This is a genomic window from Aliiruegeria haliotis, from assembly GCF_003003255.1.
Lineage (GTDB): Bacteria > Pseudomonadota > Alphaproteobacteria > Rhodobacterales > Rhodobacteraceae > Tropicimonas > Tropicimonas haliotis.
On sequence record NZ_PVTD01000002.1, the window covers coordinates 344,080 to 459,422 of the forward strand.

93 protein-coding genes (2 of these 93 only partly in view) are annotated in these 115,343 nt (G+C 63.9%); 45 read left to right on the forward strand and 48 right to left on the reverse strand.

Annotation, left to right across the window (positions count from 1 at the left end):
- The 3 genes from CLV78_RS07000 to CLV78_RS07010 all read left to right on the forward strand — a co-directional run.
- On the forward strand, positions 1 to 700 hold the final stretch of the coding sequence (locus tag CLV78_RS07000) for a GcvT family protein (protein WP_106204072.1). It extends 1,742 nt beyond the left edge of the window; only the last 700 of its 2,442 coding nucleotides appear in the window; the start codon falls outside the window, past its left edge; the stop codon is at positions 698 to 700.
- A 30-nt stretch (positions 701 to 730) separates the two neighbouring features.
- Positions 731 to 2,281 (forward strand): trimethylamine methyltransferase family protein, encoded by a 1,551-nt coding sequence (locus CLV78_RS07005; RefSeq protein ID WP_106204073.1) that lies wholly within the window; start codon positions 731 to 733, stop codon positions 2,279 to 2,281.
- A 73-nt stretch (positions 2,282 to 2,354) separates the two neighbouring features.
- Positions 2,355 to 4,796, forward strand: a complete 2,442-nt coding sequence (locus CLV78_RS07010; RefSeq protein ID WP_106204074.1) for a GcvT family protein — start codon at positions 2,355 to 2,357, stop codon at positions 4,794 to 4,796.
- On the opposite strand, the gene CLV78_RS07015 is transcribed toward CLV78_RS07010, so the two are convergent.
- Positions 4,797 to 5,312, reverse strand: a complete 516-nt coding sequence (locus CLV78_RS07015) for a GNAT family N-acetyltransferase (protein ID WP_106204075.1) — start codon at positions 5,310 to 5,312, stop codon at positions 4,797 to 4,799. It lies immediately after the preceding gene.
- A 531-nt stretch (positions 5,313 to 5,843) separates the two neighbouring features.
- Entirely contained in the window at positions 5,844 to 7,262 is a 1,419-nt protein-coding gene (locus CLV78_RS07020; RefSeq protein ID WP_106204076.1) for an aminotransferase class V-fold PLP-dependent enzyme, read from the reverse strand.
- A 107-nt stretch (positions 7,263 to 7,369) separates the two neighbouring features.
- Here CLV78_RS07020 and CLV78_RS07025 point away from each other — a divergent pair, with 107 nt between their 5' ends.
- The 5 genes from CLV78_RS07025 to CLV78_RS07045 all read left to right on the forward strand — a co-directional run bounded on the left by CLV78_RS07025 (position 7,370) and on the right by CLV78_RS07045 (position 12,907).
- Entirely contained in the window at positions 7,370 to 7,831 is a 462-nt protein-coding gene (locus CLV78_RS07025) for an Lrp/AsnC family transcriptional regulator (RefSeq protein WP_106204077.1), read from the forward strand.
- A 115-nt stretch (positions 7,832 to 7,946) separates the two neighbouring features.
- A complete protein-coding gene (locus tag CLV78_RS07030) occupies positions 7,947 to 9,257 on the forward strand; it encodes a malonyl-CoA decarboxylase (protein ID WP_106204078.1) in 1,311 nt (436 codons plus the stop codon).
- Between the two features lie 340 nt (positions 9,258 to 9,597).
- Complete coding sequence (locus tag CLV78_RS07035; protein WP_106204079.1) at positions 9,598 to 10,593, forward strand: Bug family tripartite tricarboxylate transporter substrate binding protein; 996 nt, start codon at positions 9,598 to 9,600, stop codon at positions 10,591 to 10,593.
- A gap of 57 nt (positions 10,594 to 10,650) precedes the next feature.
- On the forward strand, positions 10,651 to 11,394 hold the full coding sequence (locus CLV78_RS07040) for a tripartite tricarboxylate transporter TctB family protein (protein WP_106204080.1): 744 nt from the start codon (positions 10,651 to 10,653) through the stop codon (positions 11,392 to 11,394).
- Position 11,395: 1 nt separating this feature from the next.
- Positions 11,396 to 12,907, forward strand: a complete 1,512-nt coding sequence (locus CLV78_RS07045) for a tripartite tricarboxylate transporter permease (protein WP_106204081.1) — start codon at positions 11,396 to 11,398, stop codon at positions 12,905 to 12,907.
- A 61-nt stretch (positions 12,908 to 12,968) separates the two neighbouring features.
- On the opposite strand, the gene CLV78_RS07050 is transcribed toward CLV78_RS07045, so the two are convergent.
- Positions 12,969 to 14,192, reverse strand: a complete 1,224-nt coding sequence (locus CLV78_RS07050; protein WP_106204082.1) for a glycosyltransferase family 4 protein — start codon at positions 14,190 to 14,192, stop codon at positions 12,969 to 12,971.
- Positions 14,193 to 14,339: 147 nt separating this feature from the next.
- Here CLV78_RS07050 and CLV78_RS07055 point away from each other — a divergent pair, with 147 nt between their 5' ends.
- Positions 14,340 to 15,530, forward strand: a complete 1,191-nt coding sequence (locus CLV78_RS07055) for a polysaccharide pyruvyl transferase family protein (protein WP_106204083.1) — start codon at positions 14,340 to 14,342, stop codon at positions 15,528 to 15,530.
- On the opposite strand, the gene CLV78_RS07060 is transcribed toward CLV78_RS07055, so the two are convergent.
- On the reverse strand, positions 15,478 to 17,157 hold the full coding sequence (locus CLV78_RS07060; protein ID WP_106204084.1) for a glycoside hydrolase 5 family protein: 1,680 nt from the start codon (positions 17,155 to 17,157) through the stop codon (positions 15,478 to 15,480). The genes CLV78_RS07055 and CLV78_RS07060 overlap by 53 nt on opposite strands.
- A 141-nt stretch (positions 17,158 to 17,298) precedes the next feature.
- Between CLV78_RS07060 and CLV78_RS07065 the strand changes: the two genes are divergently transcribed.
- The 3 genes from CLV78_RS07065 to CLV78_RS07075 all read left to right on the forward strand — a co-directional run bounded on the left by CLV78_RS07065 (position 17,299) and on the right by CLV78_RS07075 (position 22,361).
- Positions 17,299 to 18,696 carry a hypothetical protein gene (locus CLV78_RS07065; protein ID WP_106204085.1) on the forward strand — a complete coding sequence of 466 codons (1,398 nt, stop codon included), beginning with the start codon at positions 17,299 to 17,301 and terminating at the stop codon, positions 18,694 to 18,696.
- A 307-nt stretch (positions 18,697 to 19,003) separates the two neighbouring features.
- Positions 19,004 to 21,181 carry a GumC family protein gene (locus tag CLV78_RS07070; protein WP_106204086.1) on the forward strand — a complete coding sequence of 726 codons (2,178 nt, stop codon included), beginning with the start codon at positions 19,004 to 19,006 and terminating at the stop codon, positions 21,179 to 21,181.
- Positions 21,171 to 22,361 carry a glycosyltransferase gene (locus CLV78_RS07075; RefSeq protein ID WP_106204087.1) on the forward strand — a complete coding sequence of 397 codons (1,191 nt, stop codon included), beginning with the start codon at positions 21,171 to 21,173 and terminating at the stop codon, positions 22,359 to 22,361. Before CLV78_RS07070 ends, CLV78_RS07075 begins: the two co-directional genes overlap by 11 nt.
- A gap of 6 nt (positions 22,362 to 22,367) precedes the next feature.
- On the opposite strand, the gene CLV78_RS07080 is transcribed toward CLV78_RS07075, so the two are convergent.
- Positions 22,368 to 24,161 carry a CocE/NonD family hydrolase gene (locus CLV78_RS07080; RefSeq protein WP_106204088.1) on the reverse strand — a complete coding sequence of 598 codons (1,794 nt, stop codon included), beginning with the start codon at positions 24,159 to 24,161 and terminating at the stop codon, positions 22,368 to 22,370.
- Between the two features lie 80 nt (positions 24,162 to 24,241).
- Here CLV78_RS07080 and CLV78_RS07085 point away from each other — a divergent pair, with 80 nt between their 5' ends.
- Positions 24,242 to 24,961 (forward strand): 4'-phosphopantetheinyl transferase family protein, encoded by a 720-nt coding sequence (locus CLV78_RS07085; protein ID WP_158263462.1) that lies wholly within the window; start codon positions 24,242 to 24,244, stop codon positions 24,959 to 24,961.
- On the opposite strand, the gene CLV78_RS07090 is transcribed toward CLV78_RS07085, so the two are convergent.
- The 4 genes from CLV78_RS07090 to CLV78_RS07105 form a co-directional block, all read right to left on the reverse strand.
- On the reverse strand, positions 24,947 to 27,715 hold the full coding sequence (locus tag CLV78_RS07090) for a condensation domain-containing protein (protein ID WP_106204090.1): 2,769 nt from the start codon (positions 27,713 to 27,715) through the stop codon (positions 24,947 to 24,949). The genes CLV78_RS07085 and CLV78_RS07090 overlap by 15 nt on opposite strands.
- Positions 27,712 to 37,461 carry a hybrid non-ribosomal peptide synthetase/type I polyketide synthase gene (locus tag CLV78_RS07095; protein ID WP_106204091.1) on the reverse strand — a complete coding sequence of 3,250 codons (9,750 nt, stop codon included), beginning with the start codon at positions 37,459 to 37,461 and terminating at the stop codon, positions 27,712 to 27,714. The genes CLV78_RS07090 and CLV78_RS07095 overlap by 4 nt, the downstream gene beginning before the upstream one ends.
- 384 nt (positions 37,462 to 37,845) lie before the next feature.
- On the reverse strand, positions 37,846 to 38,523 hold the full coding sequence (locus CLV78_RS07100; RefSeq protein WP_158263463.1) for a methyltransferase, TIGR04325 family: 678 nt from the start codon (positions 38,521 to 38,523) through the stop codon (positions 37,846 to 37,848).
- 125 nt (positions 38,524 to 38,648) lie between these two features.
- Positions 38,649 to 40,160: an oligosaccharide flippase family protein gene (locus CLV78_RS07105; RefSeq protein ID WP_146136649.1), complete on the reverse strand. Its 1,512-nt coding sequence runs from the start codon at positions 40,158 to 40,160 to the stop codon at positions 38,649 to 38,651.
- A gap of 232 nt (positions 40,161 to 40,392) precedes the next feature.
- Here CLV78_RS07105 and CLV78_RS07110 point away from each other — a divergent pair, with 232 nt between their 5' ends.
- Positions 40,393 to 41,091, forward strand: a complete 699-nt coding sequence (locus tag CLV78_RS07110; protein ID WP_245924864.1) for a sugar transferase — start codon at positions 40,393 to 40,395, stop codon at positions 41,089 to 41,091.
- 15 nt (positions 41,092 to 41,106) lie between these two features.
- Here CLV78_RS07110 and CLV78_RS24755 read toward each other — a convergent pair whose 3' ends face one another.
- Positions 41,107 to 41,241, reverse strand: coding sequence for a hypothetical protein (locus CLV78_RS24755; protein ID WP_281261135.1), 135 nt, complete (start codon positions 41,239 to 41,241; stop codon positions 41,107 to 41,109).
- Between the two features lie 87 nt (positions 41,242 to 41,328).
- On the opposite strand from CLV78_RS24755, the gene CLV78_RS07115 reads away from it, so the two are divergent.
- The gene (locus tag CLV78_RS07115) at positions 41,329 to 42,270 is read left to right on the forward strand and encodes a glycosyltransferase family 2 protein (protein ID WP_106204095.1); all 942 of its coding nucleotides are present in this window, start codon (positions 41,329 to 41,331) and stop codon (positions 42,268 to 42,270) included.
- Between the two features lie 135 nt (positions 42,271 to 42,405).
- Here the strand turns inward: CLV78_RS07115 and CLV78_RS07120 are convergent, their stop codons facing one another.
- Positions 42,406 to 42,780: a glycine zipper family protein gene (locus tag CLV78_RS07120; protein WP_106204096.1), complete on the reverse strand. Its 375-nt coding sequence runs from the start codon at positions 42,778 to 42,780 to the stop codon at positions 42,406 to 42,408.
- 457 nt (positions 42,781 to 43,237) lie between these two features.
- On the opposite strand from CLV78_RS07120, the gene napF reads away from it, so the two are divergent.
- The 9 genes from napF to CLV78_RS07165 all read left to right on the forward strand — a co-directional run bounded on the left by napF (position 43,238) and on the right by CLV78_RS07165 (position 50,886).
- Positions 43,238 to 43,714, forward strand: coding sequence for a ferredoxin-type protein NapF (gene napF, locus CLV78_RS07125; RefSeq protein WP_245924865.1), 477 nt, complete (start codon positions 43,238 to 43,240; stop codon positions 43,712 to 43,714).
- Positions 43,711 to 43,992, forward strand: a complete 282-nt coding sequence (locus tag CLV78_RS07130; protein WP_106204098.1) for a chaperone NapD — start codon at positions 43,711 to 43,713, stop codon at positions 43,990 to 43,992. Before napF ends, CLV78_RS07130 begins: the two co-directional genes overlap by 4 nt.
- A 15-nt stretch (positions 43,993 to 44,007) precedes the next feature.
- A complete protein-coding gene (gene napA, locus CLV78_RS07135; RefSeq protein ID WP_106204099.1) occupies positions 44,008 to 46,500 on the forward strand; it encodes a nitrate reductase catalytic subunit NapA in 2,493 nt (830 codons plus the stop codon).
- 47 nt (positions 46,501 to 46,547) lie between these two features.
- Positions 46,548 to 47,417, forward strand: coding sequence for a ferredoxin-type protein NapG (napG, locus tag CLV78_RS07140; protein ID WP_106204100.1), 870 nt, complete (start codon positions 46,548 to 46,550; stop codon positions 47,415 to 47,417).
- Positions 47,414 to 48,337, forward strand: a complete 924-nt coding sequence (gene napH / locus CLV78_RS07145) for a quinol dehydrogenase ferredoxin subunit NapH (RefSeq protein ID WP_106204101.1) — start codon at positions 47,414 to 47,416, stop codon at positions 48,335 to 48,337. The genes napG and napH overlap by 4 nt, the downstream gene beginning before the upstream one ends.
- A gap of 21 nt (positions 48,338 to 48,358) precedes the next feature.
- Positions 48,359 to 48,799 (forward strand): nitrate reductase cytochrome c-type subunit, encoded by a 441-nt coding sequence (locus CLV78_RS07150; protein ID WP_106204102.1) that lies wholly within the window; start codon positions 48,359 to 48,361, stop codon positions 48,797 to 48,799.
- A gap of 28 nt (positions 48,800 to 48,827) precedes the next feature.
- On the forward strand, positions 48,828 to 49,550 hold the full coding sequence (locus CLV78_RS07155; protein ID WP_106204103.1) for a NapC/NirT family cytochrome c: 723 nt from the start codon (positions 48,828 to 48,830) through the stop codon (positions 49,548 to 49,550).
- Positions 49,551 to 49,568: 18 nt separating this feature from the next.
- A complete protein-coding gene (locus tag CLV78_RS07160; protein ID WP_245924866.1) occupies positions 49,569 to 49,835 on the forward strand; it encodes a hypothetical protein in 267 nt (88 codons plus the stop codon).
- Positions 49,836 to 50,229: 394 nt separating this feature from the next.
- Entirely contained in the window at positions 50,230 to 50,886 is a 657-nt protein-coding gene (locus tag CLV78_RS07165) for a L,D-transpeptidase (RefSeq protein WP_106204104.1), read from the forward strand.
- Positions 50,887 to 50,965: 79 nt separating this feature from the next.
- Here CLV78_RS07165 and CLV78_RS07170 read toward each other — a convergent pair whose 3' ends face one another.
- Positions 50,966 to 51,265, reverse strand: a complete 300-nt coding sequence (locus CLV78_RS07170; protein ID WP_106204105.1) for a hypothetical protein — start codon at positions 51,263 to 51,265, stop codon at positions 50,966 to 50,968.
- A gap of 47 nt (positions 51,266 to 51,312) precedes the next feature.
- Between CLV78_RS07170 and CLV78_RS24260 the strand changes: the two genes are divergently transcribed.
- Positions 51,313 to 51,537 (forward strand): hypothetical protein, encoded by a 225-nt coding sequence (locus CLV78_RS24260; protein WP_106204106.1) that lies wholly within the window; start codon positions 51,313 to 51,315, stop codon positions 51,535 to 51,537.
- Here the strand turns inward: CLV78_RS24260 and CLV78_RS07180 are convergent.
- Positions 51,521 to 52,303, reverse strand: a complete 783-nt coding sequence (locus tag CLV78_RS07180; RefSeq protein WP_245924867.1) for an IclR family transcriptional regulator — start codon at positions 52,301 to 52,303, stop codon at positions 51,521 to 51,523. The genes CLV78_RS24260 and CLV78_RS07180 overlap by 17 nt on opposite strands.
- Positions 52,304 to 52,406: 103 nt before the next feature.
- Here CLV78_RS07180 and CLV78_RS07185 point away from each other — a divergent pair, with 103 nt between their 5' ends.
- Together CLV78_RS07185 and CLV78_RS07190 are read left to right on the forward strand one after the other, a co-directional pair.
- Positions 52,407 to 54,557, forward strand: coding sequence for a malate synthase G (locus CLV78_RS07185; protein WP_106204107.1), 2,151 nt, complete (start codon positions 52,407 to 52,409; stop codon positions 54,555 to 54,557).
- Between the two features lie 4 nt (positions 54,558 to 54,561).
- Positions 54,562 to 54,984 carry a GlcG/HbpS family heme-binding protein gene (locus tag CLV78_RS07190; RefSeq protein ID WP_106204108.1) on the forward strand — a complete coding sequence of 141 codons (423 nt, stop codon included), beginning with the start codon at positions 54,562 to 54,564 and terminating at the stop codon, positions 54,982 to 54,984.
- Positions 54,985 to 55,095: 111 nt separating this feature from the next.
- Here the strand turns inward: CLV78_RS07190 and CLV78_RS07195 are convergent, their stop codons facing one another.
- On the reverse strand, positions 55,096 to 55,833 hold the full coding sequence (locus tag CLV78_RS07195; RefSeq protein WP_106204109.1) for a sulfite exporter TauE/SafE family protein: 738 nt from the start codon (positions 55,831 to 55,833) through the stop codon (positions 55,096 to 55,098).
- Between the two features lie 447 nt (positions 55,834 to 56,280).
- On the reverse strand, positions 56,281 to 56,919 hold the full coding sequence (locus tag CLV78_RS07200) for a glutathione S-transferase family protein (protein WP_106204110.1): 639 nt from the start codon (positions 56,917 to 56,919) through the stop codon (positions 56,281 to 56,283).
- 504 nt (positions 56,920 to 57,423) lie between these two features.
- On the opposite strand from CLV78_RS07200, the gene CLV78_RS07205 reads away from it, so the two are divergent.
- Positions 57,424 to 58,344 (forward strand): dihydrodipicolinate synthase family protein, encoded by a 921-nt coding sequence (locus CLV78_RS07205; protein WP_106204111.1) that lies wholly within the window; start codon positions 57,424 to 57,426, stop codon positions 58,342 to 58,344.
- 104 nt (positions 58,345 to 58,448) lie between these two features.
- Here the strand turns inward: CLV78_RS07205 and CLV78_RS07210 are convergent, their stop codons facing one another.
- From CLV78_RS07210 to CLV78_RS07235, 6 genes are all read right to left on the reverse strand, one after another.
- Positions 58,449 to 59,384, reverse strand: coding sequence for a hydroxyacid dehydrogenase (locus tag CLV78_RS07210; RefSeq protein ID WP_106204112.1), 936 nt, complete (start codon positions 59,382 to 59,384; stop codon positions 58,449 to 58,451).
- A gap of 450 nt (positions 59,385 to 59,834) precedes the next feature.
- The gene (locus CLV78_RS07215) at positions 59,835 to 61,166 is read right to left on the reverse strand and encodes a polysaccharide biosynthesis/export family protein (RefSeq protein ID WP_158263466.1); all 1,332 of its coding nucleotides are present in this window, start codon (positions 61,164 to 61,166) and stop codon (positions 59,835 to 59,837) included.
- Positions 61,156 to 62,190 (reverse strand): SDR family NAD(P)-dependent oxidoreductase, encoded by a 1,035-nt coding sequence (locus CLV78_RS07220; RefSeq protein ID WP_106204114.1) that lies wholly within the window; start codon positions 62,188 to 62,190, stop codon positions 61,156 to 61,158. Before CLV78_RS07220 ends, CLV78_RS07215 begins: the two co-directional genes overlap by 11 nt.
- Positions 62,187 to 62,906, reverse strand: coding sequence for a sugar transferase (locus tag CLV78_RS07225; RefSeq protein WP_106204115.1), 720 nt, complete (start codon positions 62,904 to 62,906; stop codon positions 62,187 to 62,189). The genes CLV78_RS07220 and CLV78_RS07225 overlap by 4 nt, the downstream gene beginning before the upstream one ends.
- Positions 62,907 to 62,918: 12 nt before the next feature.
- Entirely contained in the window at positions 62,919 to 64,055 is a 1,137-nt protein-coding gene (locus tag CLV78_RS07230; RefSeq protein WP_106204116.1) for a DegT/DnrJ/EryC1/StrS family aminotransferase, read from the reverse strand.
- Between the two features lie 49 nt (positions 64,056 to 64,104).
- Positions 64,105 to 64,827: a nucleotidyltransferase family protein gene (locus CLV78_RS07235; protein ID WP_106204117.1), complete on the reverse strand. Its 723-nt coding sequence runs from the start codon at positions 64,825 to 64,827 to the stop codon at positions 64,105 to 64,107.
- Positions 64,828 to 65,835: 1,008 nt separating this feature from the next.
- On the opposite strand from CLV78_RS07235, the gene CLV78_RS07240 reads away from it, so the two are divergent.
- Positions 65,836 to 66,459 carry a LuxR C-terminal-related transcriptional regulator gene (locus CLV78_RS07240; RefSeq protein WP_211300958.1) on the forward strand — a complete coding sequence of 208 codons (624 nt, stop codon included), beginning with the start codon at positions 65,836 to 65,838 and terminating at the stop codon, positions 66,457 to 66,459.
- Between the two features lie 181 nt (positions 66,460 to 66,640).
- On the opposite strand, the gene CLV78_RS23835 is transcribed toward CLV78_RS07240, so the two are convergent.
- Entirely contained in the window at positions 66,641 to 68,182 is a 1,542-nt protein-coding gene (locus CLV78_RS23835) for a M10 family metallopeptidase C-terminal domain-containing protein (RefSeq protein ID WP_158263467.1), read from the reverse strand.
- 995 nt (positions 68,183 to 69,177) lie between these two features.
- On the opposite strand from CLV78_RS23835, the gene CLV78_RS07250 reads away from it, so the two are divergent.
- Both CLV78_RS07250 and CLV78_RS07255 read left to right on the forward strand, forming a co-directional pair.
- Positions 69,178 to 71,292: a GumC family protein gene (locus CLV78_RS07250; RefSeq protein WP_106204119.1), complete on the forward strand. Its 2,115-nt coding sequence runs from the start codon at positions 69,178 to 69,180 to the stop codon at positions 71,290 to 71,292.
- 172 nt (positions 71,293 to 71,464) lie between these two features.
- Positions 71,465 to 73,600 carry a Calx-beta domain-containing protein gene (locus CLV78_RS07255; RefSeq protein WP_106204120.1) on the forward strand — a complete coding sequence of 712 codons (2,136 nt, stop codon included), beginning with the start codon at positions 71,465 to 71,467 and terminating at the stop codon, positions 73,598 to 73,600.
- 279 nt (positions 73,601 to 73,879) lie between these two features.
- Here CLV78_RS07255 and CLV78_RS07260 read toward each other — a convergent pair whose 3' ends face one another.
- The 3 genes from CLV78_RS07260 to CLV78_RS07270 all read right to left on the reverse strand — a co-directional run bounded on the left by CLV78_RS07260 (position 73,880) and on the right by CLV78_RS07270 (position 77,590).
- Positions 73,880 to 75,133, reverse strand: coding sequence for an O-antigen ligase family protein (locus tag CLV78_RS07260; protein WP_106204121.1), 1,254 nt, complete (start codon positions 75,131 to 75,133; stop codon positions 73,880 to 73,882).
- Positions 75,134 to 75,197: 64 nt separating this feature from the next.
- The gene (locus tag CLV78_RS07265) at positions 75,198 to 76,400 is read right to left on the reverse strand and encodes a glycosyltransferase (RefSeq protein WP_158263468.1); all 1,203 of its coding nucleotides are present in this window, start codon (positions 76,398 to 76,400) and stop codon (positions 75,198 to 75,200) included.
- A 68-nt stretch (positions 76,401 to 76,468) separates the two neighbouring features.
- Positions 76,469 to 77,590: a hypothetical protein gene (locus CLV78_RS07270; protein WP_106204123.1), complete on the reverse strand. Its 1,122-nt coding sequence runs from the start codon at positions 77,588 to 77,590 to the stop codon at positions 76,469 to 76,471.
- A gap of 566 nt (positions 77,591 to 78,156) precedes the next feature.
- Here CLV78_RS07270 and CLV78_RS23610 point away from each other — a divergent pair.
- From CLV78_RS23610 to CLV78_RS07280, 3 genes are read left to right on the forward strand one after another with little or no spacing between them, the layout of a single operon-like run.
- Entirely contained in the window at positions 78,157 to 78,945 is a 789-nt protein-coding gene (locus CLV78_RS23610) for a nucleoside/nucleotide kinase family protein (RefSeq protein WP_146136652.1), read from the forward strand.
- Positions 78,942 to 80,366: an oligosaccharide flippase family protein gene (locus CLV78_RS07275; RefSeq protein ID WP_158263470.1), complete on the forward strand. Its 1,425-nt coding sequence runs from the start codon at positions 78,942 to 78,944 to the stop codon at positions 80,364 to 80,366. The genes CLV78_RS23610 and CLV78_RS07275 overlap by 4 nt, the downstream gene beginning before the upstream one ends.
- Positions 80,363 to 81,880, forward strand: coding sequence for a hypothetical protein (locus CLV78_RS07280; RefSeq protein ID WP_106204125.1), 1,518 nt, complete (start codon positions 80,363 to 80,365; stop codon positions 81,878 to 81,880). Before CLV78_RS07275 ends, CLV78_RS07280 begins: the two co-directional genes overlap by 4 nt.
- A 136-nt stretch (positions 81,881 to 82,016) precedes the next feature.
- On the opposite strand, the gene CLV78_RS07285 is transcribed toward CLV78_RS07280, so the two are convergent.
- Both CLV78_RS07285 and CLV78_RS07290 read right to left on the reverse strand, forming a co-directional pair.
- A complete protein-coding gene (locus CLV78_RS07285; RefSeq protein WP_106204126.1) occupies positions 82,017 to 82,730 on the reverse strand; it encodes a sugar phosphate nucleotidyltransferase in 714 nt (237 codons plus the stop codon).
- 1 nt (position 82,731) lies between these two features.
- Positions 82,732 to 82,992, reverse strand: coding sequence for a hypothetical protein (locus CLV78_RS07290; RefSeq protein ID WP_146136653.1), 261 nt, complete (start codon positions 82,990 to 82,992; stop codon positions 82,732 to 82,734).
- An 884-nt stretch (positions 82,993 to 83,876) separates the two neighbouring features.
- Here CLV78_RS07290 and CLV78_RS07295 point away from each other — a divergent pair.
- Both CLV78_RS07295 and CLV78_RS07300 read left to right on the forward strand, forming a co-directional pair.
- Positions 83,877 to 84,425: a hypothetical protein gene (locus CLV78_RS07295; RefSeq protein WP_106204128.1), complete on the forward strand. Its 549-nt coding sequence runs from the start codon at positions 83,877 to 83,879 to the stop codon at positions 84,423 to 84,425.
- Positions 84,426 to 84,541: 116 nt separating this feature from the next.
- Positions 84,542 to 85,519: a phosphoadenosine phosphosulfate reductase gene (locus tag CLV78_RS07300; RefSeq protein ID WP_106204129.1), complete on the forward strand. Its 978-nt coding sequence runs from the start codon at positions 84,542 to 84,544 to the stop codon at positions 85,517 to 85,519.
- A 19-nt stretch (positions 85,520 to 85,538) separates the two neighbouring features.
- On the opposite strand, the gene ureG is transcribed toward CLV78_RS07300, so the two are convergent.
- From ureG to CLV78_RS07355, 11 genes are all read right to left on the reverse strand, one after another.
- Positions 85,539 to 86,150: an urease accessory protein UreG gene (ureG, locus tag CLV78_RS07305; RefSeq protein ID WP_106204130.1), complete on the reverse strand. Its 612-nt coding sequence runs from the start codon at positions 86,148 to 86,150 to the stop codon at positions 85,539 to 85,541.
- A gap of 18 nt (positions 86,151 to 86,168) precedes the next feature.
- Complete coding sequence (locus CLV78_RS07310; RefSeq protein WP_106204497.1) at positions 86,169 to 86,807, reverse strand: urease accessory protein UreF; 639 nt, start codon at positions 86,805 to 86,807, stop codon at positions 86,169 to 86,171.
- A complete protein-coding gene (locus tag CLV78_RS07315) occupies positions 86,800 to 87,294 on the reverse strand; it encodes an urease accessory protein UreE (protein ID WP_106204131.1) in 495 nt (164 codons plus the stop codon). Before CLV78_RS07315 ends, CLV78_RS07310 begins: the two co-directional genes overlap by 8 nt.
- A gap of 66 nt (positions 87,295 to 87,360) precedes the next feature.
- Complete coding sequence (locus CLV78_RS07320; RefSeq protein ID WP_106204132.1) at positions 87,361 to 87,981, reverse strand: hypothetical protein; 621 nt, start codon at positions 87,979 to 87,981, stop codon at positions 87,361 to 87,363.
- Positions 87,982 to 88,465: 484 nt separating this feature from the next.
- A complete protein-coding gene (gene ureC, locus CLV78_RS07325) occupies positions 88,466 to 90,175 on the reverse strand; it encodes an urease subunit alpha (protein ID WP_106204133.1) in 1,710 nt (569 codons plus the stop codon).
- 17 nt (positions 90,176 to 90,192) lie between these two features.
- The gene (locus tag CLV78_RS07330; protein ID WP_106204134.1) at positions 90,193 to 90,525 is read right to left on the reverse strand and encodes an antifreeze protein; all 333 of its coding nucleotides are present in this window, start codon (positions 90,523 to 90,525) and stop codon (positions 90,193 to 90,195) included.
- Between the two features lie 208 nt (positions 90,526 to 90,733).
- Positions 90,734 to 91,429: a hypothetical protein gene (locus CLV78_RS23615; RefSeq protein ID WP_146136654.1), complete on the reverse strand. Its 696-nt coding sequence runs from the start codon at positions 91,427 to 91,429 to the stop codon at positions 90,734 to 90,736.
- Positions 91,430 to 91,486: 57 nt separating this feature from the next.
- On the reverse strand, positions 91,487 to 91,792 hold the full coding sequence (locus CLV78_RS07340) for an urease subunit beta (RefSeq protein WP_106204136.1): 306 nt from the start codon (positions 91,790 to 91,792) through the stop codon (positions 91,487 to 91,489).
- Positions 91,789 to 92,223: a hypothetical protein gene (locus CLV78_RS07345; RefSeq protein ID WP_106204137.1), complete on the reverse strand. Its 435-nt coding sequence runs from the start codon at positions 92,221 to 92,223 to the stop codon at positions 91,789 to 91,791. Before CLV78_RS07345 ends, CLV78_RS07340 begins: the two co-directional genes overlap by 4 nt.
- Positions 92,224 to 92,227: 4 nt before the next feature.
- A complete protein-coding gene (locus tag CLV78_RS07350; protein ID WP_106204138.1) occupies positions 92,228 to 92,530 on the reverse strand; it encodes an urease subunit gamma in 303 nt (100 codons plus the stop codon).
- Between the two features lie 8 nt (positions 92,531 to 92,538).
- Positions 92,539 to 93,366: an urease accessory protein UreD gene (locus CLV78_RS07355; protein WP_106204139.1), complete on the reverse strand. Its 828-nt coding sequence runs from the start codon at positions 93,364 to 93,366 to the stop codon at positions 92,539 to 92,541.
- A 186-nt stretch (positions 93,367 to 93,552) separates the two neighbouring features.
- Here CLV78_RS07355 and pyrC point away from each other — a divergent pair, with 186 nt between their 5' ends.
- The gene (gene pyrC, locus CLV78_RS07360; RefSeq protein WP_106204498.1) at positions 93,553 to 94,596 is read left to right on the forward strand and encodes a dihydroorotase; all 1,044 of its coding nucleotides are present in this window, start codon (positions 93,553 to 93,555) and stop codon (positions 94,594 to 94,596) included.
- Between the two features lie 60 nt (positions 94,597 to 94,656).
- Here pyrC and CLV78_RS07365 read toward each other — a convergent pair whose 3' ends face one another.
- Complete coding sequence (locus CLV78_RS07365) at positions 94,657 to 96,165, reverse strand: hypothetical protein (RefSeq protein ID WP_106204140.1); 1,509 nt, start codon at positions 96,163 to 96,165, stop codon at positions 94,657 to 94,659.
- Positions 96,166 to 96,432: 267 nt separating this feature from the next.
- Here CLV78_RS07365 and CLV78_RS07370 point away from each other — a divergent pair, with 267 nt between their 5' ends.
- The 6 genes from CLV78_RS07370 to CLV78_RS07395 all read left to right on the forward strand — a co-directional run bounded on the left by CLV78_RS07370 (position 96,433) and on the right by CLV78_RS07395 (position 102,688).
- Positions 96,433 to 97,107, forward strand: a complete 675-nt coding sequence (locus tag CLV78_RS07370; RefSeq protein ID WP_106204141.1) for an orotate phosphoribosyltransferase — start codon at positions 96,433 to 96,435, stop codon at positions 97,105 to 97,107.
- 200 nt (positions 97,108 to 97,307) lie between these two features.
- A complete protein-coding gene (locus CLV78_RS07375) occupies positions 97,308 to 98,831 on the forward strand; it encodes a replicative DNA helicase (RefSeq protein ID WP_106204142.1) in 1,524 nt (507 codons plus the stop codon).
- 216 nt (positions 98,832 to 99,047) lie between these two features.
- Complete coding sequence (gene alr, locus CLV78_RS07380) at positions 99,048 to 100,100, forward strand: alanine racemase (RefSeq protein ID WP_106204143.1); 1,053 nt, start codon at positions 99,048 to 99,050, stop codon at positions 100,098 to 100,100.
- Positions 100,097 to 100,888 carry an MlaE family ABC transporter permease gene (locus CLV78_RS07385; protein ID WP_106204144.1) on the forward strand — a complete coding sequence of 264 codons (792 nt, stop codon included), beginning with the start codon at positions 100,097 to 100,099 and terminating at the stop codon, positions 100,886 to 100,888. The genes alr and CLV78_RS07385 overlap by 4 nt, the downstream gene beginning before the upstream one ends.
- Entirely contained in the window at positions 100,885 to 101,631 is a 747-nt protein-coding gene (locus tag CLV78_RS07390) for an ABC transporter ATP-binding protein (protein ID WP_106204145.1), read from the forward strand. The genes CLV78_RS07385 and CLV78_RS07390 overlap by 4 nt, the downstream gene beginning before the upstream one ends.
- Before the next feature lie 232 nt (positions 101,632 to 101,863).
- Entirely contained in the window at positions 101,864 to 102,688 is an 825-nt protein-coding gene (locus CLV78_RS07395; RefSeq protein ID WP_211300959.1) for a DNA repair protein, read from the forward strand.
- On the opposite strand, the gene CLV78_RS07400 is transcribed toward CLV78_RS07395, so the two are convergent.
- The gene (locus CLV78_RS07400) at positions 102,678 to 104,228 is read right to left on the reverse strand and encodes a LysM peptidoglycan-binding domain-containing protein (protein WP_106204146.1); all 1,551 of its coding nucleotides are present in this window, start codon (positions 104,226 to 104,228) and stop codon (positions 102,678 to 102,680) included. The two genes, CLV78_RS07395 and CLV78_RS07400, sit on opposite strands and share 11 nt — an antisense overlap.
- Before the next feature lie 104 nt (positions 104,229 to 104,332).
- On the opposite strand from CLV78_RS07400, the gene CLV78_RS07405 reads away from it, so the two are divergent.
- The gene (locus CLV78_RS07405; RefSeq protein WP_106204147.1) at positions 104,333 to 104,899 is read left to right on the forward strand and encodes an LOG family protein; all 567 of its coding nucleotides are present in this window, start codon (positions 104,333 to 104,335) and stop codon (positions 104,897 to 104,899) included.
- Here CLV78_RS07405 and rarD read toward each other — a convergent pair.
- The 4 genes from rarD to CLV78_RS07425 form a co-directional block, all read right to left on the reverse strand.
- On the reverse strand, positions 104,830 to 105,741 hold the full coding sequence (gene rarD / locus CLV78_RS07410; protein WP_106204148.1) for an EamA family transporter RarD: 912 nt from the start codon (positions 105,739 to 105,741) through the stop codon (positions 104,830 to 104,832). The genes CLV78_RS07405 and rarD overlap by 70 nt on opposite strands.
- A gap of 196 nt (positions 105,742 to 105,937) precedes the next feature.
- Entirely contained in the window at positions 105,938 to 106,537 is a 600-nt protein-coding gene (locus tag CLV78_RS07415; protein ID WP_106204149.1) for a superoxide dismutase, read from the reverse strand.
- A 92-nt stretch (positions 106,538 to 106,629) separates the two neighbouring features.
- Positions 106,630 to 108,003 (reverse strand): GSCFA domain-containing protein, encoded by a 1,374-nt coding sequence (locus CLV78_RS07420; RefSeq protein ID WP_106204150.1) that lies wholly within the window; start codon positions 108,001 to 108,003, stop codon positions 106,630 to 106,632.
- Between the two features lie 20 nt (positions 108,004 to 108,023).
- Entirely contained in the window at positions 108,024 to 109,205 is a 1,182-nt protein-coding gene (locus CLV78_RS07425; RefSeq protein WP_106204151.1) for a hypothetical protein, read from the reverse strand.
- A gap of 210 nt (positions 109,206 to 109,415) precedes the next feature.
- Between CLV78_RS07425 and CLV78_RS07430 the strand changes: the two genes are divergently transcribed.
- Entirely contained in the window at positions 109,416 to 110,507 is a 1,092-nt protein-coding gene (locus CLV78_RS07430) for a glycosyltransferase family 2 protein (protein WP_158263471.1), read from the forward strand.
- Here CLV78_RS07430 and CLV78_RS07435 read toward each other — a convergent pair.
- The 4 genes from CLV78_RS07435 to CLV78_RS07450 all read right to left on the reverse strand — a co-directional run.
- Entirely contained in the window at positions 110,450 to 111,016 is a 567-nt protein-coding gene (locus CLV78_RS07435; protein ID WP_106204153.1) for a sarcosine oxidase subunit gamma, read from the reverse strand. The two genes, CLV78_RS07430 and CLV78_RS07435, sit on opposite strands and share 58 nt — an antisense overlap.
- Positions 111,009 to 114,017, reverse strand: a complete 3,009-nt coding sequence (locus CLV78_RS07440; protein WP_106204154.1) for a sarcosine oxidase subunit alpha family protein — start codon at positions 114,015 to 114,017, stop codon at positions 111,009 to 111,011. Before CLV78_RS07440 ends, CLV78_RS07435 begins: the two co-directional genes overlap by 8 nt.
- A complete protein-coding gene (locus CLV78_RS07445) occupies positions 114,014 to 114,337 on the reverse strand; it encodes a sarcosine oxidase subunit delta (protein WP_106204155.1) in 324 nt (107 codons plus the stop codon). Before CLV78_RS07445 ends, CLV78_RS07440 begins: the two co-directional genes overlap by 4 nt.
- 85 nt (positions 114,338 to 114,422) lie before the next feature.
- Positions 114,423 to 115,343 carry the 3' portion of a sarcosine oxidase subunit beta family protein gene (locus tag CLV78_RS07450; RefSeq protein ID WP_106204156.1) on the reverse strand. Its footprint extends 327 nt past the window's final position, so the window shows 921 of its 1,248 coding nt (coding positions 328–1,248); the start codon falls outside the window, past its right edge; the stop codon is at positions 114,423 to 114,425.

The following is a 115,343-nucleotide window of genomic DNA, read 5'->3' on the forward strand; positions in this document are numbered from 1 at the left end:
ACTCACCGACCACACGACTGAGTATTCGACGCTGATCGTGACCGGACCGGCATCGCGGGCGCTGCTTGAGACCATTTCGGACGGGGATCTTGGATTGCCGTGGCTGTCGATCCAGCCGGCGACCGTGGCAGGCCGGAACGCGGCGCTGGCGCGGGTTTCCTTCGCCGGGGAGCTTGGCTGGGAGGTCCACGCCGCCAATGCCGACATTCCGGCCATCTACGACGCCGTGCTCGCCGGCGGGGCGCGACCCTTCGGCATGTATGCCCTCAACGCGCTCCGGATGGAGAAAGGGTATCGTAGCTGGAAAGGCGATCTTTCCACCGACTACACCCTGCTCGAGGCCGGGCTGGATCGGTTCGTGAAGTTGGACAAGGCCGAGGATTTCCCGGGAAAAGCGGCGCTGATGGCAGAAAAACAGCGCGGCGTGGCCAAACGCTTCGTGCAGATGATCGTCGAGGCCGACGATTGTGACGCGCCATACATGTCGACCGTCTGGCTGGGCGACACGGTCGTTGGCGAAACCACGTCAGGAGATTGGGGCTACCGTGTCGGCGCCTCGATTGCCTTTGGCACGGTGCGCGCGGACCTCGCGGCGCCGGGCACCGAGTTGGAGATCGAGATATTCGGGAAGCGATGCAAGGCGATCGTCCAACCCGACCGGCCCCTCTGGGACCCCGAGAACGCGCGTATCCGGGCCTGAGCCCACCCATTCGATGCAAAGGATGGCACCATGAGCGACACGTCTCCCCGCCGCCGCTCCGGCGGCCGGGCCGCACGCAGAGAAGCCCGCTCCCGGCCGCTGGACGCCGCTGTCCGCCCTGTCCGTCCGGGCCTGCCGGGCGGATGGTACAAGCCGCTCTCGGCGCAGGATGTCGTCCGGATCAACGATGCCGCACTGGACGCGCTGGAGCAGATCGGTCTGGCCAAGGCGCCGCCCTCCGCCGTCGAAATCCTGACAGGCGCGGGCGCTGTTCAAGGCAATGACGGGCGCATTCGCATTCCCCGTGGACTGGTCGAGGACATGCTGGCGCGGGCAGCGCGCGGCATCACGCTGTGCGCGCGCGATCCGGCCCATGACCTGAAACTCACAGGCACCAACACGCATTTCGGCACTGCCGGAGCAGCGGTGCACATGGTCGAGGTGGACACATGGGAGTACCGCGAACCGACCATGCAGGACCTCTACGATGCAGCGCGGATCGTTCAGGCGCTCGACAACGTCCATTTTTTCCAGCGCCCCGTGGTCTGCCGGGAGTTCGAAGACAATGCCGAGCTGGATCTTCACACGCTCTATGCCGCCTGTGCCGGTACATCAAAACATGTCGGCACGTCCTTTACCGAAGCCGCCAACGTACCCGCCTGCATCTCGCTGCTGCACGAGATCGCCGGGGGAGAGGCCGCTTGGCGGGAACGACCTTTCGTCAGCAACTCCAACTGCTTCGTCGTCCCCCCGCTCACCTTCGCCGAGGAAAGCTGCGAGGTCATGGAAGCCTGCATCCGCGCCGGAATGCCGGTGCTTCTGCTCTCCGCCGGGCAGGCTGGCGCGACCGCCCCCGCCCCGATCGCCACCGCCGTGGTGCAGGCGGTCGCGGAATGCCTCGCCGGTGTTGTCTACGTGAACGCCCTGGCACCGGGACACCCGGCCGTCTTCGGCACCTGGCCCTTCGTGTCGGACCTGCGAACGGGCGCGATGTCCGGCGGGTCAGGCGAACAGGCGTTGCTGACAGCCGCCTGTGCCCAGATGCACCAGCACTACGGCCTTCCGGGCGGGGCGGCGGCCGGGATCGCGGATGCCAAGTTGCCGGATATGCAGGCGGGCTGGGAACAGGCGATATCCAATGTCATGGCCGGGCTGTCGGGGCTCAACATGATCTATGAAGCGGTCGGCATGCATGCCTCGCTCATGGGCTTCTGCCTTGAGAGCCTCGTGCTGGGCAATGACATGCTGGGCCAGGTACAGCGCTGCGTGCGCGGTGTGGAGGTCCGGGAGGAGTTCATCTCCATCGACGTGATGAAATCCGTGGTGCTGGAGGGGCCGGGCCACTACCTCGGGCACGAACAGACGCTGCGCCTGATGCAGACCGAGTACATATACCCCGAGATCGCCGACCGATCCTCTCCCAAGGAATGGGTCGAAAAGGGGCAGCCGGTGCTTCTGGACGGTGCCAAGGCGCGCAAGGCGGCGATCCTGGAAAGCGGGAAACACCTGTTTTCTCCCGACCTGGACGCCAGCCTTGTCGCGCGTTTCGCGCTGCGGGACCTGCAGAGAGGACCGTTCTGATGGCGTCGGGCCTCCAAACGTACCGGACCGATGCGCGGCCGGCGCCGCGTTTGCCCGAGCAAGGAGACACGACATGAGCATCCCCTCCAGCGCCCGCGTGGTCATTGTCGGGGGGGGCGTGATCGGTGCCTCGGTTGCCTACCACTTGACCCGGCTCGGCTGGAAAGACGTGGTGTTGCTGGAACGCAAGCAATTCTGCTCCGGCACCACCTGGCACGCCGCCGGGCTGATTGCACAGTTGCGCGCCACGCAGAACATGACGCGGCTGGCAAAGTACTCGCAGGAACTATACGGCGATCTGGAGGCAGAGACCGGCCTGTCTACGGGCTTTCGCCGGGTCGGCTCGATCACCGTTGCCCTGACCGCGGAACGCCACGAGGAGATTTTGCGCCAGGCCTCCATGGCACGTGCATTCGGGGTAGAGGTCGAACCGATCTCACCCGGCGAGGTCAAGGCCAGGTACGAGCACCTGAACTGCGATGATCTCGTCGGTGGCGTCTACTTGCCCAAAGACGGACAGGGCGATCCTTCGAATATCGCACTGGCAATGATCCGCGGGGCAAAGGCTCGCGGCGCTGTGGCGGTCGAGCGGATCAAGGTGACCGGCATGCAAAGGGTTGGGCGTCGCGTCACCGGTGTCGAATGGTCCAGTGCGGACGCAACCGGCGTCATCGCCTGTGATCACGTTGCGAATTGCGGCGGAATGTGGGGACACGAGGTCGGCCGCATGGCCGGCACGAACGTCCCGCTTCATGCATGCGAACATTTCTACATCGTTTCGGACAAGATCCCCGGGTTGGCGCAACTCCCGGTTCTGCGGGTGCCCGACGAATGTGCCTACTACAAGGAAGATGCCGGCTCGATCCTGCTTGGCGCATTCGAGCCCAACGCCAAGCCCTGGGGCATGAAAGGCATTCCGGACAGCTTCGAGTTTGATCAGTTGCCGGAGGATTTCGACCATTTCGAACCGATCCTAGAATGGGCCGTGAACCGGATGCCGATGCTGGCCGAAGCGGGCATCCAGACCTTCTTCAACGGGCCGGAGAGCTTTACGCCCGACGATGCCTACCACCTCGGCCTCTGCCCGGAGATGGACAATGTCTGGGTTGCGGCCGGGTTCAACTCCATCGGCATCCAATCGGCGGGCGGTGCCGGGATGGCGCTGGCCGAATGGATGGAGTCGGGCGAGAAACCTTTTGACCTGGGCGACGTGGACATCAGCCGCATGCAACCCTTCCAGGGCAACCGGCACTACCTCTTCGAGCGCAGCAAGGAGACGCTGGGCCTACTCTACGCCGATCACTTCCCCTACCGGCAGAAGGCCACAGCGCGCGGCCTGCGTCGAACGCCCTTTCACGAACACCTCAAGGCGCGTGGCGCGGTGTTCGGCGAGCTGGCGGGGTGGGAGCGCGCAAACTGGTTTGCCGATGAAGGCCAGGAGCCGGACTACCGCCATAGCTGGAAGCGGCAGAACTGGTTCGCGAATGCTGCGCGGGAACACCGCGCAGTCCGGGAAAACGTCGGGCTCTACGACATGTCTTCCTTCGGAAAGCTGCGTGTCGAAGGCCCCGATGCGGAACGGTTCCTGAACCACGTCGCGGGCGCCAACCTCTGCGTCCCGGTGGGCAAGATCGTCTACACACAGTTCCTCAACACTCGCGCAGGGATCGAGGCAGACGTGACGATCACCCGGCTTTCGGAAACGGCCTTCCTTGTTGTCACCCCGGCGGCGACCCGGCTCGCGGACGAGACATGGCTGCGCCGCCACTTGGGCACACAGCAGGTCGTGATCACCGATGTGACGTCGGGCGAGGCGGTGTTGGCCGTGATGGGACCGAACTCCCGCCGCTTGCTGGAAGCCGTCTCTCCCAACACTTTCACCAATGATGCAAACCCCTTCGGAACGGCGCAAACTGTCGAGATCGGAATGGGTCTTGCACGGGTTCATCGCGTCACCTACGTGGGCGAGCTTGGCTGGGAGGTCTATGCCTCCGCCGACATGGCTGCGCATATCTTCGAGACGCTCTGGGAAGCTGGCGAGGGCATGGGCGCGAAGCTCTGCGGCATGCACATGATGGACTCCTGCCGGATCGAGAAGGGCTTTCGACACTTCGGCCACGACATCACCTGCGAAGATCACGTTCTGGAAGCCGGACTCGGCTTTGCCGTGGCGCGGGACAAGCCCGACTTCATTGGTCGCGAGGCCGTCCTGCGCAAGCGCGAAGCGGGGCTGGAGCGCCGGTTGGTCCAGTTCAGGCTGACCGATCCGGAACCGTTGCTGTATCACGCCGAACCGATCCTGCGCGATGGCGAGGTGGTGGGGCACCTGACATCGGGCAGCTATGGCCACACTTTGGGCGGAGCTGTTGGCCTCGGCTATGTCCCCTGCCCCGGCGAGACACCGGCCGATGTGCTCTCCTCTCGCTACGAGATCGAGGTCGCGGGCGCACGGATACCGGCAGAGGCCTCGCTCAAGCCGATGTACGATCCGAAGTCAGAGCGGGTCAAAGTCTGATCAGGCGAGAAGATCGGCCTCGAAGTAGACGAGTATCCCCTCCAACGCTTCGTAGTCCGAATGGTAGGCGGTCCGCTCGCGGAACCCCAGCGACCTGTAGAGCCCAATCGCCTCTGTCAGCGCAGGCCCCGTGTCCAGCCGCATGATCCGCTGACCGTCCTTTCGCGCGAGCGCCATCAACCTCAGCGTCAAGTCCTTGCCGATCCCGTGGCCGCGCGCCTCGGGCGCGACATAAACCCTCTGGATTTCCACGATCCCCGGTTCGGTCTGCCGCATCATGGCGCAGCCCACTGGCTTGCCGTCAAGCCGGGCGATCAGGATCTCGCCTGTCGGTCGGGCGTTTTCCAGCAGATACCCCGACACCAGTTCCGGCACCCGCTCGATCGGATACTTGCTCGAAATCTTCTGCCAGTGTTCCGGCACGCGCTCCCGCAGGAAGCCAAGGTACGCCGTGAACAGGGCTTCGATGACCGGTCGGTCTTCGGGCAACTGGGCGGGGTCGATGACCACTGGCATGATGTCCTCGCGTGTCGGTCGGCGGAATGTGCCACGGGACCATAGCGTTCATCATTGGCCGTGCGAAGGCGGAAGACCGGTTCCGGCGCCGTGCACGGTTCGACCGCGTCTAGATCACGGTCGAGCCAACCGCTTTCCGCAAGAGCAATTCCGGGGAAACTGGATCGGCCTACAGGTTTCCGAAGATGGCACGGACGATCCGCCCATCCCATTTCTGGACCAGCCCAAGGGAGTCAGCCGGATCAACTCCGTTCCCGGAGCAGTCAGCCTGTCGAGCCGCCTCGGAGCCTCGACAACGGCAGCTTCCGGCTGGCCTCAGGTGCCGAATGAGCAGGGTTGGCCCTTCTGTTGCCGGGGCGACGCGCAAAGCTGGTCGGTCCTCTCCCGAGCCGAAAGAGCAAATCCGGCCGACCCGACTCCGGACCGATTTAACAAAGTTGGCCGGCCCGTTTCCGGGCCGACGAAGCAAAGTTGGCCGGCCCGTTTCCGGGCCGGCCAGGCGCTTCGTGAGTGGTGAAGCAGAATACGCCCTCAGGCAACCGCCTTGAATCTCGCGGTACTGGGGTCGCATTGATAGCGGGGGACAACCTGGTCGAGTCGCGACAACAGATCGATGACGGAAGAGATCACGTAGCGCGCGGTGTCGTCGGACATCAGCGCGCTGAAGTTCAGACGGATCCAGCCCGGTTTCTCCATCTCGTTGCCCGAAAGCAGGTCGGCGTGCAGGCGTTGCGATGTGGCGCGGTCGATGCCGAGCAGACGGTGGGCATATGGCCCGGCACAGGCGCATCCGCCGCGGGTCTGGATGCCATAGATGTCGGAAAGCATGCGGGTAAAGAGCTGCTGGTGCACTGGGTTGCCGCGCTGGTCACGCACGAGGAAGGAGAAGATCGGCAACCGCCGAGCCTTGTCACATCCAAGTAGCGTCAGTTGGGGGTGCTGGAGCCAGGCGGCCTTCGCCATGGCGTTCAGCTCCGCCTCCCGGTGATCGAGCGCATCCTGCCCGATGGCCTCCTTCACGAGGAACACCAACGCGGCGCGGATATCGCCGACGATATTGGGTGTGCCCGCTTCTTCGCGCGTCGCCAGGTCGGAGGAATACGTATGATCCCACGGCGAGACGAAAGACACGGTACCGCCACCCGGCCAGCTCGGACAGTCCCGGCGCACGGCCTTGTCGCGCAGGATGAGCACGCCAGTGGCCCCGGGCCCTCCGGGAAACTTGTGCGGAGACAGCACGATGGCATCCTTTGCCGCCGCCCCTTCGCCCATGTCCATGGCCAGATACGGCCCGCCGCCGGCATAGTCCCATACAGACAGCGCGCCGTGACGCTTGAGCACCGTCGTGACGGCGACATCATCGGTGACGATACCCGTGACGTTGGAGGCGGCCGAGAAGCTACCGATCTTGATGTCGGCCTCCCCATGCTCCTTCAAGGCCGCCTCCAGCGCCGCAAGGTCCGGTCCGCCGGAGGGCCCTTCCGGGATCTCCACGACCTTGGCCTTGCTCTCCCGCCACGGCAGGATGTTGGAATGGTGTTCGTACGGACCGATAAAGACGACCGGGTTGGCGGCCTCCTCGATCCCCAGCAATGTGACCAGCCTGTTGAGGCCGGCAGTCGCCCCCGATCCCGCGAAAATGACGGAGCAGTCGTTCCCTGCATTGGTCAGGCGTGCGATTTCCGCCCGTGCCTGCGCTCGCAACCGGGTCATGTAGGCGCCACAGTAGGAAGCCTCTGTGTGGCTGTTGGCGTAAAAGGGCAGAACGTGCTCTGCGATGAAGTCCTCGACCTGGCGCAGCGCCCGGCCAGAGGCGACGTAGTCGGCGTACACCAGCTTCACCGGCCCATCCAGGCCGGGTATTTCAACGCCTTCGCCGATCAGTCCGTCGCGCAGATCGGCCATCACGTTGACACCCTGCAAGTTGGATTTGAATTGATCGAGAGACATCGGTGCTTCCTGTTCTTGTTGCTCCCGGAAGTCTGACCCGTTCGGATGATGAAAACTCCCCCTTTCTTTGCAATTGAACTCTCAATTTCCGATCATATGATAGAAATATGAGCCATAATATAGATCATATAGACCGAAACATTCTGCGTGCCCTGCAACAGGATTCCAGCCTGTCGCAGCGAGACCTCGCAGACAGGGTTGGCCTGTCACAGAATGCTTGCTGGCGCAGGTTGCGGGCACTGAACGCCTCCGGCGTGCTTCAGGGCAGCACGGCCCGCGTGGACCGGCGGGCGCTTGGCCTCGGCCTCGTGGTTTTTGTCATGGTCCGCACGCGGCACCATTCGGCCGGCTGGCTGGAGGATTTCCGTCGCCACGTTCAAGGCATCCCCGAGGTCGTTGACTTCTTCCGCATTGGCGGCGACTACGACTACCTGCTGAAAGTGGTGACCGAAACCATGGACAGCTACGATGCCGTCTACCAACGGCTGATCTCCAAGGTCGAACTGGACTCCGTGACATCCTATTTCGCCATGGAAGCGATCGCCGAGCAGCGCCCCCTGCCGCTTTGATACGCTACCGGACGCATGCGGGTGGCGCATGCCTCCTGCAACCGACTTGTGTGATGAAACTGTCAGACAGGGGCGGTAGACTCGGCCCGACACCGGATATCGAAAAGGGAACCCCATGGCCCGAACCAGTTTTCTCGGCGACCTGTTGTCCAATCTCTACGGCGTCGGTCGCTGGCCTCTCAGCAGCTCGGAACGCCGCTCGATCGAGGATCTGTGCATGGCGCTTCTGTCCAGCACGGGCGAGGTCTCCGGCATTCGGCTCGCCTCCACGATCCTGCAAAAATACAAGGCAATGAAGCCCGAGCAGAAACGCGCCTTCTTCACCTTCCTGAACGAGAAACTGGACGTGGACGCTCCGAGAGTCGCCGGCATCGCCCAGGCCTATGCCGAAGACCCCAGCATCGAGAACTTCACCGCCCTGGTCCGCGAGGCAGAGCCGCAACGCCAAGAACTGTTTCGCCGGCTCCACCAGGCCCCGGGCGCGACGGCGGAGATGGTGGCCTCCCGCATCGACCTGCTGGGAATGGTCAAGGAGCATCCGGAACTGAAGCGCACCGACATGGATTTCGTCCACCTGCTGCGCAGCTGGTTCAACCGCGGGTTCCTCCGGATCGAGCAGATCGACTGGAACACATCCGCGACCCTGCTGGAGAAGATCGTCGCCTACGAGGCCGTGCACGAGATCCACGATTGGGACGATCTGCGCCGCCGCCTGCACCCGCAGGACCGCCGTTGCTTTGCCTTCTTCCACCCGACGATGCCGGATGAACCGCTGATCTTTGTGGAGGTCGCTCTGACCAAGGGCATTCCCGGCTCGATTCAGGGCTTGCTGGAGGAGGACCGAGAAGAGCTCAAGGCAGAGGAGGCGAATACCGCGGTCTTCTATTCGATCTCCAACTGCCAGAAGGGCCTTCAGGGCGTCTCCTTCGGCAATTTCCTGATCAAGCAGGTGGTGATGGAACTCAGCCAGGAACTGCCCAACCTGTCGACCTTCGTCACGCTGTCGCCGATCCCGGGCCTTAACCGCTGGCTTCGAACACTGGAGGGGGACGCGAAGGCTGCCCGCATCCTCGACGGCACCGCCACACGGAACGAAGCCGAAGCCATGGCCGCGCGATACCTTCTTGAGGCAAAGCGCCCCGACGGCTTCCCGCGTGACCCGGTCGCCCGCTTCCACCTCGGCAACGGCGCCATCCTTCACGACGTACACTTCGGCGCCGACACCAGCCCCAACGGGTTGAAACAGTCGAGCGGTCTGATGGTCAACTACCTGTATGATCGAGCCGCGACGGAAAAGAACCACGAAGCCTTCACCGGCGACCACAAGATCTCCGCGAGCCGCGGCATGCGTTCCAAGGCCCGCAGCGACAAGGGCGGTTCATCGTCCACGAAAGAGCACCCCTCGCCGGAACCTGTCGGCAAGTAGAGAGGCCATCAGGGCGGGTCTTGCGTCGTGCGGGGGCCCGCCCGATGCTGGATCCGGGTGCATTCCGGTTTCGTTCCCGCCGCACCGCAGCGCAATCGGACCCCATTGTCCGCCTGCTCCCGAAAAATACCTGCATGGTTCAAATTGCCGCTGCGCCGCCGGGGCGGCCGCACGAAATTGAAAATTTCAAATATAAAACAGTATCTTAACCTCAATCGAACGGTTGCCCAGACAGTGCTTTTCACTCGGCAACTCGGACACATGCGCAAAGTTAGTGTTTGAATGTATACGTAAACCAATGCACAATCATGGTGCGTCTTCACTTTCTGGGAGGAGAATCATGAAACTCGCACTGACCGGACTCGTCGCAGCGATCGCGATGACCGGGAGCGCATATGCGCAAGACTATCCGTTCCGCGACATCACCACCGCAGTCGTCTGGGGTGCCGGTGGCGGCACCGACACAATCAACCGGATGATCATGGCCGAGATGGAAAAGGAGCTTCCTGTCTCCATCAACGTGATCAACCAGACCGGCGGGGTCGCAGGCTCCAACGGCATGGTCTACGTGATGAACCAGCCAGACGATGGCTACACGCTGGTCGGCCTGTCCGAATCCAACGTCACCGCCGCCGTTCAGGGTGGCTGGGACAAGAAGTTCGACTTCTGGTACCCGTTCATCGTCGGCGGTTCGCCGGACCTGATCTCGGTCGGCAAGGACTCGCCCTACAACACGATCGAAGAACTGGTTGAAGCCGCCAAGGCCGAGCCCGGCTCGATCCCGGCCGCCGCCTCTGGCGCAGGCTCCATTCACCACCTGAACCTGCTCGCCATCGAGCAAGGCTCAGGTGCGACCTTCAAGTTCGTCCCCTACAAGGGATCGGCACCGGGTCAGGAAGCCGCGCTTGCCGGTGAAGTCGCGCTGGTCGTGACCTCTCTCGCCGAGCAGGCGCCGCTGATCCTCGGCGGCGAGTTGAAGCCCCTGGCGACCCTGACGCCCGAATCCGCAAAGATCGGCGACATGGAAATCCCCTCGGCCTTCGACAGCTTTGACGGCCTGGACAAGTACCTGCCGCTCAAGCAGGCCATCGGGTTCGCGGTGCACGCATCGGCCTCCGACGATGTGAAGGCCGCGCTTGGCGCCGCGTTCGAAAAGGCCATCGCCGGCGAGACCGTCGCCACCTGGGCGGCGGAGAACTACTACGACGTGGGCGGTCAGTATGGCGACGAAGCCACTGCCCTGTTCTCGAAACTGGAAAGCACCTTTGCCTGGACCCTGCACGAGCTTGGCGCCGCCAAGGTCGACCCGGCCACGCTGGGTATCGAGAAGCCTTAAGTCGCAACCAACGGAGCGGGGCCCTTGCGGCCCCGCTCCTCGTTTCCAGGAGCGAACATGGAAGACAAGACCGCCCTGCGGGCGCGAGACTTCTGGACATCGCTGATCCTTATCGCCCTGTCCGTCTTCTTTCTCTGGCGTACCACGCACATCCCCTTCTTCGATACCCAGACTGCCGGCGTTGCCTCCGGTGACTGGTTCAACTCCGCCGCCGTCGTCCCCTACGGCATCTTCGGCCTCATGCTGCTTTGTTCGCTGGGCTTGCTCGCGATCTCCATCAAGGATGGCGGCGCAGAGCGTGCGCTGCACGGCGCAGGCGTCGGTTGGGAGCGGAACGAGATCGTGCGGATGGGCAGTATCGCCATCATCCTCTTCTTCTACATCTTCGCGCTGGTCCCCCGCGTTGACTTCGTCATCTGTTCCGCGCTGCTGATATCGGCGCTGGTCTACGGGTTTCACGACGGCCACCGGGACCGCATGAAGATTGCCGCTGCGGTGGTGGCAGCGGCCGGGCTCTATGCGCTCGTCATGAACTTCCCGCAGTCCCAATGGGCCAAACCCCACGACGACGACTGGGTGACGCTCGCCCTCTGGGCTGGCCTGACGATCTACACGCTTCTCCGTCACCGCAGTGAATATGCGATCCGCATTGCCCCGTGGATGGCCGTGCTGGTGCCATTGGTGCTGGTGCTCGCGATGGCTTTCGGCTTCCGGCAGAACGTGCCGAACCGTGCCGGGCTGCTCTTCAGTCAGATCGAATACCACTACTACGTCACCCTGAAACCGATGTGGAGCAAGTGACATGGAGTTCTTCTTCGCACAGGTCAGCGGTTTCTGGGATGCGCTGGTTCACCTCGCGTCGGATCCGATCACCTATCCCTACCTGATCGCCTCCGTCTTTCTCGGCATCATCTTCGGCGCCCTGCCAGGATTGACGGCCACACTCGCCGTCACCATCCTCACCGGCTTCTTCGGAAACAAGTTTCCGCTTGAGCAGTCCCTCATCGCCCTGATCGGCGCCTATGTCGGCGCGATCTACGGCGGCTCATACCCGTCCATTCTCCTGAACATCCCGGGCACGGCGGCCTCGGCGGCCACCGCGATGGACGGCCACCCGCTGGCGAAGAAGGGGCGCGGGGGCGAGGCGCTAGGGATGACGACGACCTCCAGCTTCATCGGCACGCTGATCGGCACCAGCTTCTTGCTCGTGTTCGTCTGGCTGTTGCTGATGATCTCCAAGAACATCGCCAGCCCGGAAAAGGCCCTGCTCGCCCTCTTCGGGATCCTCCTTTCCGGCACCCTGATGAGCAAGGATCTTGTTCTCAAGGGCTGGATCAGCGGGTTGATCGGGTTGGCGATGGCCATGGTCGGACTCGATCCGATCCTCAGCGAGACTCGCTACACCTTCGGGTGGTCCTACCTGATGTCCGGCTTCCAGGTTGTGCCTGTGCTGATGGGAGCATTCGCCGTGCCGCAGATCATGGACGGGATGCGGGCTGCGGGCTCGGTCGGTCAGGCCGTAGACGTGGGCAAGATCGTGCCCCGCGTCGGCACGGTGATGAAGCGTTTCCCGACCATCGCCCGCTCGGGTGTCATCGGCACTGGCGTCGGCGCATTGCCCGGCGTCGGCGAAGACGTGGCCGGTTGGGTCTCCTACGGTGTGGGCAAGGCCGTTTGCAAGGATGGCGACCAGTTCGGCAAGGGCTCGATCAACGGTCTGCTTTCTGCGGAGGCCGCCAACAACGCGGCCATCGGCGGTGCGTTGATCCCGCTGCTCGTGCTCGGCATTCCAGGCTCGCCCCCCGCCGCAGCCCTGCTCGGCGCGCTGAAGATCAACAACGTGATCCCCGGGCCGACCATCGACCCGCAGTTGATCCTGCACGTGGTTGCGATCCTCGTCATGGCCGCCGCAACCATGGCGATCATGGGTCTGCTGACGGCGCGGGTCTTCATCAACGTGCTGCGCATTCCGCAGACGATCTTCCTGCCGGTCGTGATGGTGCTGACCACCATCGGCTCCTTCTCCGTCGGCGGCGGGATCAACGATCTCTACCTCATGCTCTGCGTCGGCTTCGTCGCCTATGCCATGGGAAAGATGCACTATCCAATCGCCCCGCTGGTGATCGGGGTCATCCTCGGGCCGCTCTTCGACGAGACCTTCCGGCGCTCGCTCTACCTCTCTGACGGCGACCTGAGCACATTCTGGACCCGTCCCGGCGCCGCCATCCTGCTGGCGCTGAATGTCGCGCTCGTCCTCAGCCAGATGCCGGTCGTGAAGCGGACATTCCGGCGGCTGAAACCCGGCGGCATCTAAGCTCGCCTCCAGAACGAGAAAACGGGTCCCGGTCGGGGCCCGTTTTTTTGTCAGTGCTTTGTCAGTGCCCCGCAATAAGCCGTTCATAGGTTGCAAGCAGACCGTCGATCCACGCCTCAGGCGTTGCCGCCAGCGGCGTCCTCCGGGAGAAAGCGCGCTCACTCATCGCCCTGGTTTCGTCCGCCGCAAGATCGCGAAGGCGCTGCAAGGCTCCGGCAAGCCCCTGAGGATCGGAGCCGTTGTAGGAGAACCCGAGCGACAGGGCGTTGACCTCCCCGGACATCAGCGCGGTGGTCGGCAGGATCACGGGCAGCCCGCTGGCCGAGGCCTCCGCCGCAACCAACCCGAAGGGTTCCCGGGTCAGCGAAGGCATCACCAGCCCGCGCGCGCGCCGCGCATGCTCCGCGATACCGGCGGCATCGAGCCAGCCCGGGCGCGCCACTTCCGGAAACTCCCGGGCGAGGATGTCGCCCTGCGGCCCCTCGCCGATCGCCGTGAGAGGCATCCCCGCCTGACGCGCAGCCCGGGCCAGTTCCACGACCCCTTTCTCTCCGCGAAGCCGCCCCACATAGAGCAGCCCGTCGTTGGCCTCCGCCTGGACCCGCTCCGCACACCACGCGGAGGCCGGGTTGCGTTGCGTGAAGAGCTTGTCGCCGGGCACGCCACCGCGTTCCAGCATTTCCCGCATGGCCGGATGGATCATCGCCACCCCGCCCCAGGGGCGCCGCTCCCAGTCCAGCGCCTTGCGAAGCTGTCTCTGCCGAGCCACGCGCCAGAGTTTTTGAGGATAGGACCGCCGGTCGCAGTTCGTCGTGATGCATCGCACAGACATCGGCACCCGCTCGCAGGGACGATCGTCGACATAGTCCATATAGGCACCATTCGGGCAGGCAAGGAACATGTCGTGGGCGTGCAGCAGCGTCCGCGCGGCCACAGGTGCCAGCGCATCCAGAACCGCAGGCGACAGGATCTGGGCCCAGCCGTGCAGGTGATAGACGGTTCCGGGGTTGTCATTGCGCTCGATCCACCCGGCAACCATGTCCCGCGCTTCGGCATCATAGACACCCCGGCGCAGTGCCGAGAGCGCCGCCCCCTCGCGCAGCCGCGCCCGGCCGAGCGACAGCACATCCTCGGCACCGGCGACCTCTCCGGCGGCGTCACCGCAGATGAACTGGACCCTCTGGCCGCACTGCGCCAGCATTTGCACCGACAGCAGCGCCAGCCCCGTTGCGCCGCCGCGCGCCAGGCTGGAATCGTTGATCACGACTACACGGTCCGGCGCCATTGCTACGGGGCTCCACGGTTGCACAGCTTCAACGTGACTAGCGCAATTCGGCTGCACTGCCCACAGCTTCCTGAAATTGCCTTCTTTTTGCTCCCACGGCCGGCGGCTCGCGCGGTAGGGTACGCGCGGATCGAGCGGGAGCGCCCAATGAAGATCGTGCAATTTGGCCTGCCCTACAGCCCGAACGTCGGCGACGGGATCATCTCCGACTGCCTGCTTTTCGAGCTATCGCGGCAGGCGCCGGGCGCAGAGGTGCTTGCGCTCGACCTGTCGGGGCGAGAGAGTTTTGGTGACGTGGTGGTGCGCAACCGGGGGCTGGCGCTGAGGATACTTGCCTCCCTGCCGCAGTCGCTTCGTCAACGGCTGGTCGCGGCCCGCCTCGGTAGGCTTCTGGACCGTGTCACGCCCCGCTGGACAGACGCCCTGAGCGGGGCCGATCTGGCAATCATTGGGGGGGGGCAACTGATGTCGGATGCGGATCTGAACTTCCCGTTGAAGGTCGCCGCCGCCGCCGATTGCGCCCGTATGGCCGGCTGCCCTGTGGCAGTTCATGCCGTCGGGGCCTCCGACAACTGGAGCCCGCGCGGCAAAGACCTGTTCTGCAACGTCTATGAGGGCGATCTTCGGCAGGTCGGGTTGCGGGACGCGCGGTCGCGCGCCGTCTGGCAGGCACACATGGGCGCACGCGCCCCGCAAACCGTGCTCACCCGCGACCCCGGCCTGCTTGCGGCGGATTGTTACGGCCCAACGACGACCCGGTCCGGACGCATCGGGCTCTGCGTCACCGACCCCACGCTTCTGCGCTACCACGCCGAAGGCCACGCGGCATCCGGCGCGCCCGGGTTCTTTCGCGATCTCGCGCTGGCGCTTCTGGCCGAGGGACATGACCTCCGGCTGTTCTGCAATGGGGCGGTGGAGGACCGCGCGGCGTTGGTCCGACTGGCCGGGGAGCCCGCGCTCGCACCCGCCCGGCGGGACGGCCGGATTGAGGTCGCGCCGGTCCCCGAGACCCCTACCATGCTGGCCGAAACGATCCGAGACCTCGGGGGCGTCGTGGCGCACAGGCTGCACGCCTGTATCGTGGCCTACAGCTACGGCCTTCCGATCGTAGGCCTTGGCTGGGACGCGAAAGTCGCGAGCTTTCTGGAGGCCTGCCATTGCGCCGAGCATTTCATGCCACCGGCAACCCGCCCCGAGCAAATTGCGACGACGGTGACCGCTGCACTTGATACGGGTATCGACCGGCAGGTTCACGTCGCGCTGATCGCGGAAACGCGCGCGGCGATTACCGGTCTGCTTGCTCTCCTGCCCGCCAAATCCGGAAACGGTACTGCGTAACATCGCCTGTCGCGGTCCGGTTCGGCCCAACGGCAATCTCCAACCGGTCGCCGTCCTTCACCGCCAGCCCATCAAGGCGCCATTCCAGTGGCTCCGCCACGATCTGTTCGTGGAGCAGCTGCCCGTTGAGCGCCACGCGCAGGGTCACGCCATCGTCGCTGCGTGCGGCAGGAGAGAGGTCGATCCCGAGGTCGATCACGCGGTCGAGACCGGCTTCCCAGAGGTGGACGATTTCGGCGGGCCGCTCGCCCGTGCCCCCCGGCAACAGGGTTTCCGCCGTCAGTCGCACCATCGGGTCATCCGCCGCCGCCCGGTAGGGCACCCACGGCACACCTCCCCGCTCCTGGCCGGGGCGGGTAAGCAGCGGAACCTCCCTGCCGCGAAGGACATAGCGGCGGAACGGGTCGGCATCGGGATGCGGGTCCCCTTCATGGGGATAGCGATAGTCGTGAAACGAATCCGCGAGGAGCGGCTGTGGCGCAAACTGCGGATCGGCGAGGACACTCCCCTCCGTCGCGACCAAAACCAGCGGATCGGTGGCGGACAGTGTATGCGGCCCCTCCTCGGGATCACCGGCAGGTCCAAGAAACGCCACGCTGTCCGAAGCGGAGACACGACGCGGTGCGCCCCAGATCACCAGCACTTCGTCGCCAAAGCGACACCCGTAGGTGTAGGGGTCCGGCTCGAAGGCCACGACCTCCCGCCCCGCCATGCGCCTTGCGATCTGCTGCCAGGTTCGCCCCGTTTCCGTGACCTTCCCGCGGGGAGAAATCAGCGGCACATGACCGTCGCCCCGATCGTTGAGCGCGTACCAGATCACCCGTTCCACACCGGAAACCGCCATCTGGCAATAGTATCGCAGCAGATAGCCGGGCGCGGTCTCGGGGTTGGTATCGCCGAACTCGGTCACTTCGAGTGGCATGTCCGACCACGCGGGCTGCCATCGCAAAACGCCAACCTGGCGCGCGAATTGCTCCGGAGGCGTGGAATAGGGGTGCACGACCAGCGCATCCATCAGATCCGCTCCACCGAGGTCCGCCACCATCGCGAGGTACCCCGCCGGGATCGAGTGCACACCGCCACCGAGAATCCGGACGTTCGGACGCTCGGTGCGCACGGCGGCCTCCGTCGCTCGAAGGAGTGCCACATAGGCCTCCGCCCGTTCTTGCAGCGATCCGTCTTTGACCGGGCCCGAGACGAAATTCGCGCTATTGAACTCGTTGCCGACCTCCACCGAATGGATCGCCGGGAAACGGAGGGCGGTGGCCGCCGCGTGGGCGGCGAAGGCTTCCACCGCCGCGGGGCTGTGGGGCGTTGCCCCTCCGTCATGGGCCGAATGGCCGTTGTTGACCGTCAGGCTGGTCCCAGCCCCGGCCGCCGGCAACCTGTCGGGCCAGAGCGTTTCCTGAGTGTCGAAGACATACTCACCCGGCGCGCGCTCCACACGGTCCCAGTACACTGCGTCGCGGAAATCGCGTATGCCTGCGTCCAGCGCCGCCTGAAGCATCCGAGGCTGCCACCCTTGCCCGAAATTCGAGGCAGCCCCGAGCGTTGGCGCGATGGCCGGGTCTGCGAAGGCCGCCGTGGCAAACGAAGAGGCGAGTAGAGCGGAGAGTACGAGACGCACGCGGCACATTTCCTGTGGCTGGAGATGTGGCAAGCCTGCCGAACCTCCGGGCCCACTTCAAGCCCGCGTCTCGCCAAACAGCGCGTGGCTGGTATGGTGCCCCGAAACGGCAGCAGCCAAACCGGATCCCGTCCCACCCGAATGGAAATCGTTCCCTCCACCTTTCTGGCCCTCGCGGCCGTGCTGCTGATGGTGATCCGTGGCCCCTATGGTTCCATTGCCGTGTTCTTCGCCCTGACGCCGTTCGGGGCAGCTGCGGCTTTCAACTTGCCGGCGGTTGGTGGTGCGACCATCAGCGTGACCGACCTCGCAGCGCTGACGCTGCTCGCCCTCGTGCTGCTGATGCCGGAGGGCCCATCCCGGCTCGTGGGGTCCATGCGCGCCTTTCAACCCGGGTTCTGGTTGTTGCTGCTGGCGCTGTGCTGCGTGGTTGCGGCGCTCTTTCTTCCGCGCCTTTTTGCCGGAGAGACCGAAGTCTTCGGCATCGCCCGCAAGGACAACACAACCGGGATCGTCTCTCGGCCGTTGCGCCCCGGCACGGGAAACATCACGCAGCTTTTCCGGATGACATTGGGCTTCATCACCTTCTACGCGCTCGCCACCCTGTTGCGCCGTCGCCCTGAACACGGGCTGGTGATCGGCGCGCTGAGCATTGCCACCGTCATTCACTTCACGCTCGGCTGGCTCGATGTCGCAACCTACGCCATCGGGATGTCCGAACTTCTGGACCCCATCCGTACCGCCAATTATGCCATGCTGGTCGACGTGCGGATGGCCGGGCTAAAGCGCATGATCGGTGGCTTCCCGGAGGCTTCCGCCTTTGGCTACTACACGCTTGGGCTCTTCGGGTTCTGGCTGCAATACTGGCTCGCCAGTCCCGGCTCGAAACGCGGTGCCTGGATGCTCGCGGCGTCGACGCTTGTGCTGCTGCGCTCGACATCCTCGGCGGCCTATGTGGCCGCAATCGCCTTCGGCATGAGCTTCGCCCTATTTCTGCTGGTAGCCAACCTGCGCCGCACCGCCGAACGACGCTCGGTTTCGATCGCTGCCGTTCTGGGTCTGTTGGTCTGGGTCGGAGCGCTCGGCCTGATTGCCGCCTATCAGCTGGTGGACCCGGTCACGACCTACCTTGATCGCGCACTCTTCGACAAGCTGGAGACCTCCTCCGGTGTCGAGCGGATGAGCTGGAACGCCCAGGCCTGGGTGAATTTCACTGAAACCCGCTACATGGGAGCGGGTCTGGGGTCGATGCGCGCGTCAAACTGGCTGCTGGCCTGCCTGGGAAGCATCGGGATCATCGGCACCGGCGTCTTCCTCGCCTTCCTGATCTCGATTGTCCGGCTTCCGGCCCCGCCGGACCCGGCGGAACGGGTCGCCACGATCCGTGGTCTGAAGGCCGGATGCGCGGCGCTGTTCGTCTCGGCGCTGCTGACCACGGCGACGCCTGATCTTGGAAAGGTCTTCTTCGCCCTCGCCGGGCTGGCCGCCGGATTGTCCCGGGGGGCGGTGGTCGAATCATTGCCACGTTTGAGACGCTGAAGCTGTCGATTTCCCGCCCGTTTGGCACAATGCACTAGCCGCAGGCGGATTGTCCCCGAACAGCCCGTGAAATCTGTCAAAAACCTGTCCAGGTTTGACTTTGCCGACCGACCTGCGATCCTTCATCTGGTGGGAGCGACCCTTCGGATAATCCATCCGGACGGGATGTGATGGAGTATGGACCCAGGACGCGCCGTGAGTGTCGGCTGCGGCTTGGTTGCGGGACAGGATCGGGCATTTCGGACGATCCACCGCCAGTCGGGGGCCGGGACGAGTACCGCCGCGCATCCCGGGAGAAACAGCGACAATGAACAGCAGGATCACACCGGTCGAGCTTTCATCTGCCCCAGGTCAGCGCCGCCCGGCGCCGCCCGTCGACGCCGACAGCGTCGACCTGCGCGGGCTGGGCCACATGATCTGGCGCAGGCGCTGGCTGATCATGGGCTGCGCCATCGGGCTGTCGGTGCTGACCTGGGCAATCGTCAGCCTCCTGCCCCCGACCTACACGGCTGTCTCGAAGGTCATGCTGGACCCGCGCAAGGCGCAGATCATCACCAACGAGGAGGTGGTTCAGGACCTCGACCTCTCTGAGCAGGTGGTCAACGGCGAGGCTGCGGTGCTGCGGTCCAACGTCCTTTTGCGAGAGGTGATCGGCAGCATCGGTCTGGACGAAATGGCTGCCATGGCGCCGGAGACCGCCGCCCCTCTGGCCGAGGCCCGCGCCCTCGGCGACACCGGGGCCATTGCCCGGGCCGAAGAAAACATGACCCAACACTTGGTGTGGATGATCCGCAAGGACCTCGACGTCTACCGCGAGGGCGAAAGCTACGTAATCGGCATCAAGGTCGAGAACGGCGAGGCGGCGATGGCGGCAAGGATCGCCAATTCCATCGCCGACACCTACATCGGAAACCAGATCTCCGGTCGGCGGGACACGGCGAAACGTGCGACATCCTGGCTGGAAGCGCGCGTGGACGAGTTGCGACTGGAGGTCGAAGAGGCCGAAACCAAGGTCGCGGCCTATCGTGCCCGCAGCCTGATGGCCGACGGCAGCACGCTCGACACAGCAACACAGCAGCTTGCAAACCTTGCTGGCCAATTGATCGAAGCACGCTCGGACCGGGCCACGACGGAGGCGCTGCACGAGCAACTGGCCTCGGTCATCGAAACGGGCGGGTATTCAGCCGCATCCAGGATCGTCTCCTCGCCGCTGATCGAGAAACTCAATGAAGAGCGGATCGAGCTTGTCCGGCAGGATGACAATTGGGCCGAGCGATATGACGAGACCCACGTGGAACGCCTGCGCATCAAGGCAAAAATGGCGCGGCTGGACGCCGACATTGTCGCCGAAGTGAAAAAGATCCTGGACGTCCGCCGCAATGATCTGGAGATCGCGCGGATCCGCGAAGACTCCCTTCAGGAAGGGATCGCGTTGCTGGAAGAACGCATCCTCTCGATCTCCCAGAACTCCCTCGGCCTGCGCCAGCTGGAACGCGAGGCCGCCGCTGCGCGGGGCAACTACGAGTCGCTCCTCTCGCGCCTGACGGAAACCCGCACCCAGGAGCAATTGCAGGAACCGGACGCAAAGCTGATCGAGCGCGCGGTGATGCCCGGCAAGCCGTCCGCACCGCGACCCAAACTACTGGGCGCGCTCGGCGCCATGCTGGGGGGCGCGATCGGGCTGGGGATCGTGTTCTTCCTGGAGATGACGGCGCAGACCTTCCGCTCCGGCCGCGAACTGGAGGGCGGTACCGGTCTGCCTGTGCTTGCCTCGATCCCGCTTCAGGACTGGGCGGACAGCGGTCTGCTCACGGCCACACGGACGCTGCGAGACGATCCCTACAGCCTCTACGGAGAGCGCATCCGGCACTTGCGCACCGCGTTGCTGATGCGCGGAGGAAAGGAAGGCGCGCGCTCCGTGTTGTTGCTGTCGAACGCTCCCGGAGAGGGCAAGACCACGACGACCCTGGCGCTGGCGCAGATGTCGGTGCTGGCCGGAAAGTCCGTCTGCGTCGTCGATTGCGACCTTCGCCGGTCCACGATGCAGAAAGAGTTTGGCTGGGACATCGACTGTGACCTCGCCGATTTCGTCCGCGGCGACTGCGCACTGGACCAGGCGGTCTACACCGACCCTGAGTTCGGCTTCGACTTCCTTGTCGCCACGGGATCGCATCCGGACGCCGCCGACAAGCTCTCGGCGGAAGTGCTGCGACCTGTGATCGACGAACTGAAACGGGTCTATGACGTGGTTCTGGTGGATGCGCCGGCGTTGCTGGCGGTCTCGGATGCGCTGGTCGTTGCGCAGGTTGTCGATACACGGGTGATGCTGGTGCGCTGGGGGCAGACACCTCGCAATGCGGTCGCGGAAGGCCTTGCCGCAATCGGCGAGATGCGACTGGAGTTGGCCGGCACCGCGTTGACGATGGTCGACCCGAGCAAGAGCCCCGAATCCCATATCGAAAGCTACACCTACAATGCCGCCTGACTCTGGCCTGCCCGGCACGACGCCCCCTGTGCCCGCAGTGTGGAGCCTCGGCGCCCGACCGCCCCGCGTTGCGTTGATCCACTATTGGCTGGTTGGGATGCGCGGCGGGGAAAAGGTGCTGGAATCACTCTGCCGGATGTTTCCGCAGGCGGAGATCTTTACCCATGTGGTCGTGCCAGAGAAGCTGAGCCCGACCCTTCGGCGCCACAGAATTCACACCAGCTTTGTCGCGAATCTGCCGATGGCGCCGAAACTCTACCAGAAATACCTACCCTTCATGCCCCGCGCGCTGGAGCAGCTCGACCTGAGCGGTTTCGACCTGGTGATCAGTTCGGAGAGCGGACCGGCGAAGGGGGTCATCGCCCCGCCCGAGGCACCGCACCTGTGCTATTGCCACTCACCTATGCGTTACCTCTGGGACCAGTATCACACCTACCGGGATGGTGCCGGGCGACTGACACGGATGCTCATGCCGCACATGGCCCACAGGTTGCGCCAGTGGGACGTCACCAGCGCTGCGCGGGTTGACGGCTTTGTCGCCAACTCGACCCACGTCGCTGCGCGCATCAACAAGTACTGGCGCCGGGAAGCGGAGATCGTGTACCCGCCGGTCGCGGTGGAGGAATTCGCGCCGGTCGCGTCACACGAGTTGGGGGATTTCTACCTTTGGGCCGGAGAGCTGGCGCCCTACAAACGGCCCGACATGGCGGTCGAGGCGTTCAACAGGTTGGGGCGCAAGCTGGTGGTGATCGGTGGCCCGGTGTCGTCGGTCAACGCGCTGCAAGGCAAAGCGAAGGACAACATCACGTTTCTCGGACACGTCCCTTTCGATGTGCTGCGCGGGCACATGGCGCGGGCCAAGGCGCTCATCTTTCCCGGCGAGGAGGATTTCGGGATCGTCCCGGTCGAAGTCATGGCCTCCGGGCGTCCGGTCATCGCCTATGGGCGCGGTGGTGCGCTGGACACGGTGATTGATGGCAAGACCGGGCTGCTCTTTGGCGAGCAAAGTGCCGATGCGTTGGTGGCAGCGGTCGAACGGTTCGAAGCCGAGGGGATGGACCACGTTGACCCGGCCGGGCTGTCGGCCCACGCCGCGAGGTTCTCGGAACCGGCCTTCAGTTCCGGCATCACGCAGGCCCTCGGGGGCCTCGGCATCCCCGCCAACGCGATCCACGCCTGATCCGGTTCACTCCGGCAGCACCGGAATGGTGACAGAGGCCGCATCCTCTCCTCCCATGTGCAGTGTGACCCTCGCCGGGTGCGGGACAGTTTCATCCTGCGGCCTGTGTCCCCCGTTCAGGTTTCGCGACAGGTGCGGATAGCTGCTACCGGCCACATGCAGCCGAACCCGATGCCCCGCCGGAACCTGCCACGCGATATCCTGCAACGCTATTCGAACCGGATAGGTTCGCCCCGGCTCCATCAGGTCAGGCGCGTCGAAACCGTTTCGGTAGCGCAGGCGAAGCGCCCCGTCCTGAATCGTCAGAGATTGGTCATCCGGTGCGACATCGGTCAGCCGCAGGACGAGGTCGGTGTCCGGCACGTCGGTGGATACCTGCAATCGGGCCACGACCTGCCCGGTGATGCGCATTGGCCGCTCCAACGGGGCCGACGTGAAGGTCAGCAGATCACCGCGCCCCTCGATCGGTCGTTGATCCACTGGGCCGGGTTTGAGGTCGGGATTGCCTGTGCAGCAGAACGCCCCGCCAAGCGATGGCACCGGGTCCGTCGGATCGGAGGTGAAGCTGCGGTCAGAGGCATCGCCCGCTGTTGCAGTGAGGTCCGCTCCCGAAAGGTACAGGACCTCCGCCACCGTGCCCGCCGGCGGCCAGGTCGCGCTGTCGAGCCATCGGTCCTCGCGCAGCACATAGACCCGGTAGGGTGGCAATTCCGGCGCCCGCCCTTCGCGCAGATGGTGATCCAGAAAGGAAGCCTGCACCGACAAGAAATCCAGCTCCGGGCCGGTCACCGGAAGATCGCCAATCCGGCCACGGGCGAAGGCGCCGCCGAAATCGCAATGGGTTCCGGGTGCAACCAGCAGATGTGCCGGCGCATCACGACCCACAACACGCGACAAGGCAAAGCTGTTGGCGACACTGCCGTCAAACCAGCTGTCCACGAACAGGGCGGGTGCCGCGAAGCTGTCGTCATTGGCGGCATAGCCGTTTGCACGGTGCCAGTCGCGATCTTCGAAATTGTCGAGCATGGCCTCGAAATCCGTCGGGTCGGGGCGGACATTGGCGACGAGGTCGCGCAGCGGCAGGGTCCGCAGTGCCGTGGCATGGTCAACCGGAACCGGCGCCATTCGATCGGGGGTCTTGCCCCCGGAATGGGCGAACCACCCCAACGCAGCCGCCAGCGCCGGGATGCCACCAGTGTGAAAGCCAAACGCCCCATGGAGCCCCTCTGCCGTTCCCAGCCCGCCACCGGCCCCCATCGGCACCATCGCCCGGTGTGCCGGGTGTCGTGCACGCGCCAATGCGATCTGGCTTTCGCCAAGCGCCGAGCAGCCGATGGTTCCGACCCGCCCATCCGACCAATCCTGCGCCACGATCCAGTCCAGCGTCGCCACACCGTCGGGCTCGGCGTTCGGCCAAGGGGCAAATACGCCTTCCGACGCCCAGCGGCCGCGCATGTCCTGCACGACAACCACGTAGCCCCGCGGCACAAAGCTGTGGATGAGGCGATGAACCTCGCCGAAGCGTCGCTTGCCATAGGGAAGCCGGACCAGAAGGGTCGGCAGTGATGCCGCCGCCCCTGCCGGGCGATAGACATCCGTGGCAAGCCGCGGTCCGTCGGGCATGGCGAGGCGGATGGTTTCGGGCCATGAGATCTCCGGCGCGCGCCAGATCCCGTAGAGGAACCGCGCCTCGGCCCGCCAGCCCTGCACAATGGCCCGAATGGCACTGTCCCGCGCCATCCAAAAGGCCACTCCGGACAGCAGCAGGCACAGCGCCAGCCAGAGGAGTCCCCGCTTCATGATCCCGACGCCCCCCTCGACCCGGCCCCACCTGCGCCGCTAGGGTGAACGGAACAGGCAGCGGGGCGGAGATCATCGACGTGACAGTTCGGATTGACCTTTGGATCTGGTCGCTGGACCCGGCCCCGCAGGATCTCGACCGCCTGTCCGCCCATCTGTCGGCGGAGGAAGCGGCTCGCGCCGATCGGTTTGTCGCGCAGCGGCATCGTGACCATTTCCGTGCCGGGCGCGGGCGCCTGCGGGAGATCCTTGGTGGTTATACCGGTACCCCGCCGGCGGACCTGCAACTGAGGAGCGAAGGCAACGGCAAGCCCTGCCTTGAACGCGGGCCACATTTCAACCTGAGCCATTCCAATGGCTGGGCCGCGCTGGCCGTGACGCCGGCGCATCCTTTGGGGATCGATATCGAGGTCCATCGCCCGGTGGAGAAAGCTGTCGCGGAGCGGTTCTTCTCCCGGTCCGAACGCGCAGCGCTGGAACACCTGCCGGAGGACAGTTGGGCGCGCGGTTTCTTCCGGATCTGGACGCGGAAAGAGGCGCTGATCAAGGCGCTCGCACAAGGGTTGTCGATGCCGCTCGACAGTTTTGATGTCACTGCCGATGCCCGCGAGGCCCGCGTGCTGCGGCTGTCGCCGGACTGGAACGCCGGACGACCGGAGGGGTGGAGCCTGTCCGGCTTTGAGCTGGCTTCCGACTTTCCCGGAGCCATCGCCGTCCGCACCGGCGGCGCGCGCCCCGAGATCCGATTGCGGGAGGGAGAGGTGCCACTGCGCCACCTGCCCGGCTCAGCGTCGCCCTAGGTCGCGTTCGCGATCCGCGACGAAACGGTCGATTTCCCGCGCCAGATCCTCGACGCCGATCCGCTTGTCCTTGTGATCGATGACCTCGGTGAGGGTCACCGTCCTGAGCGGTCCGGTCACCACGTTCTCCCAACCGATCGAGGGTGGGAAATGCCCGCCCTGCGGGGTGATGTCCGTCACCACGTGCAGAACCGGCAGGTCGAGTGGCCGGGGACGGTACCGGTCTCGCGCCGCGGAAATGTAGCGCAGGAAGCTCTCCTGCTCTTCCTCCAGGTCGGACCAGCGCACGCGGTCGATGAGCCCAAGCGTCTTCGCAGCCTGCAACACCCCGGTCGCACGAACGATACGGTAACTGCCGAGCATGGCCGACATCGACATGGTGCCGTCCCGAACCATCCGCAGTTTCATCCTCAAGGCATGCCGCTTGTTCTGCCACCTTGCGCCCCGGTTGGCGTGAAGCGTCGCGGCAAAGCCCGGCTCCCAGACGTCCTTGACCACAACGCCGAGGATCTCGGCACCGGCGGCCTTCAGGTGGCGCGCCGCCTCAAGGGCGATATTGCCATGTACGCAAACGCCGAACAGCAGATACGGACCCTCGGGCTGCGCCTTGCGGATAACACGCGCGTATTCTGCCGCGATTTCCTCGAAGCTGCGCGGCACCTGGTCGATCCCGCGTGTGCCGTCGAAAAGCCGAACGCAGGTCGTTGGGCGCTTTGCCTCCATGGCCTTCGACGTGGAGAGAATCATCGCCGCGTTGTTGATCGAGATCAGCGGCGCAGCACCGCCGCCGCGGATCAGCCGGAGAATGCGCCAATCGTCGGCATCGCCCTCCGGTGCGCTGGAATGGTGACGGGAGATCACCCCAGCGAGGGCCGGGAGGGTCGCGTTCTCGTAGATATCCGCGATCCCGAGCGCGATTCCCCATTCCTGGCGGATGCGGGTCAGCAGGCGCACCGCCAAAAGTGAATGGCCGCCGAGGTCGAAGAAAGTTGCCTGTCGCGGTATCTCGCGCAGCGACAGGATATCCTTCCAGAATGCCCCGAGCCGGTCCTCGACCTGCGGATCCGTCGCTGGCACGGGCAACGGCTGAACCGGCGCCGGCACTGCGAGCGGTCGCAGAACGGACCGGTTGACGCCGCCCTTCGAGTTTCTGGGAAGTTCCGCGAGGATCGATACGCCGGCGGCGGGCTCCGGCAGATCGGCAGCGACGAGATGCTCCATCAACCGCCCCGGAAGCTGGTCCAGAGGAAGCGCACCGGTGTTGCGCGGCACGACAAAGGCCCAGACCCCGCCCCGCCCCTGAACGGCAGCCACCTCGTGCACCATCGGGTGTTCGGACAAGGACGCTTCCACGGCATGCACGGCGCCGCACTGGGCCGTTCCACGGTTCAAGAGACGCGGATCACAGGGCAGCGCGCCAAGCGTGACGTCGGGCTTGTCGAGGGCGACGAGGAATGTCTCCAGCAACATGTCGAGCATTCGCCGCGCCGTTTCTTCCTCGAAGAGCTCGGTCTGGTATTCCACCGCCAGCCGCCAACCGCCCGGGCGCCCGATCAGGACCGACTGAAGGTCATAGACCGAGCCCGGCACATGCGAGGGCACCGACACCAGTTCGAAGTCACCGTAGGAGCGCCCCTGAAGAAACACCGACATCATGTTGAAGTTGGTGGAAATAATCGGGTTGCGGGAGGCATCCCGTGGTGGGTTCAACCGCTCCACCAGCTTGTTGAACGGCAGCGATTGGTGTGCAATGGCGCCCTCCACCACCTGGCGCGCCGCGCCGACCTGCTCCGAGAGCGTCGTCTCCGGCGCGGTGGGCAGGCGCAAGACGAGGTTGTTGATGAAAACGCCAATCAGGGGTTCCAGATCGACATCCAGTCGGCCAGCGACCTGCGTGCCCATAAGGACCTCTGCCTCGCCGCTGAGCCGGTGCAGGAAGGCAGACGCAACGGCGGTGCCGAAGGTGAATGCGGTGACCCCTTCTGCCCTGGCGCGGTCTTCCAGCCGCTCCCGGAAATCCGGCGGCAGATCGACCTGCACGAGCCCGACCGAGGGCACCTGTTGTGCCGGGCGCGGCTTGTCCGGGGTGATCTCGAAATACGGAGCATCGCGAAGGATTTCCGCCCACCAGTCGCCCTCCTCCTGCTGCACGCCGCTGTCGAGGTAGTCCCGCTGCCACAGCGCGTAGTCGCCGTATTGCAGGGCAAGTCTCGGCAACTCTGGAGTGCGACCTTCCTCGTAGGCCTGCATCGCAGTGCCGACTTCATGGCCGAGGACACCGATGGAGTAGCCGTCAAAGGCGCTCTGGTGCGCCGTGATCAGGAGGATTGCCCGCTCAGTCTCGTACCGGACCAGCGTGGCCCGCAGAAGGCCCGGCTGCGACAGGTCGAATGGTCTGCCACCCTCCTCCAGCGCGATGGCGTCGATCCGCGCCATTCGGTCGGCCTCGGGCGTCGTGCGCAGGTCCAGCTCGCCCAAGTGGAACCGGACCCTGTCCACCACCTGCTGAATTGGCTCGCCGTCGCGGTCCACGAACCGGGTGCGCAGCATCTCGTGGCGGTCAAAGACATGCTGGAATGCGCGTTCCAGGTTGGTGGACGCGAAACGGCCCCGGATCTCCCAGCGCACTGCAATGTTGAGCGCCGTGTTGCCTGGGCGGATCTGGTCAAGGAACCAGCATCGCTGCTGGGTCGTGGTCACGGGCGCTTCGAACACGACGGAATCGGCGGGGTGTTCTACCGGGCGGTCGCTCATGCCTTCTTCCTCCAGATTGCATCGCGCCGGGCTCCGTGGCGGTAGTCCCTCAGGCTAGGGCGGGTTGGCCGGGCTTCACCGGACCGGCTCTCCGCCACCTTCGCGAGGTCGCGGACCGAGGGATGTGCGAGCACGTCCCTTGCTTCCAGCGGCAGCCCGTCCTCGATCAGGCGCGCCGCGATGCGGAAGATGTCGAGGCTGTCGGCGCCAATGGCGTGCAACGTGTCGGTCACGCTCTGCTCCCCGCCCAACACATCCTGCCAGATTGCGACAATCCGGCGTTCCATGTTGGTGTCGGCGGCGACGCACGGGCGCAGCGGCATCACGATCGCGCTGTCCTGCGGATCGGGCAGCGCCTTCCGGTCGAGCTTGCCATTGCCGGTTTGCGGCAGCGAGGTCAGCACCACCCAGGCTCGGGGTTGCATGTAATCGGGCAGTTGCCGGGCCATCGACGCCGCTAGCGCGGATTGGTCGATCTCAGCGGCAGGCTCTGCCACCAGATATGCGACGAGGTGCCGGTCACCGTTCGCGCGTTCTCGCAGGGCCACGGCCGCTGCGGCCACGTTTGGCTCTGCGCGCAGGCGGGTCTCTATGTCTCCAAGTTCGATACGGAAACCACGCAACTTGATCTGCGTGTCCCTGCGTCCGAGCACCCGAACCTCGCCGTTTGGCATTCTCCGGGCGAGATCGCCAGTGCGGTACAGGCGCCGTGTGCGCCCGCCCAATGTGACATCCCGGAAGGCGGCTCCCGTCAGGTCGGGGCGGTTGTCGTAGCCAAGCGCCAGCCCCGCGCCGCCAATGTTCAGTTCTCCGACCGCCCCCAGCGGCAACAGGGCATCCGCATCGTCGACGACATGCAGCTCCGTGTTGCCGATCGGGTGTCCGATGGTGATGGGCCTGCCGGGCGCCAGTTTTTGCACCGCCGACCAGATCGTCGTCTCTGTCGGGCCGTACATGTTCCACACCTCGCCGCCCCCCGCGAGCAGACGGTCGGCAAGGTCCGAAGCGATGGGCTCGCCGCCTGCAAGCATCCGCAGGCCGGCATGCGGCGCGAAGCCGGCCTCCAGCAGCATCGACCACAGCGTGGGAGTCGCCTGCAGGCAGGTGATATCTCCCTGCTCCAACCGCTCGACGAGCCGGAAACCGTCAAGCACTTCGTCGCGGTCGGCGATGACAACCCGCCCTCCGACCACCAGCGGCCCGAACAGCTCCAGCACCGCGATGTCGAACATGACCGTTGTAACCGAGAGCAGCGTGTCATTCGCGCTCAGCCCCGGCTCCCGCGCCATGCTGGTCAGGAAGTTGACCACGGCGCGGTGCGGGATCTCCACACCCTTGGGCGTGCCGGTCGAGCCGGATGTGAAGATCACGTAGGCTGCGGCTTCCGGGTCGCGCGGCACCGGGGCGGGCCGCGCCCGGGCCACGGCGTCGGAGGGCGACAGGCAGCGCAAGCCGCCGGCGAAGCCCGGCGTATCCTTGGCCAGAACGGCGGACACGCCAGCCGTCTGCACGATCTGACGCAAACGCGCGTCGGGCTGCGCGGGATCGAGCGGGACATAGGCGTGGCCCGCCTTCAGCACTGCGAGCAACCCGACAAGCATGCCCCCCCCACGTGGGAGCGCCACGGCAACCCGTTCGCCCGGCTCTGGCAGAGCCTGCTGGATCAGCGCCGCCAGCGCGTCCGACTTCTGTTCGAGGTCGGCGTAGCGCAATGCACCGTCCACCCCCTCCACGGCGATCGCCTCCGGCGTCGCCTTTGCCGTGAGGGTCACGAGGTCCTGCAACACCGCGCCACGATCGAACTCCATGCCGGTGTCGTTCGCCATGCCGGCCAGCGCGACCTCTGCTTCGGGATCGAGCAGCGGCAGCGCGCGGACCGGGCGCGCCATGTCCTCGACAAGCCCCCGCAGGACCGTGACAAGGTGGCCGATCCAGCGATCCACGGTGTCCTTCGCATAGAGATCCGAATTGTAGTCGACCTCGATCTGCAGCCCCTCCGGCACCTCCGCCATGTTGAAGAACAGGTCGAAATTGGTCGCGGCCTTGTCGACGCTCTCGGGTCGTGCGGTCAATCCGGCCATCGGAAAGCTGCCGGCACGTTTCTCCAGGTTGAACTGGACTTCCGTCAGCGGCATGCGGTTGAGCGAGCGTTCTATCTTCAGGTCGCGGACCAGCGCGCCATATGTCGTGTCCTGATGATCAAAGGCTCTGAGGACAGCGTCGGAGACGCGCTTCAGGTGGTCAGCGGCTGGCTCTTCCGGGTCGAAAGCCGCCCGGATCGGCAGCATGTTGACAAGGTGCCCGACAAGGTTTGGGTTCGGCAGTTGCGCCTGCCCGCCGGTTGGGACGCCAAGCACGATATCCTGTGCGCCGCTGAGACGTCCGAGCGTGAACTGCAACGCGGCAAAGAGCGTCGCGAAGAGGGTGCACCCCTGCTTTGCTCCCGCACGCCGGATCGCCTTGACCTCATCCTTGTCCAACGCCGCGCGGGTGGTCGCGCCCGCATAGGATCTGATCGCCGGACGGGGCGCATCGGTTGGCAGCTCCGGCAGGTCGGGCTGTGCCTCGTACACGCCCTGCCAGAACTCCAGGCTCTGGGCCGTGGGGGGCACCTGCGCATCGCGCGCGTGGCGCGCGAAGGAGGGCGCGGGCGGCAGATCCGCAGGAGACCCGGTGCAGGCAGCCGAATAGAGGGCCGACAGCTCCTCGAAGAGCACACCATAGGACCAGCCATCGCAGGCAATGTGATGGGCCATGAACAGGAGGACATGCCGCTCCCCGCCCAACCGATAGAGCCGCGCGCGGATCGGCAGGTCGTTGGTGATGTCCAGCGGCAGACGGGCCTCCGCGTCCAGCGCCTCCGCCAGTGCAGAATCCGGGTAGGGCCGCGTCGAAAGGTCGATATCCTCCGGCGCGAAGGGGCGGGGCTCGACCACGTCGAAATGGCTGCCACTCCGGTCGAAAACCGCGCGCAGCGCATCGTGCCGGGCCATCACGCCGTCGAGCGCGACTTGCAAGGCCGACCGGTCAAGCTCACCGTCAAGGTGCAAGACCGCGCCTTCGTTGAAGCTGCACGCTTGCGCGTCGCCCAACTGGTGGGTCATCCAGACCTCACGCTGCGCTTCGGTGAGCGGAATGGCCTTCGTGGGCACAGCGTCGCCATCCAACACCACATGCATCCCCCCCGCATCGGGCTGGAGAATTCCAACCGATTGCAGGGTATCGAGGGCTGTCTCGAATGCCTGCAGGATCGTGTCAGCATGTTCGTCAGTATGGGCCGTGGTCAGGAAACCGCCAAACCCGTCCAGAACGTGCACGCCCTCATAGCGCATGAGCGCATAGAGCAGCGAAGCCCTTGGGTCATGCTGGCTGACGCGCAGTATGAACCAGCTGGAGAACGTCTCCACGAGGTCCGGCAAGCCGCGCCGCGCCAGCGCCCCCCGCATACGTTCCACCAGACGTTCGGTCAGCGCGGCCGTGTCGTCGTGCAGCCGCGCGCCCTCTGCCTCAAGGTGATCCAGCACCGCATCCACCGCCGCAAGCACCAGCGGATGGCGCACATTTGTCCCGGCAAAGAAGGTTGGCGAAACCTCGGGTATGCTGTCGTCTCCAAACGCCCAGACACCACCGTCGAGCACATCCATAAAGCGCGCGCGCCCGGCCAGAACGCCCACGGGCATGCCGCCGCCCACGACCTTGCCATAGGTCGCGAGGTCCGCTTCGATCCCCCAGAGGCCCTGCATTCCGCGGATATGGGTGCGGAAGCCGGTGACGACCTCATCCATGATCAGGGCCGCGTCGGCTTCCTTCGTGATCTGGCGCACCTCCCGCACGAAATCGGCCGGGCGGAAGGCCGGGTGCCGGCTCTGCACCGGCTCGACCAGCGCAGCTGCAAGCGTGCCTGCGTTGTCCCGCAGCCAGTCCAATGCCGCAGGATCGCCGTAGGGCAGCACAACCATGTTGCCGAGACCCGAGCGTGGAATACCCGGAGCGATGGGCAAGGCGGTGGGCTCCCCCGCCCGCGCGCGGCCTTTGACCAGCACTTCGTCGAACTGACCATGATAGTCGCCGGAGAACACGGCAATGCGCTCGCGCCCGGTAGCGGCCCGCGCAAGACGCATCGCGGCCATCACCGCCTCGGAGCCGGTGTTGCAAAAGGTCACGCGTTCATGCCCGGTTGCCCGGGCAAACTTCCGTGCCACGGGACCGGCCATGTCTGCCTGCGGACCGATCGGATAGCCGCGCTCCATCTGCGCCATGACGGCAGCGGACACAAAGTCGGGCGAGTGACCAAAGGCTGTCTGGCCAAACCCGTTGACCAGATCGATCAGGTGGTTGCCGTCGACATCCTCGATCTCGGCCCCCTTTGCCTTGCCCACGACCAGCGGGAAGGTCAGTTCCTTCCACTCCGGGCGAAACCCCGAAACCGTGCGGGGATCGGCATAGACGGTGCGATGCTCTGCAGTCGACGCCTTGGAGCCGGCAAATTTCTCCGAGTAGCGGCGCGCGAAGTCGTCGACAAAGGCCCGCTGCGCCGCATCCAGTTCACCGCCCGTCACGTCCGGACCGCGACCGGTACGAAACCCTTTCGGCTTGGCGGTCGCGTCCGAGGATGCCGCCGGATCCGGGGACCGGGGCGTGCCGGTGTCCACCTGAGGCGTCGTTTGTGGGGACGCCGCGGCGTTTTCCGACACCGAATGGCCGTTCGACTGGAGCACGCGCAACTGGTCTGCGATGAGCGTTTGCATTGCCTGAAGCTGGCTTTGCATGAGTGCCGCGACACCATCGGCGCTGGCACCACCCTGCGGCGGCGCCAGCGGCACCACGGGACCCTGTGGGGCCGGAGTTGGGGCAAGAGCCTCCACCGGCACCGCAGGCGGCAGCGCATCCTCTGGCAACACAGTGTCGAGATGAGCGCACAAGGCCGCGATGCTGGGCGTGTCGGACAACAGGCTGCGGAAACTCATCTGCACGCCGAAACGCTTTTCGAGCGCCTGGCTCACCTGTCCCATGAACAGAGAATCAAATCCAAGCTCAAGGAACGGTACGTCGACATCGGCGGCGTCCAGCGCCTCGCCCGACAGGTCGGAGAACATCGCCAACAGTTCCTCCCGCAGGCGGTCCGCCCGTGCGGGCTGGTTGATTGGATCTTGCATCGCGGGCTCCGCTGGCAACTTGGGTTCGGTGGCAATAGCGGGGTTGCCTGTCGCGGCCACGGGGGTGGCCCCCGTCGCAGCCTCGGGCAGCGATGCAGGCGCGGCCGCGGGTGGATCCACCCAGTAGCGCTTGCGCCGGAACACCGTGCCGGGCAGCGAACACCTCCGGCGGGCGCGCGGGCCGAGCCGCGCCCAGTCCACCGGCACCCCCGCCGCCCAGAGATTGGCAAAAGCGGAGGCCATGGCATCGACATCACATTCGGTTTGGGTGTGGTCCGTCAGTGACTGAACAATCCCGCCATGGCCTCCGCGGCCGAGCACCTGGGCACTGAAGGTAGAGAGGGTCGCACCCGCCCCCACCTCCAGCAAAACCCGGGGTGCCCCTTCGCAAGCCACCTTCACGGCAGCCTGGAAATTCACTGCGGCGCGAGCCTGTGCCGCCCAGAAGGCGGGGCTTTGCGCCTCTTCGTCTGTCATCCACGTGCCGGTCACTGAAGAGACCAGCGGGATCTCTGGCGCGCTCAATATTACGCCTCTGATGTCCTGTTCCAGCGCCTCGACCACCGGGTCCATCATCGCCGAATGGAAGGCGTGGGAGGTGTGCAGGCGTTTGGCGGCAATCCCGGCGTCCGACAGCCGGGCCTCCAGTGCCTTGATGGCATCGAAAGGGCCGGCCACAACCTGCTGTTTGGGGGCGTTCATCGCCGCGAGGTCGACGCCCGCACCGAGATGCGGCCTCAGCGCATCCAACGGAGCGCGCACCGAGAGCATTGCGCCACCGGGCTGGTCCTGCATGTGTTGGCCGCGCGCCGCGATGATGCGCAACCCGGTCTCGAATTCCATGACCCCAGCCAGCGCAGCGGCGGTGAACTCGCCAACCGAGTGGCCAATCATCGCCATGGGCCGGACTCCACGCTCCATCCACAGGTGCGCGCAAGCGTATTGCACAAGATAGAGCGCCGGCTGGGTGAGCCGCGTGTCGCGCAGCGCACGGGCCGCCTCTTCGGCATCGAGATCGTTGCGTGTCAGCAAGCCGGTCAGATCGTCGCCCATGATCGGGCGCAAAATCTCCGCCCCATGGTCGATCCATTTGGCAAATCCGGGTTCGGCCTCGTAGAGCCCACGCCCCATGCCAGGGTATTGCGAGCCCTGCCCCGGGAACATGAAGACAACCTCGGCCCCGGTCTCCGCTGCCGGCTGTGTGGGCGACGAGGCCCGGCGCAACTTGCGAACGACATCGGCGGTCGTGGACCCGGCCACGGCAAGCCGCCACGGATGCGCGTGGCGACCGTCCTGCAGAGTTCGTGCGGCGGCATCGAGCGGCGGCGCATCCTCACGGTCCAGCGCGTCGGCCAGGTTGGCAGCGGCCTCCGCCAACGCCTCCGGCGACCGGGCCGACAGCGGCAGCGCCTGCACACCAGGTTCGGTCTTTTCGGCCGGATCCGTGACGTCGGGGGCCTCTTCCAGGACCAGGTGCACGTTCGTGCCGCCGACCCCGAAGGAGCTGACCCCCGCGCGCCGGGGCCCTTCGCCCTGCCAGGCCGCCACGCAGTCGGGAACCCGGAAGGCACCATCCGAAAGGTCGACCCTCGGGTTCAACTTCGTAAAACCGGGAACGGGTGGGATCTCGGCGGCCCGCAAAACCTGTACTGTCTTGATCACGCTGGCGACGCCCGCAGCGGCGTCGAGATGCCCGATGGTTCCCTTGACCGATCCGAGCGCACAACCCTCCGGCATCGATCCTTCGAAGGCACGGGCGAGTCCGGAAAGCTCCACCGGGTCGCCCAGTGGCGTCGCGGTGCCGTGGCACTCCACGTAGCCGATGGTGGACGGGTCGAGCGCCGCATCGCGATGGGCCATGCGGATCGCATTGGCCTGCCCCTCGACCGAAGGCGCGGTGTAGGAGATCTTGTCGGAGCCGTCGTTGTTGATACCGACACCCCGGATCACCGCAAGCACGGGATAGCCGTCCGCCAGCGCGTCTTCCAGGCGGCGCAGGACCACGACCCCCGCTCCGGACCCGAAAACGGTGCCATTGGCGGCGGCATCGAAGGGGCGGCACACGCCGTCGAGCGATCCGATCCCGCCTTCCTGCGGAATGTAGCCGCGCCGTTGCGGGAAGGTTATGGAGACGCCGCCAGCCAGGGCCGCATCGGCCTGACCGGCGCGCAATGCGGCTACGGCCTGCGCAATGGCCGTCAGCGAGGTCGAGCACATCGTGCCAACGTTGATCGCCGGTCCCTTGAGGTTCAGCTTGTGCGCCACCCGGGTCACGAGGCTGTCGTGGTTGTTACCCGCCGCACGGGTCATTCCGCCGAGCTGATAGGTGCCGGAAAACTGCTCTACCGAGGCACGGTCGTGAAAAAGGTTCTGCAGCAGGTAGGTGCTGGGCGAGCTTCCGGCGTAGAGCGCGATCGGCCCGGGCGGGCGCGACGGGTCGATGCCGGCATCGTCCAGTGCCAATTGGCACAATTCGAGGAAGATGCGCGCCTGCGGATCCATTTCCTGCGCCTCTTTCGGCAGGATTCCGAAATGTCGGGCGTCGAACATGTCCACATCGTCCAGCGACGGCCGCACAGGGACAAATGCCGGATCATTCCGGTCGGGCCCACCGGCGTCCAGCTCCTCCGGATCAAAGCGTCGAAACAGGTTGTCACCCTTGCGGATGTGCTCCCAGAAGGCATCGAGAGACGCGACCCCCGGCAACCGCGCGGCCATGCCGACGATGGCGATATCGCCGCTCGACACATGTTCTGACGCGGGTGCTGCCGCCGTGTGGCCCGCGTCCGCCCGCAGATCCGCAAGCGCTGCAACCAGCTCACCGAAACGCGGCGTCTCGAACATCTGTGCGATGGGGAAGCGCACGCCCAACGCGGCCTCTATCTGCGAATGGGCATCGATCAGCTGAAGCGAACTGCCCCCTGCGTCGAAGAAGGTCACGTCGCCTGAAGGTGTTCCGCAACCGAGTATCGCATCCCAGACCGCCGCGACGGCCCCGCGAACATCGAGGCCGCGCCGGACAGCGGCGTCACCAACCGGTTCCGAGCGAGTCATCAGGCGCTCCAATGCCTTTCGGTCTACCTTGCCGGCCGTGGTCAGCGGAAAGGCGTCCAGCGAAAGAACCTGCCGCGGCACTTCCATCGGGTGCAGGGTCTCGCCCGCCCGTTCGAGAACGTCCGCAACGGCCGCATTGTCGTCGGTCAGCAGCGCCGCTGCGATCCGCATTTCGCCGCGCTCGGGCGTCAGGATCACGACGGCCGCGTCACGGACCCCGGGCTGCGCCCGCAACACATGCTCGATGCCATCCAGTTCGATCCGTCGGCCGTGCAACTTGACCTGCCGGTCGACGCGGCCGGAGAAGATGAACGCGCCATCCTCGCGTTGGCTGGCAAGGTCACCGGTCAGGTAGACTGTCCCGCAATGCTCCTCGCGCGGATCATCGACGAACACCTCGGCGGTCTTTTCGGCGCGGTTGTGGTAGCCAAGGGCAACCGCCGGCCCGGCAAGGACAAGCTGGCCGGTCTGGCCGGATGGCAGCGGGCGCAAATGCTCGTCAACGACGAAAGCCTCGTAGCCTTCAAAGGGCACGCCGATCGGGATGGCACCGCCGTCCAGATCTTCGGGTCCGACCCGGTGGTGCAGGGCACCGACCGTCGTCTCTGTCGGGCCATAGCCATTCAATACCGTCACCTGCGGCCAGGCTTCGATCAGGCGCGCGACATGACCCGCGGACATGACATCGCCGACGGCCAGGTTCAGCCGAAGCGAAGCAAACGCATCCAGCCGGTGATCGATCATCAGGTGATGAAGCCCGGCATACCAGGCAACCGCCGTGACTTGCTGCGCGACCAACACCCGGGCAATGTCGTCGAGCGAGGGGTGCTCCTCCTCCACGATCGCAATGCAAGCACCGTTCAGCAATGCACTCCAGATATCGAAGGTCGAGCCGTCGCAAGCGATGGTGAGGCAATGCAGCACAACATCGTCAGGACCCATCCCGACCGCACCGATGCCATTACAGAATGCCCGAACACCCCGCCGGGTCACCAGCACTCCCTTGGGGCGCCCGGTCGAACCGGAGGTGTACATCACGTAGGCCAGGTCGTCCGCTCCCGGCGGAACATCCTCCCCCAGAGGAACGGACTGCGCCAGCGCCGTGCTCAGGTCGAGCCGTTTCGCAGTCCCTCCCAGCAGGGTGTCGGCTTCCTTGGCCCAACGCTCGGCAACGAGAACGTGTCGAAATCCGAGGTCGTCGCAGATCCCGGGGATCTGTTCCGGCGCATGGGTCGGATCGAGCGGGACATAGGCCGCTCCGGCTTTCAGTATCCCGAGAATGGCAACAATAGCGTCCACCGAGCGGGCCGCGAGCAGGCCGACCCAGTCGCCCGGTCGAACTCCTGACTGCCGCAAGGATGCAGCCACGCGGGACGCTGAAGTGTCGAGTTCTGCATAGGAGAGTATGGTGGTAGCCGAGACGATGGCCGGGGCATCAGGGGCTCGGCGGCAATGCCCGCCAAAGACCGAGAGCATATCGCACCGCCGCAACGCGGTGCCGCCCCGGTCCGGATATGGTCCAATGTCACTCGTCATCGATGTACCCTCGCCGGCAGTTCGTGCGCTCCGGCAGAAGCATCACTCGCACCCGCAACAAACAACTCACCCTACGTGACCGGCACTGCACCCCCGCACAGCAAACACCCATAAATGATGGGCACTCCGGCACATTCGCACCGAGTATCGACCCTCAAAATCACCAGTCAAAGGATTCCCGGCAAATTGCCGGACCCGACACACAGGAATCCCTGCTTCCGGCGCGGATCCGGTCACAATCCCTTAAAAACAAGTGCATTAAAAAACGGAAACAGCCCATTTCGGCTTTGGAAACAATGAGTTGCAGAGCCGACTTCAAGGCCGAAACTTGGCGGAATTGTGGCAGGAATGCGGCAAGCGGCCTTGATTGGACGGTTCCGGTTCTCAAACCGAATCTGTTCTCAGTTCCAACATGAAACCGCAACTCTCCATCATGCCCAGCCCCGGATGCGTTGGAATCCGCCGCCCAAGCTCCGGGATGGTCCAGCTGTCCCGGAGGGCGTAGCCCAAGCTGTCCACCTCCGCGAGGAAGGCCGCGCGGTTCCGGATCCGGTAGGGCACCCGCGCAGGACCGATGCGTTCCAGCGTGACAACCTCCCTCGCATCCCAAAGCGCCACCTTGTTGAGCAGGATCAACGGCGGACGCTTGGGAAGCGCGTCCACAAAACCGCCGAAAGGTTGGTCGAGATATTGCAACAGACCCGAGGCAAGGAGCAGGTCTGGCGCGGCCACCTGTGCCGGGCTGTCCGCGAAACGAATGCTGGCCGGAAGCGATCCACGCCCCTGCGCTGTTCTGGCGGCGGAAACAATCGCAGGCAGATCGGTGACGGTCCAGGTCACCTGATCCAGCGCCACCAGATCCCGGAACGCGATATATTTTGTCCCCATGTGCCCACCGGCATCGAGCAGGTTCATTCCCGGGCGAAGCTGTTTTTGCAGCCAGAAGAGAATCGGATAGTCCCACGGCGCGACCCTGCACATGCGCTCGAAGGAGATCGCTTCCGTACCGGGGGTCTCATACCCGGCGCGGCGCCCTTCCGGCAGGGCGTCGAGCGCTGCCATCCGCGTGGGCCAGGCGCCGGCGAACCGGGGCGGCCGCCCCGCGAGAAGCTTCAGCCGCGCTACGGCGGCCCCGACCGGACGCGATACATTACGCGCGGCCCCCTTCGCGATAGACACGAGCCCCACTACATGTCCCCTCCCTTCGACCCGCGCCGCCGAAGCCGACACATGACGGACCGGCGCAATTTCGGCGCGGTCACGGCAAGGCCACCCGCATAGATGGCTACGGCCGGAACACTGAAAAGCACCGCGCGCGCCATCGGATGCCACTCCCGACCAACGGGTCCGTCGCGCAACAGGACCAGACATCCCGCACCCAGCATCAACGGGACAATGAGCGGCACCATGTTCGGCACCACCTCGCGCCAGTCGATGGCCGCGTAGCGCCGGAACAGGATCGCCGTCGTCGTGATGACAGTGACCGAGATGAGGATCTGCGACACGGCCAGCGGGACCAGCCCAAAGGGTGCCGAAACCGCCACCAGCGCCACCGTCACACCGAGGTAGAGCAGAGCCACCGGCGGCAGACGGCGGATTTCGCCCGCGAGCGAAAGGACCGGCTCGGTTGTCTGGCCGAACACGGCCAGCATACGGGCGATGGCCAGCAGGCCGAGCACCGGCAAGGCCGGAAGCCACTCTTCCCCCAGCAGGCCGACAACGATGTCATGCCCCATCAGCCCGAGCCACAGGAACAATGGAATCGACGCAGCAAAGACAGCCGGGATGAACCAGTTCGCCACCGACTGGAATCCGTCCGTTTTGCCATCGTGTTTTGCCCGCGCCTGCCGGAAGAGGTTCCATGCCACGATATGCGCCGGTACTCCGACCACTTCACCCAGCGCGCCGGTCAACCGCTCCGCCGCCCGATAGAAGCCGACCGCCGCGGGGCCAAGGAAGAAGCCCACGAGGAATGTCGCCGTGTAGACCCGGAAGTTGTAGATCATCCGCGCGAAGAAGAAATGCCCCGAAGTCCTGAGCATAGTCCGGAAGGCATCGCCACGCAGACCGGGCAGCGGTGTCATTCGGGTGGCCGCGAAGCTCACCAGCAGATGTGTGGCTTGCATCGCCAACCGGCCATAGGCAAGCGCGAAGACGCCGGCACCGGAATAGAGCGCCAGCAACGCAATGCCGAGGCCGACCAGTTCACCCGACATTTCTGCCAGCGACGACGCCCGGAGCTGCCCCCGCCAGATCAGGATGCCTTTTTGGGTCGACGAGACAACCGCAAGGCAGACCCAGACGGAGAAGAGTTCGACCAGGGTGACGACCTCCGGTGACATCCCGACCGCCGCCAGCACTCCGCCGGACACGATACCGAAGATCGCGGCGAGAACCCCGCTGGCGATCGCCACGAGCAGCACCTGCCGTGGCACCGTCGTGTCGCCCGGCCACGACATGATGTATGGAGCCCAGCCGCCCTCGGCCACCCGCTGGAGCAGGATGGCGCAAGCGGCAACAAGGGCAAAGAGCCCAAAGTCGGCCGGGCCGAGCAGACGCGCTGCCACGATGAAGATGACGAGTTGCGCGACCTGGGACACGATCCGCTCCAGCGCCGTCCAAAGACCACCGCCGATCGTCCCGCTCCTGCCGGGCCGCCCACTATTGGGATTGGCGCTCGATTTCATTGCCTCTGACACTCAAGACTCCCAGGCAACCGGACCTGCACTCACCGTTCTGCCCCATCTTGCAGCAATCGAGCCATTTCGTGCTGCTTGAAAGCGCTCCTCCGGACAAGTTCCAAATCGTGAACAATCTGTTTTCGGGAGTGGGTTTGCCAAAAGTGGCCGAAAGATGGCAAACATGTGGCGGGTGTGGTCCTCATTGGCACCAGTGGGGGGAGGTCGCGCAAGCGACCATACAGAAACTATGGTGAACCAGACGGATCCGGGCGCGAGCCTGGTGGAGGCGGGTGCTGTCCTCGGACAGCGCCACAAACGCGGTGTGACAGCGTTCCCGGAGATCTCGCCAGCCAAGCGATCGCTCGACATCGTGGTCAGTGTGACCGGGCTGCTGTTCTTCCTGCCAGCCATGCTGACCATTGCGCTTGTGCTCTGGCTCCGCGAAGGCGGACCGGTCTTCTTTGCACACGAACGGATCGGACATGCGGGTCGACCCTTCAAGTGCCTGAAATTCCGCACCATGGTCCCGAATGCGACCGATGTGCTCGAGGAGTTGCTGGCGAAGGACCCGGCCGCCCGGGCGGAGTGGGAAAGCACGCAGAAGCTTGCCAAAGATCCCCGGGTCTCCTGCCTTGGCCATTTCCTACGCAAGACGTCGCTCGATGAACTGCCGCAGTTCTGGAACGTGCTTCAGGGCGACATGTCCGCCGTGGGGCCCCGGCCCATCGTCGCAGATGAAGTGCGGTTCTATCGCGACCATATCGCCGAGTACAAATCCGTCCGCCCGGGAATCACCGGCAACTGGCAGGTGAACGGGCGTTCCACCACGACCTATGCGGAGCGGGTGGCGATGGATGTGGAATATGTGCGCAATCCGTCGGTCTGGCGCGACCTCCGGATCATGGTGCGGACGATCAACGTGGTGCTGTCACGGGATGGTGCCCGCTAGCTGCGATGCCGCGTATCACGCGACCAGCAGATAGATGATCGGCGCCCAGAACAGCAGGCATAGAAGAATGACGAGACGCCAGACCGCAGACCTTGCAGTATCGATCCACGCAGGGCAATCAACTTGCAGGGGCCGGCTTTCGCGCGTCATCGGGTTCTTCCGTCGGTCTCTTGCACGCCCCCCAGCGTTCCGGTGGACCGTGCCAGTATTGAGTGAAACAGTCAAAGGGTATGTGTGATGGAGGCGACGACCCAGCCCGCCAACATGAGGCCCCGCCCGGAGGATGCCCCTGCACCGGAGCTGCCCCGCAGGCTGATCGTTGCCATCCCCAGCACAGCTCGGCGGGACATTCTGACCCGCACGGTTCGGGCTATTCGTGAGCAGACCCGGCACCCCGACCAACTTCTGATTTCAGTCGCATCGGACGGCGACATCGACCGAACCGCGCTTTCCGACCTGCCGTTTCCGATCCGTGTGCTGACCGGGCCGAAAGGTGGCAGCCCGCAGCGCAACCGCATTTTCCAACACCTCACTGAGGCTGACACGGTCCTGCTCCTCGACGACGATTTCCTTATGGAAAAAGGCTACCTGGCCGCTGTCGACGCGCTTTTCAAGACGCAACTCGACGTCGTCATGGCCTCTGGAACCCTTGTGGCTGATGATGTCTCCGGCCCCGGCCTGACACATGAGGATGGCCAGGGCCTGCTTGAAGATCTTCCGCCTACAGGATCCAGCCTGACGGATATCCACAACGGCTACGGATGCAACATGGCGTTCCGTGCACGCCCGGCGCTCCGCAACAACATCCGCTTCGATGAGGCACTGCCGCTCTACAGCTGGCTGGAGGATGTGGACTTCTCACGCCGCCTGGCACCCTACGGTCGGATTGTTCGCAATGAGGCAACAGTCGGTGTCCACCTTGGAACCAAGGTCGGCCGCTCTCCCGGGCGCCGGCTCGGCTATTCGCAATTATCCAACCCGGTCTACCTTGTCGGGAAAGGCACCATGGGGCGCAGGCGCGCCCTGCGCCTGATGACCCGGAACGTTGTGTCCAATCTCGTGTACTCGATTCGACCGCGCCCATGGACGGACAGTCGTGGGCGCTTGCGGGGCAACCTGCTCGCCATCGGCGACCTGCTCCGCGGCAGGCTGTCGCCGGCGCGCGCGGTCGACCTCTGAAGTCTGTCCTGCAGGTCGGCCAAATGGTCGACGAGACGCGGCCTCCACATCCGGCACCAATGAAAAACGGCCGCCCGGGATGCGGGCGGCCGTCAATGCATTTCACGGCGGATCCCTTGCAAGGGCCGCGAGGCTCTAGCCGACGACGTTGTAGCCACGGGAGCGCATGCAGTTGCGCACGATGACTTCCTTCTGGGAAACGTTCTGTGCAGCGCTGGAGATCCCGCCGGCAACGGCCCCTACCAATGCAGCGTCACGGGCGTTGCTGCCGGTATTGTCGATCAGCGCGGCGGTGCCCCCGGCCAGTGCGGCACCGGTCAGCGCAGCGGCCCCGGTTTCGCTGTTGACCGTTCCTTGCGACGCAGCGAGTGACTGGCATTGTGCGAGATCGGAGTTGTAGTTCGCGCTGACCGGCCCATCGATAACAGGCGTGTAGTTCGCACCGGAGTTCTCACAGGCGCCAACCAGGAAAACCACTGGAATCACGGAGAGCTTTGCAAGGCGGAACATGGCGTGTCCTTTCGTCCATTTTGTCTGTGTTGCAGGCCACTCTGGCCGGCTCGAATCAAGTCATAGCAAATACTTCCAAGCACTGGGCACTTAATCGTGAGCAGACGGCAGGATATTGCTGCACCGGCTTCCTGCTTGAACCGGCAGGGACAGCGCAACACCGGCAGCCCACATCGCGAAAGGCCCCAAGCATCGCACTGCCCGCAGCGGAGGCGACCGGAATTGCCCGGGTCTCCACGGCGGCATTCACCACGCACCCTGGCAACGAGGCTTGCGGTAGCCAGCCACGGTGGGTTGCCTTGGGGGTGCGGCATACCGCCCCGACCGGAAAACCAAAAAACCGGTATGCGCTGATCTAAGTCAAGGTTAGGTTGGTTTCGACCAGATATTGGGCACAAAAACACCGATTTCCGTCGAGGTATGTCGAATGACCACCCAGACAAGCAGAAGGGAATTCTTGCGCGCAGACGTCCTGCGCGCAGACATCCTTCGGCCGCCCGGTGCCCTGGTCGACGGCTTTCGACGCGCTTGCACCGGATGCGGCGACTGCGCCGAAGCTTGCCCGCAAGCCATCATCCAGAGCGACGGACAGGGCGCGGTCCTGCTGGACATGACGGAACGGGGATGCAACTTCTGCGGCGAATGTGCCCGGGCCTGTCCCACCGACGCCCTCAGCCCCGACCGCATAGCTGCCTGGCCTTGGGCGATCGCTGTCTCCGATACCTGCCTGTCGCTCGGCGGCGTTGCCTGCCGTTCCTGCGAAGACGCCTGCGACGAGCGTGCCATCCGGTTCCGCCTGGAGCTTGGAGGCCGGGCCCGCCCGCTGATCGACGAAAGCGCCTGCACCGGCTGCGGCGCCTGTATTTCCACCTGCCCCGCCGATGCGATGTCGCTTGCGCGGAAAAGCCTCGTAGAACTGGAGGACGCGCGATGAACATATGCGGATGCCTGGTGCATGCCGCCCCGGACATGGTCGAGAGCGTGGCACGCGCTGCCAGCGCCATGGACGGTGTCGAGATCCATGCCAGGACCGACGACGGTCGGCTGGTGGTCGTGGTGGAGGATGTCGAGGGCTCTCTCGCCTCCGAGACCATCATGGCCATGCACCAGATCCCCGGCGTGGTCTCTCTCGCGCTCACCTATCACCATTTCGAAGACCTGCAGGGCGGCGAAGACGCGCCGCAGCCGGTCGCCACCCCCTGCACCACCTGAACCGGAGCACAGCCAATGACCATGTCAGACTCTCGCCGGACTTTCCTGAAATCGACCGCAGCCGTGGCGACCGCGTCCGCCGCGGGGATCACCCTGCCCAACGCGCCCGCCGATGCCCAGGCCCGCACCCCGGATATCCGCTGGGACAAGGCCGCATGCCGGTATTGCGGCACCGGCTGTTCGGTGCTCGTGGGGACCAAGGAAGGTCGCGTCGTGGCTACGCAAGGCGACCCGGATGCACCGGTGAACCGCGGGTTGAACTGCATCAAGGGCTATTTTCTATCCAAGATCATGTACGGTTCGGACCGGCTGACCACGCCGATGCTGCGGAAGTCGGGCGGCCAGTTCGACAAGAACGGCGAGTTCGAGCCCGTGAGCTGGGACGAGGCCTTCGATGTCATGGCCGAGAAATGGAAGGCCGCCCTGAAGGAGAAGGGCGGCGCGGGTGTGTCGATCTTCGGTTCCGGCCAGTGGACGGTCTGGGAAGGCTACGCCAACGCGAAGTTCATGAAGGCCGGCCTGCGGTCGAACAACATCGACCCGAACGCGCGCCATTGCATGGCCTCTGCCGTTGTGGGCTTCATCCGCACCTTCGGCATCGACGAGCCGATGGGCTGCTATGACGATCTGGAGCACGCCGATACCTTCGTGCTCTGGGGGTCCAACATGGCGGAGATGCACCCCATCCTGTGGTCGCGCCTGACCGACACGCGCCTGACCAAGCCGGGTGCCCAGGTGCACGTGCTCTCCACCTTCGAGCACCGCTCGTTCGAGCTGGCCGACAATGGCATCATCTTCGAGCCGCAGACCGATCTCGCGATCCTGAACTTCATCGCCAACTACATCATCCAGAATGACAAGGTGAACAAGGACTTCCTGGAGAAGCACGTCAACATCACCAAGACGGCGACGGATATCGGCTACGGGCTGCGCGACGAGCATCCGCTCCAGATGGAAGCGGCGAACCCGAACTCCGGCAAGCTGGAGCCGATGAGCTTCGAGGAATATGCCGCTGCCGTCTCCGAGTACACGGCCGAGTACGTCTCCGAGCTGTCCGGTGTTCCGGTAGCGCAGCTCGAAGCGCTGGCAGAGCAATATGCCGACCCGAACCGCAAGGTAATGTCGCTCTGGACAATGGGCTTCAACCAGCACACCCGCGGATCCTGGGTGAACTCGCTGATGTACAACGTGCACCTGCTGGTCGGAAAGATCTCCGAGCCGGGCAACTCGCCCTTCTCGCTGACGGGCCAGCCCTCCGCCTGCGGCACCGCGCGCGAGGTCGGCACCTTTGCCCACCGCCTGCCTGCCGACATGGTCGTGGCCAACGACAAGCACCGCGAAATCTGCGAGACCGCCTGGAACGTGCCGGCCGGGACCATCCCGCCGAAGCCCGGTTTCCACGCCGTGCTCCAGCACCGCAAGCTCAAGGATGGCGACCTGAAGTGCCACTGGGTGCAGTGCAACAACAACATGCAGGCCGCGCCCAACATGAACGAGGAAGGCTACCCGGGCTATCGCAACCCGGAGACCTTCATCACCGTGTCGGACCCCTACCCGACCGTGACCGCGCTGGCCGCCGACCTGATCCTGCCCACTGCCATGTGGGTTGAGAAGGAAGGTGCCTACGGCAATGCCGAGCGCCGCACCCAGTTCTGGCGCCAACAGGTGCAGGCTCCGGGCGAGGCGAAGTCGGACCTTTGGCAGGTGATGGAATTCTCCAAGCGCTTCACGGTGGAGGAAGCCTGGGGCGAGGAACTCATTGCGCAGAAGCCCGAACTTGCCGGCAAGACGCTCTACGAGGTCCTGTTCGAGAACGGCGAAGTGAACAAGTTTCCGCTCAGCGAAACCGCAGAGGGGTTCCACAACGACGACGCGGAACACTTCGGCTACTACGTGCAGAAGGGGCTGTTCGAGGAATATGCCGGCTTCGGCCGGGGTCACGCCCACGACCTCGCCCCGTTTGACACCTACCACCAGGCCCGCGGCCTGCGTTGGCCAGTGGTCGACGGCAAGGAAACGCTCTACCGCTTCCGCGAGGGCTACGACCCATATGTCGAGGAAGGCAAGGGCGTGCAGTTCTACGGCAAGCCGGACGGCAAGGCGAACATCATCTTCGCGCCCTATGAACAGGCGGCCGAGAGCCCGGATGACGAATATGACCTCTGGTTCTGCACCGGCCGTGTGCTGGAGCATTGGCATTCCGGCTCGATGACCCGCCGGGTCCCGGAACTGCACCGCTCCTATCCTTCGGCCGTAGTCTACATGCATCCGAAGGACGCCCAGGCACGTGGTTTGCGGCGCGGCCAGGAGATCGTCGTCTCCACCCGCCGCGGCGAGGTCACCTCGCGCGTGGAAACCCGCGGACGTAACAAGGTGCCCGAAGGGCTCGTGTTCATGCCTTGGTTCGACGAGGGCCAGCTCACCAACAAGCTGACGCTCGACGCGACCTGCCCGCTCTCCAAGGAGACGGACTTCAAGAAATGCGCCTGCAAGGTCGAACGGGCCTGACCGTCAACCACGCAAACACGCACGACACCTGAGCCGGGGAGAGCCGCATGGCCACCGCCGCAAAACCGAAGAAAGTCGATCGCCGGCGGTTCCTGACGGACACCGCGCGGATGACGGCTGGCTGTGCGGTGGCGGGCTCTCTGCTGGCTTACGTGACGCGGGACGCCAAGGCTCTGCCGGACACCGCGCTCCGCCCGCCCGGCGCACTCGCGGAGGACGATTTCCTTGCCGCCTGCATCCGGTGTGGGCTTTGCGTGCGCGACTGCCCCTATGACACACTTGTCCTGGCCGAGCTCGGCCAGGACGGCCCGGCCACGGGCACGCCCTATTTCACGGCCCGCGACATTCCCTGTGAGATGTGCGACGACATCCCCTGCGTCGCCGCCTGCCCGACAGGCGCGCTCGACAAGGGTCTGACAAATATCGAACACGCCCAGATGGGCACGGCCGTTCTGGTCGATCAGGAAAACTGCCTGAACTACCTCGGGCTTCGCTGCGACGTCTGTTACCGGGTTTGCCCGATGATCGACGAGGCGATCTCGCTGGACCTGCTCCACAACGAGCGCTCAGGACACCACGCCATTTTCGCGCCGATCGTGCATGCGGAAGCGTGCACCGGCTGCGGTATCTGCGAACAGAAATGCGTCCTGCCCGAGGCGGCGATCAAGGTCCTGCCCGTCCGGCTCGCCCGTGGCGCCCCCGGAGAACACTACCGGCTCGGCTGGGAGGAGAAGGAAGCCAAGGGCGCGCCGGTCGTCGAGGGGATCATCGATCTTCCCGACCGCCTGCCCGGCCCCGGCACCGACAACCTCGCCGCACCGGGCGGCTTTGTCGACGGTTTGCCGGCCTCACCGGAGAGCAGTTTCCAGGGGGGCGGCTTCGAGCCGACCTACAAGCTGCCGGAGGTGACGCGATGAGCGCCAAAGGCAAGGTCCACCTCCCGGTCGGGCAGGAGGCCATCGAGGAAAAAGGCTGGTACGGTGCGCACAAGTTCCTGATCTGGCGCCGGGTGTCCCAGGCATTTTTCCTGATTCTTTTCCTGCTGGGGCCGTGGTTCGGCATCTGGTGGGTACAGGGCAACCTCGCGGGGTCCATGACCTTCGGCTTCCTGCCGCTGAACGACCCGCTGATCCTGACCCAGATGATGGCCGCCGGACACTGGCCGGAAACAACGGCCCTGATTGGCGGGCTGATCGTGCTGGCAGCCTACGCGCTCGTCGGCGGCCGGGTCTATTGCTCCTGGGTCTGCCCGATAAATCCGGTCACTGACGGCGCCCACTGGTTGCATGACAAGCTCAATATCCAGAAAGGCTGGCAGCCGAAGCGGAGCGCCCGGTACTGGATCCTCGGCACCGTCGTGGTCGTATCCGCCGTCACCGGCACCATCGCCTGGGAAATCGTGAACCCGGTCACCATGGTGCATCGCGGGCTGGTCTTTGGCATGGGCTGGATCTGGGGCATGGTTGCCGCGATCTTCCTGTTCGACCTGCTGGTCGCCCGGCGTGGCTGGTGCGGACATGTCTGCCCGGTCGGCGCCTTCTATAGCCTTGTCGGCATCAGGAGCCTTCTGCGGGTCTCTGCCGTGAAACGCAGCGAATGCGACGATTGCATGGATTGCTATGCCGTCTGCCCCGAGAACCAGGTGATCTCCCCCGCCCTGAGGGGCAAGGGCGAGGCCTCCCCCCTGATCCTGTCGCCCGACTGCACCAATTGCGGTCGGTGCATCGACGTCTGCGCGATGGACGTCTTCACCTTTACCAACCGCTTCGACACTCACGTCGAGGCCCCGAACGATGCGGCCCGGGTCACCGAGCCGTCCAACAGACATGCAGCGTGAACTGAGCAACGGAGAGCAACCATGAGACAGCCGGTCCTTGCAGGCATTCTTGCCGCCGCAGCCACCCTGACCCTGGCCGGGATCGGCCTCGCCCAATCCGCAAGCGGGCTGTCGTCGCTCCGCGGTGCCGGCGTGGAAGACCCCGTGCCACTTGAGCAGGTCTTCAAACAGGAAACACAGCGGTTCAACCGCGAATACCGCCAGCAGCCACCGCTGGTTCCGCATTCGATCGACCAGTACCAGATGGACCTGCGCACCAACCAGTGCCTGGGCTGCCACGACTGGACAAACGCTGGCGACCGCGGCGCACCCACGCTGTCGATGACCCACTACCTCGACCGCGATGGCGTGGAAATGGACCATGTGGCCGGCACCCGCTGGTTCTGCAACCAGTGCCACGTACCGCAGGTCAATGCGCCGGCGCTGGTCGACAATGAATTCGTGCCGTCTGTGACGCGCTGACAGGACCGGGCAAACAGGGGGATAACCCATGGCAAGATCGACCAATGACGAAAAGCAGCCCGGCTTCATCCGACGCATCTGGAACGCGTTCTGGAGTCCGAGCGGTGTGCTCAGCCTCGGCTTCCTGATCATCGCGGGATTCCTCGCCGGGATCCTCTTCTGGGGCGGATTCCACTGGGCGCTGGAGGAAACCAACAACGAGGAGTTCTGCATCAGCTGTCACACGATGTCGAAGAACTTCGACGAGTACACGGAGACGGTGCACTACAACAACCACTCCGGCGTGCGCGCCACCTGTCCGGATTGCCACGTGCCACATGAATGGCAGCACAAGGTCAAGGCCAAGATCATGGCCAGCAAGGACCTCTTCCACGAGATCATCGGGACCATCGATACCGACGAGAAGTACGAAGAGCACCGCCTGCACATGGCATCGCTGGTCTGGGAAAAGATGAAAAAGAGCGACAGCCGCGAGTGCCGGAACTGCCACGCCTTCGAGTACATGGATTTCACCATCCAAGAGACACGGGCCGCGAAGGACCACCAGCTGGCGATTGACGAGGGCAAGACCTGCATCGACTGCCACCAGGGCATCGCGCACGGTCTTCCGGCGGGCTATCTCGAAGAATATCGCAGCATCATCGAGGCGCTGGAATCCGGTGAGGGCGTGGAGCTTCAGAAGAGCTCCCTGCTCGACATGGGACCCGCAACCGAAGCGCTGAAGTCGTTCCTGAACGGCAAGACCGAGTGAAGTAAGGAGCACCCGAACATGCTGAACATGCTCGACATTCTTGGAACCATTGCCGGCAACGTCCTGAGCCTGCCGGGCATTCTCGGCCTCGCACTTGGCATGATGACCAGGAACCTCCTGGTGGCCGCCATTCTCGGTGGGCTCGTAGGCGTCGCGGAGCCATTCATCTTTGCGGGATTCGATGCCAGCAAGGTGGAGACGATCGACTTGGTGATCGCAATCGCCGTCGGTGTCGTCGCCGGCTGCATCGGACGCGCGATCCGGGTCAAGGGCGCCACCGTCTGACCACGGGCCGACGCCTGGATCTGTGCCGAAAGCACCGGCACCAGTTTTTTTTGGCCAGCACTACCAATACCGGGCCGGGCGCCAAGCGTCCGGCCCTTCTTCGTTGCACTTGTGCAGTGCTATCTTCGTGCAAGTCATAGGCGCCATGGGCGCTTGGCCAGTCGCCGCTCTGCCCTCGACCGGGCGTTGCATAGCCTACATCGCGTAGCGCCTGTCGTCGGGTTTTGGGCGGACATGCGCCGAGGCACCCGCCATTCTGGCGTTCAGGCGGCGTGAATCCGCAGGTTTACACGACACCGTGAGTGAGAAGCGTTGACAGGCGCCTTGCCGTCGGTAGGGAAGATACGGCAAATTCGACAAACGTAATACGAGTCAACCGAACAGGGGATCCGGCATGCTGACGCGCCGCCATTTTATAATCTCTGCTGCTGCGCTGTTCTCGCAGCCCTTGGCCAGCAAGGCCATGGCAGCCACCGCTGGCGACTGGGCGTCATGGGACGCCCAGGTCACGCCGGCCGGCTTCGATCCCGCCACGTCGAACCCCTGGGGCCTGAACCCACGCTTCCTTCCGCGCCTCGTGGAGGCCAACGACGGATTGAAACCCGGCGACATCCACGTCGATGCCGTGGCCCGGTACCTCTACCATATCCAGGGGGACGGTACGGCCATGCGCTATGGCGTCGCCATCGGTCGTGGCAATCTCTACGAACCCGGGACCTACACCATCCGGCGCAAGGCCAAGTGGCCGACATGGACTCCCACGGCGCAGATGATCAAACGCGATCCGCATCTTTACGAGCAATACGCGGACGGGCAGGCGCCCGGTCCCTCCAATCCGCTCGGGTCGCGGGCGCTCTATCTCTATGTCGGCAACCGCGACACCTACCTGCGGATTCACGGCACGCCGCAGCCCCGGACCATCGGAAGCCGGTCGAGTTCGGGCTGCGTGCGCATGGTGATGGCCCATATCAACGGGCTCTACGATCAGGTCGCCACCGGCACGATGGCAAAGCTCTATCCGGGCGAGGACTTCGTCACGGCATCGAACTGACCGGCGGGCACGTCACGTCAACTGACGATACGCCCTACAGCGAGGCCGGCACGCGGCCTCGCCCTTCACGTCGATGTACCTAACCAGCAAGATCGAGTGCGGATGCCGGGCGGGCGCAGATCGGCCGACCGTCGCGGCTGCGCAGGGGGATCCATGTGGTCTCCACCGGACCGTTCCATTGGTACCAGTAACACCCGTCTTCAGGCTGTTGCCGGGCGGTTGAAAGGTCTTGGCCCGGTGCTGCAAGAGCAACGACGTTTTCAGGCAACTCCACCGTGCGTGCGTCGACCATGCCGCCTTCGCTCAGCGTATCCAGTTCAGCGCAGGCCCCGAGCAGGGACAGGGCAAGGGTCGAAATGGCCAGGTGACGGGTCTTCATGCATTCTTCTCCGCAGTTTCCATGCCGAATACACGAGCAGGCTCGCAATGGCACAGTATTCCGATCACCGGGGCGGCGGTTTGATCCGGGAAACGGGGCGCCATTCAGCATCGGTTCGCCAACTCGTAAGCGGAAAACTGCGACAGGCCAAGGGCAAGCTGCTTCCGGGGCTTGCCGAAAGCGGGCGAGACTTGCCTTTCCGCAACGCAACGACGAGCCGCACGCGGAGTGCTGTGGACCCGGCGCTTGAGGCTGTCACGCCGCTCCACTGATCGCTTTCGACAGCTCAGCGGCCTTCTGAACGACGCTGCCAGCAAATTCCGGGACGCGCGCGACCGTTACCCGCGCAGCAAGACCGGACACAGAGATCGCGGCAACCGGTTCGCCATTGGCAGACCAGACGACGGCCGCGACACATCTCATGCCGGACACGAATTCCTCGTTATCGACGGCGTAGCCCATATCGCGAACCCTGGAAATTTCCTCCATGACCTCCTCCAGCGACCCAAGGCTCCGGGAGGTCATCGGCCGCAGCCCCTGACGCTCCACGAGGTTGCGGATCGCCTCATCAGGCCATGTTGCGATGATCGCCTTGCCCATGCCGGAATTCAGGATCGGAACACGCCCCCCCGGCGGGGCAATCGCGCGCTTGATCTCTCGGCTTTCGGCCTGTGCGATCGTCACCGCCTCCTCCGATTCCAGCACCCCGAGATTGGCGGTCTCCCGTGTCATGTCCCGCAGCGCACGCAGGATCGGACGTGCCGGGCCGACGAGGTTGGCATGGTGGGCGAAGGTCTCCCCGACAGAAAAGGCCCGGTGTCCGATCACCCATCTGCCACTATGGGGTTCGTGGTGGGCAAAGCCGCGCATTTGCATCGTTGTCAGCAACCGATGCACGGTTGAAACCGGCAACCCCAAGTCCCGTGCCACATCCGACAGCCGCGCGCCGCCATCGCTTTCCGCAAGCGCCTCTAGCAGGGCAAGGGCCCGGTCCACCGACTGAACGACACCGGCGCCGGGCTTCTCAGAAATCCGCAAGTTCCGCCCTGCCCTTTTTCCACATCGTGGAAAAGACAATCTCCGAAATTGATCCCGATCACCAGCGCGATCTACGCAGACGCAAACTTCGTGGAGAAACGAGATGAGCTATATCGAGCGCGCCGGGCTTCAGGTTGCGACAGAACTGGCGGAGTTCGCCGAGACACGGCTGCTGCGTGGAACAGGCATCGCGGCGGAGACCTTCTGGGAGGGCCTTGCCGCCCTGCTCAAGGACCTTGCCCCTGTGAACCGGCATCTTCTGAACGTTCGGGCGGAACTTCAGGCGCAGATGGATGACTGGGCGCGGTCCAACAAGGGGCAGCCGATCGATCCGGATGCCTATCGCACCTTCCTGGAGGAGATTGGCTACCTCGTGCCCGAGGGCGCGCCCTTCACCGTCGGGACAAAGGACGCCGATCCCGAAATCGCGAGCATTGCGGGCCCGCAGCTTGTCGTTCCGGTCATGAACGCCCGCTATGCGTTGAATGCCGCGAATGCCCGCTGGCGATCCCTCTACGACGCACTCTACGGCACCGACGCCCTGCCGGGTTCTCCCGCTGGCCCCGGCTATGATCCCGCGAGGGGCGCGCAGGCCGTTGCCTGGGCAGCCGGGTTCCTGGACAAGGCGGTCCCGCTCTCGGACGGCTCCCATGCCGATGTGTCGGGCTATTGCCGCAAGGGCGAACGGCTGGTGGCCCAGATCGGCGACAGTGAACAAGAGCTGGCCCAGCCCGACGCCTTCGTCGGGTATGCCGAGCGGTCGGGCACGGTGTCCTACCTGCTCCGGCACAACGGTCTTCATATCGAGCTGGTGATCGATCCCTCCCATCCGGTCGGCGCCGCCAGCGCATCCGGTCTCTGCGATGTCGTCCTCGAAAGTGCAATCACGGCCATCCATGATTGCGAGGATTCGGTCGCCGCCGTCGACGCCGAGGACAAGGTTCTGGCCTATTCCAACTGGCTCGGCCTGATGGACGGCACCCTGACCGAGACCTTCGAGAAGAACGGCAAACCGGTGGAGCGCAAGCTTGCCCACGACAGGACCTACCTGGCGCCGGACGGATCGCCGCTGGTGCTCAAGGGTCGCTCCCTCGCGCTGGTTCGGAATGTCGGCAACCTCATGACAACCGACGCCGTGCTCCTGGAAGGCGATGAGGTGCCCGAGGGGATCCTCGATGCGCTCTTCACGGTCACGGCGGCCATGCATGATTTCAACCGGGAGCAGGACCGGAATTCCGTGACAGGATCGGTCTACGTCGTGAAGCCCAAGATGCACGGGCCAGAGGAAGTTGCCTTCGCCAATACGCTGTACGGTCGGGTCGAGGACATCCTGCGCCTGCCCCGCAACAGCGTGAAGCTCGGGGTGATGGACGAAGAGCGGCGGACCTCGGTCAACCTGGTGGAGTGCATCCGACAGGTGAAAGACAGGCTGATGTTCATCAATACCGGCTTCCTCGACCGCACGGGGGACGAGATCCACACCAGCATGCATCTCGGTCCGGTGATTCCGAAGGAGGACATGAAATCCGCGCCCTGGTTGCTGGCCTACGAAGACAACAACGTCGATGCCGGCGTAGAGACCGGCCTTGGGGGGCGCGGCCAGATCGGCAAGGGCATGTGGGCCAAGCCCGACGACATGGCGGAGATGCTGACCGCCAAGATCGGGCATCCGATGTCGGGCGCCACGACGGCCTGGGTGCCCTCGCCCACGGCGGCCACATTGCACGCCACCCACTACCACGAGGTCGATGTCTTTGCGCGCCTCCAAGAAATCGCCAGGCGTCAGAAGGCCAGCCAGAAGGACCTTCTCACACCACCGATCCTGCGTGGCCGAAACCTTTCGGAAGAGGAGATCCGGCATGGCCTCGACAACAATTGCCAGTCAATCCTCGGTTACGTGGTGCGCTGGGTGGACCAGGGGGTCGGCTGCTCCAAGGTGCCGGACCTCAATGACGTGGCGCTGATGGAGGACCGCGCAACACTGCGCATTGCTTCCCAGATCCTCGCGAACTGGTTGGTGCACGGTATCATCGACGAGGGTCAGGTTCTCGAAAGCCTCCGACGCATGGCCGCCAAGGTCGATGCCCAGAATGCCGATGACCCGGCCTATTCCCCGATGGCGCCGGATTGCGACGGGTACGCATTCCAGGCGGCGCGCGATTTGATCCTGAAGGGCGCAGAGCAACCTTCCGGCTACACCGAACCCTTGCTGCATGCCTATCGCCGCAAGGTCAAATCCCAGGTTGAAAGGTAGGACCATGCTGACAATCAAACGGCTCGATATCGAGGACGCCCGCGTGCTGATCGCCGGTGCCCGTGCCAAGGCAGAGGAAATCGGTGTCCCGATGTGCATCGCCATCACCGACGAAGCCGGCAACCTTGTCGCGTTCGAGCGGATGGACGGTGGCAAGGTGACCAGCACGACCATCGCCATCGACAAGAGCTTCACCGCCTCCGGCGCGAAGAAGGCCACCCATCTCTATGGTGAAACCAGCCAGCCGGGTGCCCCGACCTATGGCATCGAATCCGCAATCGGAGGGCGATTGATGGTGGTCGGCGGCGGGTTGCCCGTCGTGGCCGACGGCGATGTCGTGGGCGGTATCGGCATCAGCTCCGGCACCCCTGCGCAGGACATGGAAGTTGCCCAGGCCGGGATCGACGCCTTCGCTGCAACGCTGTGACCGGGTGATGATGGACGCGTGCCAGTTCGTCCTGTGACCGAAAAAACGCCGCCCGGATGATCATGTGATCGCCGGGTGGCGACCTTTTATCCGCCGGCCTCTTACGCCCGGCTAGAGGAAGCCGTCGACCACCAGCCTCAGCGAGATTAATGTCAGAAGCAGCAAGAGGACTCGGTCGAAGACGTCTTTGCTAATGTGCCGGGCAAGGAAACTCCCCACCGGCATGAACCCCATGAGCGGCACAGTCGCCAGGGCGCTGTAAAGGAGCCGTTCCCAGGTCATGATCCCGAATGCGACCTGCCCGGGCAGCTGTGCGAAGGCCATCGCGGCAAAGAAGAACGAGATGGTCGAAATGAAGGCGCGCCGCTCAAGCTGCATCGCGTTCAGGAAGGTGATCGACACCGGGGCGGAAAGGCCGATCGCGCCTTGCAGGATGCCCCCGGCGACGCCCACGGGCGCGCAAAGCCGGGTCGCAAACTGCATGGAGAGCTTCCAGTGGGGACGGGCAAGACGGAAGGCAACGTATCCCAGCACGATCCAGCCCACCGCTGCCGAGAGGATCGAGCCGCTCAGCCGGGCCAGCATATAGGTCCCGAGAACCGCACCGAAGGCCCCTGCCAGCGCGAAGGTTGCGACGAAACGACGATCGGGAATGGACGTGCGATGCGTCCATGCCTGCACCGCATTCGAGGCGATGTTGGGCAGGATGAAGACCGCAACGGCAAAGGGCACATCGACGAGCAGGGCCATGATCGGCACCGCCAGAATGGGTGCGCCGGCGCCAGTGGCCCCCTTCAGGATACCGCCCAGCGCGAACGCGGCAAAGACGAGCAGCAGTTCTTCGGTCATTCCATTGCCTTCCTGGTCAGGACCCGGCACCCGCAGCGCCCGCTCTGTGCGAACCGATCACCGCCTGCCCGCCCGCCTGTATGCCCGCAAGCGCCCACCGGGTTGAGCCCTCACCCGTGCCTCCCTGCCACAAGATCGCGACAGCAACCAACGCATGGCCGTCGTTGGCGGCGCATTCGGAGGTCACGGCGCGTAGCCCGCCATTTACTCAACGCCACCGCTCGGGAGATCGGGACGGGAACCTGGGTAGTCACGCTTGGGACGTCACAAACGCCGAGGTTGGAAGCAATTCGAAAACCCACGGCGCGTCAAGCCCTTGCTGACCTGCCCCGACCTGCTCTGCCGCGGATGCTGCGCGATCGGAGACGGCGTGGCTGGGTAAGATTTCAGAACCACGATCTTTCTAGCCCACCCGGGCAGCCATACCATCGCGGACAAGCCCGCGGCCTATGGCATCGGCACCTCGTTCACGAACCTCGGCGCGTGATAACCACGCTGCACTGCAGGACGTTCCGCGATACGGACATACCAGTCGCGGACATTCGGAAACCCGTTCAGGTCAATCTGCTGCCACTCGAAGCGGGAGATCCATGGCCAGCACGCCATGTCGGCGATCGTGTAGGCGCCACGGCCATCGCCAGCGATGAATTCCCGGCCCTCAAGATGCGCGTCCAGAACGCGATAGAGCCGGTTGGCTTCCTTGGAAAAGCGCTCCTCGGCATATTCCGACAGCCCGCGGTTGTACTTCACGAAGTGATGCACCTGCCCCAGCATCGGTCCCAGACCGCCCATCTGCCACATCAGCCATTCCATCATCCGCCAGTATTCGCTGCCGGTCGCAGAGAACTTCCCGTACTTGTCGGCGAGATAGAGCATGATCGCGCCGCTCTCCATCAGGGTTTGCCCGGTGTCCCGGTCGACAATCGCCGGGATCCTGTTGTTCGGCGCAATCTTCAGGAAGTCCGGCTCGAACTGCTCCCCCTTGGAGATGTCGATGGCATGGGTGCTGTACTCGACGCCGAGTTCCTCCAGGAGGATGGAGACCTTGCGCCCATTCGGCGTGGTCCAGGTGTAGAGATCGATCATATGGTGAATCCTCTGGATACGTCCGGCTACTGCCGTCTGCGGTCATTTCGATGGTAGCCGACGCGCGGCGACCATCGAGCCCTATGCACGTTGCAACCCTGATGCCGAATTGGTCGGCCTCCTGAGCCGTTTGGTCAACGGCAAACTGAGACCGAAGACGAAAACCCGAGGAACTACACCCCGCGAAGCTATGCTTCGGAGCGCGGGGCGGAAAGCGCATCCACGGGAGAGGCCACTGGTCCAGGTGAATGCAATCACCATTCGCGCCTTTGGAAGATGTCGTCGTTGCCAGTTGTATCTGGCAAGGATACGGAGAGGGTTGCCGACCGACCCGCATACCGAAGCGTGCAAAGACTGCCTTGGCACGATCGCGATGCTCTGCCCCTTGATGGCCATTCCTGACGCTCCGGACCCGAGCTGGCTCCACGACCAGTTCAATAGGATCATTTCAAATCCCCGGGACAGGGAGTACTGAATGAGCATCCAGCAGGAGATGCAATTCCCATGACCAAAGCCCGCCGAGGCATCTATGCCGCCGCAATCACGCCCTTCAACAAGGACGGATCGGTGAACGTCACCAAGCTGATTGGCTATTGCAGGCATCTTCTTGGGGAGGGGGGATGCGACGGGGTCGCGCCGACCGGAACAACGGGCGAAGGCTGTTCCATCTCGATGCGAGATCGCCTCGCGTTGCCCAGCGCCTTTGCCGAGGCGGGGATCGAGACAGATCGGGTGATTTTCGGCACCGGGGCACCCTCTTCGGGCGACAACGTGGAACTCACACGATCCGCGGTCGAGGCCGGCTACTGGAATGTGCTGGTCCTGCCGCCCTACTACTACAAGTCGCCATCGGACGACGGTCTCTTTGCCTATTACGCAAATCTGGTGGACAAGATCGCTCACGATGATCTGCGGATCTACCTGTACCACTTTCCGCAGATGTCGGCCGTGCCGCTCTCTCCGGCACTCGTGACACGTCTGCGGGAGGCGTTCGGGCCGATCATTGCAGGGCTCAAGGACAGCTCCGGAGACTTCGAACAGTCGCGGGCCATCGTGGACGCGACCGGCGGCGTGGCGGAAGGCTTTGATGTCTATCCCTCTTCGGAGGCCATGTTGTGGGATGGCCTGTCAATCGGCACCGCGGGGATCATCTCCGGGTCGACCAATGCCTTCGCCGCGAGGGTTCAGACCGCACTGCATGCGCCGGAGGGTGCTACGCGCGATAGGGCGATGGACTCCGTCAAGGCCGCGCGTACAACGGCCACGAAGTATCCTATGGTCGCAGCGATGAAGCAGATCGAGGCGTGGCGCAGCGGCGACGACAGCTGGACCCGGCAGGCGCCACCTCTGGTTCCGTTGAGCGATGCCCAATGCGCCGCGCTGAAGGCCGATCTGGAGGGCATCGGCGCCCCGGTCCCCTCGTAGGGGCGACGCGGGCGCCTTCCGCCGACGTAGAGGCCACCGGCGACACAGCTCCTTGCCGTGCGGTCGGCTGGCATCGTGAGTTGCAGTGCGCAGCGATTGAAAGATCAACCAGCCCCGAGAACGCGCCGCACATTGGCGGCCGCGATCTCGGCGATGCGGCGGCTGGAGTCCTGGGTGACGCCCGCAATATGGGGCGTCAGGATCAGGTTCTCACATCCCCGGAACAGGGTCTGCGCAGTCTCATCGATTGGCTCCACGGCAAAAGTATCCAACGCGGCACCCCCGAGATGGCCGGACTTGAGCGCCGCGGCGCAGGCGGCTTCGTTCACGATGCCCCCACGGGCAGAGTTGATCAGGATGGCGCCGGGCTTCATCTTCGCGATGGCCGTCGCGTCGATCAGGTCGATTGTCGATGGCAGCCGGGGACAATGCAGGCTGACCACATCAGCCTCCGACAGGAGGTGGTCCAACCCGACCGGGCGGGCCGGAGTCCATGCCTCCGCGTCCGAGGACATGACTGCATCGTAAGCAATGACCTCCATTCCCATGGCGTGGGCCCGGGCGCCGACAACCTGGCCGATGGACCCATAGCCGATCACGCCCAGCCTGCGCCCCGCAAGTTCGAAACCGCTCGCATATTTCGGCCGGTCCCAGCCCCCCGCGACCATCTCAGCAGTCGCGTGGTACGCCTTGCCACGCAACAGGATCATCGCCGTCGTGAGGACATATTCGGCCACGGAGACGGCATTCGCGCCAATCGCCGGACAGACTTCAATGCCGCGGGCCTTGCATGCGTCCACGTCGATATTGTCCAGACCGACCCCCAAACGGGCCACCACTTCAAGGTTCGGCGCGGCATCCAACACCTCGCCATTCACCTGGGTCGCATTGCGCACGACAAGGGCCCGCGCGTCGGCGACCTGCGCCAGCAGTTCCTCGCGCCGGTTCCACAACCCGATGTCCCAGCAGGTATCGAATTCCGCAGCAAGGTCTCGCGCGACCGCGTCAAACATGAACTCGCTTATCACTACGTCAGACATTGCCAACCATCCTCTCTTTCGCATGCGCCACCGCTCTGGTGTGTAACGCGTAGCGGCAAACAGCGATTGACGTCCACGCCACGACCTTCTCCCCACACAATGCCGTGGACAGGCGTCGTTCGGTCGCCTGATACGAAACTCATACCGTCAACCACAACCTCGGAGAATCGAGGATGACCCACACTGCGAGAAAGAGGAAGGGTATCTGACCAACCCACAAGTCCAGTCCATGAGACCCGGCTCGGTGGCACGGCGAAGAAAGTGCCCGCGACGGTCAAACACCCGAAGCGTCTGCACCGCATCAAACGCGTCGGCACATTGCGCATCACAGATAATCTGACTGCCCTGCCGACACGTTGCCGTTTGGCATTGGAGCGCAGTTTTCCCCGGATCGTCGGACAGCAGGCAACCCGCTCAGCGTCGGGTTCTGGTTCCCGACTACGTCTGCTTTCACTTGAAGTGCACCGCGGCCTGCGCCCTGCGGCCGTCGGTCGGCACTGCGCCGGTTGCCGGGACGGGCAGCCGCATCCCGCGATGCACTTCAAGGACGTCACCCGGTTGGATTCTGGTATCGTGGGTCACTGGCCCCTTCACTTCCGCTCCAGCACGTATGAGGGTCGGGATCAGGATAGCGCCCTCCCCTTGCTGCGAGGTCGGCGGCGCAAGTCCTGCGGCGCGCAACTGCTCGTCCGCGGACCGAAGCCGTGCAAGCTCGCGCGCCTCGGCGACGCGGGCGTCCTGCAGCGCCGACAGCAAATCCAGTTCCCGGTCCTCCTCCAGCCGCACCAGCTCTCGGTCGGCCTCCGTCCTGCGACGCTCAAGCTGCATGAGGCTGGATTCGGTTTGCAGCCGGCGGGTCGACGAAATGAGCGCGGCGACACGGATATCGGCGATCCGCGCCTGGTTGAGCAGCCCGCGGGCATTGGCATCCAACCCCACGGCGAGCGCTTCGGCATCGATGGCCTCATTGGCCTTAGCCACTTCCAGAAGCCGCTGAAGGACGTCGATCTGACTATCGATCTGGGTCAGGGTGCGGACCAGATGCGTTCGCTCCTGACGATGTATTGTCTGGCGAGCGCCAAGAACTTCCTTCTCCACTCGAAGGACTTCTTCCAGCGCTCCGGGCGCGCCCGGGGCTCCAGACCATGTTTCGGTATCGAACGCGACCACCTCGCCGAGTTCCTGGCGCAAGCGCCAGACCCGGGCGCTCGCTGCGGCGGCCGATTGCCATGCACCTGCATAGTCGGCGCGGAGCGCGCTTTCATTTATGCTCGTGGACTGGACCTGCACGATCCGTCCACCCCCGGCGGCGGCAATGGCCTGCCGGACTGTCATGCCCGGGCGAAAGCGTATCTCGCCGGGCTGGGCAACGTCGCCGCCGACGAAAACCGGGCGATAGTCCGCGATGGATGCCGATATCTGGTCGCGATCCACTGCGCGCAGCACTTCGCGGCCGTCCGGAAGGTAGGCCGGCAACAATCGGCTGGACAGGGATGTCTGTATCCGGCTGCGCGTTTCGCCAATCGTAAGACCAGCGGCCTCCAACGGCCCGACAAGCGGGAAGCTCAGGCTGCCATCGATCTGGATCGACGCCCTCATGTTCATGTCCGGCACGCCTACGACGGTCAGTTCGATGACATCGCCGGGCTGAAGACGATACTCTTCCGCGCGGACGCCCACGGTCGTGCACATCGCCAGGAGCGCCGCGAGTGCGGCCCCGAATACGGGCCGTCGCCGAACTCCCACGCGCCGGGCGGGCGCCGCTGCACGTTCAGGTCGCATAGCTGGTTTCCGGTCGAACGAGTCCATCGGCAACACGCTGCCGCCACCAGCTGACGGACTTGGCGAGACCGTCGCGCAGATCGACCTTTGCCTTCCAACCGGTCGCGGAATGGAAGCGATTGCTGTCGGCGAGCAGTTCACGGACTTCGGACTTGGGCGGGCGAAGCCGTCCGACCTCCTGCACGATCGGCTTGCCGCATTCGGTCAGGGTGCACAGCAGATCGACAACCTCGCCGATGGTCACTGCGCGGCCCGATCCGGCATTGTAGGGCACACCGAACTCCAGTGCCCGCGTCGTTCCCGCCGCCACGAAGGCCGCTGCTGTATCCTTCACGAAGGTGAAATCGCGCACAGGCGTCAGGTCACCGATCCGGATCGACGTGACCTGCGGGTCTAGCGCCTGGCGGATGACGGTCGGGATCACCGCCCGTTCGCTTTGACGCGGACCGAAGGTGTTGAACGGGCGCAGGATGACAACCGGCAGGTCGTGCGAACGCGCAAAGGACTCCGCTATCATGTCCGCGCCGATCTTGGAGGCCGAATAGGGCGACTGACCCTGAAGCGGGTGAGCTTCGGAAATCGGAACCGTCTGTGCCGTGCCATAGACCTCGCTGGTCGAAGTGACCACCACCCGGCGCACGTCGTGCTCGCGTGCCGCTTCAAGAACGTTCAACGTCCCCATGACGTTGGTGTCCACGTAGGACTGGGCTGCAACATAGGAATGCGGAATGGCGATCAAGGCCGCCAGATGAAAAACGGTGTCCTGCCGCGCGGTGATGTTCCGCACGAAAGCCGCATCGCGCACATCGCCTCGAACGACGTTTATCTGCGCCCTGACGGCCTGCGGCAGGTCATCGATCCAGCCCAGCGAGTCGTACGAATTGTAAAGGCAGAGCGCCGTGACGTTCGCCTCAAGATCCACGAGCGCCTCGACAAGATGCGAGCCGATGAACCCGTCCGCCCCGGTAACTAGCACGTTGCGCCCGGAAATATCCGATGCTTCGTTCGCTTTCAGGTGGTTCATCCGCCGTTCCTGTCGAGGTTAGGCCCCGCGAGGAAGCCGGTGGTTGGCAAGTCGCGCGGCGTGAAGGTACCCAGTTCGATGCCGGCAGGCGGCACAGCACCGAATACGGCAAACACACCCCGGACGATCCAGGCAATGTCGGTCCAGATCGTTCTTGTCGGGTAATACGCGAGATCGAGGGCCGCCTTCGCCGGGAACAGGGTTTCCCGGTAGAACCGGATCAGGTCGCTGCCTTTAGGGTAAAGCGCGCATTCATTGCGGAAGGTCACCTGGCTCGGGCCGAAGATCCCCGGCCGTTCGTCAAGCACGGCCAGCACGTCGTCGGTGAAGCAATCGGCAAACGCGAGACTTTCCGGCCTTGGCCCGACCACCGCCATATCCCCGCGAAGGATATTGTAGAGCTGGGGCAACTCGTCGAGTTTCGTTTCCGCCAGAACCTTGCCGACACGGGTCATGCGCTTGTCGTTCTGAAGGGTCAGCGGGCAGCCGTCGTCGCGACGGTCGTCCAGCTTTCTGAACTTGTACATCCGGAACCGCTTGCCGTCGCGCCCGATGCGCGTCTGCGCGAAGAACACCGGGAAGCCGGACTCAACAACGATGGCAATCGCAATGACGATCATGAGCGGGCTCAGGATGACAATGCCGAGGAGGGCAAGCGCAATGTCGAGCAAGCGCCCCAGAAATGCATGAATGGGCGAACGTTTCGAATAAGTCATACCGTGTACTCCTCAAGCCAATGCGAGAATGCCTTCGAGCGCCGTTTCCAGCAGCTCCATCACAAGAAGCGCGTCAGAATCCTCCATCTTCGGATGGAGCGGGAGGGTCAGTTCGCGTTGGGCGAACTCCTCCGTCATCGGCAACCGGACCGACGGATACTGGGCGCGGTAGTGGGACAACATGTGAACCGGCGGATAGTGGATCGTGGTCTGCACGCCGCCGTCATGCAGACGGGCGATGACATCCTCCCGATCGATCTGTTTCGGAAGGACGATGGGCATGATGTGGTGTGCCGACAGGCCGCTGCGCGGTTTCGGTACAACCAGGCCTTCGTGCTGACCGCAGAGGTCCTGAAGGCCTTCCTGGTAGAGAGCGACCAGACGTGCTCTCTGCGCCGCCATGTCCTCCAGCCTCGAAAGCTGGACAATGCCAATCGCAGCGCGGATCTCGTCCATGCGGTAGTTGTAGCCGAGCATCCCCACGTCGTAGTGAGGCGAACGTGAAACGAGGCGTTGCTGGACGCTGCGTGTAATGCCGTGACTGCGCATCTGACGGGCCTGCTCCAGCAGGCTCGGATCGCGCATCAGGACCATGCCGCCCTCTGCCGTGGTCATGTTCTTATTGCCATAGAAGCTGAACGCGGCAGCTTCGCCGTAGGATCCGGCGCCGGGACCGCCAACGGCGTGGGCGGCATCCTCGATCAGCATGATCCCATGACGGTGAGCGAAGTCGCGCCAGAGATCCTTCTCGGCCATGTGCCCCGCGAAGTGCATCAACATGACGGCACGGGTGCGGCCAGTGACCTTGCTCTCGGCGTCCTCGAGCGACATCAACGGCGCCTCAAGGCTCTCGACATCCACCAGCACTGGAACCGCGCCGGCGTACAGCACCGCGTTGACCGTCGCCGCGAATGTCAGCGACGGCACCAGCACCTCGTCTCCCGGTCCCAGCCCAAGCGCCTTCAACATCAGGTGCAGGGCCGCCGTGCAATTCGCGACCGCCACGGCATCCTCGACACCATGGCATTCGGCGAAGGCTGTCTCGAACTCCCGGACGCGAGCGCCCTGGGTCAGCCATCCACTCTCCAGCACGTCCATCACCGCGCTACGCTCTTCCACCCCCAGAACAGGCTCAGCAACCAACAGCATCAGAAATTCCTCGTGAAAAAAGTCCGGCCCGCAGCGGGCCCGGTGTCGTTCAGGCCACTGTCACCAACCTTTCATGCGGTGGTGTCTGCTCGTCCCAGTCGAGTTTCTGTGCGGCCTCGAAATCCTCGATCCGACCGATGTCGAGCCACAACCCGTCGTGCCGATAGGTGTGGATGTGCTCGCCACGGGTCAGCATGCAGTGAGCCAGATCGTCGAAGCCGAAGGGAACACCACGCGGGATCAGACGGAACACTTCCGGTTCCATGCAATAGATCCCCATGCTCATGGTATTGGTCAGCCTCGGCTTCTCCTTGAAGTCGACAACCCGCCCGTCCTCGACCTCGATGACACCGAAGTCCATCAGTGTCTCACGCTCGGCAGTGGCCACGGTCACCATGGCGCCGCTCTGGCGGTGGCAGTTGACGAAAGCACCGATGCTCAGATCGGTGAGGATGTCGCCGTTGATCACCATGAACGTCGAATGGATCTCGTCCTTCAGCATGCTGAGAGCGCCGATCGTACCCAGCGGTTCATGCTCGTCCGTGTAGGTGACGCGCATATCCCACTGGCTGCCGTCACCGCAAAAACTCTTGATAATATGCTTGAGATATCCGGTAGTTATGTAGATCTCGCGGACATCGTTCCGCCGCAACCATTTCACCAGATGCTCTAGAACCGGTTGAGATCGCACCGGCATCAACGGTTTGGGAAGAACCATCGTATAGGGCCGGAGTCTCGTTCCCTTGCCTCCACACTGAATTACGACCTTCATCAACGACTCCTTTTCAATCCTCGACCGGCAGGAAAACCCACCGCCTGTTGCCTCACTGCTCCTCTTTTTGGGCATTCCGGAAATCGCGGCTCTGTATCCTTCGATATCGTTCACCGCGCACGCCCCCCTCACCATCCTAGCGGCTGTGAGAACGGACCGAGTTCGAATAAGGACAGCCTCGGTGGGGAAAAAGGGTTAATGCAGCCCGAACCTGCCCAATTCGAGCTAGGGTGGACGGGCTGCAAAGTGACCCAATGGTCGGTGGACGGGGTGGCGGGCGGCCGGCGACACCCTCAGGATTGCGGACGACACCCCTCATGGAACTGCCCCACAGACCGTTCCGCCGCAGGGCCACCGCGTCTACTCACCCAGAAATTATCAGTGTTTTTAGTATTTTGACCGGATGGCCATTTGGCGGAACGCTGCCATCTTGGGCGGCGCAGGCGATCCCCCAGACCTCACCTGAAAGCCAACTCCTTTCGGATGGTAGTGCCGCCCTACCTGACCTTCCGGTGTACCCTCCCTCCCTCGTAGTGTTTACTCACGGACGGATTGGTGTTACAAAATCTTTACAAACGTTAACGCGGAACCGGAAACCCAAGAACAGCCGCCAACCTACTGGGCGCACAATTTCTTGTGTAAAGTCTGATAGTCAGGCGCTTTGGGTACTCCACAAGTTGACCAGTGATTTAGGTTAAAAACCGCGTAGGCAATTGTGGTGCATCTTGCGAGATCGAGGTTTCTTGGGAGGACCTTGATGGAATGCAGCCGGTTGCAAAGGGGGCTTTGGCAAGAAACCGAGCGGGCAGCTGTTGAAACCAGTTGCAGGGCTGTCGCCTTGTTTTTTGTGGGGGGAAAGTAATGGAAAGCACTGTTTTTTCCGTTGCAATCGTGGATTCGTGTTCGGTCTCGTGCGCAGGCCTGAAGAGCATCCTGGATCCGCATCTATTCAAAATCGATCAAATCTGGCCAAGCCTGGAAGAGGCTGTTGGCTCGGGACCCCTGGAGGTGTCTCCGGCCGTCATTCTGATCAATGCATCCGCATCCATCCTGCCGTCGGACGAGACCCTGTCGGAGTTGCGCACCACGCATCCCGACGCCCGGCTCGTGCTGATTTCAGAGAAATGTGATCCCGCGCGGGTCCAGGAGGCCATGCATGCCAATATCGATGGCTTCCTGCTGGAATCCTTCCGGCCGCAGGCATTCTCGAAGGCCATTGAACTGATCGTACTGGGCGAACGGGTGTTTCCCGTTCTCGAGTTCGACGGTGCAACCAGTGACATCGAGCGGCAGGCCTCGCCCTTCGAGGATCTGTCAGCGCGGCAGATGCGCGTCGTCGAGCTTCTGGCAAAGGCTTATTCCAACAAGGAAATTGCGCGAGAACTGGATATCTGCGAATCCACGGTCAAGGTTCACGTAAAGGCGATCCTGCGCAAAACCGGATCCCGCAACAGAACCGACGCGGCGTTGCTGGCACGGAGCCTGGAGACCCAGACCCATCCTCCAGCTACGCTTTCGGAATTTGCGCGGCCCGAACCAGCAAGCGTCAAGCGCGCAGCGGTCGTCGGTCATCAGCGGGGCGAGCACCTTGGTGACGTCGTTGCCATGGATGCACGTGCCTTGCGCGGATAGGCGTCTGCCACAGCCTCGAGTCGGGGCGTCCAATCAGGCGTCATGCCGGTTGGTGGGCGGTAATCGGCCCTACGCCTGCTTGACGTGATCGCTATCCCGGACTGATCCGGGAAGGGCACCGCAATAATGACAGGGGCTGGCCCGGCAATGCCGGGCCAGCCCCTTGTTCATTCGTTTCGGCTTACAGGTTGAAGTCGGATTCCGAAAGATCGATGTGGCCGCGCACGAGCAACTGGAACTCGATGTCCGAGTCGTCATCCACGTTGCCGGAGATCACCGTCACATCGCTGCTGCCTTCCGCAAAGCGGACCGACAGCTCGCCCGGTGCACCGGTGAGTTCGCCGTACACGAGCTTGAAAGCCTGATTGCCGCTGACCTCCCGGTTTGCATCGATCCGGGAAAGATCGATCGTATCGCCATCGGTGAAGTCCATGATGGTATCGACACCGTAGGACTCGCGGGAATCGCTGAGACGTTTGTAGTAGAAAGTGTCGTTGCCTGCATTGCCCCAGATGAGGTCAGCCCCGTCGTTGCCTCGGATGACGTCATCCCCGGCACCGCCCTTGATGATGTCGGTCCCGTTCTTCCCGTCGATCTTGTTGTCCCGACCGTTGCCGATGATCGTTTCATCGTCACCGTCGCCCTTGAATGACCGTCCGTCGAAGGTCGGTTTGCCTTCGTCGGGCTCGGGCTTGGGATCCGGCTTCGTTTCCGGTTCCGGCTTTGTCTCGGGCTCGGGCTCGGGCTTCGGTTCCGGCTCAGGCTTTGGTTCCGGTTTGGGCTCTGTTTCAGGCTCCGTCGGCGTCTCCGGTTCAGGCTCCGTCGGCGTCTCCGGTTCGGGGTTTGATGGCTCCGTGCCATCCTCATGATCGGCGATCCACTCCGCACGCGCGGTTTCCCAGTAGTCGCGGGCCTCTTTGCCCTGCAAGACCTCCCAGCCGTCCGGCGGCATCGGATAGTCGTCCGGAAGCGGCGTGTTGGACAGGTTGAGGAACACGTTCCCCTTGGATTCGATCGTGTGATCCCAGGCGTCGAACATGCTGCGATAGCTGCGGTGGTCCACATCTTCCAACGCGAACACGCAGTCGATGAAACGCAGGTTTGGCGTGACTTCGCCATCGGTCGCGGAATCGGTCTTGATGAATGAACCGTGGGTCATCTCGCCCTTGTAGAGCGACGTCTCGAGGCGCAGGAGAACGCCCTCCATCGTGACAGTTTCCTTGCTGCCATCGACAGGGCTGGACGAGGACGGATCGATGCTCAGACCGGCGTAAACACCGTCGAACAGGCTGTCCTTGATCGTCCCGCTTTGCAGCCGGTCGTTCTCCACCGCGTCGTCGCGTGCATCGGTAACCCAGACATTCTCGATCAGGAAATCGTCGCTGTTCCAGGAAACCCGAATTGCATCCCAGGTCTCGGTGATGCGCCAGTCCCGGATAACGACACCCGGGCTATCCTCGGTCCGGATTGCCGCCGCGTTGCCTTGGTCATAGACCGTCCGCCACGCACTGTCCTGGTCGATGTTGCCAATAATCGTTCCACCTTCGAGTACAACGTTAGGCGCATCGTAGACCATGAACGGATAGGGGTTGCTCTTTCCGTCACTATCATCGTTGTCATGGCGGAAGGTTGCGCCTTCCGCATTGATGACAGTTCCGTCGTCCAGATCAGAGATCTTGTACGGGTCGTACCCGTAGTCACCTTTCAAAGTGATAGTGCTCATTTCTCCGTACCCCCAAAGAAGTACGTCGAAATGCCAGAACGCTCAAAGGCGAAATGGCATTCGGTATGCATTTCGCATACCTTCACTGTGTTTTCAGGCATTTACTGCTCCGATGGTTTGATACCACGATGGGTATCCGAGTGGGTAGTTCGCATTTCTCGAGGCAACCGTTTTCCCGGTCGCTCCTTTTGATGTAGCGATAGTTGCCCCGGCGGCCATTGAAAGGCAATCAGCGCCATTTTGCTCGGCGGCTTTATGCCAAAAGTCCCAGAAATTAACGAAAAAAATCGCTCACGACAGATATTCACGTTTGCTTATGGATCACAATAAACCCTGCATAATTCTGGCGAATTTTGCAGCCTTACCTATTTGGGAGTATGCACGAATTCTAAACATTGGCGCAACCGTGATGATGCCTGCTCGTCACACCGATCCGCGCGCTGCCACGCAGCCAAGCCGTCATCTCTGCTCGATTTCATGCCTCTTTGGTGCCAATCTGTACTCCAAGATGGCCCTTCGTCCCGGCCCTTAAAGGTGGGACAAAGGTATTGCAAAGCGTCGCCTTGGCTTTTGGCCAGGCCTTGGGTGTTGGAGCACTTGCAGCTTCCCGGATGCGAACGGGAAAGAAGCAGGCGGTCCCAATGCGGCGCATGGGGGGTGGAGATTGTTGTGAATGTTGAAGAATCTTATTGTCAGACACCACTGAATTGCCGGGATTTTGGGGCGGCAGTCTCGATTGGTATTTCGCTTTCCCGACAGAGAAGTCGGCGCGGCCACCTGTGCCGTGTACTTTCGATTCCAATTTCGCCTAGTGGCCCCTTCGAGAATTCCGCTTCGGAAATCAATTCGCTACACGTGCGAAACCAACACACCCCACGATCCCGAACGGTTGCCACGAGGGGTTTTGGGAAACCGGTCACGGGGAGGATCCGTCAGCATCTCGCGCCTCTTTCTCTGCGGCATGTCGCGCTTCATGAACCCGCGTGGTCTCCGGAATGATCCACAGCGATTCCAATTCCCTGCATTTTAGCCAGATCGCCACGCTCCTGCGGCGGCGGTGGCTGCTGGTCACGGTATTCGTCCTGATGGGATTGGGGCTGACACTGGCCGCGGCCGTATTGCTGGAGCCGAAATACACGGCCAAGGCGCAGATCCTCTTTGAGGCGCAGATGCAGGACGGCGTCGCCGTCATCGACGAGGCGGCTGTCAATACGCTCGTCGAAATGTTGATTTCTCCCAACCACATACGGCGTCTTGCTGTCAGTCTCGAAGAAGATCCGGGAGAAGTAATCGGCCAAGTCGACGCCGCCGAACCGGAGGTGCCCGACACCGAAGCGCCGGCTGCGGGCGAACTGGCCGTTCCGTCGTTCCTGCGTCCGGTTGCGGAGAACGAGACGGTCGAACGGCTCATTGCTGCGGTAAACGCTCCGCCCGAAGTGCCCGTCCTGACGTACGAGGCCCTGAAACGAGGGCTGAATGCCTACAAGGAACGCCAGTCGCGGCTGATCGCGGTCACGTTTTCGACCACAGATCCGGAAACAGCCGCGATTGTGGCCAACCGGGCCGTCGACCTTCACCTGCAACTGGAGGCGGAGTTCCAGCGGGACCGGCGGGCGTCCTACATCAAGGCCGTCAGCGAGCGCATCCCGAAGGCGCGCAGAGATCTCGACCGTGCGGAAGCGGCTCTCAGAGTGCATCAGGTCAGGTATGGCCTGAGCGACGAATCCGTGACCGACGCGACGGCGCAACAGATTTCCGAATTGAACCGACAGCTCTCGAAGGCGAGGTCGGATCTGGAGGGACTTGTCACGCAGCTTGATCGGCGCCAGGCCGCAAGCCGCAGCGCACCGGGCCGCGACACGGTGATAGACAACACCGCGCCCTCTGCCGGCGACGCGGCGCAGCGGCGCCTGTGCGGATCAGGCGGCGCCTGTCCACAACAGGGCGTTGCGCAGGTTCTGGAGCGAATGACACTGGATCGGATCGCCACCGAGGCCCGCATCGATGACATCGAACGGCGCCTTGCCACCTTGCAGCGTGCCAGTGTCGACAAGAGCGATGCCTGGACCCGCCTGCGGGAACTCCAGCATGAGGCCGAGAGTGCCGGAAAAACCTATGACAGCCTGCTGCGTCGACATGCCGATCTGCTGGCGCGCAACGACCAGCAGACACCTGTGCGCCTTATTACGACGGCCTCGGTTCCAGTCGCGCCAAGCACGCCGAACCCGTTGCTGTTTGCAGTACCTGCGGTTGTCGTCTCCCTGATCATCGGCGGGATGATCGCAGCGCTCTTCGAAAGGCTCGACCAACGGTTCCGGGGCGAACGTGACGTCGAGGAGACGCTAGGCGTCCCCTGCATCGGCCTTGTCCCGAAAATCAGCCGGCGGCGCTTCTGGTCACTGCTTCGCCTGCTGCGGGAGCAGCCATTTGCCCGCTACACGGAAGCGATCCGGGGCGTCTACCTTGCGACTTCCCGCGTTTCGGCCAATGGCACGCGGCCGGTCACGCAATTGATCACATCCTGCGCGAAGGGCGAAGGCAAGACGACGATCGCGGTCAGCCTGGCCTTGTACGCGGCGCAGTTGCAACGCAGGGTCCTTCTGATCGATCTGGACTTCCGAAACCCCGGTGTCACCCGCCTTCTCGGGCCGGATCAGCTGGTTCCATCCCTTTCCGGGATCATCCCGCCATGGGGGAGTGGCGGCGACGATGGTATCCAAACGGCGCTGCGCTCCGGCGTAGATGTCATCTCGCTGCCGCGCGCAAAAGTCGATCCGCTCTCGGTTCTGGCAAGTGACGATTTCGCCGCCTTCCTGACGGAGATGAAGTCTACCTATGACTATATCCTGCTGGATGGCGGGACCGTCGAGGACGCAACAGAGACGCAATTGCTGGCGTCCATGGTGGATCGCGTGGTTCTGACCGTGCGATGGGGCGTCACGGACGCGCGCGCCGGGCTCGCGGCCATGAACCGGATCCGAGGAATGAGCCCGGAAGCCTCGCTGCCGGTTGGCGTGATCATCAACCAGGTCAGGATGCGGGTCCACGCACGCCGTCGCTACAGCGAACCGTCCCGGGCTTCCGCCACGCCACAGGTTCAGGGCAGTTGATCGGGGGGCGCCCACAGCCGGCGCTGTCCTCCGGTGGGGTTACGCCTCTACTCATGAACAGGTTGTATCCCCCTCAATTGCCGAAACCTGCGCGAACAAGGGGTTAGAATTGATGCAGTGACTCGGGTGCCCGGGCTGTCCATTTGTACGACAGGGAGGTTTGAGGGGAGAATTGCGGTTTTACTGGAAACATAATGACGTCGGTGCGAGGACGTCTGCGCGTGAGTGGCTGGAGGACTGGGTTGCCGGCATCCGGTGGTGGAAAGTTCTCCAGACGCCTGGAAACTACTGGGAGGAACAGGGGGCAAATACCTCTGCTATTGCTCTCAGCGTTGCTTCGGGGCCCCTCACAAATATATTCGGCACGGAAGTCGCGGAGGACCTGATCGGGACCGGCCGCGACGAACGGATCTACGGATATGGTGGCAACGACCGGCTCTACGGCAAGGGCGGCAATGACGAGTTACACGGCGGAGAGGGCAACGATGTCCTCAACGGCGGTGAAGACCGGGATACCATGTTCGGTGGTCCGGGCGACGACAGCTACTATGTGGACGATCCTGGCGATATGGTCAGCGAAACATCTACGCCCGGCGTCGATGACGGTGGCACCGACACCGTCAAGAGTGACATCGGGTTTGCCCTCGGTGCCTATGTCGAGAAGCTCCAGCTGACCGGAGGCGCGGCGGTCGACGGCACCGGCAACGCGTTGAACAACAACATCAAGGGCAACGGCGCCGCCAACACGTTGACGGGTGGCGACGGTCGCGACACGATCTATGGTTACGGCGGCTCGGACATTCTCGTCGGTGGGCTCGACCGCGATTACCTTTATGGCGGAGCCGACAGCGATACCTTTGTTCTCCGGCCGGAACCGGGAGCGTGGGACAAGGTCTACGACCTGGCCAACGAAGATTTCCTCGGGATCTACGGAAGTGAGTTCGGCCTGTCCGAGGGCTCCGGCTTCATCGGCGGTGTGCTTGACCCGGACTATTTCGTTGCCGGTGCGGCTGCCACGGCGACCGGTCACGGCCAGTTCGTGTATCGCGCCGACAAGGCGGAGTTGCTCTGGGATTCGGACGGCACCGGCGCGGCGAAAGCACTCCGGATTACGCTCGTTCAAGCCGGAGCGACCGTAGACTCCTCCCAGATCATTTCCATGGATCAAGGGGGGGGCGTTTCGGTCGCGGCCTTCAGTTCGGACCCGCAAGGCGAGGATCTCGGGTCCGCCTATTTCGTCCTGACACTGGACAAGCCACTTGACGAGGACGTCGAACTGACCTTCAGCACGGTGGATGGCTCCGCCTCTGCTGCGGACGGTGATTTCGTCGGCCTGTCCGCCGAAAGTCTTGTTCTGAACGCCGGGTTCACGACGGCCTATGTTCCGGTGACCTTGCTGAACGACGATGAAAGCGAGCCGGTGGAGAGCTTCTCGCTCCAGATCGACTCGGCCAATATCGTCGGCAGCGGGGCTCCGGTGGCCATCGCGACGGCCCAGGCGACCATGTTGATCAAAGATGACGCTCCGAAAGTGGTGGCCGAGCACGCCACCGCGCCTCTTGGCATGACAGATCCCTCCGGGATCGCCTACGACGTTCGGTCCAACCGACTGATCATCGCCGATTCAGAGGTCGAAGAAGAACCCTTCTTCCAGGACGAGAACATCTTTGCGCTGACGCTCGACGGAGACCTGAAGGCCTCCCGCGAGCTGAAGTTCACCACCGAGCCCACGGGGCTGGCCATCAACACCGAGAAACGTCTTCTCTTCACGACCGATGACGACGAAAACATGGTGTTTGCCAGCAAGCCTCACAAGCCCAACAAGGTGAAATGGAAGTTCGATACGACCAAGCACGGAGGCATCGACCCCGAGGACATTGCCGTCGATAGAGACAGCGGCAACCTGTTCATCGTGAACGGGCTGGATCGAAAGGTCATCGAGGTCAACCAGCGTGGGAAGAAGCTCATCGACTCCTTCGTCCTTGATCCAGAAATCTCCGATCCCGAAGCACTTGCCTACGATCACCAGGACGAGGTGTTCTACGTGGGCGGCGGCTTCAGCGACAAGATCTGGATGCTTGATCGTGATGGCGACATCATTGACGTCATCACCGTTCTGGAAGGCGCCCGGTCGCAGGACCTCAACCGCCGGGTCAACGTCAAGGACATCGAGATCGCACCGGCAAGCGATGGCTCGGGCGAGAAACACCTCTACGTTGCAGATTACGGATGGTCCCACGAGGCGGATGGCCGGTTGATCGAGATCGACCTGGGCGATGCCGGTTCCTACTGGAACGTCGTGGCCTAAGCGTAGCAGAGACCGCACAGCCCCCCCGTACGTCTCTGCGAAGGGCATCACCCATGCATCTAATCAATGTGTGGGTGGTGCTTTCGCGCGACGCACAGGCAATGTCGAAGGGACCTGTTTTGTCCGTCGAACACTGGGTCCCCCGCACGTTCGGCTCCGCGTTTTGGTTGACGAGGCCTTGCGCCTCAGCCGTGCAGGATCAGGCGAAGACGCCTTCCAATCTGCTATCGCTCATGGTGACTGGCAGGCTGGTCCTTCGAAGGGAAAGCCGGCGCCGGGTCAGGCTGCAGAAGAGGTCTTTCCTTGCAGCGACGCGACCGGCGATCGGCTCGTCTGGAATCGCGCCTCCAGCAGGCAAATCACGATCACGAACCAGAATATCGGATGCCGCACCGTGTAGTGGAACATGCTGAAGACCAGCAATCCGATGATCAGCCCTGCAAGGGCCGGTTTCTTCGCCCGCGTGACACCGACAAGCGAGATGCTGGTGATCCAGATGAACGCCCCCACGGCGACAATGCCACCCTGCGTGAACAGATCGAGGAGTGTATTGTGGGCTTCGAACTTGGACGGTGGCGGGCGCTTGTAGGATTTGCTGGTCAGGTGCGGGCCGGGACCGAAGCCGATCAGCTTCGCGTCGAGCCCCTTGTCCAGCGCCTCCGCCCAGAGTTTCAGCCGGGTGTCGCCCTGCTCGTTTTCGCCATAAAGCGCCTCGGTGCTTTCGCCGAGCTTTTCAAGCGCTGCGGAGGCAAAGGGGACGGATGCTGCAATCGTCAGCGGCAAGGCCATGACCGCGAGGACAACCGCAGTGCCCCGCAACGACGGTGCCATCTCCTCATCCCCGACCCATGAGATCGACTTCAGCGTCGCCACAAGTGCGCCTGACAACATCAGGCCGATCATGAAACTGTCGCTGCGGCTCAGCATACCGGCGACGAACGGCATCACGCTGAGTGCAAGCGCCCGAACACTCTTCCAACCTGTCTCCGCGGTATCGAACAGGTGTAGCCCGAGCAGGACGATGATCAGGGCAAAAAAGCCAAGTTGGTTTGGGTTCTCCGCCCAACCGATCAGGCGGTCGTAGTACCAGCTCTTCGTCCCCGGTGTCGGCGCGAGGCCGAATCCGCCCGCGACCTGCAAGGTCAACGAAGCACTTCCCAGCACCAGCAGCACCCAAAGCATGTGGCGTCGTTCCGCCCTGTCACTGAGGTTGAGGGCCACCAGGAGGCTGAAGCATAGCACCAGCGTATAGGCGATGATGTCGCGCAGGATACCACTCACGTAGTGGAAGGGTTCAATGACGAGACCCACCATCATGCCGATACACTGTATGATCACCATCACCAGCCAGAAGACCGCAACCCGCCGGAAGGCCGGGTTAAGGACCAGAGGCTGGCACAGGACCTGTCGCAGGATCGCAAGCAGCATCCAGGCGATCAGCAACAGCTCCCCGGGTCCCACCGGAACGCCGGAGGGGCGTAGCTGTGTCGCCGCGATCAGCACCAGCCCGAGAGCAAGTAGCGCGGAGGTCATGGCGCGTCCTCCGGTCCGCCCGGGCCGGGGTCAGGCACGGGTGTTGGGATAGGGCCGCAGCCTGTCATGCCGGTCCTGTGTCGGCCGCCGTCCACTGCGACCCTGTTGGATCCTCGACCGTCTGCCCGGCCAGCAGTTTGCGATACAGCACGTCGTGGGATGCCGCGCCGCTTTCGACCGTGAACCGCTGGCGGACCCGATCCGGCAGGCGCGCGGCCATTGCCTTTCCTTTCTCCTTGTCGGACAGCGCGGACAGGATCGCCTGCGCCAGCAACTCCGGAGACTGCGGAGGCACCAGTCTCCCGGTCTTCTGATCCTCGATGACTTCGAGGCAGCCGGGCATACTGGTGGAGACGATGGGCAACCCCGCCAGGGCGGCTTCGAGCAAAACTCTGGGCACCCCTTCCGCGTACTCGGTCGGGAAGGCAAAGAGATCCGCCATGCGCAGCAAGGCCGGGATATCGGTCCTTGGCCCGGTCGCGACAACGGATGGCCCCATCGCGGTGATCTTCGCGGCGCTGATGGCGTCGCGACCTTCGCTCTCACGGGGGCCGACCAGCAGGAAGCGTACGCCGGGTCGGTCCTTCAGCACGATCTCGGCCGCCTTCAGGAGCGTTTCGATCCCCTTCTGGCGCGTCAGGCGTGATACCGTGATGACAACTTCATCGGTCCCGAGGCCCAACTCGTCGCGCAGGGTTTCCGGCGAGGGTGCGCCTTCGAGCGCCGCGTCGAACCGGGCGGGATCGATGCCGCCGCCGCCAGCCGGGATCACAACGGCATTCCGCCCCGCCATGCCCTGTTGTTCAAAAAAGTCACGGTCGCTGGAGTTCTGGAACACCGTGGCATCTGCGTATCGCGATGCGACCACCCCATGCAGCCCCTTGAGGACAAGGCGAACGGACATCGCGAGCGGCGACCTTGAGGAATAGACCCAGCCTCGGCCGCAAATTGTCCGCACCGCCAGCGTATCACGCCCCGACGCCGCGATCGGCAGCATCAGGCAGGGCTTCGTGTCGAAGCCTTGCGCAAGGTCCGGTTGAACCTTGTCGAGGATTTCTCCAAGCCGCCGGGTGGCCCTGCGATCGCTCAGGGGAGAGATGAAACGGTCGAACGCGAACGGCACGAAGTCGATCCCTTCCTGCACGAACGCCGCCTCGCCACCGCTTGCCGCGACGCTGACGCGATACCCCAAGGCGCGAACGGCCTTGATGAAGGGCAGGCGCAGGTCGGCGTCTTCTCCGCCGATATAAAGTACATGTGCTGTCATCTTTCGCCGTCCGTCTTTGTCCATTTAGGCGCCACCCCCCGCGGCAAATCGCGGGCGTTCCAAAGGCGCTACCGGTTCATCCGCTGGAAATAACTCTTAAAAAACTGTTGCAGGTCCGGGTACTCGCCGCCGTCCATCATTGCGAGGCTTGGACAGGATTGGGTCTCCTGCATGCCCCAGGAATAGGTCATGTCGAACGGACGGATCTCGGGAGGAAGCAGGCTGTCCCAGCGGTCGAACATCTTCTGCACATCCTCGCTGGACGGCACGCTATAGAAGTTCTTCTGATCGACGGTGCACGCCTGCCCGAAGGCCTGAAACACCGGGACAAGCCGGGACTTCGGAATGCCCGCGTCCAGCGCCCGGTTCACCCGTTCATCGATCTTGTCCATGTCGCATCCACCCAGCTTGGTGTTGCACGGATAAACAACGACCCCGATCAGGTCCGCGGAGTCAGCGAGTTGCGCAAATTCTTCCTGGTAGTAGTACCCCCCGCTGATCGCGATGAAGGAGCGCCCTTCGGGATGGTGCTTGTGAATGAGCGCGGTGCGTTCTGCTATACGTTCTGGCGCATCCGGACAGGTTGTGGGCCGTGGAATGTCCGCGATGAAATAGATACCGCTGAATTTCGGATGGTCCCTCGCCTCCTGAACGATCTTCACCAGGTCGTCATCGCTCTTCTTGAATTCACAGGTCGTGTTGTAGCCATTTCGCATCCACAGAAGCCCAAGCGCCCCGTCCGGCAATGCATCGAGCGACGCGACGGAGGAGACATCGGCGAGGTTGAAGCCGATCTTTGCGGCATCCGGGAAGTTCTTCGAGTGGTTCACAGTATAGTGCAACGCCGCTTTCCCGCCATCCACGGGTCCGAAGGCGCGCCCGGGCAGAGCGTCAAGAAACCAGGCGGCGCTGCCCCCGGCGGCAACAAGGGCAATCGCAACAAGGGTGCTGCGCAGTGTCACTTGAAAGACGATACAGAGTGTCAGTGCGACCAGCGCGCCAATCATTCCCAGAACCGGAACCACCCAGCTCCAGCCGTAGCTCTCTGCCACCGCGATCATCCATGGCATGTAGAGGGGAAACGCAAGCGCCAGAAGGACCACCGTCGTCAGGCCCAACCAGGCGAGCCACGACGACTTTGGAGGGGTATCAATTGGCCCGTCATCACGACGATCCGGAAATGACATCATACCAATCTCCCTGAGGGGTGCCTTCAGAAAAGCCCCGATCCTGCAACAGATCCGAATTGTGCCCCCCGGACCCGGAACTGGGTCGCGGTCCTTTCAAGGCGCGCGGGAACGACACCGCGACGACGCAAATGGAAATCCGGTTCACTTCCGGTCAGATCGACCCGGATGTCGGTCGCCGAGATTGGGGGCCTCCGCCCCGCACAGTTCCCGGTTCCGCCCATGCGTCACCCGCGGTCTCGACCGCGCCCTTGTCCAGCATCGCGAATTCGAACCGGCGGGAATACTATACTTGCGGATGAGAACCCAACCCCTTCGGGAGGCCTTGCGACCCCGACACCCGCCGAATGGTCCCTTTTGAGGCATTAACGGGCTGGAACCACTGCGTTAATCTCGGTCAGGTGGCGGGGTCGCCGGGTTTTTGCAACGGGCAAGCTGTCCCGGGATCCGGACGGGTCCGATCACGAGCATTTCGACGGCGGATTCATGGAAAGTCGATACCAATGGCGATTGTTGAGCAAGCGGGCACCCCTGTCCGGCGACCGGCCGGATCGCCTCGAGCTGACGCCATGACCGACGCCGACAGCGCCGCCTTCGTGCCGACCGCCGGTTCAGTTCTTGAGTTGATCGGTCCGCCGGCCTCGGGAAAGACCACGCTTGCCCTGGCTGTTGCCGCCGAGCTCCGCCAGCGTGGAACTCCGGTAAACCTGCAGGTCAGCGCGCGCCCGGGCGAGGTGCCCGGCGACACACTGGAACCAGGTGCGGCCTTGAATGATAGCGCACCACGCCCGCGCAGCCGGGCGGCCAAACTTGGCGATATTCTCCGGGACGCGCTCGGAACAACAGCGCGGGACCCTCTCGCCGCTGCCCTTCTGGAACTGATGCCATTGTCCGGCAGCCTGAACGCACTGCGCCGGCGACGCTATCTTGCCAGCCTCGCCGCCGGGCAGGGTACGGGCCTGACACTGCGGGATCAGGGTTACCTCTGCGCTGTTGCCGGGCTCGCGCTGGATTCCGGCCGCACCGACGAGGCGATCCTGAACAAGGCGCTTCGGCTGATCCCGCTGCCGGATGTCACGGTTTGGATTGATGTAGCCCCCGACGTGACGGCGGCCCGCCTGCGGGACCGCCTGTCGCAACAGGGACGAGCTGCCCGGCTGCTGGAGCGGACCCCTGACGCGAACCCGGCACTCGCCCGAGTGTTCGATACGATCATGTCGCTGCTGGAGCGCGACGGAAAATGCGTGGTGCGGGTCTGCGGAGAGGCGTGGACCGATTTCGAGGCAGCGGTCCCTGTCATCGTTTCCGCCGCGCTCGACCGTGGGCCGAAAGCCTCTGTAAAGGTGGGACCCAAGTGAGCGTCAGGACACCGAACTCAGAGTCTGGAGCCCCGCAAGCTGCCCACGAAGACGGCCTCCTCGGCAAACGCCTGTTCGCCTCCAGCTCGATGGCGTTTCTCGTTCTGGTTTCGGGTGCTGGCATCGGGCTGGTGGCGCAACTTGGGACCGTTCGGTTGATCGGCGCGGAGAGCTTCGGCCTCTACGCCTACGTGATCGCCTGGACAACGGTGCTGGGCTACATCTCCACCTTTGGCTTCCACGTTTCGCTGCTCCGGCTGTTGCCGACCTATCAAGTTGAGAGCGACTGGTCGAAAGCGGGTGGCGTGCTGCGATTTGCAGTGTCGGGCACCGCACTTGCCGGCACGGCGGTCGCAGCCCTGGCCGCGGCAACGGCCTATGCCGTGCACGGAACCGACAGCGAGCTTGGCCGGGCCCTGCTGATCGGCGCCGCCGCCGTTCCCCTACTGGGATTGCGACTGGTCAGCGCCGCGGCGGTGCGTGCCTATGGCGGCATCATCCCGGCAATGCTGCCGGAGCGCATCCTCCGCGACACCCTGGCTTTCCTCTTCCTGGCCTTTGCCGTACTGACGGGACTTGCGACCCCCAACGCCGTCACGGCCATGAGCGCGGCGCTGCTCTCGGCGGTCTTGCTGCTCTGGATACTCCGCCGTTTTCTGGTGGCGAGAGTCCCCCGGGACATCACCGACGCACCACGCAGCTACGCCCCCCGAACCTGGCTCCAGCCAGCGGTGTGGCTCACGCTGATCATGCTGGCCGACACGCTCATGTCCCGCGCCGGTATTCTGGTCCTTGGCTCCCGCGGGCTGCCGACCGAAGTCGCGATCTTCACGGTGGCCACAAGCCTGTCGCTGATCGCAGCCCTGCCACGCCTGTCAATCTCGACCCTCTTCGCGCCGACGGTCTCCGCGCTCTATGCCCGGAAGGACATGGATGGCCTGCAGAGCCTCGTGGCCCGGTCTGCGCTGTTGTCGCTTGGGGGGACGCTTGCGGTGGCACTGCCATTGATCCTGGGGGCGCCGATCATCCTGCCCTGGTTCGGCGAGACCTTCCTGGCCGCCAGACCTGTTCTCACCATTCTGATCCTCGGGCAACTCGCCGCCGCCGCGGCCGGCCCACAGCAGCACCTGCTCACCATGACCGGGCGTGAGCGGGTGGGATCCAAGCTTATGATCGCAGCAGCCATCAGCAACGTGATCTGCGCGGCCATCTTCTATGGACCTTTCGGCGTGATAGGCGTCGCCGTCGCGGCCGCCCTCAGCATGATCGGGTGGAACGTTGGGATGATGTGGTTTCTCAGGCGCAACCTTGGACTGCGCCCCGGCCTTGCCTGCGCACCCACACTTCTGAAAGACGCGTGGTCGCCAAAACCAGAAAAACCGGCCAGTATCGCCCCGGGCCTCCCGGAGGGAAAACCATGAACAAGATCGATGAATCACCCATGGCAGAGGTATCGCAACCGGAATCCGGCTCTAAACACGACCCGACCCGGGCCTTGATTGCCGCGCTCAACCGGCGGCAAGTGCGCTATTGCCACTGGAAAAGCAACATCCGGCTTCCGGAGACCATGTCAGGGGATGAGGATCTGGACGTTCTGGTGTCCCGACTCGATGCGGAGCCCTTTCTGGCCGCGCTGTCGGAAGTGGGTTTCAAGCTGGCCGACTCTCGCTACGGTGCCGGGCATCCCGGTGTAATCCACGCGTTCAGGCCGGACGCCACGTGCAGCAAACTCCTGCATGTCCACGCCTATTTCCAGGTCATCTCCGGCGACAGCCTGGTGAAATCCTTCCGGTTGCCGTTCGAAGACCTGCTGCTCGACGGCGATCATGTCGACCACGGGCTGCCAGTTCCGGCCCGGGACGCGGAGCTTGTCACCTTTCTGCTTCGCATCGTGCTCAAGCACACCAGCCTGGCGGAATGCCTGCTGGTCAACCGGCACTACGACGCCGTCCCGGACGAGCTTTCATGGCTCCTGGATCAATGCGACGAGGATGCCGGACGTGCGCTCTGGATAGCCCGCGTTCCCGGGACCACCGACGCGGAGTTCGACGACATTCTCGAGGCCGTTGCGGACCCCTCGGCCGTGCTTCGGCGGATCCGGCTGGGCCTTCGGCTGAGTTGGAGGCTGCGGGATTGGCGCCGGTTGGGTCCTATCAGCGGTTTTGCGTCCCGTATGTGGCGCCTCGGGCTGCTTGTCGTCTGTCGCATCCGGCGACGCCGGCCGCGACGGCTCATCGCCGGTGGTGCGATCGTGGCCCTCGTCGGCCCCAAGGCGAGCGGCAAGTCGACACTGGGAAAGGCTCTTGCGAGCCGGATCGGCAAACAGATCGACCTTCGCCGCATCCATGTCGGCAAACCACCGGCGACACTCCTCTCCGCACCCTTCCGGCTGTTGCTTCCGCTGCTCCGCCGCGTCATGTCCGCAGAGCGGTCCAGTGAATACCAACGACCCGAACGGCGCGCCGAGCAGCGCTACTCGCTGGCATATGTGGCGCGCATGACGTTGCTCGCCTATGATCGCCGCGCGTTGTTGCTGCGCAGCCGCCGCGCGGCCTCAAGCGGGGCAATCATCGTGGCCGATCGCTACCCATCCACCGGAACCGGTGTGATAGACAGCAGCCAGTTCAGCGAAGCCGCCGTGGAGGCCTGCGAGTCGAAACTCAAACGGTTCCTGATGCACCACGAGCGGAAACTCTACGCGGACTTGCCGGCACCGGACCTCGTCATTCGCCTGAATGCCCCAATCGAAACCACGATCCACCGCGACGCCACCCGGGACAAGGCCGACGCCCCCGATCCGGACAGCCTTCGTCGGCGGCGGGAGATCGAGACCGTGGCCGAGTTCCCCGGCACCCCGGTCCTGGAAATCAGCACCGATTGCCCGCTGGAACAAAGCGCGGCGGGTGTTGTTCGGGGTGTCTGGAAACACCTGTGATGAGGCTCGCGAATGCCGGGCGAACCACCGCGCCGGACAACCTCAAGACGGATATCAAAGGGCAGGAAAGGCGGCGAGGACAGTGGCCCAAAACTGCGGCTGTTCGTTGCAGTCACTCTCGCGGATTGACGTGGTCTCATCCCGTCGAACGTGACTGCACTTCAGGACACAACGCAGCCTCGTAGCGCGCGATATCCTCGACGGTGGCAATGTCTATCGTTCCTTCCATAGACGAACAGGAATAGGTGCTTCCGGCCTCTATGGACAAGTTGACGGCATCCGGGGTTTCCAACTCCCCGCGCGCGCTTGGCGCAATCGTGGAGAGGTACTGCATGATATCGGGCGGGAACCTGTAGCCGCCAACCACCACGAGGTTCGAATCCGGCGCCTTTGGCTTCTCGACGATTCGTCGGACGTTTCCATGGGCGTTCAACTCCACGCACCCATATCGCTCCGGTTCTGGCGACCGCATAACCCCGACTGCCCCATCGCCCGGCGCCTCGAAAAGAGCGCGCACCGTGCCCGGTGAGAAAACATTGTCCCCATAGAGCATCATGAATTCATCTGAAACGTGATCCCGTGCGGAGAGAATTGCCGCACCTGTCCCTCCAAGGCCGATCTGATCAACAAACCGGAATTCCCCGGAGTAGTTCTTTCGGATGAAGTCCTCTATCTCGGCCGATCGGTACTTCACGACAAAAGTAATGTCGTTGATCCCGAGATTTAGAAGCTCCTCCACCGGCGATCTGACAATCTCCCGGTCTGCCACCTTTACCAGTGGTTTTGGCAGGACATCCGTGAGCGGTCGCAAGCGGTTGCCGCGCCCGGCACAAAGCACGACTGCTTGCAAGTCAGCCTACCTTCCTGATGTAGTTCCTCACGGCCTCGAGCACATTGGCGCCATGAAGTTCCTTCCAGGCGCCATAGCCGAACTGGGTATTGACGAGTTGCCGCTCTATAAGGAGGGCGATTTCACCCCCAGGATAAGCGTTCCCGGATACCTCTTGAAGCCTCCGCTTCCCCAGGACAACGGCTCCCTGCTGCTCTCTCAATCTCTCCACGAATGCTTCGATGTCGGACCAATCACCCACGTATCCGCCCTCCCACGCCATGAAAAACAACACCTCGCCAGTTCGTCTGGCAGCTCAACCCACAAGAAAACCGCGAGGTCAGATCTCAAATATATTTTTCTTTCAACGCACTGTCGATTGCGCTTTATAGAATTGGGCCTGACCTAAAGTCTGCCATCTACCTCCTATTTTCCGTAGCCAGCTCTGGATTTTCACCGAAGTGGCCAGTGCCCCTTTCCGAATCGCGGACCGGAAGGAATCCGTTTGTGGAGAGACTCCGGTATGGCCTTGTCGGGGTTCTGGTGGTGTCCGGGAGCCTGTCTGGCTGGTGGGAATGGGCCCAGCCGCACCCGGCGAGCCTTGGAATGCTCACGTCGCAGGGACTGGAAGCGTACCGGCCGGACAAACGATGCGGTCATCGCCTCTCCGGCCGGGTGTCCCCTCCCTGGACCTCGGTGTCAGCTGTGGCTGGCATGTGTCCGGACCACTCGGTCCGGTTGCGGCAGCCACCCCTGAAATCCTTTGCCGGTTTTCCGGCGCCGCCCACGCGCGACCGTGGCGGGTCACAATCTGATTGAGTGCATTCGTGATGGTCCCATGTTCCGTGGAGACAGGCATCAGTTCCCGCGGCGTCCGCGGCGTTCCGATTTCTGTCCGGCAACACAGGCCGAACCGCACGCAACCAGCACATATTCAACGGTCGCACCTGCCGATTTCCGGGTGAAAAATGGTCAATGCGAGCCGCGTTCGCGAAACTTCAACACCTATCCGTGAGAAATATCCAGCAAAAATTTCCGCGTGTTTGATTTTTTGACCTTTTTCAGCCGGTTGCCGAAGAACTGGGCCAGTTACGCCGGGCGGACACCACCAGCAGATTGCCATGTGAATCTTGCCGCCGTATCGGTGACCAAATGGAAGGACATACCATGACCGATGCCCCCGCCACGGCGACACTCCATTGTCAGGGGCTGACATTCCGCGACGACCCGCGCCTCCTGTCCGCGCGGGAACGCGAAGAGATCTCTGAGGGGCCGGCGCCCGGAAGCCTGTCACATGCTGCGCTTGGAACTGCGCGACCGGGCGATCGGATCCTGGTCTTTGGCTCCGGTGCGGGATTAGTACCGGCTCTGCTGGCCGGCCGACTCGGTGTTCGGCGGCTGGGCATTGTCGAACCATCGGAGGCGCGGCGCGGCTACCTGGCCGATCTGGCCCATCGCAACCAGCTTGTTCGACTGAGCGTGCACGAGGGTATCCCTGATGCTCCCGCCGCGAGCATGATTGTGGCCGACATCGAACGGCTCGGCCGGCTTCCCGCCAATGCTCCCTGGTCGGGCCTCCGGGCGGCCACCTTGCAGGTTTCGGAGGATTTCACGCTGGTTTCAGCGGTTTTCACCACAATGAGTGACGCCGGCCTCACCTATTTCCCCAAGCGTTCCTCTGGCACTGTGCTGACATTCCTGAGAAAATGGCACTGAGGCCCCGCGAAACGCCGCCAAATGCACTCGGTCGCTACCCAATTCGGCCTCAATTCGAGTAGAAACGGGTGAGGCCAACCGCACCGATATTGCCAGACGGAAAGGAAGAGCCCGCCATGCCCGACAGCCTCCCACATACCGCACGTGCCCCGATCGCACACGCGGATTGGGAACGCCTGCTCGACGAGCATGGCGCGGAGCACGGCTATCACAAGCGGCTCGGGAACAGCCACGGCGCGCTCTTTACCGAGGATGACGACATCCTGATCGTCACTTTCGAGCCGGCGGAGGCCATCCGAGCCGCAAAAGTCCCACTGCCATTCGGCCTCACGCTGGCCGGTCGGAAGGGCTGGTCGCATCTCGGGCTCTATTGCGAAGGTGAAACCTTCTTCCGCGACGATGCAGTCTTTGCCTATTTCGACGCGCTCGTCGACGATGGCTTCTTCGACCAGTTCAGCCGCGTCGTGTTCTACGGGGCGGGCGCCTGCGGCTATGCCGCCGCGGCCTTTTCCGTGGTGGCACCGGGCGCCGAGGTCGTGCTTGTCCGGCCACTTGCGACGCTCGATCCCGCGCTGACGGAATGGGACCGGCGGCATCCGCGGCAACGCAGGACGGATTTCTCAAACCGCTACGGATACGCGCCGGACATGATCGAAGCTGCGGAAAACGTGACGCTGATCTACGACCCGCAGGTCATCGAGGATGCCATGCATGCGGCGCTCTTCGAGCGGCGGGACGTGCTGCGGCTGAAGACCCCGGGCCTCGGCCACGCGCCAGAGGAGCCACTGACGCAGATGGGTGTTCTTGCGCCGCTTCTGCTCGCAGCCGGCAAGGCGCCCGTGACTGGGGAGGTGTTCTTTGGCCTCTATCGACGGCGCTTCGAAGATCTGGGCTACCTCGCGCGGGTTTTGACGCGGCTCAAGGCTGCCAACCGGATCTGCCTGATGGGCATCTGGGCCCGCGCCGCGCTGGAACATGTCGAGTCGCGCGGCCTTCGCGCCGTCCTCGCCAAGGTGGAGCAGCAACTTGCAGCGGAGGGTCGCAGCCTGCCTCCGCCACACCGCGGCAGCTCGAAAACAACGGCGAGCGCCTGACGCCCACCGGCGGCAGGCGTCATAGCCCGCCCTCCCGCACGATGAACTCCGCGATCTGATCGACACCACCTCCGGTGCGCAGAGCGGCCATTACGTAGGGTCGGCCATTGCGAGCCGCCTGCGTGTCCGCCTCCAACCGTGCCCTGTCGACGCCGACATGGGCGGCGAGGTCGGTCTTGTTCACCACCAGCAGGTCGGAACGTGTCAGCCCGGGCCCCTTCTTGCGCGGAATATCCTGCCCGGCCGCCGTGTCGATGACATACACCGTCAGGTCGGCCAGTTCCGGGCTGAAGGTCGCCGCAAGATTGTCGCCACCGCTCTCCACCAGCACCAGGTCGAGATCGGGGAATTCCTTCACAAGCTCGTCAATCGCGGCGAGGTTGATGGAAGCATCCTCCCGGATCGCCGTGTGCGGACAGCCGCCCGTTTCGACGCCGCGAATGCGCTCGAGCGGCAGCACCTGCGCGCGCATCAGGTACTCGGCATCCTCGCTGGTGTAGATATCGTTGGTGACCACCGCCATCGAGTACCGGTCTCCGAGCGTGCGGCAGATCTGCTCCGTCAGCGTTGTCTTTCCGGCGCCAACCGGACCGCCGATGCCGACCCGAAGGGGGCCATTGGGGCTGGGCATGGGTGTGTCTCCTCGATCCTAGGTCTTGAACAGGCGCACTTGCTGGCTCTCGTGAACCATGGCGGCCATGTCGGCGCCGAAGCTTGCGCTGCCGATCTGGTCCAGCGTGGCCTCTGCGGCCTCTGCGGCCACTGCCGCGACAGGTTCATGCAACCGCCTCAACACCGCCTGCCCCTCTGTCTGGCCCAGTGGCACGAAGCGCACGGCGGCGGAAACAAGGTTGGACGTGAACGCATGCAGGTAGAGTGATGCCACGCGCGCCGGCGGCAGAGACAGGGTCGCGGCCGCGGCACCGACCGCCACCGGAAGCGCCATGGCGGGGCGCTCCGCACCGGTCAAAGCATTGACGGCACGGGTAAACGCGGCCCCCTGTTCCATCGTCTCCTGATGCCGTTCCTTCGAACTCGCCAGCGCCTCCGCCCGGGCTGCAAGCTCCTCCGGCGGCACCGTGCCTCGCATCGCGTGTACAAGCAGGATCGCATCCGCCCGCCCCGCCCCGAAGCGCAGCACCCCTGTCAGCCAGAGTTCCAGCTCTGCCGCCGAACTGACATCGCCTGCGGCGATCACCGCCTCCAACCCGTGGGAATACGCGTAGCTACCAACCGGGAAGGCAGGCGACATCCACTGCGTCAACGTCAACAGGTCGGCGTCACTCATGGGCGTGATCGTCGGAATGCGCATGTGTATGGTCGGGTCCGTGATCGTGCCCCATCGTGCGCCCATGCCCATATGCGCCACCTTCCGGGGAGAACGGTGCAGAGACCGGCGCCACGACGCCGCCGAGCTTGCGGACCATGTCGGCCAGAACGTGATCGTCACGGATCAGGAGCCGGTCGGCTTCGATCCGGCAGGGTGTGTGGCGATTGCCGATATGCCAGGCCAGACGGACAAGGTTCTCGCCGCGGATTTCCAGCAAAGGCTCAGCCGCGGCCTCCACGGCGATCCGGCCGCCATCTTCCAGAACCAGAGCATCGCCATCATCAAGCGACGTTGTCTCCGCAAGATCCACAACAACCGAGCCGCCACCAGCCGTCGCCAGCCGCTTGCGCCGCAGGAAGCGCCCGTCATAGTCCAGCCGAACCCGGTCCACGGCACCGGCAGTCGTCTGCCGGTCCACCGAAACTGCGCGCCCGAAGTCCTTCATGCTTCCCCTCACGTTCGCTGACACCCGAGAGAGCCTATCCGCTGCACCGCAGCAGGAAAAGGGGGATCAGGGATGCGCCAGCGTGAAGTGGTGTGGCGCGAAGGGCTCCGGGTCCGTGCCCTCGTCAATCCGCGCCATTTCCACCGAAAGTCCCAACGTCGGCAGGTGACTCAGCATGGAAGTAAACTCGCCCCCCTGCCAGCGATAGGTGATGAGGACCGGAAAGGCCGTGTAGGAACAGGCGCCGACCATCACCTCCGCCGTGTTGCCGGTTTGGACCGAGAGGTACTCCTCCTCCGACTCGGTGCCGTCTGCGAAGCGGTTCACCGCCACGACCTTGAACTCCTGCTCCGGCGACAGCGGAACCCTGTCGAACATATCGGGCGGGTAGCGGGTAGAGATCCGGGTCGGGCCCATCTCCCGATCGCCATCCATGTCCACTTCGTCGATGATGAAGACCCCGCCCATGGAGATCATGCGGAAATCGCCGTCGCCATCGGGGTAGCGGGTCGTTTCCTGCACCATGCCTTCGCCGATCCACTTCAAGGCAACAATGCTGCTGTCTGGATAGGTCACATAGGCCGACTCGCCGGCCTCCAAGGCGCTCCGCGTCGGACACTCCGCCCCGGTCTCGGCACCGGCAGCTGGCAGGGCGAAGAGCAAGGCAGATATCAATGGCGCACGCATGGAAGACCTTTCCCGAACGGATCCGGTTCCCGGCGACGCTAGCATGGCCCCTGGGGGAAGGCGAGCGGACCGGTCGGTCCGGGACTGATGTGCGGTAGACGTGCCGCACGATGTCCCTGCGGGCGATCCCCCAACAGGCAAGTTCTGGTAGCCCAGCGCGCTGAGCATCTCGATCTGCCGAAGTCGCCGATCGTACTGTGCGGACCGGCACTCCTACGTAAAGGTGCCAACCCTGGGCACCAAGTGTACATCGACAACGCTGATAGGTGGGAGCAGATCAGGCAGGCGGCCATGGCAAAGACCATGTTGCGTGGATCTCGGATCACCCGGCGCAACCACAGCATTGTCACATACCCCGGTTGCGAAACGCGGCCCGGCGGCGACATGACCGTTGCAATACGGACGAAAACGCCCTCCCTTCGACGCCTCACCAACCGACAATGCCGGGGGCAAGGTCAAATTTGGGCAATCCTCGCCCGCAGGCTCAGAACATGAAATACCGCTGCGCCATCGGCAATTCGCTTGCCGGTTCGCAGGTCAAAAGCTCTCCATTGGCCCGGACTTCGTAGGTTTCCGGGTTGACCTCGATCTGGGGCTTCGCGTCGTTCATCACCATGTCGGCCTTGCCGATCCCGCGGGTGTCGCCCACGGCCAGCGTGTCCTTGGCCAGCCCAAGCGAAGCGCCAATTCCCTCTGCCTGTGCTGCCGCCGAAACGAAGGTCACCGCCGAGCGCTCGACCGAACGCCCGAAGGCGGCGAACATTGGCCGGGTGTAAACCGGCTGGGGCGTCGGGATAGAGGCGTTCGGATCGCCCATCTGCGCCACGGCAATAGAACCGCCGAGGAGCACCATTTCCGGCTTCACGCCGAAAAAGGCCGGCGACCAGAGCACGAGGTCGGCGCGCTTTCCTTCCTCGATGGAACCGATGTGGCCCGACATCCCGTGCGCGATGGCCGGGTTGATCGTGTACTTGGCGACGTAGCGCTTCACCCGGACATTGTCGTTGTCGCCAATCTCGTCGGCCAGTCGGCCTCGCTGCACCTTCATCTTGTGGGCGGTTTGCCAGGTGCGAATGATCACCTCGCCGATCCGGCCCATCGCCTGGCTGTCGGAGGCGATGATCGAGAAGGCGCCCATGTCATGCAGGATATCCTCGGCCGCGATGGTCTCCTTCCGGATCCGGCTTTCGGCAAAGGCCACGTCCTCGGGGATCGACTTGTCGAGGTGGTGACACACCATGAGCATGTCGAGATGCTCTTCCAGCGTGTTGACGGTGTAGGGGCGTGTTGGGTTGGTGGAACTCGGCAGAACGTGGTTCTCCCCCACCACCTTGATGATGTCCGGCGCATGGCCGCCCCCGGCGCCCTCGGTGTGAAATGCGTGGATCGTGCGGCCCTTCATCGCCGCAACCGTGTTCTCGACGAACCCGCTTTCATTGAGCGTATCGGTGTGGATCATGACCTGCACATCCATCGCGTCGGCCACACTCAGGCAGCAGTCGATAGCGCCCGGGGTCGTGCCCCAGTCCTCGTGAAGCTTCAGTGCGCAGGCCCCCGATTTCACCTGCTCTTCCAGTGCGGCGGGAAGCGAGGCATTGCCCTTGCCCGCGAAAGCGAGGTTCATCGGGAAGGCATCGGCGGATTGCAACATGCGCCCGATGTGCCAAGGCCCCGGCGTGCAGGTGGTGGCCAGCGTGCCATGGGCTGGGCCGGTGCCACCGCCCAGCATCGTGGTCAGGCCGGAGTGCAAGGCGTCGTCGATCTGTTGCGGACAGATGAAGTGAATGTGGCTGTCGAATCCACCGGCGGTCAGGATTTTCCCCTCGCCGGCAATGGCTTCTGTCCCCGGGCCAACGACGATGTTGACGCCGGGCTGCGTGTCCGGATTGCCCGCCTTGCCGATGCGCGCAATCTTCCCGTCCTTCAGGCCGACATCCGCCTTGTAGATCCCGGTGACATCGAGGATCAGCGCATTTGTGATGACGGTATCCACAGCCCCCTCGGCACGGGTCGTCTGGGCCTGGCCCATCCCGTCGCGGATGACCTTCCCGCCACCGAACTTCACCTCCTCGCCATAGGAGGTCAGGTCGTTCTCGACCTCAATCACCAGGTCGGTGTCGGCGAGGCGCACGCGGTCCCCGGTCGTGGGGCCGTACATGTCGGCATAGGCAGCGCGGGTGATCTTGGCGGGCATGGCGGGTTCCCTCGTGGTCAGCTCTTGTCCACGTCTTCACCGGCACCGAGCCGGCGGACGTTTCTGTTGGTTTCTGCGCGAAGCGGGTGGATGGCGGCAGCCACGACCTGATCGGGTCGCTGCCCGGTCATGGCTGTGAACCCGGCGGCCATTGCCGAGGCGGCAAAGGCGGAAGGTTTCTCGGAGACCATCTTGTGTATCTCACCGCGACCCATCGGCCGGAAGCCGCACAATCGGTAGCTGCGATAGGCAAAGACGACATTCGCTTCAATGGCGAGCATCGTGGCTTCTATCCCGGTTTCAAGGAGATCACGGGAAAGGTCGGTTGCTTTGGGGGCCAGGCGGGTCATGCCACCCCCGAGAAAGATCTCAGCGACGCGGGCCTTTCGGATCCCGCACGGGGATCGGAATCGGCTGTGGAGCCGGAGCAAGCAGGCCGAGCAGGCGGTCGATGAGAGAAAGCAGACGCATGAGAGGCGATGTCCTGCAAGTTTTGACTGCTTCCTAACGTAACCCTCGCGCCGGCAGGCGCAAGGGCTTTGGCAAAATGGTTACACCTCACGCGCCGTCTTTCTTCGTATCCGCTGCCGGGGTGGCGGATTTCCGCGCCCGTGTCGTCGTCGTCGCAGCAGCTTTCCTGGCAGGAGCGCGCTTTCGCGTGGCCGCCTTCGGCGCCGAATCGGATGTCGGGGCCGTGGCCTTCACAGTGGCAGCCTTTGCGGCCTTGGGCTTGGCGGTGGTGGCCTTCGCGGTGGCCGGCGACGCAGCGGCCTTGGCGCGTGGCGCGGGCGTCTTCGCCGGGGCCGCCTCGGAGACCGGCGCAACCGCCTTGGTCGTGGACTCCGGGGTCCGGGGCTTGGAGGGGGCACGACGGCGCGGTGCAGGTTTGGCCTTCGGGGCATCAACCGGCGCCTCGGCCTTCGCTGCGGGCTTGGCAACCGGCTTCGCCTCGGGTGTCACCGGCACCAGTTTCGTCACTTTGGCCGTCGGCCGCGCGGCCTTGCGTGCCGGTGCCTTTGCGGTCTTCGGCGCTGCCGTGGGTTTGGTCGCCGGTACGGCCGCCTGCGTCGTGGAGGCCAGCCCTGTCGGCGAGAACATCTGCATCACGGCAGGCCCCGGAAACAACATGCTGCTTGTCACGCCATCGGCCATGCCGAAGGACATCCGCATCATTTCCACCTGCAACTCGGCGGTGCGGCTCCACATCGCCATTCCGGTTCGCCAGTAGTCGATCGGCGTCATGTACTGAATCATCTTTCGAAACTCCTTGAGGTGCGGCTCACTCGCCGCCATTCCGGCCGTGGATTCCTGCTATAGGTCCCCCATCACGGCCTGGTTGAAACCGAATACCCGCCGGTCGCCTGCAAGCGGCACCAGCGCCACTTCGCGACTCTGTCCGGGTTCGAATCGCACCGCCGTGCCGGCGGCAATATCGAGGCGCATTCCCCGCGCCTTCTCCCTGTCGAAATCCAGCGCCGAGTTGGTCTCGGCGAAATGATAGTGGCTGCCCACCTGAACCGGCCTGTCGCCGGTGTTGGACACCATCAGCATCAGAAGCTCGCGCCCCTCGTTCAGGGTGATCTCTCCGTCCGCCGTCATGACTTCACCTGGGATCATCGCTCGCGCTCCTCGTCTGTCTTTTCGGGTTGCATGGCGACCGCTTCGGTCACGGCACGCAGCGTTTCTTCGGTGTCGGCATCCGGTTCGACGTGATCGCGCATGCTGCGCCGTTCCTCGATCCCGCCGTCCCAATCGTCGTCGTCGTCGCCCATCGCCCCATCAGGATCCCGCATCAGCGTGTAGAGGTCGGCGCCGAAATACCCGAGCATGCCGCCCGCCACCGCGAGGTAGGCCGAACTGTTGCCACCGACGAGCGCGGTGCCAATGGCCGCCAGCAGCAGCAGGAAACCGAAGGTGAGCACCCGGAAGTCGCCCTCGTCGAGCTGGAATTCAACCTTCGCCACATCGACGATCAGCCGTTTCACGTAGGGCTCGGCGTAGCTGACGAGGAAGCCTCCAAGCAGGGAAAATATGAAGCTTGCGAACATCGGTCTACCGGAGCGGATGATGCACGGTGACGAGTTTCGTGCCATCTGGGAAGGTCGCCTCAACCTGCACCTCGTGGATCATCTCCGCGATCCCGTCCATGCATTGATCGGCCCTGACCACGCTGGCACCGGCTTCCATCAGGTCGGCCACTGAACGGCCGTCCCGCGCGCCCTCGACCACGTAGTCGGTGATCAGCGCAATCGCCTCCGGGTGGTTCAGCTTCACGCCCCGCTCAAGGCGGTTCCGGGCGACCATTGCCGCAAGGCTCACCAGGAGCTTGTCTTTTTCCCTCGGGGTCAGGTTCATCTCGGTCCTCAGTTCTGCCAGACGCGCGGCGGGACCGTGCCTCTGAAATGTGTCACCAGTTTTACCAACGCCTTGCGCAACGGCCACGCGTCGCCAGCCATGAGCCGCACAAGACAGCGTCCGTCCCAGGCGGAGGCCGCCGCTGTCACGCCGCCGCAATCCGGCAGCACCGCCCGCACCGGCGAAAGCGCATCCTCGGCCCCCTGCGCCAGCAGCGCGAGAAGGGCCACGGCCCGCGCGCCGCCGAGTAGAGCAGGATTGTCACGACCTGCAAGGCAGGATGTATCCATACGCACCGGGTCGATCAGGACCGGTCGGCCACACCGTCGAACCTCACGGCGATCGGACAGCCAGAGGTCTTCCACGGTCTCTCCCATCGCGGCGCGGCCCAGCACCAGCGTTTCGCAGAAGAGCACCTTCGCATCGGCTGCCAGATCCAGCCGGGTGGTACGGTTCAACGCGGAGCGATCAAACAGGATGGTCTCCTGCGGCAGCCAGTCGAGCGAGGCGCCTTCGCCCACCGCCATGTGGCACCGCACCTCGGCAGCGCCACCGGACGACGCATAGGCCCGTTCGGCGGTCTGCGTTGTCGCCGTGGCCCGCGCGCCCGCGCCGAGCGTCAGTTCGTACTCCAGCCTGTCACCCCCGGTCAGCCCGCCAGCCGTGTTCAGGAAAACGGCTTCGGGCTCTCCGGGCACCTTGGGGAGCATGACCTTGGCGCAACCGGACTGGTGCAGATCCGTCAGACGCGTCCGGCCATTCGACACGGCAAAGCCAACTGCGCCGCGCCCGCGGGCGCGCTGCATCGGTGTTTGGACTGGTCCGTGATCGAACATGTTGGCTCCACAAACTTGCGGCAACCTAGCGAGACGACGCCAATGCTGCAACGCGGCATGGGTGTATTTCGCCGTTGCGGTGCACATTATCCCGCTCATTGCCTAAAATTCGGGCGTCTGATTTCAGACCGCATCGCCAAGGCCGCTCTGGCGCTCGTCGGGTGGCTGGGCTACTCCGGCACTGCCATGACACAGACCCTGACGCTCCGCCGCCCCGATGACTGGCACCTGCACCTGCGCGATGGCGCAATGCTGGAGGCCGTGCTCCCCGAGACCGCCCGCGATTTCGCACGCGCGATCATCATGCCGAACCTCGTTCCGCCTGTTGTGACCTCCGCGGATGCGACCAGCTACCGGGAACGTATCCTTGCCGCCCTGCCAGAAGGCATGGACTTCACCCCGCTCATGACCCTCTACCTGACAGAGGCGACCGACCCCGCCGACGTGATTGCCGCCCACGCATCCGGCCTGATCTCCGCTGTGAAACTCTACCCGGCCGGCGCAACAACAAACTCCGCCTCCGGCGTGCGGGACTTCGACAAGGTCCGCGGGGTGCTTGAAGCAATGGCCGAGGCCGGTGTCCCGCTGTGTGTACATGGCGAGGTAACCCGTGCGGAGATAGACATCTTCGACCGCGAGGCCGTATTCATTGAAGAAGTGCTGGACCCGATCCGTCGCCGCACCCCGGGCCTGCGCGTGGTCATGGAACACATCACCACCGCCGATGCCTGCGCCTATGTCAAGGAAAGCGACGGTTCGCTGGCGGCGACAATCACCACGCACCACTTGATGATCAACCGAAACCATCTGCTCGTGGGCGGGATCAAACCGCACTACTATTGCCTGCCTGTCGCCAAGCGTGAATCCCACCGCGAGGCGCTCGCGGCGCTGGCAACTTCCGGGTTCCGGTACGTTTTCCTCGGCACCGACAGCGCACCGCATACGAAGGACACCAAGGAGTGCGCGTGCGGCTGCGCCGGTGTCTTCTCCGCCTCTGTCACCATGCCCTGTTTGGCGCAGGTCTTCGAAGAGGCCGGCGCCCTCGACAGGCTGGAAGGGTTTACCTCCCTCAATGGTCCGGCCTTCTACCGAATGCCGGTCAACGAGGACACCATCACCCTGACGAAGGGAGCCGCACTGGAGATCCCTGCGCCGCTGCCAACCGGCGACGGGCCGGTCGTGGTCTTCGACCCCGGCAGGCCGGTACATTGGCACGTCCAACGCGCCTGACCGCTCCGATGGCTCAGGCGTCCCACGAGGGGCGCTTGCCGCTCCGGGCGCGCGCCCTCGTCAATCCGGCAGGCGTTCAAACTCCCAGACGTATTCCGGCTCATCGAGCACATATTCCTGCCGGACCTTGTTCTTGGAGACACCCAGCCCAAGGGAGGAGTGACGGTTGATCATCACGACCGTGTTGGCCTCAATGGTCACGCGCTCCTCCGTCAAGGGCAGGTGCCACTGGTTCTGGTAGTTCTTGTCCCAGCTTCCACCGTCCGGACCAACCTCCGCGAACCGGTCCAGCCTTCGCGATTCATTGACGTCGCCCCGGATACGCAACTGTAGCGTCGGGTCGACATCCAGCGACAGGACATAGTACCCGCCCTGCCGTGAGAGTTGCCAACGGGCGAGTTTTGCGTCCCGCTTTTCGGCCAGCACAACCTCTGCGCCGGAAGCGGCCTCCTTCGCCTTCAGGTACTTGCCCGTCGCCACATGGCGGACCACGAACTCACCATCCGGAAGTGGATCGTGATACCAGTTGTCCAGCGCCAGCCGGGTGCTAGCCCGTATCGGCATGATGTTCTTGAACGTTTTCTTGTTGCCGCCGTGGTAGGCCTTGTCCCGGGTTTTGAGGATAAGGTCAGTACCGGCCTCGGACCGATCGGCAATGCCCCACATCTGGTAGAGTGCGATCCCCGACGGGATCTCCGGCAGGTAGGAACACTGCCAACACCCCCCCTCGGTCGGGCCACGGTGGATCACCGGGTTGCGGTGATATTCCTCCCACATCTGGCCATTGCCCAGATCCTTCCTGGCAATCCGAAACAGCCCCTGTGCCTCCGGCCAATCGGGATGCCGGATATGTCCCGTTGCCGGACCCAGGAAATAGACATGGTCCCCGTCCAAGAAAGTCCGCCCCGTCGTCGTCGTCCAACTGTTCCAGTCACCTGTCTCGTCCGAGACATCCACGATGAGCTTGTTGTTGCTCATCCAGCCGGTCATTGCGGCAGGATCCTTGGTCCAACGCAGGGCCTTGCCATTCCGGAACGACTTGTCGTCATCGTGCGCGGACTTGCGATTGATGACGATCCACCAGCGATTCCGGGCGTAGAATGCTCCGGCCGGCTTGCGCGCGAAATCCTTGTCCTTGAACTTGATCTCCCCCTTGTAGTCGAGGGACGTGCCATCGAACGTGTGCAGGACGAGCTTGTCGCGGGCTTTTTCTGCTGCCGATTCATCCTGCACCACTTGAGTGAACAGGTAGATCAACCCGTCGGGACCGGTCGCTGCACACTGATCACTATAGTGCCAGTCATTGCCGAGGTGATCCTGCGCCATGCCGAGGCCCTCGGTCGGCCACTCGAAGTTCTCCGGGCGGAAATCGTCAGCGGGACAGGTCATGATCCCAAGTTCACCCTGCTCAAACGTCTTGCTGCCCTTCTTTTGCTGACCCTTGAAGAAGGTGTAGACAACGCCATCGAGCTCCGCTGAGGCGCTGTGCAATGCACCAATCCGATCGAAACTGTTGCGGTCACTTCCACCACTGCGCGCGGCTGCATCGGTATATCTGAGGAAATCCATCGCGCCTTGTACCTCTCAATGAAGCGGAACCTAAAACGTCGCGACGACTGTACCAACGTCGCCCGGTCGGTGGTCAAGCCTCTTGCAAGCCGACACAGACCACCACCGGTTTCGCGGCGGACTGCCACGGCCCTCTGGCTGTGGGGATTCGTCTGGCATTCTCCCCCGCGCTCAAGTAACTCCGCCGAAGGCACGAAAACGACGGTCGCAACGCGGGAGTATCCGCCGCACCGAGCATTTAGACTCCAGCACACGAGGAAGGCGCAGATGATCCCGACGACCCATCCCGACGACGCAACCATGGCTCGGATCTCTGCGGGAATGCTGCTGGAGATCGGCGCGGTGCATTTCAACGCCCGGGAGCCCTTCACCCTCGCCTCGGGCTTGCCGTCTCCCACCTATATCGACTGCCGGAAGCTCATTTCCTACCCGCGGATTCGGTCGACGTTGATGGATTTTCTGACCGCCAAGGTGATGCGCGACGCAGGCTTCGAAGCCTTCACCAATATCGCTGGCGGCGAAACCGCCGGGATTCCCTTTGCGGCGCTTGTCGCGGAGCGCATGGGTCTGCCGATGACCTATGTCCGCAAGAAACCCAAGGGTTACGGACGCAACGCCCGGATCGAAGGCGTGATGGGAGAGCGGGACCGGGTGCTTCTGGTCGAGGATCTGACGACCGATGGCGGCTCGAAACTGAGCTTCGTGGACGCGATCCGGGAAACCGGGGCGTCCTGCGGCCACACTGCCGTGATCTTCTACTACGGCATTTTCCCCGAGACGGAAAAGACACTTGGCGACCACGGCGTCGCGCTGCACAGCCTGTGCACCTGGCACGATGTGCTGGCAGTGGCACGCGAGCGCGCGGCCTTCGACACCGAAACGCTGGCGGAAGTGGAGTCCTTCCTGTCCGACCCGCGCGCCTGGCAGGCCGCAAGGGGCTAGGCAGCCGAGGGTCCGGCGGATTCCCGCCGACAGGCGCGGGCCACGCCCTCCGGACCACTACATTTCGCTGAAGACTGCACAAACACCCCCAGATCGGGTAGCATGCGGACACTCACAGTTTGTCCACAAGGTTATACATTTTGACCGGGCACCGCGGAATTGCGTAAGACATCTGGAAACAAACAACGGGCAGTGCGGCGATGAACGAATTGACGACGGTTGGGGATACCGTCCCGGAACTGGCAGCTCAGGCGGAAACGGGCAGTGCAAAAACGGAGCTCATCGCTCCACACAACATCGAGGCCGAGCAGCAGCTGCTGGGCGCGATCCTGACAAACAACGATGTGTTCGACAGGGTCGCGTCCGTTATCACCGAGGAGCATTTCTATGACCCGGTGCATGCCAAGATCTACGAGGTCGCCAAGGCCCGGATCGCCAAGAACCTGCAAGCCACGCCGGTCACGCTGAAAGCGTTTCTGGAGGATCATCCGGGCCTCAAGGAGCTCGGTGGTCCGGCCTATCTTGCCAAGCTCGCCGGCGGCGCCATCGCGAGCTTTGCCGCCGGGGACTACGCGCAGATCATCTACGACCTTGCCATTCGGCGGGAGTTGATGGCCCTCGGGCGGGACATCTCGGCCAAAGCGGCAGATGTCGATGTCGCCTCCGAACCCAAGGAACAGATCGTCGAGGCGGAGCAGAAGCTCTACAAGCTGGGCGAGGCCGGCAAGGCCGACAGCGGGTTCCAGAGCTTCCTGCGCGCTGTCACCGATGCCGTTCAGGTGGCCCATGCCGCCTACCAGCGTGACGGCGGACTGGCAGGGATTTCCTCCGGCCTGACGGATCTCGACAAGAAGCTCGGCGGACTGCACCCGTCGGACCTGCTGATCCTCGCCGGGCGCCCCTCGATGGGCAAGACCTCGCTGGCGTGCAACATCGCCTTCAACATTGCCAAGGCCTACAAGCGCGGTGTGAAGCCGGACGGCACCGAAGGCGCGGTGAACGGCGGTTCCGTGGGGTTCTACTCGCTCGAAATGTCGGCCGAACAGCTTGCCTCGCGGATCCTGTCCGAGGCGTCCCGAATTCCCAGCCACAAGATCCGGCGCGGTGACATGACGGAGGAGGAGTTCCGCCGTTTCGTGGCCGCCGCGAAGGACCTCGAATCCTGCCCGCTCTTCATCGATGACACCCCCGCCCTGCCAATCTCGCAACTTGCGGCGCGGGCACGGCGGCTGAAGCGGACGCACGGTCTCGATGCGCTCTTCGTGGACTACCTCCAGCTGGTGCGCCCGGCGACGGCCAAGGACAGCAGGGTGAACGAGGTTTCCGAGATCACGCAGGGTCTCAAGGCCATCGCCAAGGAGCTGAACATCCCGGTGATTGCCCTGTCGCAGCTTTCCCGTCAGGTCGAATCCCGCGACGACAAACGACCCCAGCTTTCCGATCTGCGGGAATCCGGGTCGATCGAGCAGGACGCCGACGTGGTGATGTTTGTCTATCGAGGCGAATACTACAAGGAACGGGAGAAACCCGCCGACCATGACCTCGACGCGATGGCGACCTGGCAGGAGGAGATGGCGGCGCTGCACGGCAAGGCCGACGTGATCATCGGCAAGCAGCGGCACGGCCCCATCGGCGACGTTGCGCTGGCCTTCGAAGGCGAGTTCACCAAGTTCAGCGACCTTGTGCAGCCCTGGCAGCAGGGCGAAGACGGCGCGTATTCGTAGCTGAGACCCGGCACGGGTCCGGGACGTGCCCTAGGGTGCCCTGCCAGACCACACCCAGCGGAGCAACACCCGCCCGGGCACAGAGCGACGCGTCGCGCATGCGACGAGCCGCGCGCGAGGGTGGCCTGCCGCCCGAGGGCGCGGCTTCCCCACCCGGCCCCGCCCTTTCGTCCCTTTCTGCTTGACCTCCACCACGGGGATGGCAGAACCGGCGTCATGGCGACAGGAACACTTACGATCGATCTCGATGCGATTGCTGCCAACTGGCGCGCGCTGAACTCCAGGTCCGGCGCGGCGACAGAGACTGGCGCCGTGGTGAAAGCCGATGGCTACGGGCTTGGCGCGGCACGCGTATCCCGGGCGCTCGCGCGGGCCGGAGCGCGGCGATTCTTCGTCGCCGTCCCCGAAGAGGGCGCCGCTGTACGCGAGGCGCTCGGGCGCGGGCCGGAGATCTATGTCTTTGGCGGGCACATGCCCGGCGATACCGACATGATCCATGACCTGGACCTGATACCGCTCCTCAACTCCATCGATCAGTTGACCCGCCATTTCGAGGCCCTTCCCGGCGCGTCGTTCGGCGTGCAACTCGACAGCGGCATGAACCGCCTCGGGCTCGAACCCAGCGAGTGGAACGCTGTCGCCGAGCTTGCGCTGTCCCAGGGACCGAAGCTCCTGATGAGCCACCTCGCCAGTGCCGATGAGCCCGACAGCCCCCAGAACGCGGACCAACTCCGCCAGTTCCGGCAGATGACCGATGGCACGGACGTGCCGCGCTCGCTCGGCGCCACGGGCGGCATCCTGCTCGGACCGGATTACCACTTCGACCTGACACGGCCCGGGATCGGCCTCTACGGCGGGCTGCCCTTCGCCGAGGCACAGCAGGTCGCCACATTGTCGCTCCCCGTGATGCAGACGCGCCTCGTCACCCCGGGAGAGAGCGTCGGCTACAACGCCACCTGGACCGCCGAGACCGAGACACTGGTGGCCACCGTTGCCGGCGGCTATGCAGACGGATTGCTTCGTGCGATGTCGGGCAAGGCATTCGCCTATTCCGATGGGGTCGCCTGCCCGATCATCGGGCGCGTCTCCATGGATCTGATCACGGTCGACATCTCTGCGCTGCCACAGCCTCCCGCAAGCCTCGACTTCCTCTGCGCCGAACAGGGAATCGACGATCTCGCCACCGCGGCCGGCACGATCGGCTACGAGATCCTGACCGCCCTCGGCGAACGCCACACGCGACACAGCATCGGCGGAACCCTGCAATGAGCACGGCCATCCTGACCCGCCCGCTGGCCGCAATCGGTCGACCGGTCCTCGCCGGTCTCGCATCTGTCGGGCGTATGGCGCTCTTCACGATCACAGTGATAAGCCATATCTTCCGGCCTCCCTGGTACCCACGCGAATTCGCCCATGCGGTCATGACAATCGGCTGGTATTCCCTGCCCGTCGTTGGCCTGACCGCGCTGTTCACCGGCGGTGCGTTGGCGCTCCAGATCTACGACGGATCCTCCCGCTTCTCCGCCGAAGCCGCAGTGCCCTCCATCGTTGCCATCGGCATGGCGCGGGAGCTTGGTCCGGTCCTTGGTGGCCTCATGGTTGCCGCGCGCGTGGCCTCTTCCATCGCCGCCGAAATTGGCACGATGAAAGTGACAGAACAGATTGATGCCCTTGTCACGCTGTCGACCAACCCGATCAAGTACCTCGCGGTGCCACGGGTGCTGGCGGCGACACTCACCGTGCCGGTGCTGGTTGCCGTGGGCGACGCCATCGGCATCATGGGTGGGTGGATCGTCGGCGTGAACCGGCTCGATTTCAACTCTGCCGCCTACCTCAAGAACACCATCGATTTCCTTGAAGTGGCCGACGTGGCCTCCGGTGTGGCTAAGGGGGCGGTCTTCGGCTTCCTCGTGGCACTCATGGGGTGCTACTACGGCATGACCTCGGGCCGTGGTGCCCAGGGGGTCGGACGGGCCACGAAACTCGCTGTCGTTGCAGCCTCCGTGCTGATCCTCGGCTCCAACTACCTCCTGACAGAATTGTTCTTCTCCGCATGATCCGGCTCGACAATGTCCACAAGGCCTTCGGCGACAAACGTGTTCTACGCGGCGTGACCCTGACGGTGCCCAAGGGCGAGTCCATGGTGATCATTGGCGGATCGGGAACCGGAAAGTCCGTCACACTGAAGTGCATCCTGGGGCTGGCAAAGCCGGATTCCGGCACAATTACGCTCGACGGCGTGAATGTCGAGGAGGGCGACCACGACGCGTTTCTCGCCCGTTTCGGGATGCTGTTTCAGGGCGCGGCGCTGTTCGACAGTCTCACTGTCTGGCAGAACGTCGCCTTCCGCCTGTTGCGCGGGCGCCTCAAGCGTTCGAAGGAGGAGGCCCGCGACATCGCCATCGAGAAACTGCGCCGGGTCGGGCTGACACCGGAAACAGCCGACCTGTTCCCGGCCGAGCTTTCCGGCGGCATGCAGAAGCGCGTGGGCCTTGCCCGCGCCATCGCAGCCGACCCCGAAGTGATCTTTTTCGACGAACCGACCACCGGGCTCGACCCGATCATGGCTGGCGTGATCAACGACCTGATTCGCGAAATCGTGGTCGAAATGGGTGCCACGGCGATGACAATCACCCACGACATGACTTCGGTCCGCGCGATTGCCGACGATGTCGCCATGCTGCACGACGGCGTCATCAAGTGGTCGGGAACGGTCGCCGAGATGGACAGCTGCGACGATCCATTTGTCCAACAATTCATACACGGAAGCGCGGAAGGACCGATCGAAGCCGTCCGCTGATCCGCGCGTCTGCGTCGACCGCCTGCCCTGCGTTCCGACCCGCCCGGCCTGACGCAGATGTTTCAGAACTGAAATCTTGGGCCGCGAATTTGTTTTGATACGAACCCGTGGCTGTGCCACCATTTCCGAGGTGGATTAGAAAACCCATTTCAAAAAATGGGGGCGCCGGTTTGCTGGACCGTGAATGCGCCCCACGTCTTGAGGCAGGATTGTAGCCAAAAGGGGTGGCAATATGACTCATTCTCAAACGCCCGGAAGCGGGCACCTGACCGCATTTGCTCAGACCATTTCACTTGCCCTGATCGTGATGTTTGCCAGCATGATGGCCGGCCTCACCATGCTTTCCGCAGCCGGCATGATGCCGTGGCTGCAAGTATCCGCCGGATTCGGCAACGCGCCCAGCCCCTACGCCGGCATGGCCGTGCAGATCACCCTGACACTGTTCGCGATCGCCCTGTGTTTCTTCGTGCCCACCAACCGGCGCGTGCGGCAGCTGGAAGACAGCCACCGTGAGTTCCACATCACCATGGACGACGTCGAGCGTGCCTATGCGGCGGCACATGCGCAGGATCGTTCGGGCGCCTTCAAGCTGTCCTCGGAGTTCGATTCCGTGCGCGAGCGGCTCCTGTTCCTGCGCGATCACCCCGACCTTCGGTCGCTTGAACCCGATGTGCTGGAAGTTGCGGCACAGATGAGCGCGACATCCCGGGATCTCGCGAAGATCTACTCGGACGAGAAGATCGAGCGGGCGCGCACCTTCCTGCGTCAACGTCAGGAGGAAGCCGAAGCCTTCGACGAGCGGCTCACAATGGTTCACCACACCCTCGACGAGATCAAACGCTGGGACCAGCAATTGAATGTCGAGGAAGCCGTGCGCCAGAAGCAACTGGATACGCTGGAGAAAGACCTGTTCGAGATGCTGCCGATGCTAGGCTACGAGGTCGGCGTCGAGAAGATCGATCCTAGGGTCCTGGAAGCCCAGGTGGCGACTTCGAAACCGAATGTGGTGCCGATTGCACCAAAAGTCGGTTCCTCGTCCGGCAACACTACTCCGTAGCGGTATCCCCATCGCCGTCAGGCAATTCAAACACCTGGCCAGGGTAGATCAGGTCCGGGTCGCGGATCTGGGTTCGGTTGGCCTCGAAGATCTGCACGTAGTCCAATCCGTCCCCGTAGCGGTCGGAGGCAATGCCCCAGAGGGTATAGCCGGGCTGCACGGTGATGACAGAGGCCGCCACGCCCGATGGGCCGTCGACCTCGGGCACAAGGCGCGCCAGATCCGACGGATCCTCGCGCTTGAATGGGGTTTCGAACCGCGCCACCACCACGCCAGCCGCGTCCACTTGATCGACGCGAAGGGTATAGATGCCCGGTTTGACGGGAGGCAGCCGCATTCGCCAGCTGCCATCGGCAGCGACCTTTGCCGTCTGAACAGGCTTGTTGTTGAGGTAGACCCGGACCCGGTCGGCCGTTGGCGCGGCACCGGCCGCGCGACCAGACAGTGTCACCGATCCATCATCGGAATAGCTGATCACGTCGATCACCACCCGGTCGCTCAGCCGCTCACGAACGACGCTCGCAGGTTGCAGCAACTCGACCTCTCCCTTGCGGGCGAGGAGGACCGTTGGCGCGGCGGGCATGTCGCCGGAAGCACGGGCGACCCGCTCCGGGCTGCCGGTATTGGTCGGCACTTCCGCAACGATGCCCACGTCGCTCTCCGGACGATCCGCGTCGCGGTCCGGCGTCTCATTGGCCAGCGCCGTATCCAAGGATTCTTTCCGGTCCGTGGCGATCTCCCCAACCATCGCAACGGGCGGTGCGTCGCTGTCCGCAATTTCCTGCACAGCAGCTTCTTCCCGGACAGGCGCATCGCCCGAAGACGCGGCTTCTGCACTGCCATCAGCCAGTTCCGTGTCCGGGGTGTCAGGTTGCGTGTCGGGAGCCGGGTCAGTTTTGGTAGCGGTTTCGGCCACAACTGGCGCGTTCTGATGCGGCGCGAGGATCACGCTGTCCTCCGAGCGCACTTCTTCGCCGCCCGGCCCATAGGCCACAAGTTCGAGAACCTGCGCCGCCTCCGACACGGGCATGTCGAACAGGGCAACGAAGGCGCCGCTGCCATCTGCCGCCGCGCGCGACACCTCGGCACCATCGAGCACCAAAGAAACGTCGAACCCTATCGGCGCAGTCCCGGCCACAAGCGCGGCTCCGTCGGCGGCGACACGAACAATGTCGAAGCCGGGCGGGGGCGGTCCGAGCGCCGCGTCTTCGCCGCTGTTTTGCTGATCGGATGTGTCAGAGGTCTCCGCCGCGGCAGAAGTGTCCGGCGCATCGGGAACGGTTGCAGCGTCGGCAACCTCCCCATCCGCAGGAGCAGGTGCGGGAGACGATGGCGGGACCTCTTCAGTCTCGGCCACGGGATCGGGCCGAGCGTCGGTTCCAGAGAGTTCGGCGGAGGCATCCGCGACGGGGATCTGTGGCGTTGGGGCCGGACTGTCGCCATCCGGGCGCGTGAACCAGAAGACAAGCCCTCCGATCACGGCAACTGCTGCAAGCGCAGCAATACCGCCCGATCCGCCGAGCGTTCCCTTCTCCGACATCCTTTTCATCCCCAGTGGCCCACACAAGTCCCTGCGCGGGTTGAGCGACAATAGCAAGGTCGCTAACAAGGGTCAAAAGCACGTGTCCCCAAGGTTTTGCATCAATGTCACAGCCCTTTTCCGTTTGCGTCTATTGCGGCTCCCGCGATGGCGCCGATCCCGCCTATGCCGCAGCCGCAGAAACTCTGGGCACGGCGATCTCAGAGGAAGGCTGGCGCCTAGTCTATGGCGCCGGCGATATCGGGCTGATGGGGCGCGTGGCCCGCAGCGCCCAGGTCGGCGGGGCCGAGACCTTCGGCGTGATCCCCGCCCATCTCTTCGACCGGGAGGTCGGCAAGCGGGACCTCACCACGTTCGTCGTGACCGAGACCATGCATGAGCGCAAAAAGGTGATGTTCATGAATGCCGACGCGATCGTGGTGATGCCGGGCGGCGCCGGATCGCTGGACGAGTTTTTCGAAACACTGACCTGGGCGCAGCTCGGCCTCCATTCCAAACCCTTGTTCCTGCTGGATACCGCAGGCTACTGGAAATCGCTGAACGCCCTGATGCGCCACGTCGTGGACGAGGGGTTCGCAGAGGCGAGCCTGCTAGACTTCGTTCAAACCGTTCCGGATGTCCCGACGCTGGTGGATGCCCTGCGTATTGCACGCTCCTCCAGCACCGCCTGACCAGAGTAGAGCGCCAGGGCAGCCCATATCAAGCCAAAGGCAGTGGCGTGCCATTGCGTGAACGGCTCCCCGAACACGACGGCCGCGCAAAGAAATTGTAGCGTCGGGTTGATGTATTGCATCAGCCCGATCGTGCTCATGCGGACGCGACGGGTCGCGAAGGAGAACAGGATCAGCGGACCGGCTGTCAACGGTCCGGAAGCGGCCAGCAGCAGGTGCGTGCGAATGTCGTCGGCATCTGCCCCCAGGCCGGATCCGAACCAGAGCCAGATCAGCCAGCCGATGGCCAGCGGCGCGAGCAACAGCACTTCGCCGGTGACGGAAATCACCGCGCCGGCCGCGATTCGTTTCTTGATGAGGCCATAGAGCCCGAAGGTGACCGCGAGCGACAGCGCAACCAGCGGCACCAGGTGCAACCCGAGCGTCAGCGCCAGGACCCCTGCCCCGGCAAGGCCCACGGCCAGCCACTTCAACGGCGCCAGCCGTTCGCGAAAGAACACGGCCCCCAGGAGCACGGCGACGAGCGGGAAGATGTAGTAGCCGAGGCTCGCCTCCATTGCCCGACCGACCTGGATCGACCAGATGTAGAGGCCCCAGTTGATCGAGATAAGCAGCGCCGCAGCCCCCACAAGCAAATGATTGTGAAACAGGAACCCGCTGAGTTCCCGCAACCGCCGTTGCACCGCAAGAACCAGCCCGAAGAACACGAGCGACCACAGCGTCCGGTAGGACAGCACTTCCAGCGGCTGAACATGGGCCAGCTGCTTGTAGAAAAGGGGAGACAAGCCCCAGATCGCACAGGCCAGAACCATCGCCGCCATGCCGCGTCGCGTATCGTTCATGGGATTTCCTTTCCGGTCCGCTGGATCATGGTTTGTGGCCGGACACCAGGGATCGTGGTGGTCCTTTGCGGCCGGATCAACCCGTCGCCCGCGGCGACAGCTATGCCCCGGGGACGAGAGGCTGGGACAGGACCCGAAAACGAAAACGCCCCGTGGAGAAACCCACGGGGCGTCAAACTGTTGGCGATCGCCGGTCTTACATACGGGAGGCGACGTTCTCCCAGTTGACCAGCTTGTCGAGGAAGTTGCTCAGGTAGACCGGACGCTTGTTGCGGAAGTCGATGTAGTAGGAATGCTCCCACACGTCGCAGCCGAGCAAGGCGGTCTGACCAAAGCACAGCGGGTTCACGCCGTTCTCGGTCTTGGTCACTTTCAACGAGCCGTCGGTGTCCTTCACCAGCCAGGCCCAGCCGGATCCGAACTGGCCAGCGCCAGCGGCGGAGAACTGCGACTTGAACTCATCGACAGAGCCGAAAGCCTCCACGAGAGCCTTTTCCAGTTCGCCGGGCATGGCGTTGTCGCCCGGGCCCATCATTTCCCAGAACTGGTTGTGGTTCCAGAGCTGGGAGATGTTGTTGAAGATCCCGTTCTGCGCGACGGCGTCCTTGTCATAGGTGCCGACGATGATCTCCTCCAGCGTCTTGCCTTCCCACTCGGTGCCGGCGATCAGCTTGTTGCCGTTGTCGACATAGGCCTTGTGGTGCAGGTCGTGGTGGTACTCCAGCGTCTCCTTGCTCATGCCGTTGGCAGCAAGCGCATCGTGGGCATAGGGAAGATCGGGAAGTTCGAAAGCCATCGTGTCATCCTCAAATGTGCAGCGTTTCTCCTGCAAGGGTTCTGATGCGTGACTGGTGGTTCGTCAAGCGATATGCGGCGGGCCGCCGCAGCTCAGGCCTCGCCGCCATGGCGGGTGCGGAAGTCGCCGCGGTCGGGAAACCGGCGGGCATGTTCGGCCATGAGCAAGCGGCGCTGTTCCGGGCGCCGCAATCGCCGGCACCAGGAAATCCGGCGTTCAAGCGGCGCGGGATGCTGCGGGGCCAGCGTGTCCGCCTGCCCCATCAATTCGAACGCTTCCTCCAGACGGCCAACGCCACTCAGGGCGGAGGCCCGCATCTGGATCAACTTCGCATTGCCGCTCACGAAGTCGGGATGCTGATCCAGCAGCGCCAGCGCATCGGCGAATTCCTTGAGCTGCAACAGGAGCCGCGCAGCGCCGGAGAGTTCCTCGGCGCTCATCTCTCCCCCTTGATCGTCTTCCCCGGGCTCCTGCATCGGAGCACCGCCCTCCACATAGCTGTCGAGCACTGTGTCCATGATACGCTTCACCAGTCCCGGTGAGACATGGCGATAGTCCCCTCGCGACCAGGCGGCGTTCGGATTGCTCAGCACGACGAATTCATAGGAGGGGAAGTAGTCGACGCCCTCGGACTCTGCCAGGAAGGCGTCGATGGCCGCGCGCTGGACGGATTTCGAATAGGCATTGGCCACCAGCACGTCCATGTCGCGCAGGGTGGAGAGCAGCGGCACCGGAGAGACCGTGAGCAACATCCGCAACGGGGTCGCCCGATGCCGGGTCAGCACGGCGTAGAGGTCTCTGAGGCCGCCAAGCACGTCCTCGTAGCTCAGCACCCGGAACTCGAAGCGGTCCGGGTATGCCTTGCAGAGCGGCAGCGGCGGGGCCACGTTCAGGTAGATATCAAGCTCCGTGTCGAACCAGCATTCCACGTACCCCAGCGTGACGATGACCACGTCGGCAGTTGCGGCGCGGGCCATCACGTCGAGGTAGCGATGGCGGAAAGCAAGGATCTCCTCGAGCGAGAAATCAAGTTTGGCCGAACCGAGTTGGAGGTCGCAATAGCGGGCCTTTCCCTTCGACAACGGGTAGAGAATGCGCTCCCCGGGGAAGCTCTCCCTCTCCAACGCCCATGTGAGTTCGTTGGTGACGGAGTGTACCGAGTACTTGTTGAAGAAGTTGGCCGCAAAGCCGAGGCTTTCGCCCACGTCGCCAAGATCGAAGTCCCGACTGACGACGTTCACGTCGGCCCCGATCAACGCGGTCTCCACGTTGCGTGCGAAGCAGGAGCCGATGGTGAACACGCTGTCGCGAGGCGACATGGAGAAGCTCGGACGGCAGGCAGGGGTTGCCTGCGGGTAGAGCCGATCCCCGTCCTTTTCGGGCGAAGGATACCGGCGCAAGGGGTTGCCGGAAGCCCTGCGAAACGCGTCGAGGGCCGATAGCCGTTCCAGGTTGGTCTCTGTCATTGCCCCATACCTTGCGCCTGTCAGCCCATCGCGGGAAGGCGCGCCAGCGTGCGTTCCAGCTGCTGCCCCCGATCGGGCCAGAGTTCACTGGCCAGCTCGGTGATCATCCGAGCCTGTCCGAAGGACCCCATTGCGATCAGCTTGTTGATGAGCTTCCAGCAGAAGGTGAAGTTCTCCGTCTGCCCGGTGGCGATTTCCAAAACCTCGGCAACGCAACCGTCGTGGCCCAGTTTCTCGTATTCCGCGACCAGCGCGTTCCAGTAGCGCTGGTTTCTCGGGTGGGCGACAACGAGCCGCTCGATCCCCTGCAGACCTTCGTCAATCTTGCCGAGACTGACCCGGGCAGAGGCAAGTGCGATGTCCAGCTCCGGCTGGTTTCCATGGTCTTCGATTGCCGCACTCGCAATGTCGAATGCCCATTCCGGGTGTCCTCGCTTGGTGCAGGCGAGCGACAGGCGGGCGAGGTGGGCGGGCCATGCCCGGCGGGCACGGCGCAGCAACCGCGCCACCTCCAGCCGGTCAGCGGCGAAAACAGCCAGCGCGATGGGCGCCAGCCCGTCGGCGGCGACCAGCGCAGCACCTGTCCAATGGCCGCAATGGTCCATCGACACGGTGAATTGCCCATCGGTGGCCGGTATCATGGTCGCCTGCGCAGTATCGAACACGTCCCCGGGGTCCCACGCCACAATCACATGCCGCGTCAGGTGGCGCGGCTTGATCGCCATTTCGGCGTGTAGTTCGGGGTCATGGTGGCGGCCGAACATCCCGCTCCCCGCCCCCGCGTTCGAAGGCGAAATATCGCTCTGCGGCGACAGTGCCAAGGTTGTGGCACAACCGGCGGCCCCACCGTAGCGCAACGCGCCGTAGCCCCCCATGGAAACCCCGAACGCCAATGCATCGGAGCCGACGCGGGCAGCGAGGAGCGCGCAGACCTCCTGCATTTCACGCGATGGATACCAGTGCGGCGCCTTCGGGACGATTTCATAGACATGGTACTCCCCCGGGCGGATCATGCCGCTGCGAAACGCCTCTGCCGCGCCGGGGCTCCGCTCGCTGTCAAAGTACACGATACTGCGCGCGCCCGAGGGATCTGCCGCGGGTGTGTGAATCACCTGGACAAACGCGCCGTCATGCAGAAGGCCGGTCGGTCCTTCCGCGTCGGAATTGTCCTGCTGGTCGGGAAGCACGTCTGGAGAGAGCATCCTTGAACTCGTTTTTCTTGCGTCGGCAGGCAGCATCCCGAGAGAATGCGCCAATTTCATGACCATTGTGCAGTCGGCCCGGACAACCAGACCCGTGTCGTGGCCTCGTGTCCGGGCGCGGTCTGCGTCTACAAATCTCTTGCGTTTTTGGCGTCAATTGCCTTTCTGCGCGGAGTTTGCCCTGAACTGGTAACCAAATTCAAAATGCCCATGAAACGTACCCCGACCGACCGCCCTCATCGGGTCTTCCACCTCTTGACGTCGATCCGAAACGAGGGCCCCTACATCGTCGAATGGATTGCACATCACCGCGCACTCGGCGTGGAGCGTTTCACCTTCTTCCACAACGATTGCGACGACGGGGCGGACCAGATCCTGCGACGGCTGCAGGAGCTTGGCGTGATAGAGGCTTTCGACAACCCGGTCCGCGAAGATCAGAATCCACAGTTCGTCGCCGCGCGTCGGGCCGGAGAATTGCAAAGCATCAACAGCTCCGATTGGGTCGCCTTTCTCGACGTCGACGAGTTTCTCGACGTGCGGTGTGGCACACGGACACTCGATGCGCTGATCGATGCGGTGGGAGAGGACACTGACGCGATCTCTTTCAACTGGCGTTTCATGGGAAGTGGCGGGCAGGTCACCTTCGAGGACAATCCGGTGATGGAGCGGTTTGTGACCGGCAACCGGATCGGGGAGCTCGACCACCGGCGGTACAGGGGCATCAAGACCCTGTTCCGGCCACAGAAATTCGGTCGTATCTCTTTGCACCGCCCGATGCTGAAATCGGCCGATACGCCCGGGGAATGCGGGTTGAGGTGGGTCAACGGGTCCGGAAACCCCATGGGTGTGGAGATCTTCCAAAGTGGCTATCAGACTGGGGCCGACGCGCTCGGCTACGATCTTGCGTACTTGAACCACTACGCCGTGCGGTCCCGCGAAGAATACCTGCTGAAGCGGATGCGCGGGTCGGCGCGCCCGTCCCACAGGCGTTCACGCTTCGGTTTTCGCTACTGGGATGATTGCGACTTCAACACCTCCGTGGAGCCTCGAATCCCCACCGAGGGAATGCTGCGCGAGCGTGCGGCTTTGCTTGCGGACGCCGAACTTGCGCGATTGCACCATAACTGCGTCGAGATATCCCGTGCTAAACTGGCGACACTTCGCGACACGCCGGAAGCGGCGAAGTTCCTCGCCGGAAAACTGCCGGGCGTGCCACCGCGCATCCTCCGCCGGATCGGGCGGATCTACAGGAAGTTCACCGGGCCGGATTCTGCTGCCGCGGACAAGGCCCCGAAAGCGTAGCCCGCCACGGATCGGAAGCAGACCAGAGATATGGTTCCCGTCTCGTCGATCCAGAACGCGGCGGGAACCTGCGCCAACCGGCTGCGGCGCATCTCTCCCGGGCCAAAGGCGGCCGGTGACAGGTCGACCGGGCACAGGCGTGCCAGCACCTCGCGCGCGCCCTCGCCGGAGATCCGGAACAACGCCCGCGCATCAGAGACATCGACCGCGAGGTGGTACACGCCCTCAAGCGCCTGCGAGAGCGAGGCAACCGTCGTGCCGGCTTCCTCGTAGGGCACCAGGAGAAGAAGCTCGTCCGGAGACATCCAAGCCACCGCGGTGTTACCTGCCTGGACCATCTCACGTTGACCGGGCAGATCACAGCCCGTGAGATCCTTTACCACCGCGGCGAGCGTCTCGTCGGCAAGGTCCCCCCGAAGCAATACCATGCCTTGAAGCGCCGCTTCGCGAACAGCCGCAACCGGCCCTTGCATGCTCGCCCCGTTCAGGGCCGTCATTGCATCAGACATCCTGCTTCTCCCCGTCCGGATCGTAGAACACCGGGCTGACGATCTTTGCCTCGATCGTGCCGCCGTCGGTCTTGCCGAACCGGATCACCTCGCCCATTCGGTCGGGACCGTGCTTGACCAGCCCCATGGCAATACCACGCCCGAGCGTCGGCGAATGGTAGCTGGAAGTGACCCGCCCGATTGTATTTCGCTGGCCGTTGGCATTGTCGCCTTCGCCGAGCGCATAGGCGCCATCCGGCAGAACCGAGCCATCGAGCGTCTCCAGCCCCACGAGCTTCCAGCGATCGGGGCTGGTCATGAAGGATCGTTGCTGTGCCCGCTTGCCGAGGTAGTCGTCCTTCTTTTTCGAGATCGCCCAGTCAAGGCCAAGATCCTGCGGGATCACGGTGCCATCTGTCTCGTCGCCGATCATGATGAAGCCCTTTTCGGCACGCATGATGTGCAGCGCCTCGGTGCCATATGCCGTGGCGCCGAACTCGACGCCTGCCGCGAACAGCTTGTCCCAAAGCGCGCGGGCACGGCCAGCGGGCACGGCAATCTCGTAGCTCAACTCGCCGGAGAAGGAGATCCGGTAGATCCGGACCGGCGTTCCAGCCAGTTCGCCGTCGGCCCAGCCCATGAAGGGCAGCGCCTGGCGGGAGACATCCATGCCGCCCAGCCGTTCAAGGACCTTGCGCGCATTCGGCCCGACGACAGCGATCTGGCCGCACTGCTCCGTGACGTTGGCGACATATACCTTCCAGTCCCACCACTCACATTGCAGCCAGTCCTCCATCCAGCCATGAATGCGGTCTGCGCCGCCCGACGTGGTGTGGCAGAGGAAGGTATCCTCGTCGATTCGCGCCACCACGCCGTCGTCGGACAGGAACCCGTTCTCGTTGCACATCAACCCGTATCGGCAACGCCCCGGCTTCAGCGTCGACATCTTGTTGGTGTAGAGCATGTCGAGGAAACGACCGGCATCGGGGCCTTTCACCACGAGCTTGCCGAGGGTCGAGGCGTCGAGCAGACCCAGAGAAGCGCGGGTTGTGCGAACCTCGCGTTGCACGGCCTGCTCGATGGTCTCCCCGGGCTGCTGGTAGCAATAGGGGCGCCGCCAATGGCCGACAGGTTCCCAATAGGCACCATTGGCCTCGTGCCACTCGTGCATCGGGGTCCGGCGCAGGGGCTGGAAGATCTCGCCCCGGGCTTCGCCGGCGATGGAGCCGAAGGAAATCGGCTGGTAGGGTGGTCGGAAGGTCGTGGTGCCCACCTGGGGAATCTCCGCCCCCAGAGAACCGGCAAGTATCGCCAGACCGTTGATGTTGCTCAACTTGCCCTGATCATTTGCCATCCCCAGCGTGGTGTATCGCTTGGTCAGCTCGACGCTTTCGTACCCTTCCTGTGCGGCCAGTTGCACGTCGGAGACCTTAACGTCGTTCTGGAAGTCCAGGAACATCTTGCTACGCAACTCCGGCAGCGCCTGTTCCGGCATCACCCAGACGGGCTTCATCGGCGCCTCTTCCGCGTCCGCGGCCCGAGCCGCTGCGCTTTTGGCGGTGAAACCTGCGGCTCGGGCCGCCGCTGCTCCGGCTGCGGAGGCGTCCTGCAAGACCGAGCCAGTCCCCATCGCGCCAGAGGCAATGCCCGCCGTCCGAACGAAAACCTCCCCTTCCGCGCCCGTCGGCGCCCGGTTCGGGTCGGGATGGAAATGGGCATTCTCGTCCGACCACGTCAGCTTGCCACCGCAATGCGACCACAGGTGTACCACGGGCGACCAGCCGCCCGACATCGCGACGCTGTCGCATTCGACCGGCGCCCCTGCCCCGCCCGTGCCGTTGGCACGGCAGAGCATGACCCCCTCAACGCCCTTCTTTCCCTTCACTTTCATCACGGCCGCGCCGGTCTCCACGGCGACACCGCGCCGCGACACCTCGCGGGCAAGCGGGCTGTTCACGCGGTCGCGCACGTCGATCACGACGGGCACTTCCAGACCGGCGTCGATCAGCGTCAGTGCCGTGCGATAGGCGTCGTCATTGTTGGTGACAATCACCGTGCGATGACCCGGGGCGACGCCAAAATTGACCACATAATCCCGCACGGCGGAGGCGAGCATCACGCCGGGCAGGTCGTTTCCGGCAAAGCTCAGCGGGCGTTCGATGGCCCCTGTGGCGGTGACGATCTGGCGGGCCCGGATCTTCCAGAGCCGGTGACGTGGCCCTTCGGCCTCCGGTGCGTGGTCGGTCAGGCGTTCGTAGGCGAGCGCATATCCATGGTCGTAGACCCCCGCCCCCATGCAACGCGTGCGCAGCCTGACGTTTTTCATCGTGCCAAGGGTCTGAAGCGTCTCGTTGATCCAGACTTCAGCAGGCTGGCCCTCAATCTCCGCCCCGTCTACCGGCGCCCTGCCTCCCCAATGCGCTGCCTGCTCGACCAGCATCACCGTCGCGCCGGATTTTCCCGCCGTGAGCGCTGCCTGTAGCCCGGCAATCCCGCCACCAACAATCAGGAGGTCGACGAAGGCGTGGAAATGCTCATAGGTGTCGCAATCTTCTTCCTTGGGAGGCAGGCCGGAGGCTGCGGCCTCCCGGATCACCGGCTCGTAGATGTGCATCCAGAAGGACCGTGGCCAGATAAAGGTCTTGTAGTAGAACCCCGCCGGCATCATCGAGGCGAACCACTGGTTCACGGCCATTGCATCGAACCCCAGCGACGGCCAGGCGTTCTGGCTCATCGCGCTGAGCCCGTCGAAGAGTTCCGTCGTTGTGGCGCGCTGGTCGGGCTCGAACCGTTTGCCCTGGCCGAGTCCCACAAGGGCGTTGGGTTCCTCCGGTCCACTTGCGAGAATGCCGCGCGGACGGTGATACTTGTAGGACCGGTTGACGATGCCCTGTCCGTTGGCGAGCAACGCGGAGGCGAGGGTGTCACCCTCCAATCCCTGCATCCTTTTGGAATCGAAAGTGAAACCGACGGGGGCATCGCGGTTCACGAGGCGCCCGCCCTGTGGCAGTCGGTGGCTCACGTGCGTCCCTCCCAGTTCGGACGTCGCGCCCTGATCCGATCGGCGATCTCGGCGGGCGGTTCAGTGGTTTGTGCGCTGTAGGTTCCGAAGACCTCCAACGTGGTGGTGCAACGCGCCGCGAGGAACCACTTGCCGCAGCCATTGGCATGGCGCCAGCGTTCGAAATGCACGCCCATCGGATTGTCGCGATCGAAGAGATACGCTTCGAAATCCTCGTCGGAAGAGCCGGGACCGTGGCGTTTCAGATGCGCCTGCCCGCCCGGTGCAAGCTCGGTTTCGTCACACTGGATGCCGCAATACGGGCATTGGAGGATCAGCATTTGGATGTCCCCTCGGGATGGCTATGGCGGGACCGGGGGGCCAGCCCCCCGGAGCCCCCAGGGATATTTGCGGAAAGATGATGCATCAGTGGGCAACCCCGGCGGCAACGCTTTCGTCGATAAAGCGGCCTTCACGAAAACGGTCGAGGCCGAACTCGGCGGCCAGCGGTCCGGGTTCGCCCTTTGCCACCAGCTCTGCCATTGCCCACCCCGATCCCGGGATCGACTTGAAGCCGCCGGTGCCCCAGCCGCAGTTGATGAAGGTGTTGCCGAGCGGCGTTTTCGAGATGATCGGAGAGCGGTCGCCGGTCATGTCGACGATCCCGCCCCACTGGCGCATCATCTTCAGTCGGGAAATCATCGGGAAGGTCTCGACCAGGGCACGCACGGTTTCCTCGACGTGGTGGAAGGAGCCCCGCTGCGTATAGTTGTTGTAGCCGTCCGCACCGCCACCGATCACCATTTCGCCCTTGTCGGACTGGCTCATGTAGCCGTGAACGGTGTTGGCCATGACGACGCAGTCCATGCAGGGCTTGATCGGTTCGGAGACCAGCGCCTGAAGCGCCACGGATTCGATCGGCAAACGGAACCCGGCCATGCCGGCAAGGTGACCCGAGTGGCCAGCCACGACGATGGCGAGCTTGTCGCAGGCGATGTCGCCTTTGGTGGTTGTCACGCCGGTGACGGTGCCGCCGTCCGACCGGACACCTGTGACTTCGCATTTCTGGATGATATCCATGCCCATACCTGAGCAGGCCCGTGCATAGCCCCAGGCGACGGCATCGTGACGGGCGGTTCCGCCCCTCGGCTGCCACAAGGCTCCGAGCACGGGGTAGCGCGGCCCGTCGATGTTGATGATCGGCACGATCTCCTTCACACGCTCGGGGCCGACAAACTCCGTCTCCACGCCTTGCAGGGCATTGGCATGGGCGGTCCGTTGGTAGCCGCGCACCTCGTGGTGGGTCTGTGCCAGCATCAGCACGCCACGGGGCGAGAACATTGCGTT

Bases quoted from the DNA above. Each gene is read 5' to 3' on its own strand.
- napA (WP_106204099.1), top strand. From the start codon at position 44,008: ATGACCATGTCAGACTCTCGCCGGACTTTCCTGAAATCGACCGCAGCC.
- CLV78_RS07155 (WP_106204103.1), top strand. From the start codon at position 48,828: ATGGCAAGATCGACCAATGACGAAAAGCAGCCCGGCTTCATCCGACGC.
- CLV78_RS07015 (WP_106204075.1), bottom strand. From the start codon at position 5,312: ATGCCAGTGGTCATCGACCCCGCCCAGTTGCCCGAAGACCGACCGGTC.
- CLV78_RS07265 (WP_158263468.1), bottom strand. From the start codon at position 76,400: ATGACAGCACATGTACTTTATATCGGCGGAGAAGACGCCGACCTGCGC.
- CLV78_RS07045 (WP_106204081.1), top strand. From the start codon at position 11,396: ATGGAGTTCTTCTTCGCACAGGTCAGCGGTTTCTGGGATGCGCTGGTT.
- CLV78_RS07200 (WP_106204110.1), bottom strand. From the start codon at position 56,919: ATGATCGATCTCTACACCTGGACCACGCCGAATGGGCGCAAGGTCTCC.
- CLV78_RS07320 (WP_106204132.1), bottom strand. From the start codon at position 87,981: ATGCGTGCGCCATTGATATCTGCCTTGCTCTTCGCCCTGCCAGCTGCC.
- CLV78_RS07415 (WP_106204149.1), bottom strand. From the start codon at position 106,537: ATGGCTTTCGAACTTCCCGATCTTCCCTATGCCCACGATGCGCTTGCT.
- CLV78_RS07160 (WP_245924866.1), top strand. From the start codon at position 49,569: ATGCTGAACATGCTCGACATTCTTGGAACCATTGCCGGCAACGTCCTG.
- CLV78_RS07270 (WP_106204123.1), bottom strand. From the start codon at position 77,590: ATGATGTCATTTCCGGATCGTCGTGATGACGGGCCAATTGATACCCCT.
- CLV78_RS07225 (WP_106204115.1), bottom strand. From the start codon at position 62,906: ATGACTTATTCGAAACGTTCGCCCATTCATGCATTTCTGGGGCGCTTG.
- CLV78_RS07435 (WP_106204153.1), bottom strand. From the start codon at position 111,016: ATGTCTGATGCAATGACGGCCCTGAACGGGGCGAGCATGCAAGGGCCG.
- ureG (WP_106204130.1), bottom strand. From the start codon at position 86,150: ATGCCCAGCCCCAATGGCCCCCTTCGGGTCGGCATCGGCGGTCCGGTT.
- CLV78_RS07250 (WP_106204119.1), top strand. From the start codon at position 69,178: ATGATCCACAGCGATTCCAATTCCCTGCATTTTAGCCAGATCGCCACG.
- CLV78_RS07350 (WP_106204138.1), bottom strand. From the start codon at position 92,530: ATGAACCTGACCCCGAGGGAAAAAGACAAGCTCCTGGTGAGCCTTGCG.
- CLV78_RS07310 (WP_106204497.1), bottom strand. From the start codon at position 86,807: ATGAGTGACGCCGACCTGTTGACGTTGACGCAGTGGATGTCGCCTGCC.
- CLV78_RS07220 (WP_106204114.1), bottom strand. From the start codon at position 62,190: ATGAACCACCTGAAAGCGAACGAAGCATCGGATATTTCCGGGCGCAAC.
- CLV78_RS07385 (WP_106204144.1), top strand. From the start codon at position 100,097: ATGAGCACGGCCATCCTGACCCGCCCGCTGGCCGCAATCGGTCGACCG.
- CLV78_RS07390 (WP_106204145.1), top strand. From the start codon at position 100,885: ATGATCCGGCTCGACAATGTCCACAAGGCCTTCGGCGACAAACGTGTT.
- napG (WP_106204100.1), top strand. From the start codon at position 46,548: ATGGCCACCGCCGCAAAACCGAAGAAAGTCGATCGCCGGCGGTTCCTG.
- CLV78_RS07355 (WP_106204139.1), bottom strand. From the start codon at position 93,366: ATGTTCGATCACGGACCAGTCCAAACACCGATGCAGCGCGCCCGCGGG.
- alr (WP_106204143.1), top strand. From the start codon at position 99,048: ATGGCGACAGGAACACTTACGATCGATCTCGATGCGATTGCTGCCAAC.
- CLV78_RS07235 (WP_106204117.1), bottom strand. From the start codon at position 64,827: ATGAAGGTCGTAATTCAGTGTGGAGGCAAGGGAACGAGACTCCGGCCC.
- CLV78_RS07040 (WP_106204080.1), top strand. From the start codon at position 10,651: ATGGAAGACAAGACCGCCCTGCGGGCGCGAGACTTCTGGACATCGCTG.
- CLV78_RS07165 (WP_106204104.1), top strand. From the start codon at position 50,230: ATGCTGACGCGCCGCCATTTTATAATCTCTGCTGCTGCGCTGTTCTCG.
- CLV78_RS07075 (WP_106204087.1), top strand. From the start codon at position 21,171: ATGCCGCCTGACTCTGGCCTGCCCGGCACGACGCCCCCTGTGCCCGCA.
- CLV78_RS07445 (WP_106204155.1), bottom strand. From the start codon at position 114,337: ATGCTGATCCTCCAATGCCCGTATTGCGGCATCCAGTGTGACGAAACC.
- CLV78_RS07300 (WP_106204129.1), top strand. From the start codon at position 84,542: ATGCCCGACAGCCTCCCACATACCGCACGTGCCCCGATCGCACACGCG.
- CLV78_RS07195 (WP_106204109.1), bottom strand. From the start codon at position 55,833: ATGACCGAAGAACTGCTGCTCGTCTTTGCCGCGTTCGCGCTGGGCGGT.
- CLV78_RS07005 (WP_106204073.1), top strand. From the start codon at position 731: ATGAGCGACACGTCTCCCCGCCGCCGCTCCGGCGGCCGGGCCGCACGC.
- CLV78_RS07095 (WP_106204091.1), bottom strand. From the start codon at position 37,461: ATGACGAGTGACATTGGACCATATCCGGACCGGGGCGGCACCGCGTTG.
- CLV78_RS07070 (WP_106204086.1), top strand. From the start codon at position 19,004: ATGAACAGCAGGATCACACCGGTCGAGCTTTCATCTGCCCCAGGTCAG.
- CLV78_RS07020 (WP_106204076.1), bottom strand. From the start codon at position 7,262: ATGTCTCTCGATCAATTCAAATCCAACTTGCAGGGTGTCAACGTGATG.
- CLV78_RS23835 (WP_158263467.1), bottom strand. From the start codon at position 68,182: ATGAGCACTATCACTTTGAAAGGTGACTACGGGTACGACCCGTACAAG.
- CLV78_RS07330 (WP_106204134.1), bottom strand. From the start codon at position 90,525: ATGACCCGCCTGGCCCCCAAAGCAACCGACCTTTCCCGTGATCTCCTT.
- CLV78_RS07315 (WP_106204131.1), bottom strand. From the start codon at position 87,294: ATGAAGGACTTCGGGCGCGCAGTTTCGGTGGACCGGCAGACGACTGCC.
- napH (WP_106204101.1), top strand. From the start codon at position 47,414: ATGAGCGCCAAAGGCAAGGTCCACCTCCCGGTCGGGCAGGAGGCCATC.
- CLV78_RS07010 (WP_106204074.1), top strand. From the start codon at position 2,355: ATGAGCATCCCCTCCAGCGCCCGCGTGGTCATTGTCGGGGGGGGCGTG.
- CLV78_RS07115 (WP_106204095.1), top strand. From the start codon at position 41,329: ATGGAGGCGACGACCCAGCCCGCCAACATGAGGCCCCGCCCGGAGGAT.
- CLV78_RS07130 (WP_106204098.1), top strand. From the start codon at position 43,711: ATGAACATATGCGGATGCCTGGTGCATGCCGCCCCGGACATGGTCGAG.
- CLV78_RS07430 (WP_158263471.1), top strand. From the start codon at position 109,416: ATGAAACGTACCCCGACCGACCGCCCTCATCGGGTCTTCCACCTCTTG.
- CLV78_RS07340 (WP_106204136.1), bottom strand. From the start codon at position 91,792: ATGATCCCAGGTGAAGTCATGACGGCGGACGGAGAGATCACCCTGAAC.
- CLV78_RS07295 (WP_106204128.1), top strand. From the start codon at position 83,877: ATGACCGATGCCCCCGCCACGGCGACACTCCATTGTCAGGGGCTGACA.
- CLV78_RS07185 (WP_106204107.1), top strand. From the start codon at position 52,407: ATGAGCTATATCGAGCGCGCCGGGCTTCAGGTTGCGACAGAACTGGCG.
- CLV78_RS07170 (WP_106204105.1), bottom strand. From the start codon at position 51,265: ATGAAGACCCGTCACCTGGCCATTTCGACCCTTGCCCTGTCCCTGCTC.
- CLV78_RS07375 (WP_106204142.1), top strand. From the start codon at position 97,308: ATGAACGAATTGACGACGGTTGGGGATACCGTCCCGGAACTGGCAGCT.
- CLV78_RS07190 (WP_106204108.1), top strand. From the start codon at position 54,562: ATGCTGACAATCAAACGGCTCGATATCGAGGACGCCCGCGTGCTGATC.
- CLV78_RS07050 (WP_106204082.1), bottom strand. From the start codon at position 14,192: ATGGCGCCGGACCGTGTAGTCGTGATCAACGATTCCAGCCTGGCGCGC.
- CLV78_RS07210 (WP_106204112.1), bottom strand. From the start codon at position 59,384: ATGTCTGACGTAGTGATAAGCGAGTTCATGTTTGACGCGGTCGCGCGA.
- CLV78_RS07215 (WP_158263466.1), bottom strand. From the start codon at position 61,166: ATGCGACCTGAACGTGCAGCGGCGCCCGCCCGGCGCGTGGGAGTTCGG.
- CLV78_RS07405 (WP_106204147.1), top strand. From the start codon at position 104,333: ATGTCACAGCCCTTTTCCGTTTGCGTCTATTGCGGCTCCCGCGATGGC.
- CLV78_RS07080 (WP_106204088.1), bottom strand. From the start codon at position 24,161: ATGAAGCGGGGACTCCTCTGGCTGGCGCTGTGCCTGCTGCTGTCCGGA.
- pyrC (WP_106204498.1), top strand. From the start codon at position 93,553: ATGACACAGACCCTGACGCTCCGCCGCCCCGATGACTGGCACCTGCAC.
- CLV78_RS24260 (WP_106204106.1), top strand. From the start codon at position 51,313: ATGGCACAGTATTCCGATCACCGGGGCGGCGGTTTGATCCGGGAAACG.
- CLV78_RS07150 (WP_106204102.1), top strand. From the start codon at position 48,359: ATGAGACAGCCGGTCCTTGCAGGCATTCTTGCCGCCGCAGCCACCCTG.
- CLV78_RS07420 (WP_106204150.1), bottom strand. From the start codon at position 108,003: ATGACAGAGACCAACCTGGAACGGCTATCGGCCCTCGACGCGTTTCGC.
- CLV78_RS07260 (WP_106204121.1), bottom strand. From the start codon at position 75,133: ATGACCTCCGCGCTACTTGCTCTCGGGCTGGTGCTGATCGCGGCGACA.
- CLV78_RS07120 (WP_106204096.1), bottom strand. From the start codon at position 42,780: ATGTTCCGCCTTGCAAAGCTCTCCGTGATTCCAGTGGTTTTCCTGGTT.
- CLV78_RS07025 (WP_106204077.1), top strand. From the start codon at position 7,370: ATGAGCCATAATATAGATCATATAGACCGAAACATTCTGCGTGCCCTG.
- CLV78_RS07345 (WP_106204137.1), bottom strand. From the start codon at position 92,223: ATGTTCGCAAGCTTCATATTTTCCCTGCTTGGAGGCTTCCTCGTCAGC.
- CLV78_RS07400 (WP_106204146.1), bottom strand. From the start codon at position 104,228: ATGTCGGAGAAGGGAACGCTCGGCGGATCGGGCGGTATTGCTGCGCTT.
- CLV78_RS07090 (WP_106204090.1), bottom strand. From the start codon at position 27,715: ATGAGCGACCGCCCGGTAGAACACCCCGCCGATTCCGTCGTGTTCGAA.
- CLV78_RS07055 (WP_106204083.1), top strand. From the start codon at position 14,340: ATGAAGATCGTGCAATTTGGCCTGCCCTACAGCCCGAACGTCGGCGAC.
- CLV78_RS07030 (WP_106204078.1), top strand. From the start codon at position 7,947: ATGGCCCGAACCAGTTTTCTCGGCGACCTGTTGTCCAATCTCTACGGC.
- CLV78_RS07205 (WP_106204111.1), top strand. From the start codon at position 57,424: ATGACCAAAGCCCGCCGAGGCATCTATGCCGCCGCAATCACGCCCTTC.
- CLV78_RS07280 (WP_106204125.1), top strand. From the start codon at position 80,363: ATGAACAAGATCGATGAATCACCCATGGCAGAGGTATCGCAACCGGAA.
- CLV78_RS07370 (WP_106204141.1), top strand. From the start codon at position 96,433: ATGATCCCGACGACCCATCCCGACGACGCAACCATGGCTCGGATCTCT.
- ureC (WP_106204133.1), bottom strand. From the start codon at position 90,175: ATGCCCGCCAAGATCACCCGCGCTGCCTATGCCGACATGTACGGCCCC.
- CLV78_RS07035 (WP_106204079.1), top strand. From the start codon at position 9,598: ATGAAACTCGCACTGACCGGACTCGTCGCAGCGATCGCGATGACCGGG.
- CLV78_RS07230 (WP_106204116.1), bottom strand. From the start codon at position 64,055: ATGCTGTTGGTTGCTGAGCCTGTTCTGGGGGTGGAAGAGCGTAGCGCG.
- CLV78_RS23615 (WP_146136654.1), bottom strand. From the start codon at position 91,429: ATGATTCAGTACATGACGCCGATCGACTACTGGCGAACCGGAATGGCG.
- CLV78_RS07365 (WP_106204140.1), bottom strand. From the start codon at position 96,165: ATGGATTTCCTCAGATATACCGATGCAGCCGCGCGCAGTGGTGGAAGT.
- CLV78_RS07425 (WP_106204151.1), bottom strand. From the start codon at position 109,205: ATGCTCTCTCCAGACGTGCTTCCCGACCAGCAGGACAATTCCGACGCG.
- CLV78_RS07065 (WP_106204085.1), top strand. From the start codon at position 17,299: ATGGAAATCGTTCCCTCCACCTTTCTGGCCCTCGCGGCCGTGCTGCTG.
- CLV78_RS07395 (WP_211300959.1), top strand. From the start codon at position 101,864: ATGACTCATTCTCAAACGCCCGGAAGCGGGCACCTGACCGCATTTGCT.
- rarD (WP_106204148.1), bottom strand. From the start codon at position 105,741: ATGAACGATACGCGACGCGGCATGGCGGCGATGGTTCTGGCCTGTGCG.
- CLV78_RS07100 (WP_158263463.1), bottom strand. From the start codon at position 38,523: ATGGCAGCGCTCGACGCCCTGCCGGAAGGGCGCCGCGCCGGGTATGAG.
- CLV78_RS24755 (WP_281261135.1), bottom strand. From the start codon at position 41,241: ATGACGCGCGAAAGCCGGCCCCTGCAAGTTGATTGCCCTGCGTGGATC.
- CLV78_RS23610 (WP_146136652.1), top strand. From the start codon at position 78,157: ATGACCGACGCCGACAGCGCCGCCTTCGTGCCGACCGCCGGTTCAGTT.
- CLV78_RS07290 (WP_146136653.1), bottom strand. From the start codon at position 82,992: ATGGCGTGGGAGGGCGGATACGTGGGTGATTGGTCCGACATCGAAGCA.